At 57.3% G+C, this 115,343-nt stretch carries 105 protein-coding genes and 2 pseudogenes (2 of these 107 cut by a window edge); 42 read left to right on the top strand and 65 right to left on the bottom strand.

Features of this window, described 5'->3' with window-relative positions:
- From KOE80_RS10840 to KOE80_RS10820, 5 genes are all read right to left on the bottom strand, one after another.
- Positions 1-325, bottom strand: the beginning of a protein-coding gene (locus KOE80_RS10840) for an SfnB family sulfur acquisition oxidoreductase (RefSeq protein WP_226349115.1). 941 nt of this gene lie to the left of the window's left edge; only the first 325 of its 1,266 coding nucleotides appear in the window; it begins with the start codon at positions 323-325; the stop codon falls past the left edge of the window.
- Between the two features lie 81 nt (positions 326-406).
- The gene (locus KOE80_RS10835) at positions 407-1,069 is read right to left on the bottom strand and encodes a methionine ABC transporter permease (RefSeq protein ID WP_009461203.1); all 663 of its coding nucleotides are present in this window, start codon (positions 1,067-1,069) and stop codon (positions 407-409) included.
- Positions 1,041-2,246 carry a methionine ABC transporter ATP-binding protein gene (locus tag KOE80_RS10830; protein ID WP_226349114.1) on the bottom strand — a complete coding sequence of 402 codons (1,206 nt, stop codon included), beginning with the start codon at positions 2,244-2,246 and terminating at the stop codon, positions 1,041-1,043. Before KOE80_RS10830 ends, KOE80_RS10835 begins: the two co-directional genes overlap by 29 nt.
- 1 nt (position 2,247) lies before the next feature.
- Positions 2,248-3,090, bottom strand: coding sequence for a MetQ/NlpA family ABC transporter substrate-binding protein (locus KOE80_RS10825; protein WP_226349113.1), 843 nt, complete (start codon positions 3,088-3,090; stop codon positions 2,248-2,250).
- Positions 3,090-3,917, bottom strand: a complete 828-nt coding sequence (locus tag KOE80_RS10820; protein ID WP_083055295.1) for a MetQ/NlpA family ABC transporter substrate-binding protein — start codon at positions 3,915-3,917, stop codon at positions 3,090-3,092. The genes KOE80_RS10825 and KOE80_RS10820 overlap by 1 nt, the downstream gene beginning before the upstream one ends.
- Positions 3,918-3,925: 8 nt before the next feature.
- Between KOE80_RS10820 and KOE80_RS10815 the strand changes: the two genes are divergently transcribed.
- From KOE80_RS10815 to KOE80_RS10805, 3 genes are read left to right on the top strand one after another with little or no spacing between them, the layout of a single operon-like run.
- Positions 3,926-4,234 (top strand): hypothetical protein, encoded by a 309-nt coding sequence (locus KOE80_RS10815; RefSeq protein ID WP_226349112.1) that lies wholly within the window; start codon positions 3,926-3,928, stop codon positions 4,232-4,234.
- An 18-nt stretch (positions 4,235-4,252) separates the two neighbouring features.
- Positions 4,253-4,516 (top strand): type II toxin-antitoxin system RelE family toxin, encoded by a 264-nt coding sequence (locus KOE80_RS10810; RefSeq protein ID WP_226349111.1) that lies wholly within the window; start codon positions 4,253-4,255, stop codon positions 4,514-4,516.
- Positions 4,500-4,826 (top strand): helix-turn-helix domain-containing protein, encoded by a 327-nt coding sequence (locus tag KOE80_RS10805; RefSeq protein WP_060186590.1) that lies wholly within the window; start codon positions 4,500-4,502, stop codon positions 4,824-4,826. Before KOE80_RS10810 ends, KOE80_RS10805 begins: the two co-directional genes overlap by 17 nt.
- A gap of 116 nt (positions 4,827-4,942) precedes the next feature.
- On the opposite strand, the gene KOE80_RS10800 is transcribed toward KOE80_RS10805, so the two are convergent.
- A complete protein-coding gene (locus KOE80_RS10800; protein ID WP_035269332.1) occupies positions 4,943-6,133 on the bottom strand; it encodes an acetylornithine transaminase in 1,191 nt (396 codons plus the stop codon).
- Positions 6,134-6,406: 273 nt separating this feature from the next.
- Positions 6,407-7,576, bottom strand: a complete 1,170-nt coding sequence (gene dinB, locus KOE80_RS10795; protein WP_009461208.1) for a DNA polymerase IV — start codon at positions 7,574-7,576, stop codon at positions 6,407-6,409.
- Positions 7,577-7,789: 213 nt separating this feature from the next.
- On the opposite strand from dinB, the gene KOE80_RS10790 reads away from it, so the two are divergent.
- From KOE80_RS10790 to KOE80_RS10755, 8 genes are all read left to right on the top strand, one after another.
- Entirely contained in the window at positions 7,790-9,361 is a 1,572-nt protein-coding gene (locus KOE80_RS10790; RefSeq protein ID WP_009461209.1) for an ABC transporter substrate-binding protein, read from the top strand.
- Positions 9,362-9,516: 155 nt separating this feature from the next.
- On the top strand, positions 9,517-10,503 hold the full coding sequence (locus tag KOE80_RS10785) for an ABC transporter permease (protein WP_009461210.1): 987 nt from the start codon (positions 9,517-9,519) through the stop codon (positions 10,501-10,503).
- A gap of 1 nt (position 10,504) precedes the next feature.
- Entirely contained in the window at positions 10,505-11,419 is a 915-nt protein-coding gene (locus tag KOE80_RS10780) for an ABC transporter permease (protein WP_009461211.1), read from the top strand.
- Positions 11,420-11,422: 3 nt separating this feature from the next.
- Positions 11,423-12,397, top strand: a complete 975-nt coding sequence (locus tag KOE80_RS10775) for an ABC transporter ATP-binding protein (protein WP_083055176.1) — start codon at positions 11,423-11,425, stop codon at positions 12,395-12,397.
- Positions 12,394-13,398 carry an ABC transporter ATP-binding protein gene (locus KOE80_RS10770; protein WP_060186592.1) on the top strand — a complete coding sequence of 335 codons (1,005 nt, stop codon included), beginning with the start codon at positions 12,394-12,396 and terminating at the stop codon, positions 13,396-13,398. The genes KOE80_RS10775 and KOE80_RS10770 overlap by 4 nt, the downstream gene beginning before the upstream one ends.
- Positions 13,399-13,540: 142 nt before the next feature.
- A complete protein-coding gene (locus tag KOE80_RS10765; protein ID WP_226349110.1) occupies positions 13,541-14,101 on the top strand; it encodes a sigma-70 family RNA polymerase sigma factor in 561 nt (186 codons plus the stop codon).
- 11 nt (positions 14,102-14,112) lie between these two features.
- Positions 14,113-15,120, top strand: a complete 1,008-nt coding sequence (locus KOE80_RS10760; RefSeq protein ID WP_226349109.1) for a FecR domain-containing protein — start codon at positions 14,113-14,115, stop codon at positions 15,118-15,120.
- Between the two features lie 255 nt (positions 15,121-15,375).
- A complete protein-coding gene (locus KOE80_RS10755) occupies positions 15,376-17,913 on the top strand; it encodes a TonB-dependent siderophore receptor (RefSeq protein ID WP_226349108.1) in 2,538 nt (845 codons plus the stop codon).
- A gap of 242 nt (positions 17,914-18,155) precedes the next feature.
- Here KOE80_RS10755 and panD read toward each other — a convergent pair whose 3' ends face one another.
- Positions 18,156-18,716 carry an aspartate 1-decarboxylase gene (panD, locus tag KOE80_RS10750; protein ID WP_009461218.1) on the bottom strand — a complete coding sequence of 187 codons (561 nt, stop codon included), beginning with the start codon at positions 18,714-18,716 and terminating at the stop codon, positions 18,156-18,158.
- Positions 18,717-18,799: 83 nt separating this feature from the next.
- Positions 18,800-18,979: a hypothetical protein gene (locus KOE80_RS10745; RefSeq protein ID WP_021447139.1), complete on the bottom strand. Its 180-nt coding sequence runs from the start codon at positions 18,977-18,979 to the stop codon at positions 18,800-18,802.
- On the opposite strand from KOE80_RS10745, the gene KOE80_RS10740 reads away from it, so the two are divergent.
- Entirely contained in the window at positions 18,978-19,757 is a 780-nt protein-coding gene (locus KOE80_RS10740) for an ABC transporter ATP-binding protein (protein WP_009461219.1), read from the top strand. The two genes, KOE80_RS10745 and KOE80_RS10740, sit on opposite strands and share 2 nt — an antisense overlap.
- A gap of 332 nt (positions 19,758-20,089) precedes the next feature.
- Here KOE80_RS10740 and KOE80_RS10735 read toward each other — a convergent pair whose 3' ends face one another.
- A complete protein-coding gene (locus KOE80_RS10735; protein ID WP_035269337.1) occupies positions 20,090-20,707 on the bottom strand; it encodes a flavin reductase family protein in 618 nt (205 codons plus the stop codon).
- 161 nt (positions 20,708-20,868) lie between these two features.
- Between KOE80_RS10735 and KOE80_RS10730 the strand changes: the two genes are divergently transcribed.
- The gene (locus KOE80_RS10730; protein ID WP_115634720.1) at positions 20,869-21,846 is read left to right on the top strand and encodes an AraC family transcriptional regulator; all 978 of its coding nucleotides are present in this window, start codon (positions 20,869-20,871) and stop codon (positions 21,844-21,846) included.
- Positions 21,847-21,868: 22 nt separating this feature from the next.
- Here KOE80_RS10730 and KOE80_RS10725 read toward each other — a convergent pair whose 3' ends face one another.
- Genes KOE80_RS10725 through KOE80_RS10705 form a run of 5 tightly spaced genes read right to left on the bottom strand, consistent with a single transcriptional unit; the run spans position 21,869 to position 27,093 of the window.
- A complete protein-coding gene (locus KOE80_RS10725; RefSeq protein ID WP_060186596.1) occupies positions 21,869-23,461 on the bottom strand; it encodes a phytoene desaturase family protein in 1,593 nt (530 codons plus the stop codon).
- A 1-nt stretch (position 23,462) separates the two neighbouring features.
- Positions 23,463-24,074 carry a flavin reductase family protein gene (locus KOE80_RS10720; RefSeq protein WP_226349107.1) on the bottom strand — a complete coding sequence of 204 codons (612 nt, stop codon included), beginning with the start codon at positions 24,072-24,074 and terminating at the stop codon, positions 23,463-23,465.
- Positions 24,075-24,099: 25 nt separating this feature from the next.
- Positions 24,100-25,344, bottom strand: coding sequence for a styrene monooxygenase/indole monooxygenase family protein (locus KOE80_RS10715; RefSeq protein ID WP_226349106.1), 1,245 nt, complete (start codon positions 25,342-25,344; stop codon positions 24,100-24,102).
- 56 nt (positions 25,345-25,400) lie between these two features.
- Complete coding sequence (locus KOE80_RS10710; protein WP_226349105.1) at positions 25,401-26,183, bottom strand: SDR family oxidoreductase; 783 nt, start codon at positions 26,181-26,183, stop codon at positions 25,401-25,403.
- Positions 26,184-26,205: 22 nt separating this feature from the next.
- Positions 26,206-27,093 carry a transporter gene (locus KOE80_RS10705; protein ID WP_035269964.1) on the bottom strand — a complete coding sequence of 296 codons (888 nt, stop codon included), beginning with the start codon at positions 27,091-27,093 and terminating at the stop codon, positions 26,206-26,208.
- A gap of 330 nt (positions 27,094-27,423) precedes the next feature.
- Between KOE80_RS10705 and KOE80_RS10700 the strand changes: the two genes are divergently transcribed.
- Positions 27,424-28,812 carry a DUF6056 family protein gene (locus KOE80_RS10700; protein WP_115634716.1) on the top strand — a complete coding sequence of 463 codons (1,389 nt, stop codon included), beginning with the start codon at positions 27,424-27,426 and terminating at the stop codon, positions 28,810-28,812.
- A 416-nt stretch (positions 28,813-29,228) separates the two neighbouring features.
- Here the strand turns inward: KOE80_RS10700 and KOE80_RS10695 are convergent, their stop codons facing one another.
- The 19 genes from KOE80_RS10695 to KOE80_RS10605 form a co-directional block, all read right to left on the bottom strand.
- The gene (locus KOE80_RS10695; protein ID WP_063689941.1) at positions 29,229-30,266 is read right to left on the bottom strand and encodes a TRAP transporter substrate-binding protein; all 1,038 of its coding nucleotides are present in this window, start codon (positions 30,264-30,266) and stop codon (positions 29,229-29,231) included.
- A gap of 141 nt (positions 30,267-30,407) precedes the next feature.
- Positions 30,408-31,697: a TRAP transporter large permease gene (locus KOE80_RS10690; protein WP_021447142.1), complete on the bottom strand. Its 1,290-nt coding sequence runs from the start codon at positions 31,695-31,697 to the stop codon at positions 30,408-30,410.
- A gap of 15 nt (positions 31,698-31,712) precedes the next feature.
- A complete protein-coding gene (locus KOE80_RS10685; RefSeq protein ID WP_009464436.1) occupies positions 31,713-32,216 on the bottom strand; it encodes a TRAP transporter small permease in 504 nt (167 codons plus the stop codon).
- 771 nt (positions 32,217-32,987) lie between these two features.
- A complete protein-coding gene (locus KOE80_RS10680) occupies positions 32,988-33,719 on the bottom strand; it encodes an SDR family NAD(P)-dependent oxidoreductase (protein ID WP_226349104.1) in 732 nt (243 codons plus the stop codon).
- A 21-nt stretch (positions 33,720-33,740) separates the two neighbouring features.
- Positions 33,741-34,142 (bottom strand): Zn-ribbon domain-containing OB-fold protein, encoded by a 402-nt coding sequence (locus KOE80_RS10675; RefSeq protein WP_026483927.1) that lies wholly within the window; start codon positions 34,140-34,142, stop codon positions 33,741-33,743.
- Positions 34,142-35,323 (bottom strand): thiolase family protein, encoded by a 1,182-nt coding sequence (locus tag KOE80_RS10670; protein WP_088451597.1) that lies wholly within the window; start codon positions 35,321-35,323, stop codon positions 34,142-34,144. Before KOE80_RS10670 ends, KOE80_RS10675 begins: the two co-directional genes overlap by 1 nt.
- 4 nt (positions 35,324-35,327) lie before the next feature.
- On the bottom strand, positions 35,328-36,959 hold the full coding sequence (locus tag KOE80_RS10665) for an AMP-binding protein (RefSeq protein ID WP_226349103.1): 1,632 nt from the start codon (positions 36,957-36,959) through the stop codon (positions 35,328-35,330).
- A 19-nt stretch (positions 36,960-36,978) separates the two neighbouring features.
- The gene (locus KOE80_RS10660; protein WP_009463815.1) at positions 36,979-37,461 is read right to left on the bottom strand and encodes an aromatic-ring-hydroxylating dioxygenase subunit beta; all 483 of its coding nucleotides are present in this window, start codon (positions 37,459-37,461) and stop codon (positions 36,979-36,981) included.
- Positions 37,462-37,463: 2 nt separating this feature from the next.
- Positions 37,464-38,798 (bottom strand): aromatic ring-hydroxylating dioxygenase subunit alpha, encoded by a 1,335-nt coding sequence (locus tag KOE80_RS10655; RefSeq protein ID WP_009463816.1) that lies wholly within the window; start codon positions 38,796-38,798, stop codon positions 37,464-37,466.
- A 23-nt stretch (positions 38,799-38,821) separates the two neighbouring features.
- Positions 38,822-39,790 (bottom strand): PDR/VanB family oxidoreductase, encoded by a 969-nt coding sequence (locus KOE80_RS10650; RefSeq protein ID WP_115634869.1) that lies wholly within the window; start codon positions 39,788-39,790, stop codon positions 38,822-38,824.
- A gap of 330 nt (positions 39,791-40,120) precedes the next feature.
- Complete coding sequence (locus KOE80_RS10645) at positions 40,121-40,909, bottom strand: cyclase family protein (protein WP_009463818.1); 789 nt, start codon at positions 40,907-40,909, stop codon at positions 40,121-40,123.
- 246 nt (positions 40,910-41,155) lie between these two features.
- Positions 41,156-42,184, bottom strand: coding sequence for a carbon-nitrogen hydrolase family protein (locus KOE80_RS10640; RefSeq protein WP_009463819.1), 1,029 nt, complete (start codon positions 42,182-42,184; stop codon positions 41,156-41,158).
- A gap of 15 nt (positions 42,185-42,199) precedes the next feature.
- Positions 42,200-43,123 carry a fumarylacetoacetate hydrolase family protein gene (locus tag KOE80_RS10635; RefSeq protein ID WP_009463820.1) on the bottom strand — a complete coding sequence of 308 codons (924 nt, stop codon included), beginning with the start codon at positions 43,121-43,123 and terminating at the stop codon, positions 42,200-42,202.
- 95 nt (positions 43,124-43,218) lie between these two features.
- Positions 43,219-44,343, bottom strand: coding sequence for a cupin domain-containing protein (locus KOE80_RS10630; protein ID WP_083055160.1), 1,125 nt, complete (start codon positions 44,341-44,343; stop codon positions 43,219-43,221).
- 21 nt (positions 44,344-44,364) lie between these two features.
- Complete coding sequence (locus KOE80_RS10625) at positions 44,365-46,701, bottom strand: bifunctional salicylyl-CoA 5-hydroxylase/oxidoreductase (RefSeq protein ID WP_083055158.1); 2,337 nt, start codon at positions 46,699-46,701, stop codon at positions 44,365-44,367.
- Positions 46,702-46,831: 130 nt separating this feature from the next.
- Positions 46,832-47,275: an acyl-CoA thioesterase gene (locus KOE80_RS10620; RefSeq protein WP_035269363.1), complete on the bottom strand. Its 444-nt coding sequence runs from the start codon at positions 47,273-47,275 to the stop codon at positions 46,832-46,834.
- A 95-nt stretch (positions 47,276-47,370) separates the two neighbouring features.
- On the bottom strand, positions 47,371-47,886 hold the full coding sequence (locus tag KOE80_RS10615) for a MarR family winged helix-turn-helix transcriptional regulator (RefSeq protein ID WP_009463824.1): 516 nt from the start codon (positions 47,884-47,886) through the stop codon (positions 47,371-47,373).
- Between the two features lie 232 nt (positions 47,887-48,118).
- Entirely contained in the window at positions 48,119-49,624 is a 1,506-nt protein-coding gene (locus KOE80_RS10610; RefSeq protein ID WP_035269365.1) for an indolepyruvate oxidoreductase subunit beta family protein, read from the bottom strand.
- A gap of 23 nt (positions 49,625-49,647) precedes the next feature.
- On the bottom strand, positions 49,648-51,858 hold the full coding sequence (locus KOE80_RS10605; protein WP_137431097.1) for an indolepyruvate ferredoxin oxidoreductase subunit alpha: 2,211 nt from the start codon (positions 51,856-51,858) through the stop codon (positions 49,648-49,650).
- A 200-nt stretch (positions 51,859-52,058) separates the two neighbouring features.
- Here KOE80_RS10605 and KOE80_RS10600 point away from each other — a divergent pair, with 200 nt between their 5' ends.
- Entirely contained in the window at positions 52,059-52,517 is a 459-nt protein-coding gene (locus KOE80_RS10600) for a MarR family winged helix-turn-helix transcriptional regulator (RefSeq protein WP_226349102.1), read from the top strand.
- A gap of 227 nt (positions 52,518-52,744) precedes the next feature.
- Here the strand turns inward: KOE80_RS10600 and KOE80_RS10595 are convergent, their stop codons facing one another.
- Positions 52,745-53,728 (bottom strand): Bug family tripartite tricarboxylate transporter substrate binding protein, encoded by a 984-nt coding sequence (locus KOE80_RS10595; RefSeq protein WP_009463828.1) that lies wholly within the window; start codon positions 53,726-53,728, stop codon positions 52,745-52,747.
- 62 nt (positions 53,729-53,790) lie between these two features.
- A complete protein-coding gene (locus KOE80_RS10590; protein ID WP_226349123.1) occupies positions 53,791-55,386 on the bottom strand; it encodes a sulfatase-like hydrolase/transferase in 1,596 nt (531 codons plus the stop codon).
- A 254-nt stretch (positions 55,387-55,640) separates the two neighbouring features.
- On the opposite strand from KOE80_RS10590, the gene KOE80_RS10585 reads away from it, so the two are divergent.
- The gene (locus KOE80_RS10585; RefSeq protein ID WP_035269374.1) at positions 55,641-56,381 is read left to right on the top strand and encodes an IclR family transcriptional regulator; all 741 of its coding nucleotides are present in this window, start codon (positions 55,641-55,643) and stop codon (positions 56,379-56,381) included.
- A 35-nt stretch (positions 56,382-56,416) separates the two neighbouring features.
- Here the strand turns inward: KOE80_RS10585 and KOE80_RS10580 are convergent, their stop codons facing one another.
- Positions 56,417-57,418 (bottom strand): 5'-nucleotidase, encoded by a 1,002-nt coding sequence (locus tag KOE80_RS10580; protein WP_226349101.1) that lies wholly within the window; start codon positions 57,416-57,418, stop codon positions 56,417-56,419.
- Between the two features lie 127 nt (positions 57,419-57,545).
- On the opposite strand from KOE80_RS10580, the gene KOE80_RS10575 reads away from it, so the two are divergent.
- The 4 genes and pseudogenes from KOE80_RS10575 to KOE80_RS10565 all read left to right on the top strand — a co-directional run bounded on the left by KOE80_RS10575 (position 57,546) and on the right by KOE80_RS10565 (position 61,053).
- Complete coding sequence (locus KOE80_RS10575; RefSeq protein ID WP_035269379.1) at positions 57,546-58,247, top strand: glutathione S-transferase; 702 nt, start codon at positions 57,546-57,548, stop codon at positions 58,245-58,247.
- Positions 58,248-58,331: 84 nt separating this feature from the next.
- Positions 58,332-58,556, top strand: a pseudogene (locus KOE80_RS20545) (antibiotic biosynthesis monooxygenase); the annotation flags it as partial.
- A 132-nt stretch (positions 58,557-58,688) separates the two neighbouring features.
- A complete protein-coding gene (locus KOE80_RS10570) occupies positions 58,689-59,852 on the top strand; it encodes an MFS transporter (protein ID WP_009463833.1) in 1,164 nt (387 codons plus the stop codon).
- Between the two features lie 223 nt (positions 59,853-60,075).
- Complete coding sequence (locus KOE80_RS10565) at positions 60,076-61,053, top strand: tripartite tricarboxylate transporter substrate binding protein BugD (protein ID WP_035269381.1); 978 nt, start codon at positions 60,076-60,078, stop codon at positions 61,051-61,053.
- A gap of 214 nt (positions 61,054-61,267) precedes the next feature.
- Here KOE80_RS10565 and KOE80_RS10560 read toward each other — a convergent pair whose 3' ends face one another.
- Positions 61,268-62,485 carry a CobW family GTP-binding protein gene (locus KOE80_RS10560; RefSeq protein WP_226349099.1) on the bottom strand — a complete coding sequence of 406 codons (1,218 nt, stop codon included), beginning with the start codon at positions 62,483-62,485 and terminating at the stop codon, positions 61,268-61,270.
- A 34-nt stretch (positions 62,486-62,519) separates the two neighbouring features.
- Entirely contained in the window at positions 62,520-63,446 is a 927-nt protein-coding gene (locus tag KOE80_RS10555) for a DMT family transporter (protein WP_226349098.1), read from the bottom strand.
- A gap of 209 nt (positions 63,447-63,655) precedes the next feature.
- On the opposite strand from KOE80_RS10555, the gene KOE80_RS10550 reads away from it, so the two are divergent.
- Genes KOE80_RS10550 through KOE80_RS10540 form a run of 3 tightly spaced genes read left to right on the top strand, consistent with a single transcriptional unit; the run spans position 63,656 to position 66,173 of the window.
- Entirely contained in the window at positions 63,656-64,384 is a 729-nt protein-coding gene (locus KOE80_RS10550) for a GntR family transcriptional regulator (protein ID WP_026483950.1), read from the top strand.
- Between the two features lie 48 nt (positions 64,385-64,432).
- Positions 64,433-65,401 (top strand): Bug family tripartite tricarboxylate transporter substrate binding protein, encoded by a 969-nt coding sequence (locus KOE80_RS10545; protein ID WP_226349097.1) that lies wholly within the window; start codon positions 64,433-64,435, stop codon positions 65,399-65,401.
- A gap of 16 nt (positions 65,402-65,417) precedes the next feature.
- Complete coding sequence (locus KOE80_RS10540) at positions 65,418-66,173, top strand: arylmalonate decarboxylase (protein WP_088451621.1); 756 nt, start codon at positions 65,418-65,420, stop codon at positions 66,171-66,173.
- A 388-nt stretch (positions 66,174-66,561) separates the two neighbouring features.
- On the opposite strand, the gene KOE80_RS10535 is transcribed toward KOE80_RS10540, so the two are convergent.
- The 11 genes from KOE80_RS10535 to argE all read right to left on the bottom strand — a co-directional run bounded on the left by KOE80_RS10535 (position 66,562) and on the right by argE (position 78,250).
- Positions 66,562-67,350 carry an enoyl-CoA hydratase/isomerase family protein gene (locus KOE80_RS10535; protein WP_021447154.1) on the bottom strand — a complete coding sequence of 263 codons (789 nt, stop codon included), beginning with the start codon at positions 67,348-67,350 and terminating at the stop codon, positions 66,562-66,564.
- Positions 67,351-67,377: 27 nt separating this feature from the next.
- Positions 67,378-68,145, bottom strand: coding sequence for a GntR family transcriptional regulator (locus KOE80_RS10530; protein WP_009461466.1), 768 nt, complete (start codon positions 68,143-68,145; stop codon positions 67,378-67,380).
- 12 nt (positions 68,146-68,157) lie between these two features.
- Entirely contained in the window at positions 68,158-68,958 is an 801-nt protein-coding gene (locus KOE80_RS10525) for an alpha/beta fold hydrolase (RefSeq protein WP_226349096.1), read from the bottom strand.
- A gap of 2 nt (positions 68,959-68,960) precedes the next feature.
- Positions 68,961-69,332, bottom strand: a complete 372-nt coding sequence (locus tag KOE80_RS10520; RefSeq protein WP_021447155.1) for a hypothetical protein — start codon at positions 69,330-69,332, stop codon at positions 68,961-68,963.
- On the bottom strand, positions 69,332-70,849 hold the full coding sequence (locus KOE80_RS10515; protein ID WP_226349095.1) for a class I adenylate-forming enzyme family protein: 1,518 nt from the start codon (positions 70,847-70,849) through the stop codon (positions 69,332-69,334). Before KOE80_RS10515 ends, KOE80_RS10520 begins: the two co-directional genes overlap by 1 nt.
- Positions 70,842-72,449, bottom strand: coding sequence for an ATP-binding cassette domain-containing protein (locus KOE80_RS10510; protein ID WP_226349094.1), 1,608 nt, complete (start codon positions 72,447-72,449; stop codon positions 70,842-70,844). The genes KOE80_RS10515 and KOE80_RS10510 overlap by 8 nt, the downstream gene beginning before the upstream one ends.
- Positions 72,446-73,426, bottom strand: coding sequence for a branched-chain amino acid ABC transporter permease (locus KOE80_RS10505; protein ID WP_226349093.1), 981 nt, complete (start codon positions 73,424-73,426; stop codon positions 72,446-72,448). The genes KOE80_RS10510 and KOE80_RS10505 overlap by 4 nt, the downstream gene beginning before the upstream one ends.
- Entirely contained in the window at positions 73,423-74,268 is an 846-nt protein-coding gene (locus tag KOE80_RS10500; RefSeq protein WP_021447158.1) for a branched-chain amino acid ABC transporter permease, read from the bottom strand. The genes KOE80_RS10505 and KOE80_RS10500 overlap by 4 nt, the downstream gene beginning before the upstream one ends.
- Before the next feature lie 79 nt (positions 74,269-74,347).
- Positions 74,348-75,505, bottom strand: a complete 1,158-nt coding sequence (locus tag KOE80_RS10495; RefSeq protein WP_035269405.1) for an ABC transporter substrate-binding protein — start codon at positions 75,503-75,505, stop codon at positions 74,348-74,350.
- A gap of 323 nt (positions 75,506-75,828) precedes the next feature.
- Positions 75,829-77,022, bottom strand: a complete 1,194-nt coding sequence (locus tag KOE80_RS10490; protein WP_226349092.1) for a pyridoxal phosphate-dependent aminotransferase — start codon at positions 77,020-77,022, stop codon at positions 75,829-75,831.
- Between the two features lie 58 nt (positions 77,023-77,080).
- Positions 77,081-78,250, bottom strand: coding sequence for an acetylornithine deacetylase (gene argE / locus KOE80_RS10485; RefSeq protein WP_226349091.1), 1,170 nt, complete (start codon positions 78,248-78,250; stop codon positions 77,081-77,083).
- Between the two features lie 257 nt (positions 78,251-78,507).
- Here argE and KOE80_RS10480 point away from each other — a divergent pair, with 257 nt between their 5' ends.
- From KOE80_RS10480 to KOE80_RS10470, 3 genes are all read left to right on the top strand, one after another.
- Positions 78,508-79,866 (top strand): MFS transporter, encoded by a 1,359-nt coding sequence (locus KOE80_RS10480; RefSeq protein WP_060186773.1) that lies wholly within the window; start codon positions 78,508-78,510, stop codon positions 79,864-79,866.
- Positions 79,863-80,960, top strand: coding sequence for a porin (locus KOE80_RS10475; RefSeq protein WP_226349090.1), 1,098 nt, complete (start codon positions 79,863-79,865; stop codon positions 80,958-80,960). Before KOE80_RS10480 ends, KOE80_RS10475 begins: the two co-directional genes overlap by 4 nt.
- 68 nt (positions 80,961-81,028) lie before the next feature.
- A complete protein-coding gene (locus tag KOE80_RS10470; RefSeq protein WP_052159255.1) occupies positions 81,029-81,730 on the top strand; it encodes a GntR family transcriptional regulator in 702 nt (233 codons plus the stop codon).
- On the opposite strand, the gene KOE80_RS10465 is transcribed toward KOE80_RS10470, so the two are convergent.
- Positions 81,725-82,807 (bottom strand): TRAP transporter substrate-binding protein, encoded by a 1,083-nt coding sequence (locus KOE80_RS10465; RefSeq protein WP_035269413.1) that lies wholly within the window; start codon positions 82,805-82,807, stop codon positions 81,725-81,727. The two genes, KOE80_RS10470 and KOE80_RS10465, sit on opposite strands and share 6 nt — an antisense overlap.
- A gap of 74 nt (positions 82,808-82,881) precedes the next feature.
- Positions 82,882-83,721: a class II aldolase/adducin family protein gene (locus tag KOE80_RS10460; protein WP_226349089.1), complete on the bottom strand. Its 840-nt coding sequence runs from the start codon at positions 83,719-83,721 to the stop codon at positions 82,882-82,884.
- Positions 83,722-83,890: 169 nt separating this feature from the next.
- Between KOE80_RS10460 and KOE80_RS10455 the strand changes: the two genes are divergently transcribed.
- From KOE80_RS10455 to KOE80_RS10425, 7 genes are all read left to right on the top strand, one after another.
- Positions 83,891-84,796, top strand: coding sequence for a LysR substrate-binding domain-containing protein (locus KOE80_RS10455; protein WP_035269416.1), 906 nt, complete (start codon positions 83,891-83,893; stop codon positions 84,794-84,796).
- Between the two features lie 74 nt (positions 84,797-84,870).
- Positions 84,871-85,932 carry a ketol-acid reductoisomerase gene (gene ilvC, locus KOE80_RS10450; protein ID WP_226349122.1) on the top strand — a complete coding sequence of 354 codons (1,062 nt, stop codon included), beginning with the start codon at positions 84,871-84,873 and terminating at the stop codon, positions 85,930-85,932.
- Positions 85,933-85,966: 34 nt separating this feature from the next.
- Positions 85,967-87,472, top strand: a complete 1,506-nt coding sequence (locus tag KOE80_RS10445; RefSeq protein WP_042485031.1) for a Rieske 2Fe-2S domain-containing protein — start codon at positions 85,967-85,969, stop codon at positions 87,470-87,472.
- A gap of 51 nt (positions 87,473-87,523) precedes the next feature.
- Complete coding sequence (locus KOE80_RS10440) at positions 87,524-88,534, top strand: PDR/VanB family oxidoreductase (RefSeq protein ID WP_226349088.1); 1,011 nt, start codon at positions 87,524-87,526, stop codon at positions 88,532-88,534.
- Between the two features lie 169 nt (positions 88,535-88,703).
- The gene (locus KOE80_RS10435; RefSeq protein WP_045930479.1) at positions 88,704-89,297 is read left to right on the top strand and encodes a TRAP transporter small permease subunit; all 594 of its coding nucleotides are present in this window, start codon (positions 88,704-88,706) and stop codon (positions 89,295-89,297) included.
- Positions 89,294-91,063 carry a TRAP transporter large permease gene (locus tag KOE80_RS10430; RefSeq protein ID WP_083055139.1) on the top strand — a complete coding sequence of 590 codons (1,770 nt, stop codon included), beginning with the start codon at positions 89,294-89,296 and terminating at the stop codon, positions 91,061-91,063. Before KOE80_RS10435 ends, KOE80_RS10430 begins: the two co-directional genes overlap by 4 nt.
- Before the next feature lie 70 nt (positions 91,064-91,133).
- On the top strand, positions 91,134-91,808 hold the full coding sequence (locus KOE80_RS10425) for a GntR family transcriptional regulator (protein WP_226349087.1): 675 nt from the start codon (positions 91,134-91,136) through the stop codon (positions 91,806-91,808).
- A gap of 20 nt (positions 91,809-91,828) precedes the next feature.
- Here KOE80_RS10425 and KOE80_RS10420 read toward each other — a convergent pair whose 3' ends face one another.
- The 3 genes from KOE80_RS10420 to KOE80_RS10410 all read right to left on the bottom strand — a co-directional run bounded on the left by KOE80_RS10420 (position 91,829) and on the right by KOE80_RS10410 (position 94,489).
- Positions 91,829-92,296: a GFA family protein gene (locus KOE80_RS10420; protein WP_226349086.1), complete on the bottom strand. Its 468-nt coding sequence runs from the start codon at positions 92,294-92,296 to the stop codon at positions 91,829-91,831.
- A gap of 215 nt (positions 92,297-92,511) precedes the next feature.
- Entirely contained in the window at positions 92,512-93,423 is a 912-nt protein-coding gene (locus KOE80_RS10415) for an MBL fold metallo-hydrolase (RefSeq protein ID WP_226349085.1), read from the bottom strand.
- Positions 93,424-93,484: 61 nt separating this feature from the next.
- A complete protein-coding gene (locus KOE80_RS10410) occupies positions 93,485-94,489 on the bottom strand; it encodes a Bug family tripartite tricarboxylate transporter substrate binding protein (RefSeq protein ID WP_226349084.1) in 1,005 nt (334 codons plus the stop codon).
- Positions 94,490-95,016: 527 nt separating this feature from the next.
- On the opposite strand from KOE80_RS10410, the gene KOE80_RS10405 reads away from it, so the two are divergent.
- Genes KOE80_RS10405 through KOE80_RS10395 form a run of 3 tightly spaced genes read left to right on the top strand, consistent with a single transcriptional unit; the run spans position 95,017 to position 99,156 of the window.
- Positions 95,017-96,618, top strand: coding sequence for a GMC family oxidoreductase (locus KOE80_RS10405; RefSeq protein WP_226349083.1), 1,602 nt, complete (start codon positions 95,017-95,019; stop codon positions 96,616-96,618).
- Positions 96,619-96,644: 26 nt separating this feature from the next.
- Positions 96,645-98,102 carry an aldehyde dehydrogenase family protein gene (locus KOE80_RS10400; RefSeq protein ID WP_226349082.1) on the top strand — a complete coding sequence of 486 codons (1,458 nt, stop codon included), beginning with the start codon at positions 96,645-96,647 and terminating at the stop codon, positions 98,100-98,102.
- Positions 98,103-98,148: 46 nt separating this feature from the next.
- Complete coding sequence (locus KOE80_RS10395) at positions 98,149-99,156, top strand: Bug family tripartite tricarboxylate transporter substrate binding protein (protein ID WP_226349081.1); 1,008 nt, start codon at positions 98,149-98,151, stop codon at positions 99,154-99,156.
- 62 nt (positions 99,157-99,218) lie between these two features.
- Here the strand turns inward: KOE80_RS10395 and KOE80_RS10390 are convergent, their stop codons facing one another.
- From KOE80_RS10390 to dnaA, 6 genes and pseudogenes are all read right to left on the bottom strand, one after another.
- The gene (locus tag KOE80_RS10390) at positions 99,219-100,124 is read right to left on the bottom strand and encodes a LysR family transcriptional regulator (protein ID WP_226349080.1); all 906 of its coding nucleotides are present in this window, start codon (positions 100,122-100,124) and stop codon (positions 99,219-99,221) included.
- Between the two features lie 175 nt (positions 100,125-100,299).
- A pseudogene (locus tag KOE80_RS10385) lies at positions 100,300-100,762 on the bottom strand (transposase); the annotation flags it as partial.
- A 231-nt stretch (positions 100,763-100,993) separates the two neighbouring features.
- Positions 100,994-101,695 carry a pseudouridine synthase gene (locus KOE80_RS10380; RefSeq protein ID WP_060186789.1) on the bottom strand — a complete coding sequence of 234 codons (702 nt, stop codon included), beginning with the start codon at positions 101,693-101,695 and terminating at the stop codon, positions 100,994-100,996.
- 439 nt (positions 101,696-102,134) lie between these two features.
- On the bottom strand, positions 102,135-104,588 hold the full coding sequence (gene gyrB / locus KOE80_RS10375; protein ID WP_060186790.1) for a DNA topoisomerase (ATP-hydrolyzing) subunit B: 2,454 nt from the start codon (positions 104,586-104,588) through the stop codon (positions 102,135-102,137).
- A 76-nt stretch (positions 104,589-104,664) separates the two neighbouring features.
- Positions 104,665-105,774: a DNA polymerase III subunit beta gene (dnaN, locus tag KOE80_RS10370; protein WP_009461439.1), complete on the bottom strand. Its 1,110-nt coding sequence runs from the start codon at positions 105,772-105,774 to the stop codon at positions 104,665-104,667.
- A 2-nt stretch (positions 105,775-105,776) separates the two neighbouring features.
- Complete coding sequence (gene dnaA, locus KOE80_RS10365) at positions 105,777-107,174, bottom strand: chromosomal replication initiator protein DnaA (RefSeq protein WP_009461437.1); 1,398 nt, start codon at positions 107,172-107,174, stop codon at positions 105,777-105,779.
- Between the two features lie 224 nt (positions 107,175-107,398).
- Here dnaA and rpmH point away from each other — a divergent pair, with 224 nt between their 5' ends.
- The 6 genes from rpmH (at position 107,399) to KOE80_RS10335 (ending at position 112,269) form a co-directional block, all read left to right on the top strand.
- Positions 107,399-107,533, top strand: coding sequence for a 50S ribosomal protein L34 (gene rpmH / locus KOE80_RS10360; RefSeq protein WP_003800771.1), 135 nt, complete (start codon positions 107,399-107,401; stop codon positions 107,531-107,533).
- Positions 107,534-107,602: 69 nt separating this feature from the next.
- A complete protein-coding gene (locus tag KOE80_RS10355; protein WP_042485108.1) occupies positions 107,603-107,968 on the top strand; it encodes a ribonuclease P protein component in 366 nt (121 codons plus the stop codon).
- On the top strand, positions 107,965-108,207 hold the full coding sequence (yidD, locus tag KOE80_RS10350; RefSeq protein WP_035269485.1) for a membrane protein insertion efficiency factor YidD: 243 nt from the start codon (positions 107,965-107,967) through the stop codon (positions 108,205-108,207). The genes KOE80_RS10355 and yidD overlap by 4 nt, the downstream gene beginning before the upstream one ends.
- Positions 108,208-108,314: 107 nt before the next feature.
- The gene (gene yidC, locus KOE80_RS10345; protein WP_226349079.1) at positions 108,315-109,982 is read left to right on the top strand and encodes a membrane protein insertase YidC; all 1,668 of its coding nucleotides are present in this window, start codon (positions 108,315-108,317) and stop codon (positions 109,980-109,982) included.
- 350 nt (positions 109,983-110,332) lie between these two features.
- A complete protein-coding gene (locus KOE80_RS10340) occupies positions 110,333-111,775 on the top strand; it encodes a catalase (protein ID WP_045930459.1) in 1,443 nt (480 codons plus the stop codon).
- 104 nt (positions 111,776-111,879) lie between these two features.
- Positions 111,880-112,269 (top strand): VOC family protein, encoded by a 390-nt coding sequence (locus KOE80_RS10335; RefSeq protein WP_162091042.1) that lies wholly within the window; start codon positions 111,880-111,882, stop codon positions 112,267-112,269.
- Between the two features lie 112 nt (positions 112,270-112,381).
- Here the strand turns inward: KOE80_RS10335 and KOE80_RS10330 are convergent, their stop codons facing one another.
- From KOE80_RS10330 to KOE80_RS10315, 4 genes are all read right to left on the bottom strand, one after another.
- On the bottom strand, positions 112,382-113,089 hold the full coding sequence (locus tag KOE80_RS10330; protein ID WP_137431119.1) for a TetR/AcrR family transcriptional regulator: 708 nt from the start codon (positions 113,087-113,089) through the stop codon (positions 112,382-112,384).
- A 36-nt stretch (positions 113,090-113,125) separates the two neighbouring features.
- Positions 113,126-114,001, bottom strand: coding sequence for an oxygenase MpaB family protein (locus KOE80_RS10325; RefSeq protein WP_226349078.1), 876 nt, complete (start codon positions 113,999-114,001; stop codon positions 113,126-113,128).
- 23 nt (positions 114,002-114,024) lie between these two features.
- Positions 114,025-115,233 (bottom strand): FAD-dependent monooxygenase, encoded by a 1,209-nt coding sequence (locus KOE80_RS10320; RefSeq protein WP_226349077.1) that lies wholly within the window; start codon positions 115,231-115,233, stop codon positions 114,025-114,027.
- A 93-nt stretch (positions 115,234-115,326) separates the two neighbouring features.
- Positions 115,327-115,343, bottom strand: partial view of an isochorismatase family protein gene (locus KOE80_RS10315; protein WP_060186798.1) — the 3' portion only. It continues 601 nt past the right edge of the window; only the last 17 of its 618 coding nucleotides appear in the window; its start codon lies beyond the right edge, outside the window — the gene reads right to left on this strand; its stop codon occupies positions 115,327-115,329.

Raw genomic sequence — 115,343 nt, 5'->3', positions numbered from 1 at the left:
TCTGACCCAGAGAAGGGTCAGCCGCGCTGATGATGGCAAAAACCTGCGCCAGCGTTTCGTTGGAGGCTCCCAGGCCGCCATAGGCTTTGGGGATAGTGATGGCACCCAGGCCACTGGCGGTATAGCGCTCTATCTCGTCCCAGGGAAGCTGGCGCAGGCGATCGCGCTCGGCAGCGGTTTGAGCAAATTCAGTGGCCAATTGCCGAGCAATGGCGAGGGCTTCGGCCTCACTGCCAATCACATGAGGCTGTTGGGGGGGCAAGGGCAGACGCTGCTTTGCAGATGCTTCGGGCAAAGCTCCGCCCTGAGTAATCCGATCATTCATACGGCACTCTTTTCAATGACTAAAAACGGTAGGGATAGGCGACGCCACTACATGCAGCGCCAGCCCTTGGCTAAATTTGGATCAACGGGCACGCAGCCATTGCACGTAACGGTCGCCAGCAAACTGCACTACGGTCACTAGTGCGATCAGCACGGCAATCACAATCAGCATCACCTGCGTGTCAAAACGCTGGTAGCCATAGCGGATTGCCAAGTCACCCAGACCACCGGCACCGACCGCACCGGCCATGGCCGACGAGCTGATCAAAGCCACGATAGTGATGGTGAAACCACCCACAATGCCGGGCAGCGCCTCGGGCAAGTAGACATGGCGCACGATGTCCCACTTCTTGCAGCCCATGGCTTGAGCCGCTTCAATCAGGCCCGAGTCCACCTCGCGCAGGCTGACCTCGGCAATACGGGCAAAGAAAGGCGTGGCGCTGATTGCCAAGGGCACAATGGCCGCCCACACCCCAATCGTGGTGCCTGCCAGCAAGCGCGTGAAAGGAATCAGCGCAACCAGCAAAACAATGAAGGGCGTGGCCCGGAAACCATTGACCACGCTACCCACCGCCCGGTTGATCTTGGGCGACTCCCAAAAGCCATGGGGGGCCGTCACAATCAAGAGCACCGCCAGCGGAATACCGGCCAGAAAGGCAATGCCCCCAGACACGCCCACCATCATCAACGTGTCCAAAAAAGCCTGCCAATAACGCTCAGCGGGGATACTCAGATTCCACAACATATCCAATGTCCTCAATGTGATGCGCGATGGCCGCCGGGCCTTGCGTCAAAGATGTCAAATCGGGCAGGCTCACATGCCCCTCAATGGCGACCAGCAAACGTCCATGTGCATGGCCCTGAATGCGGTCCACGCCACCATGCACCAGCTGCGGCTGACCGGGCAGGCTGCGGGCAATGCGCAGCAAATCCGGCTCCCAGCCGCCTTCGCCGCTATAGCTCAATTGCAGAATGCGACTGTACGTGCCGGATTTAGGAGGCTGCTGCACCAGACGTGCCTGCAGATCCTCTGGCAGTGTGTGCTGCAAGGGGGCCAGCAGCGCCTTGGTGGCGTCATGCTGCGGTTTGCCAAACACACGCCAGACCTCGCCCAGCTCGGCAATGCGGCCTTTTTCCAGCACCAGCACGCGGTCGGCAATTTCACGGATCACACTCATCTCGTGCGTAATCAGCACGACGGTGATGCCCAGACGGCGGTTAATGTCCTTGAGCAGACTCAGAATGGACTGTGTGGTCTCCGGGTCCAGTGCCGAAGTGGCCTCATCGCACAGCAAAATCTCCGGGCCGGTTGCCAAGGCGCGAGCAATGCCCACACGCTGCTTTTGCCCACCCGACAAACGACTGGGATAGGTATCGGCCTTATCTTGCAAGCCGACCAGTTGCAGCAGTTCCTGAACACGCTGAGCAATGTCTTGTGCCGACACCCCGGCCACCTTCAAGGGCAAAGCCACGTTCTCGTACACCGTTTTGGCAGACAACAAATTGAAGTGCTGAAAAATCATGCCAATGCGGCGACGCAGCTGCACCAGCTCCGACTCATTCAGACGGGCAATGTCCACGCCATCTACCAATACCTGGCCGCTGCTTGGGCGCTCCAGCCGGTTGATGGTGCGCAGCAAACTGGATTTACCCGCGCCACTGCGACCAATAATGCCGAAGATGCTGCCCGGCTCTATGTCCAGATCAATGTCCTGCAAGGCAGGCACAGCGCCTGCCGAGGACTGATAAATCTTGGACAGATTACGAAAGGCCACGCTGCCTGCCTTGACGACGCTGGGTTGCTGTTCCAGTTCCGCTTTGACAGACGCACTGGCCTTGTGAACCTCGCGCTGTCCTGCGGCCTGTTCGGCGGTATCGCGCAACTCGTCCAAATTACGCCGTAGTGCTGATGTGTATGCCATATCACTTGCTCGCTGTGGTGCTGCCTTGCCAGGGCAAGGTGTACAGATGGGGATTGTGATCAAAGCGGTCTGCAATCGTGTTGCGTACCGCTTGCGACTGCTGGAACAGCTCCACGAACTGTTTCAGGGCAGGGTCGTTGACGCGATCTTTGCGCGTAACAAAACCCATTGCATAAAAGGTGTCGGCAACGCCGGAATAGACCAGGGCCCTGCCCGCATCCGCCTTGCGGCCAGCGCTGACGAAATAGCTGGGCCAGACGACAGCCAGGTCCACATCCGGCAGGGAATGGATCAGTTGCGGGCCTTCAATTTCCACAAACTTGAGCTGCTTGGGGTTGTCCACCACATCATTGACCGTGGCTCCGGTATCCAGACCATGACGCAAGGTGATCAGGCCCGCTTTTTGCAGCAGCAACAGGCCACGGCCCTGATTGACCGGATCATTCGGCAAGGACACGGTTGCGCCCTTGGGAACCTGGTCCAGAGACTGATACTTGTTCGAGTACAGGCCAATGTTTTGCAGCAAGCCCAGACCAATCAATTCCAGGTCGTAGCCACGCTCTTTGATGGCATTGTTCAAAAAGGCTTGGTGCTGGAAGAAATTCACATCAATATCGCGGTTGTTGACGGCCTCGTTGGGCAGCGTCCAATCCGTAAATTCCACCAACTGAATATCCAGACCCTGCTTTTTGCCTTCCGGGATCAGCGCTTGCACCGCATCCGAGGTTGCACCAGGAATGGAGCCCACTTTAATCACGGCGGCAGAGCTGCTGAACGGCAGGGCAGCGGCAAACAGAATGCCCAGCGCCCAACGCTGCACGCGAGAGGAGAAAATCGCCGTCATTATTTCGCCCCTCCTTGTGCATTCAACCAGGCCAGGGTGTAGAGGCGCTCGTCGTTATTGAATGCCGCACGCGACACGTCACGCACAGACTGCGAGTTTTGATAGATGGAGATGAACTTTTGAATGACAGGATCGTTAGTGCGGTCCGCTTTCACCACGAACTGAATGGCAAACTGCGCATCTTCAATACCCGAGTAGGCCAGACCACTGGAAGGATCAAAGGCTTTGGCCGCCACGATGAAATGCGGATAGCCCTGGGCAATATCCACATCACCCGTAATACGCACCAGCTGCGGGCCTTCCACTTCCACAAAGCTGAGCTTTTTGGGGTTCTCGACAATGTCATCCAGGCTGCCCAGATAACCGACCTCTGGCTTGAGCTTGATCAGCCCAACTTTTTGCAGCAAGAGCAGACCACGCCCCTGGTTCACGGGATCGTTGGCAATGCCTACCTTGCCGCCCTGAGGGACCTGATCCACCGCCTGATGCTTGAGCGAATACACACCCACATTGGCCAAAATACCCGTGCCCGCGCTGGCCAGCTTGTAGCCGTTTTTCTCGATGGCGTTCTTCAGGAAAGGCTGATGCTGGAAGTAATTGATATCAATATCGCCGTTATCCACCGCCACATTGGGCGTGGTCCAATCGGTGAACTCGATCACCTCGACATTGATGCCTTGGGCCTTGGCATCCTTGGCCGCGGCATTGATGGAATCGGCATAGGCGCCCGGCACCACGCCAATGCGTAAAGAATCGGCGGCAATGGCCGGAGAAACAGCCAGCACAAGGGCACTAGCTACGATGAGTTTGGACAGATGCTGGAGCATGGTAAACAGTGCCTCACGAGGTGGGCCTGCGCTTGCAGGCAAATCTTGGAAGCTTCTATTACATCGACTCCATTCTCCTGACACCACAACAGAACAATCATTTACTTATGCTGGCTAACTGCTGGATGAAATTACCTCAAGTTATTGATATTTATATTATTTTTGAAAATAAACTAAATACTGCCAACGATGGCATTTGTGATATTTCATGCGCGTTTCAAGTTAGTCGTGGGAGTGCAAGAACAGGGGTCACAAATGTTTTTTTGCCTGCCTCCGCGCAATTCTTCCAAACTTATATCAAGGAACTTAACTTATAATTAACTTATATTTTGTCCATGAACTCGATATTCTGGACACCCAAAGCCGCCAAACAACTGCGCAGAATCGACAGGCAACACCAGGGCGCTATCCGCGACGGTGTCGGCAACTTGGCTGACATGCCCAATTGCTCCGGATCGCAGAACATCAAAGCGCTGACGAATCACCAATATGGCTATCGCCTGCGCATCGGAAACTATCGCGTCCTGTTTGATTGGGACGTAGAGATAAGAATTATCGACATCCAGGAAGTGAGAAAGCGCGATGAACGCACGTACTAATATTCAGATCATCAATGGCCCGGACGGCAATCCCGCTTTTGTCGTGATTCCCTACGAAGACTACATCGCCAGCCAGACCCAAGACGGCGGGCTGATCCCCCACGCCGTCGTCAGCAGCACGATCGACGGTGCAACGCCGGTTCGGGCATGGCGTGAACACCTTGGGCTGACACAGGCAGAGCTGGCCACTCGTCTGGGTATCAGCCAATCTGCCTATGCACAGCAGGAAAGCAGCGAACGACTGCGAAAAAGCAGCCTGGAGCGCATTGCATCTGCGCTTGGGATTACACCTGAGCAACTCGACTTCTAAGCCAGGAACGGCAGCTTGCAGGTCCCCTCCAAGCCGCCAGACCCGCAGGGCTACAAAAATCCAAAGACCAAAAAAAATCCGCCCGAAGGCGGATTTCTTTACAGCACGCTGACCGCTTAGCCGCGAACCTTGACCAGGATTTCGTCCAGCCAAGCCAGCATCAGGTCGATTTCGTCGGCCGTGATGTTCAGGGCTGGCATGAAACGCAGCAGGTTAGGACGTGGCGAGTTCAGCAGCATGCCTTCTGGAGCGCGGTCGCGGGCAGCAGCGACGATTTCCGGGCCGTCGTCCTGATCCAGGATCAGAGCACGCAGCAGGCCTTCGCCACGCTCACCGTTCATGCCCCACTTGGCGCTGATGGCCAGCAGGCCTTCGGACAGCTGCTTGGCGCGGGCGTTGACCGAAGCCAGGAAGCCAGGAGCAGCCAGTTCGTCGAACACGGCTACGCCAGCAGCGGTCATCAGGGGGTTACCGTTGTAGGTACCGCCCTGGTCACCTGGCTGGAAGCAGGACACTTCTTCGCGGGCGCACAGTGCCGACAACGGCACGCCACCACCAATGCCTTTACCCAAGGTCATGATGTCAGGACGGATGCCCGAGTGTTCGTAGGCAAACATGGTGCCGGTACGGCCCATGCCGGTTTGCACTTCGTCCACGATCAGCAGCAATTTGTGCTCGTCAGCCAGCGCGCGCAGACCCTTCATGAATTCCACGGTCGCAGGAATAACACCGGCCTCGCCCTGTACGGGTTCGAGCATGATGCCCACGGTTTGATCGTCGATCAGCGCGCGCACGGATTCCAGATCGTTCAGCTTGGCTTTAGGAAAGCCGTCGACCTGTGGAGCAAACATGCGATCCCAGCCGGGCTTGCCGGACAGGGACATGGTGGCCAGGGTACGGCCATGGAAAGAGTGCTCAAAAGAAATGATCTTGTAAGCGTTGTTCTTGTTGATCTGACCCCATTTGCGCGCCAGCTTGATGGCGCCTTCGTTGGCTTCGCCACCACTGTTGGCAAAGAACACGCGATCAAAGCAGGAGTGTTCCACGATGCGTTTGGCCAGCTCGATAGAGGGCTCGTTGTAGAACGCAGGCGAGGGGTTGATCAATTTGGACGCTTGTTCGGTGATCGCCTTGATCACGTTGGCAGGGCTGTGGCCCAGCGCGTTCACGGCCCAGCCCTGGACGGTGTCCAGGTATCGCTTGCCGTTGTGATCTTGCAGCCAGGAACCTTCTCCTCGCACAAAGACCAACTCCGGACGCTGGGTAATTTCCATTAATGCACGTACACCGGCCCGATCGAATTCCATAACGGCAAACCTTGATGAAAATGAAAGAAGAAAAAATAAACCAGCCCGGCGGCTGGACAATTAATTCTAACGCAGCACACCCCCAGCAGGACGCTTATGCCTGGGACAATGGCCATCTGGCCGTGGATTGTCCCTTTTCTGGTACACATCCGCGCCCTGGCAGGCGCCAAAGCGTTTTAAGCCTGAAATCTTTGCACGGTATCGGGGTGGGAGTCGCCGGGACGCGTTTGTATAAAACCTGTCATCCAAGCAGCCTTCCAAAGATCTGCCTGCCTAAAACAAACCGTCCAGATCCAGTTGACGAGGCTGCTCCTGCGGCATTTCACTGATGGGCAGCAGAGCGCTGGCTTTCACACCCAGCAAGCGCAAGCGTCTGTCCAGCACGGCGCGTTTCAGATTCTGGCGGGCAGCAGCCAGAATGGCATCCGCCGCCAGCACGGGAGCGGGCAGGGACAGGTCGCGCGTCACGGTTTTGAAGTCTTCGAACTTCAGCTTGATGCCTATGGTTTGGGCGCACATGGCGGATTTGCGTAAATCCTGCTCCAGCTTTTCACACAGGGACTCCAGCACGGCAGACAGGCGGGACCGATCCATGCGCACGTGCAGATCACGCTCGAAGGTGGTTTCACGACTGATGGATTTAGGCGTGCGGTCGGTGGATAAGGGGCGCTCGTCCTGGCCTTGAGCCACGGCCATCAGCCATTGCGCGTAGCGCAGGCCAAACTGTTCCTGCAATTTTTCTGCAGGTGTGGCGGCCAGTTCCCCGATCTTCTGAATGCCCATTTCCGTCAGTTTCACGACCGACTTGGGACCAATGCCATTGATCTTGCCCACAGCCAGCGGCCAGATGCGGGTAGGCACATCGTCCATGGTCAGCACACAGGCCCCATTGGGCTTGTTCAGTTCTGAGGCAATTTTGGAGAGCAGCTTGTTGGGCGTAATGCCTACCGAACAGGTCAGGCCGGTGGCCTGGTTCACGGCTTGTCGAATCTGCTCGGCCAGTTCGTGGCTGTCTTCGGTTTTATGGCTAAGGTCTACATAGATCTCGTCGATACCCCGATCCTCGATATGGTCCGAGACCGTGGCCACGGCCTGTTTAAACAAGCGCGAATAATGGCGGTAAGCTTGAAAATCGGCAGGCAGCAAGATGGCATCAGGGGCCAGTTGGGCCGCCTTCATTAAACCCATGGCCGAGAACACACCCAGCTGACGCGCTTCATAGGTCGAAGTCGTGGCCACCCCGCGCCCAACATAATCGGCCAGACGGGCATGTTGCCAGCTGCCATCGGGCAATTGCCTGGGCGCATCAGCACTGCGCCCGCCAATCACCACGGGACTGCCGCGCAAATGCGGGTAGCGCAACAGCTCCACCGAGGCATAAAACGCATCCATATCCACATGAGCGATACGCCGCTCCAGAGGTTTTTCTTCTTGTGCCGCCACCTTGATCAGCCTGTTAACTGTATATATGTACACCATTATAGCGACAAGTCAGCGGTACACCGAGAGCCACTGAATAAGCGCCGGGATGATATAAATCACTAAACATCATTAAGCTGACAGCAGGCTGAAACTACGTATTGAATCGGCAGCAAGCGCCCGGTTACTATGCAGCCTCTCTATCAGCGACACCAAGCACCCCAACAGGAGGTTTTCATGAAAAAAACAGTATTGGCTGCTGCGCTGGCAGCTCTGGTCGCCCTGCCCTTGGTGGGCCACAGCAAAACGCTTACCTGGTCCAGCCAGGGCGACTTCATGACGCTGGACCCACACGCACAGAACGAAAACCTCACGATCACAGGCAGCATGTATGTCTATGAGGCGCTGGTGGACTACGACAAGGATTTCCAGATTGTGCCCAGCCTGGCCACGGCCTGGGAACAGCGTGAACCTACTGTCTGGCGCTTTACGCTGCGCGAAGGGGTGAAATTCCACGACGGCGCTCCCTTTACCGCCGATGACGTGGTGTTCTCCATTCAGCGCGCCATGGCCCCTACGTCCAACTTCAAGGCCTACGTGAACGGCATCGTCAAGGCTGAAAAAGTGGACGACAAGACGGTGGACATCATCACCGCCGCGCCCAACCCGGTTCTGCTGCGCCAATTGACCAGTGTGTTCATCATGAACAAGGCCTGGTCGGAAAAGAACAATGTGACCCAGCCCCAGGACTTCAACAAGAACGAAGAAACCTACTCGGCTCGCAACACCAACGGTACCGGCCCTTACAAGCTGAAGTCGCGTGAAGTGGACGTGCGCACCGTCTTTGTCGAAAACGAAGAATGGTGGAACAAGGGCAACAAGGTGGGTAACGTCACCGAAGTGATCTACGTACCTATCAAGCAGAACGCCACCCGTACCGCCGCCTTGCTGTCGGGCGAAGTGGACCTGGTTCTGGACCCGCCTGCGCAGGACTTGCAGCGTCTGCGCCAGCAAACCAAGATTGTGGAAGGCAACGAGTACCGCACCATCTACCTGGGTCTGGACCAAAAGAATCCGGAACTGAAGTACAGCAGCATCAAGGGCAAGAACCCCTTTGCTGACCAGCGTGTGCGTGAAGCCCTGTACGTGGCCATCGACATTGAAGCCATCAAGAAAGCCGTGATGCGCGGTTCTTCCGCCCCCACCGGCACCATGGTGGCCCCTCAGGTTCACGGCTACACCAAGGAACTGGCCCAGCGCCTGCCTTACAGCCAGGATCGTGCCAAGGAACTACTGAAAGAAGCCGGTTACGACAACTCCCTGACCTTCACCCTGGATTGCCCGAACGATCGCTACATCAACGATGAAGCCATCTGCCAGGCCATCGTGGGCATGTGGGCCAAGGTCGGCGTGAAAGCCAACCTGAACGCCATGCCACGCGCCACCTACTTCCCCAAGGTACAAAGCTTTGACTCCAGCGCCTACATGTTTGGCTGGGGCGTGCCGACCTTTGATGCGCTCTACACCCTGCAAAGCCTGATGCACAGCAAGGGAGAGGGCGCTGACGGCTCCTTTAACTTTGGAGGCTACGAAAACGCCGAAGTGGACGCCTTGATCGACCAGATCAAGACCGAAACCGACACCGCCAAGCGCGATGCGGCCATCCACAAGGTTCTGGAAATTCATGCCAAGGAAGTGGGCCACATTCCCCTGCATGACCAGATCATTCCTTGGGCCATGGCCAAGAAGGTCAACGTGGTACATCGTGCGGACAACCGCATGCTGGCCCAATGGACCACCATCGACTAAGTTGTTTTCATACCCCAGCCCCGCCTCCGTGCGGGGCTGGTTCCCATTACGCTGTAGTCATCCGTTTCTACACCAGCCCCCTTGCCGGGCCCTTTCTACACATTAAGGACGACACTGGTCGCGAGTGATCCTCGCGCTCTACCAGGAGACCGCCTATGCTGGTATTTATTATTCGCCGTCTGATCCAGGCTGTTCTGGTGATGCTGACGGTCAGCCTTCTGGCTTTTGTGCTGTTCCGCTACATTGGTGACCCGGTCACCATCATGCTGGGACAGGACGCCACCGAACAAGATCGCGTGGAACTGCGTGCCAGCCTGGGGCTGGACCAACCCGCTCCCGTGCAATTCGGACGCTTTGTATCCCAGGCCGTACAAGGCGAATTTGGCCTGTCCCTGCGGCAAGCCCAACCGGTTTCCACGCTACTGAAAGACCGCCTGCCTGCCACGGTAGAGCTGTCCGTGGTGGCCGCCATACTGGCCTTGCTGATAGGCCTGCCGCTAGGGGTGTACACCGCCTTGAAGCGCAATGGGTTCATGGCGCAGAGCATTCTGGCCTTTTCATTGCTGGGGATCTCTCTGCCCACCTTCCTGATCGGTATCTTGCTGATCCTGATCTTCTCCGTGCAATTGGGCTGGCTGCCCAGCTATGGCCGGGGCGAAGTCCTGAAGTTTGGCTGGTGGAGTACCGGCCTGCTTAGCTGGGACGGGATCAAGCATTTGATCCTGCCCGCCATCACGCTCTGTTTGTTCCAGCTCACGCTGATCCTGCGTCTGGTGCGCTCCGAGATGCTGGAAGTACTGCGCGCCGACTACATCAAATTTGCTCGTGCCCGTGGCCTGTCGCAACGCGCCATCCACTTTGGTCACGCCCTGAAAAACACCATGGTGCCGGTTATCACCATCACGGGGCTGCAACTGGGCGGCATCATCGCCTTTGCCATCGTGACGGAAACCGTTTTCCAATGGCCGGGCATGGGTCTGCTGTTTATCCAGGCCGTGCAATTTGCCGACATCCCCGTGATGGCGGCCTATCTCTGTCTGATTGCCCTGGTATTTGTTGTGATCAACCTGCTGGTAGACCTGCTGTACTTCCTGGTCGATCCACGTCTGCGCACCCAATTGTCGGGCGCCAAGGGGCACTAATATGTTCGCTAAATTGAAAACCGCCTGGGATAGCGATCTGGTCTGGTCCTGGCGTCATTCCCCCGTGGCCATTGCGGCCACCATCATGGCCTTGCTGCTGTTTATCGGCGCGCTGGGTGCCCGCTGGGTGGCTCCTTACGATCCCTTCGATCTGACCTCCATCGATCTGATGGATGCCTTGCTGGCCCCGGCCTGGTCGGAAAACGGTTCACCCCAATACTGGTTGGGAACAGACAGCCAGGGGCGTGACCTGTATTCGGCCCTGTTGTACGGGACGCGCACCTCCTTGCTGATCGGTCTGGCCTCGGTAGCCTTGTCCATGGTGGTCGGTATCGTGCTGGGCCTGCTGGCCGGTTACTCCGGTGGCCGTGTGGATGCCTTCATCATGCGTGTGGCCGATGTGCAGCTGTCCTTCCCGGCCATCCTGATTGCCTTGCTGATCGACGGGGTGGCCCGTGCCGTGTTCCCCTTGAACATGCACGATGTAGTCGCCTTCCCGGTGCTGATCGGGGCGATTGCGCTGGCCGGTTGGCCGCAATATGCCCGTACCGTGCGTGGCTCCACGCTGGTGGAGAAAAACCGTGAATACGTACAGGCTGCCCGCGTGATTGGCGTGTCCTCCCCGCGCATCATGTTCAGCCATGTGCTGCCCAATGTGATGGGCCCCGTGCTGGTGCTGGCCACCGTGCATCTGGCCACCGCCATCATCACCGAAGCCACGCTGTCCTTTCTGGGCGTCGGCGTTCCGGCCACCTCGCCTTCTCTGGGCACCCTGATCCGGATCGGTAACGACTTCCTGTTCTCGGGCGAATGGTGGATCACGATTTTCCCTGGCCTGATGCTGGTGCTGCTGGTGCTGTCGGTCAACCTCCTGGGCGACTGGTTGCGTGACGCCCTGAACCCCAAATTGAGCTAAGCCATGACTGCACTCTTAACTGTCCAAGACCTGTGTGTCGAATTCCCGACCCGGCGTGGTGTGCTCCAAGCCCTGGATCATGTGTCCTTTTCCATCGCCCCCGGCGAAGTGCTGGGAGTGGTGGGGGAGTCCGGTGCCGGCAAATCCCTGACGGGTTCCTCCATTATTGGCTTGCTCGATGCCCCCGGTCGCATCAGCGGCGGCCAGATTCTGCTGGAAGGCGAGCGCATCGACAATCTGAACCAGGACCAGATGCGCAAGATTCGTGGCCGCAAGATTGGCGCGATTTTCCAGGACCCGCTGACCTCGCTGAACCCGCTCTATACCGTGGGCCATCAGTTGGCCGAAACCATCGTCACGCACCTGCCTCTGTCCTGGAAACAGGCACAGGAACGCGCCATCGAATTGCTGGAAGCTACCGGCATTCCGGCAGCGCGCGAGCGTATCGACCACTATCCGCACCAGTTCTCCGGCGGCATGCGCCAACGGGTGGTGATTGCGCTGGCCCTGGCGGCCGAGCCCAAGCTGATCGTGGCGGACGAACCCACCACGGCACTGGACGTGTCCATTCAGGCGCAGATTATCGACCTGCTGAAAAAGCTCTGTCGCTCGCAAGGCACCTCGGTCATGCTGATTACCCACGATATGGGGGTGATTGCGGAAACCGCCGACCGCGTGGCCGTGATGTACGCCGGTCGCATTATCGAGATCGGCCCTGTACAGGATGTAATCCAGAAACCCAGCCACCCTTATACCCGTGGCTTGATGCGTTCCATTCCCAATCTGCACGCGGGGCTGGAGCGTCTGGAACAAATCCCCGGCAGCATGCCGCGCCTGAACGCCATCCCGCCCGGCTGCGCCTTCAATCCACGCTGTGATCGTCGCTTTGATCGCTGCCTGGTCGAACGCCCCGAGCTGTTGCCTGTTCCCCCACAAACACAGGCGGCCTGTTGGCTGCATGCACAGGAGTCCGCATGAGCGCCCCTAAACAAGCCCTGGTCCAGGTCAAGGACGCTGCCTGCTGGTTTGATGTGTCCCCGCCCTTGCTGGAGCGCCTGGTCTACCGCAAACCCAAAGTAAACCTGCGTGCGGTCGATGGCGTCAGCTTCACCTTGAACAAGGGTGAAACCCTGGCGCTGGTGGGTGAGTCCGGCTGCGGGAAATCCACCGTGGCCCGTCTGCTGACCGGCCTGTATTCGCTGACACGTGGCGAGATTCTGTTTGATGGCCAGTCCCTGCAAACCATGGACAAGGCCAGCCAGAAGGCCATGCGCAAACGCCGTCAGATGATTTTTCAGGACCCCTATGCCAGCCTGAATCCGCGCTGGCGCGTGGGCCGCATCATTGCCGAGCCACTGGTTACCCACACGGACATGAGCCGCGCCCAGCAAGACGCCAAAGTGGCCGAGCTGCTGACGCAAGTGGGCCTGAACCCCAGCGACGCCCAGCGCTACCCGCACCAGTTCTCCGGCGGCCAGCGCCAGCGTATTTCCATTGCCCGTGCTCTGGCCCTGCAACCCGAGTTCATCGTCTGTGACGAGCCCACCTCGGCGCTGGACGTGTCGGTGCAGGCCCAGGTCCTGAACCTGATGAAGGATTTGCAGCGCGAGCTGGGGCTGACCTATCTGTTCATCTCGCACAACCTGGCGGTGGTGCATCACGTGGCCGACCGGGTTGGCGTCATGTATTTGGGCCGGATTGTGGAAATTGCGCCACGCGACGATTTGTTCGCGCAGCCTCGCCACCCCTACACGCGCATGTTGCTGGGAGCCATTCCCGACATGAGCGGAGCGGGCAAAAGCCGCATCCCGGTCGCTGGTGAAGTGCCTAATCCACTGAACCCGCCATCGGGCTGTACCTTCCATCCACGCTGCCCGCTGGCCAATGATCGCTGCCGCCGCGAAGCCCCGGCTTTGCTGCAAACCGGGCAGCACGAAGTGGCTTGTCATGCTGTAGAAGAAGGGCGCGATCAGGCCTGATCGCTTGCGATGCCAACAGTAAAACCGCCCACGGCAACTTGCCGAATGGGCGGTTTTTTCTGATAATTGAGAATTATTCTCAGTTCTCATTGCCCGATTCTCTACCATTTTTCTGGTTGAGCAGGCACTACTGGAACGCATCATGCACAATGCCGCCTTCTCACCCGACACGGAATCGCTCTACCGGAATTACCACGGCTGGTTGCATAGCTGGCTACGACGCAGGCTAGGTAATTCCTTCGATGCGGCCGATCTGGCCCAAGACGTTTTTGTCCGACTGCTGCAAAAACCCCGTCAATTCGGCAGCGAACCCGAAGCACGTGTGTATTTGCGGCTCATGGCCAATGGCATGTGCGTGGACTTATGGCGACGCCGTCAGATTGAACAAGCCTGGCTGGAAGAGCTGGCCAACCGCCCGGCCGCCCTGGTTCCTTCTGCCGAACACCAGGCCCTGGTGCTGGAAGCCCTGCAAGAGATAGACAGCATGTTGCGCACCCTGCCTGCCAAAGTGGGCAATGCCTTTTTCATGGCCATGGCCGACGGCATGAGCAACCGGGAAATTGCAGAGGCGCTGGGCGTGTCCACACGCATGGTGCACCGATATCTTAGCCAGGCCATGCTGTGCTGCCTGAAACTGGAAGCCCGCCATACCGCCTCTGACATGCCCGTGCATCAGGCCTCCTGCGTGCCCGAGCCACGCTGATTACCCGCCCCATGAGCACTTCCGAACTGCATCCCGACGATACGCTGGAGCCTTCATTTGACGCGCTGGAGCAGGCCGCCGAATGGTTTGCCCTGCTGCGCTCGGACGAGGCCTCGGCCCAGGACCGACAAAGCTGGCAAGGCTGGCTGGCCGCTCAGGCCGAGCATCGCAAGGCCTGGCAGTATGTAGAGCGCATCAGTGGCCGCTTTGAACCGATACAAAGCAGCGACAGCCGCCAGGCTGCCGTCCAAAGCTATTGCCTGGCCAACCGACGAATGGGACGCCGCCGCCAATTGCTGCTGGGCCTGGGCACACTGGCAGGCAGCAGTTTGGGCAGTTGGCTGGCTTGGCAGCATACGTCCTTGCCCGGCACAGTAATGGCCTGGTCAGCCGAGCATCGTACCGCCCGTGGTGAAGTCCACCAACTGACTTTGCCCGATGGCTCTACCGTTTGGCTCAGCTCCGACACTGCAATGAACCACGACTACCGAGGCAATCAACGGCTGCTCTCCCTGGTTCAGGGTGAAATTCTGATCGATACAGCGGCCGATCCTGCACGGCCCTTTCTGGTCGAAACCCGTCAAGGCTTGCTGCATGCCTTGGGGACACGCTTTACGGTGCGACTGGACGGTCAGGAAACGTTTCTGGCGGTGTATCAAGGCGCGGTACAGGTGGACACGGCAAACAAGCGCCAGCAGCACATTATCCATGCCGGTCAGCAGACACAGCTTTCGCGTACCGCGATTGCGGCTACCACTGCTGTCCTGCCCGAGCGACAAAGCTGGACCAAAGGCATCCTCGTCACCGACAACACGCCCTTGATCGAGGTCGTGCGCGAATTGCAGCGCTATCGCGGCGGCCACCTTAGCGTTTCACCCGAGGCGGCCCAGCTGCCTGTGATTGGCAGCTATCCCTCCACCGATCCGGACCGGGCCTTGAGAATGCTGGAAGGGGTGCTGCCCATTCGCATCAAACGAACCCTGCCCTGGTGGGTCAGCATTGAACTTGCCGAGCACTGACCTTGATTCAGACACACATTCACGGGCATCAGCCGCCGTGCATGACAAGCCGGTTTACGGGCCTATTCAAGCGGCCCAATGCTTCAAACCGGCTATTTCCACTTTTCCGAGTTCCGCTTTTCCTTGGCGTGTTCGATATACCTGATGAGGGCATCGTTTTACACGTCTCCTGGCACAAAACCAGAATCTGACCAGGACACACGCAAACCGGCTCGCTCTCGCCGACTACACCGCTTCCAAGGAGCAGAATTCATCATGCCCGGCTATTCCCAGCCTGTCGCCCGAGGGGCGAACTCTTTTGGTGCCATGCACTTTTTCCGACCCGGTTTCAAACTAAGCCCCTTGGCCTGCGTGCTGCAACTTGCCCTGGCCAGCGGTGCATTGAGCCTGGCAAGCTGGCATCCTCAAGCCCACGCCCAAACCATCAATAGTGCGTCTGCCAAACAACAAAGCTACAGCATTCCAGCGGGCCCCTTGAGCACAGCGCTGGCTCGCTTTGCAAGCGCATCCGGCGTACTGGTCGCTGGAGCCGGTGAGCTGGCCAGGGACAGAAACAGCCCAGGCGTTTCCGGCACGTTTTCGCCCCAGGCCGCGCTGGATGCACTGTTGGCCGGTACTGGCCTGACTGCTGTTGCCAGCTCGGATGGCAGCTACCATCTGCGCCAAGTCCCAGAGGCACCTGCCGGTGACGTCACCCAGCTGAGCACCGTAACCGTACGGGGACGACTCGATCCCAGGACCGAAGGCACAGGCAGCTACACCAACGCATCGGCAAGCTCGGCCACGCGCATGAACCTGTCCGCACGTGAAACCCCGCAGTCGGTCAGCGTGATCACGCGCCAGCGGCTCGACGACCAGGGTCTGCTCACGCTTAACGACGCACTCAAGCAAGCTACCGGCGTGAAGGTGCAGGAAGGCGAAGTGTTGGGCACGACTTATCAGATCCGCGGCTTCTCGCTGGATACGGCACAGCTTGATGGCGTGCCTGTCTCGCTGGGCGCAGGCGGCTCGGAAGCGGCCGCCGACATGGCCATCTACGACCGTGTGGAAGTGGTACGCGGCGCGGCGGGTCTGTTGCAGGGGGCCGGCAACCCGGGCGGCACGCTCAATCTGGTGCGCAAGCAACCCACCCGTGAATTTGCCGCCAGCGGCAGCGCGATGGTGGGATCGTGGAACAGCTATCGTGTGGAAGCCGACGTCTCCAGTCCGCTCAACCACAGCGGTGATCTGCGCGGGCGGGTGGTGGCCGTGCACGACGACCGCGACTCCTTCGTGGATCACGTCAAGGAACGCAAGGAAGTGCTGTATGGCGTCTTGCAATACGACTTCACTCCCTCGATCACGGCCACCGTGGGGGTGGATCATCAGCGCACCAAGGGTACGCCCAACGGCACTGGCGTCGTCTTCTTTGACGATGGCGGCGATCTCGAACTGCCACGCAGCACTTACCTGGGTGCCGACTGGAACCACCGGGCCACCCGCAGCACCACCGTGTTCGGCGATCTGACCTGGGAGATGGACAACGGCTGGCAGACCAAGCTGTCGGCCAACCGCCAGCACTACGACGTAGACACGGTGTTTCTGTCCGCCTCGGGCGCGGGCGTGGACCGCAACACGCACCAGGGCCCACTCCTGAACTACGCACGAGCCAGCAGCCTGAACCGCACCCAGACCAGCGTGGACCTGTACGCCTCGGGCCCATTCTCCTTGCTGGGCCGCAAGCATGAGCTGGTAGTAGGTGCGAACATGCGCCGCAATCCCACCGAAACCGACCAGGTGCCGCTGCGTGAATACGCCAGCATCCGGCCCGATGTCTTTAACTGGGACCCCACCTCGCTGCCTCCGCCCAATATTGGGCCTTATGAATCGCGCACCGCCACCACCACCAAGCAGTCGGGCATCTATACTGCTGCTCGTCTAAGCCTTGCCGATCCGCTCACCTTGATCGTGGGTGGTCGTTGGAGCTGGTGGGACTACAGCAGCGACAGCACCAATCTGCTCACCGGCGCCAACACGGCCTCCTCGAGCTACAAGGTCAGTGGCGAGTTCACACCGTACGCCGGTCTGATATTCGATCTGAACGACAACTACTCGCTATACGCCAGCTATACCGACGTGTTCCGTCCGCAAAACGCCATCGATCGCAACGGCTCCTTGCTCAAGCCCATCGTGGGTGCCAACTACGAGGTGGGTATCAAGGGTGAATTCCAGGATGGCCGCGTGCAGGCTTCGCTGGCGGCCTTCCGTATCGAAGAAACCAACCGCGCCCAGACCGATCTGGACGGCCCCAAACCGTGCCCCTACACCACCAGCGACTACTGCTCGATTGCCTCAGGCAAAGTGCGCAGCGAAGGGATTGAGGCGGAGTTGACAGGTGAACTGGCCCCAGGCTGGAATCTGACGGCTGGCTATACCTACAACACCACCAAGTACGTGAAAGATGCGGCCAACCAAGGCAAGCCCTTCAACACGCGCACGCCAGAACATATGTTCAAGCTCTTTACCTCTTACCGCCTGCCAGGCTCGTTGCGCCAGTGGACAGTGGGGGGTGGCTTCACGTGGCAGACCAAGTTCCTGTACGAAAACACGGCCGGCACGATCCGTATCGAGCAAAATCCTTACGCCGTGGCTGATCTGATGGTGCGCTACGACTTCACGCCCAAGGTTTCAGCCACCCTCAACCTGAACAACGTGTTCGACAAGAAGTACTACCGTTATATTGCCCACGAACGCGCCTACAACTACTACGGCGACCCACGCAACGTGATGCTGACGCTGCGCGCCCAATATTGACGCTGAACGTGATGAACAAGGTACTCAAGCGCTCTGATCGCAGCGCTCTGGGTATCTTGTGATCTGACGATACGCTGCACTACGGCGCTGCACCAAATGCCATATTCATGGCTAGAGCGCCAGAAGTCATTGGGCCACGAACGGGCTAAAACAAAAAACGCGGTGTTTGCTGCCAGGGGCAGTGCACACCGCGTTTTTTAATAAAGCCATCAGCGGGCCTGATGCGGCCCGGTGACATTCAATCAGTTCTGGTTCGCAGGTGCGAAATCGGCCAGGTGGCAGGACAGGATATCGGCAATGGCACGATCATCCAGGCCACGAGAGCGCAGGTCTGCGGACAGGGCGTCCACGTCAACACGGGCCAGTGGGCGCTCTGCACCGCGAGGGCGGTCGTCGCGAACCACGCGGAAGTCGTAATCGCGCTGGGCGGTCTTGGCCACTTCGTAGTGCATGACTTCATCCACTTCGTTTTCCGGCGTGAAGGTCAGCACGGTAGGGCGCAGGGAATACAGGTCTTCGGAGTTCATCACGTATTCGGTTGCGCAGATGATGACGGTGTCGCCCTTTTGACAGGTACGGGCCGCCGCACCGTTCAGGACCACACAGCGCGAGCCGGGTTCACCGAAGATCACGTAGGTAGAAATACGGGCGCCACTGTCCTTATTCCAGATTTCCACAAACTCCATGGGTAAAATGCCCGCTTGTTCGCAGATTTCAGGATCCAGTGTGATCGAGCCGTGATAGTTCAAGTCGGCACCGGTCACCTTGATACCATGCAGCTTGGCACGGACCACTTTTTTCATGACAACACTCTCTAGAAACAGGTCCCCTGTAACGGACACCTAAGCTTGGCTAAAACGCGGCTTGCGCTGCGCCCTTAGCCCGATCAGGGCTGCGGGAAAGACTGCATCATAAACCCAGAAATGCGCGCAAATCCGTTTAGACCCACAGATTTGTACGGGAAAACCACAGCATCAATGATTTGCCTGACGGCCAGTCTGTGCTGTAATCCCCTCTGCCGCGTCGCGCCGGTCTTTTTTATTTTCAATACGATACCGTTTTCCATGCCCAACCTGCTCATCGAGAATATTCACAAACGCTATGGTTCCCTGGAGGTCCTCAAGGGAGTCTCTCTCAGCGCGGAGCCGGGCGATGTCATCAGCCTGATCGGGTCCAGTGGTTCGGGCAAAAGTACGTTTCTGCGTTGCATCAACTTTCTGGAAACGCCCAATTCCGGCCGTATCGTCATCAAGGGCGAGGAACTGAAAACCCGTCTGGACCCCAAAACGGACGAACTGGTTGCGGTAGATAAACAACAGCTCAAGCGCCTGCGCACCAGCCTGGCCATGGTGTTCCAGCACTTCAATCTGTGGTCCCACATGACGGTGCTGGAAAACATTACCGCCACGCCCATTCATGTACAGGGCATGGACAAGGCGCAGGCCATTGCCAAAGCGGAGCTGTATCTGGACAAGGTGGGCCTGTCGCGCGATCTGGCCAAACAATACCCGGCCTTCTTGTCGGGCGGCCAGCAGCAGCGCGTGGCAATTGCCCGGGCGCTGGCGCTGGAACCTGAAGTGATGCTGTTTGACGAGCCAACCTCGGCACTGGACCCCGAGCGTGTGGGCGAGGTTCTGCGCGTTATGCAGAATTTGGCCGAAGAAGGGCGCACGATGGTGGTGGTTACCCACGAAATGAGCTTTGCGCGCAACGTCTCCAGCAAGGTGGTGTATCTGCACGAAGGTCAAATCGAGGAAGAAGGCCCGCCAGAAGAAGTGCTGGTGTCACCACGCAGCCCTCGTTTGGCGCAATTTCTGGCGGCGGGCGGTTCGTCCAAGGGCTAAGGTGCCCGCCTACGGCGCGCAATACGGATTGACGGGTCTGTGACTGGCTATCTGCCCCTTGGGTCGATCGGATCGACCAGTCACCGAGCAATCGCGAAGCAGTAGGTTCGCCAAGCCTGCCAGGATGCGACACGACGGAAACATCGAAAAGCCGGATCGCCGGGCCGCCGGATCGCCAGACAGCCGAATGTATATCAGCAGGTAAAACAGCCCAAAGACTTCGGCCACACTCTGAGCAGACATAAAGCAAACGGCGCCTTGCGGCGCCGTTAGGCATTTGCAACCATCCTAATGAAGCCGCCAACCAGCAGCTTCTGACTACAGCCCTGCTATCAGGACTTGGGACGTGGCATATCAAACAAGGCCAAGTCCGTAATCTCAAAGTAATCGCCAGGACCACCACCACGCAGAATCGGACGTGGGATCGCGGTACGGTAAATGCCGTCCACGATGCTGTTGGGCGACACATGCACGCCGACCACTTCGCCCAGCACCATCCAGGTGTTCAGGTCCTTGCCTTCCGAGTCTTTCAACTGAAAGTGCGTCGTCACCTTGCACTCCAACGAGGCATGGCTCTCGCCCACGCGGGGGGCATCAATCAGGCGGGAATCCACAGGCGTCAGACCCGCGACTTCAAACTCGCGCACATCTTGTTCCAGGCTGGTCATGTTCATGGGTTCGGCCAGATCACGGGTAGCCAGGTTCCAGGTAAAAACGCCGGTTTCAATTGCGTTGCGCACGCTGTCTTTGTAGCCCACGCTGGAAAAAGCGATGACAGGCGGGCGGTAGTTGAACACGTTGCAGAAGCTGTATGGAGCCAGGTTCAGCACACCTTCCTTGCTTTTGGTGCCAATCCAGCCGATGACACGGGGACCCACAATAGAACTGATCGGGTCGTGGCGCAGTCCATGGCCTTGTGTGGGTTCGTAGAAGTGAAAGTCTTTCTGCACGGTTCTCTCTGTTAATAAACACAACAAACTAAACGGGACTGCGGGAAATCCCGGTGGCCCACTGATATACTTTACAACTAAAATAAAGCCGCTGCAAACCGTTGAAACTCAAGGTTTTACGTATCCTTCCTGCCTTTCAGAACCATCTAGGCACATGAAACATGGAAAATAAGCCCGATCACTGGGCACGTGTAGCTTCTGCTGACCTGGAACACGTGCGCAAATCTGTCAGCGATATGTTCAAGTCGCACCAGCTCAAGCAGCTACGTGCCGATCAGACCCTGCAAACCCGGCTGCGTCACGCCCAGTTTGGTCAGGTCGCCTTGAGCCGCCTGGGCTATGGCGCCGACGTACACATACAACCTGATCACCTGGCCGGTTTCTACCTGGTCCAGATGCCCCAATACGGCACCGCCAAAATTCGCTGCGGTGGCCAAACCGTGGACTCCAGCCCCTACGCCGCCACGATCCTGAATCCCAACGAGGACGTGGACATGATCTGGCACGCCAATAATGAGCAATTAATGCTCAAGATAGACCGCAATCTGGTGGAACAGGCTGCCCGTGGCATGGGCCTGGACGTAGGCCCGCAAGGTTTGCTGTTTCCGGTACGCCTGGAAGCGCACACCCAGCCTTCCTGGCAAATCATGCTGCGCTACGTGCTGGACTGTGCACGCAACTACGAGGACATTCGCCGCTCGCCGCTGATTATCAACCAGCTGGAGCAATTGGCGGTGACAACCTTGCTGGATCTGCACCCACCGACTCAGATTCAGGCCCTGAACCCCACTCGCATCCTGCCGCGCCATTTGAAGAAAGTAGCCAGCCATTTGCATGAGCAGGCTCATTTGCCGGTCACGGTAGACGAGCTCAGTACCATTGCGGGCGTGAGCTCCCGCACCTTGCAGCAAGCCTTCCGAGACCACTACGGCGTCAGCCCCATGCAGTACCTGCGTCAGGTTCGTCTGGACCGTCTGCGCCACGAACTGATCCATTCCAACGAACCTCACCTGACGCTGGCCGACCTGGCCATGCGCTGGGGCTTTGCACACCAGGGCCGTTTCAGCGCCGAATACCGCAGCCGCTTTGGCGAAACGCCTAGCGAGACCCTGCAACGAGTGCGCGGCGGCCAGCACTAAGCTGACCGCCTCACCCGTCCTCTTACCCCTTCAAGATACGCTGGGCTGCCAAATAGCCGGATTGACCACCCAGGCCAGGGCCTGGATGCACCGACGCACCAATTTGATGCAGATTGCGCCAGGGCGTGGTGCCACTGCGCGCGTTCTTGTGTCCTGCAAAAGGACGCATGAAAAAGAACTGATCCGGTGAGCACACCCCGCTATACGGATCGCCCCCCACCAGATTCATGTTCAAGGCTTCCAGATCCGCCGGGCTGACACTACGACGCCCGATAATCTTGGCAGCCAGGCCAGGCATGACGGTTTCCAGACGGGCCTGAACGCGATCGGCCATCGCCTCGCGCACGGCTTCGTTCCAGCGTCCATCCGCTGGCACAGGAATCTCGCCCGCTTCATCGCCTTTGATGTGACGCGGCAGCTCCTGCATTTGTACCCATAGAATCCAGTGCCCTTCCGGTGCACGAGTCACATCCACCGCCACCGGCTGGCCCACGGCCAAGGTCGGTTTGGCAGGCAGATAGCCATTGCTGGCCGTCACCACCGAAGAGCACACCTGCTCCATGCTTTCCGTCACATGCACCATAGGGACATGGCGCAGTTCCGGGTCAAGCCAGTCGGGCGGGGAATTCAAGGCAAAGTGTATCTGCATGCCGCCCCGGCCATAGTGATAATCCTGGGCGGACTTCAACAGCTCGGGTTCTACTTCCGGCAACAAGTCGCCGTACAGCTGACCGGGCGTCACATTGCAGACCACCGCACGGCGGGCCAGATAGCGCTGCGTACCCACACACACGCCGGTGGCTTTATTGCCTTCCACCAGCACGCGATCCACATGGGAATTGGTCAGTACCGCCCCACCTGCTTCTTCAATAATGCGGGTAAAGGCTTTCACAATCTGATAACTGCCACCTTTGACGACAGGCATACCGCCACTGACCACAGCACTGAACGTCAGCTTGCCGATCAGGGCCGAGCTGGCTTCATCCGGGCCCAAACCGCTATGCAGCACCCAGGGAGCAATCATGGCGCGGGCCAGGTCGCTGCGCAGTTCGCGCATGGCCCAGCGCCGAAAGCTTTCCAGCGCTTGCGAGCCAAAGGACATCAAGCCATCCAGACCCCGTTCGCGCCAGGCACCAAAGGCCAGTTTGGCCATGGGCCAACGGTAAGGCTCACCACCCAGCAAGCCAAATACCAAACCGGCATCCGGGCCAAACATGCGAGCCGCCATGGCACCCAAGGCATCGCCTTCACCCGGCATCAAGTCATTGAAGCGACGTACGGTGTCGTCCATATCCTGACGCAAGGCCAGCGACGGGCCACCAGGAATGGCCAGACCCGTGCTGTACTCGCCTTTGACAAACTCCAGACCGGCTTTGGCCAAGGGTTCAGCCAAAGTGGCATAGGATGCACCGCCCATGAACAAGGGATACCAACTGGACAGAACATCATGGGTAAAACCGGGGAACAGCTCTTGCGTACGGATGCAGCCCCCGGCCACCGCATTGCGCTCCAGCACTGTCACCGACAAGCCGCGTTGGGCCAACAAGGCGGCACAGGTCAGGGAGTTCATCCCGCTGCCGACAATGACTACATCAGCGCTGTGCGCATCACTCATTTCAACGGTCTCCGCTAGGCGTGGTCAGGTTGGCGAAACGGCCACGGTGAAACACCGCAGGCTCGTGTTCGGTCAGCGTGGTGTGGCGCACCACACGGCCAATAAACAAGGTGTGGTCACCACCTTCGTGCTGACGGTAGTTCTCGCAAACAAAGGTCGCCACACAGTCGTCCAGCAAAGGCACGCCTTCTTCACCATCCACATGCGAGACCAGGGCAAACTTGTCCTTGACCTGGGAGTTGGCAAACCCCAGAGCCACGGGCACTTGTTCCTGGCTGATCACGTTGATCGCAAAGTGGCTGCACTTCTCGAAAATTTCCAGGCTGGGCGAGTGATTCACCAGGCTCCACATCACCAGGGGCGGCTCCAGCGACAGGGACGTAAAGGAGTTGATGGTCAGACCCACCGCCCGGCCATCGGGACAACGAGTCGTGACAATGGCCACACCCGTTGGAAAATGGCCCAGTGCCTGGCGAAACGCACGGCTATCGACCACATTCAGACTGGACGGTGTGGGTTTGGCGTCAGCGGCTGCCAACGCTTGGGCAGACACGGCCTGCCGCTGGGCAGCGGTTTGGGACGAGGAGTCTTGCAGCGTTGCGGTGGGGGTCATGATACGTCTCCTTGAATACTATCTATCAGGCAGCCACAGATTGGCTGCGAGTCTTCTCGATCAATGCCTGGGCGGCATTCAGATCTTCCCAGGCCGGGAACAGAACCGGTGGGTGGTTGAAACTGTTGGCCAGGAAATGAGCCAGGGCGGGCGATTGCTGAGCCGAGGTCAACAAGGCAAAAGAGGAGTCGGTTGGTGGCTTCAACATGGAATTGGTCCAGCGCACCACCAGATTGGCGTAATCCCAGTAACGCTCGAACGTTTCCTGCATCCAGTTCCGATCAAACGCGCCTTCACCACGTTGCAAGATGCTGTCCAGATACACTTGGGCGGCTTTGGCGGCGTTGTTGGAACCTTGGCCGGTAATGGGGTCGTTCACGACCACGGCATCACCCAGACCCAGCACCATGCGGCCCGAAGGCAGCGTCAGCACAGGTTTGCGAACTGTGGGAGGGAAGGCACCGGACAGGTAACCCTGAGCGTCAGTCAGTTCCACATTACGGGCTCGGTCGCCTTCCCAAGGCAGGAATTCGCGCAGGAAAGAAACGCTTTGCTCCAAATGAGCTTCGGGCGTCTTGGCATCGCGGAAACGATCCAGTGGGCCACCGGGCACACCTTCGAACACCATGATGTCGCAGGGACCGGACAGGGTCAGCGAGGGGAACACAAAGTATTCGCCCACACCGGGGATGAAGTTAAAGGACACGCGCGAGTATTCAGGCGTAGGCTCCAGACCATGTACATAGGTCAGGGCCAGGGCGCGCTGAGGCTTGTCGTACATGGAACGCTGATCGTCACGCTCGAACAACTTGACCACTTCGCCCTTGCCGGCAGCCAGCATGGTCAGGTCGTACTCCTGGGTGATGCGCTCCAGTTCGGCCACGCCCACGTCTTCCATGATCAGCTTGCCGCCACGCTGCTCGAACAGCTCCAGCCAGTAAGGCATTTTTACGCGCTGGTCAGTTGCCTGGGCTTCACGATCCAGACGGCCGCTCCAGTCCACGGCTTTGGTGTCAGGCTGTTCAGGGTTGGGCAGAGCAAAGCCAATGCCTTGTACAGGCGGGCATTCGTCGTCCCAAAAATTCAGGCCCAGGCGGCGCTCTACGTCCAGCGCCTCGGCAAACATGCACTGGCTGGACATCACGCGGCCACCACGAACATCGTCGGGGCTGCGGTTGGTGAAAACGGCTACGTCGTAGCCCTTGGCCAAAAGACCGAATGCAACGGGCATGCCAGCCTGGCCAGCGCCCACAATAGCAACTTTACGCATGATTTTTTCCTTCTGAGGGAGCTAAGGACGCCACTGCGGCGGCGTCCTGGTTTTTCTTATTCAGCCAATTTGGGAATGGCGGGTACACCTTGCTCGGGTCCCATGGCCGAGTAGCCGCCATCCACGGAGTAATCGGCACCGGTCACGAAACTGGCGGAATCCGAGAGCAGGAAGGACACGACTTCGCCCACTTCCTGGGGATCGCCCACGCGGCCCAGCATGTGAAATGCCGAGGCCACGCGGTCGGTTTTGGCACGGTCACCGCCCGTCAGCTCGTCCATCACGCGCGACCAGATCCAGCCGGGCGAGACCGAGTTGACGCGAATGCCGTCAGGCGCAAAGTCCAGCGCCATGCTGCGTGTCAGTTGCAACAAGGCAGCCTTGGAAACCGGGTACAACCACCGCCCGGTTTGAGCAATCGAGGAGGAGATTGACGTGAAGTTGACGATGGAACCACCACGCGGCAACAAGGGACGCACCGCCTTGGCCGCCTGCACGGCGCTAACCAGGTTGATGTCCAGAGCCTTGAGCCAGTCAGCACGGCTGGACGCCATGCCTTCATCCAGATAGGAACAGGCCAGATTGACCAGACCATCCACACGGCCAAAATGCGCCTGCACCTGCTCGATGGCGGCATTCAGGCTGTCATCGCTGGTAATGTCCACTTCCCAGAATTTGGCTTTGGCGGCATCGTTGCCTACGGCTTTCTGGCCACCTGCAGCATCAATATCGAACACGGCCACACGTGCGCCGTAGCCCATCAGCACCTCGACCACACCTGCGCCTACACGCGTTGCGCCGCCGGTAACGATGACTACCTTATCCTTCAGTCCTTTCATGTCGCTCTCCTGCCGCGGGCCCTTAGAACGGAACCGCTACTTTTACAAAAAATTGTTTTCCTTCGGGACGGCCACGTACGCCCAGATCCTGCTGGTACTTGGCCGTAATCAGCAGACCCTTGTCATTGGCATAACGCAGGCTGGGACCAATGGCGAAGGCACGAGCCTTGCTGTCACCGGCCATGGGGCCACGGTCGCTTTCAATCTGTTGATAGGCGTAACCACCCACACCCAGCACCAGCCCATTGCCAAAACCCCAACCCACGGCGTAATCGGCGTGAATGGCTTTACCCGTACGCGTTTCGGTGTCGCTGTTGCGGAAGTTGAAGTCCACCATCATCTTCAAATCCAGGTTGATGCCGCTGGGCTGCATGTAGCTGAACGCAGCAGCGGGCTGAATGGCCCAGTAGTTGCGACCCAGGTTGGCGCTGTCGGTCACTTTGTAGCGGCCAGTCGGGGCAACAAAGTCCACTCCCAGGATGTAGTGCATCTTCTCGCTGGGGTGAAAGCCCAAGGCCGGACCAAACACCACGTCACCCAGACCGCTACGGCGCTGGGACTGACCGGCGGCCTGTGCCTTGACGGTCAGCAGGGGAGCCAGGGCATGAAATGCCAACTGGCCACCAAACACCTGCTGGTCCGTAACCCAGACCAGACGCGGCGCAACCATTGCGACATCGACCTTGAAGTCAGGAATAGGCAACTTGTCGCCGTTCTTGTCACGCACCGAGTCGTAACGCATGGCACCGCCGTACATCAGCAAGTGCACACCGGGTGGCGGCAGGGCACCACTCATGAAGTTTTCCAAACCATCGGGATAAATAGGCAGGCCGTTGCCCTCAATGGCACAGGCCGGGCCGGCGCCCAATACCCCTGCACCCAGAACCACTGCTGCTATTTTTTTATTGATGTCCCCCACGTCCGTTCTCCTTTTGTTTTTTAGGTATGACGATGGAGCCAATGGTAGAAGTGCTCTTTTTGTCGGTATATCCACTTTGCGCAGCGCCTAGCCAATAAGCGCAAGAAGCCGCAAAAGCAGGGAAAACCCCGATTTGGTTTAGATTTAAAGGATGACGATCAGTAAGGCCGTTAAACGCTGTGTTTCAACGGGTATATGAGATAATTCCTCGCTTCCCGCCCAGTAAATAATCAATATCACCTGGGCCTGAACACCCAGGACGGCGAGCGATGTGTAATACCGTCGTCGTGGACCTGGCCACAAACACGCCGCTTCATCTCGATGAGCCCAACTCTCTCTTTTGCTGAATCCCGATTCAGCCAGCCCCTGCTCGGCCACCGTTTTGGTGCCTGGGCCTTTATTACTTTTGCGGTGCTGGCCCTGATGGCTACGTGGGCCATTTATTGGCTCACCCCCATGATCTCGGACGACTTCAATTACGCCAACAAAGGCATTGCATGGACGTCGATCAAGCAACATTATCTGCAATGGAGCGGTCGTCTGGTCTCGGATACGCTCTCCAGCGCCATGCTCACGCTGGCTCCGGGATGGCTGAAAGCCACACTGAATACAGCGGCCCTGTTTGGCCTGGTCACGGTGCTGACAGCTCTGGGGGCCCAACTGGCCGGACGAGCCTTGCGCCCGTCTTTACTGCTGCTGGTGTTCACCTTGTATTGGCTGGTCAACCCCCATCTGGGGCAAACCACATTCTGGTTGGTAGGCGCCGCCAACTACCTGTGGCCCAATCTGTTCAACTTCGGTTTTGTGCTGGCCTTTATTTACTACTTGCAAAAGGGCAAGCCCTCTGTGATCACAGGCTTGGCGCTCTGCCTTCTGGGCCTGCTGGCCGGTTGTTCCAATGAAAACACCGGCATTATCAGCTGGTGTTTGCTGGCGTATCTGGGCCTAAGGCACTTTCAGCGCACAGGTTCGCTCGGTTCATGGCATCTGGTTTGGTTGCTCTGTATGGGGCTGGGAGTCGCCGTGCTGGTCCTGGCGCCAGGCAATCAAGTACGCGCAGAGGTCTTTGCTCATTGGTATGACCAGCCTTTGTTATGGCGCATTGGGGAGCATTTTGGTCGTCGTTTCCCGGACGCCCTATTGCGGTACTGGGGGGTGATCCTAGTGATGCTGGTTTGGCGTTTTGCCATAGGGCCTGCGTCTTCTGAATCTGTACGCCGGGCAATGTGGCTGCTCATTGGCGCATCGCTTCTGGCCAATGCCATTCTGGTTCTGGCACCTAATATCCCCAAGCGATCCTTGAATGGCGGCTTGATGTATCTGCTGGTGGCCTTGTCTATTTACGGACATGATTTATTGGCGCAAGGGCAACGCGCTATACCCATGCAGCGCAACCTGTTAGTAACCTTGGGGGCCTGCGGCACGCTATGGCTGGTGTCCAGCGGATTAATGTTGCGCAGCTATCACGGCACCTGGGAGCAGGATCAGGTACGACGCGCTATCTTGGCCGATGCCCACAAGCATCAGCGTCATCACGTAAAACTACCCAAGTATTTTTTCCTGCCCACGTTGCGTTCGCGGGATCGCTTCGATATGCACTTTGACCCCAAAGCCATGGCCCGATACTTCCGGAGCAAGGCGGTGATCAATGAATATGCCGTCAATCAGCACTATGACCTGGAGACGGGGGCACCACCGCCCACGCCTTAAAGCTTGAGGACTTGTGCATTTCCTCCGCTGCAAGCCGATTCAGGCCCTGGGGGGTCTGGCAGGGCGAGTCAGACTACTTGCCGCAGGCAAGGGAGAGCGTAGGGATGCAAGCATCCTGCTGTTTGAGCCGGACGCTTGTACTTGGTCCGGGGGACCAAGTACCCGGCGAGTTCAGGATGCGCCCGTAGCTCTCTCTTGACCAGGGCACCGGTGCGCCGCACCGGCAAGTGGTCAGCCCTGCCAGACCCCCCAGGGCCTGAAGCGGCGTTTTACAGGGAGAAGCGTCCACAATGACTACAGCAGCAACCCGGCTGCCTATCCTTTGCCCTCACAACAGCCCCTCCCAAAAACATAAAAAAACCCCGCTCTCCCAAAGGAAAGCGGGGCCAAGACTGTAGTGTGTCTCTTGCTGCGTATTACTTGGCAGCGCTCAGCTCTTTGATCTGCTCGCGGAAGTAGGCCAGAGCGGCTTTACCGTCAATGCCCTTCTTGTCAGCCGCTTTGATCCAGTCTTCTTCAACAAAGGCCAGACGCTCTTTCATCTGGTCTGCTGCTTCACCCTGGATGCGCAGTGTTTTCAGGCCAGCTGCTGTGTGCTTCTCAATGGCTTGCTGTTCGGCAGCCTGCCATTTGGAACCGAAGTCGTTGGCAATCCATTCGCCGCTGATTTTCTCGATAGCAGCACGGTCGGCTTCCGACAGACTCTTCCACTTGCGCTCGTTCATGAACATGTACTGGCTGGATTTGCCAAAACCACCTTCCACGGACACAGCAGTCTTGACCAGCTTGTCCAGTTTCCAGTTATCCAATTGGTCGTACTGGAAGTACATACCATCGATCACACCACGCGACAGCATTTCATAGCTGTCCGATGCAGGCGCGTTCACCGTCACGATGCCCAACGCTTTACCGATGGCATCAAACAAGGGGCTGGGCGAACGCAGCTTCTTGCCTTTCAGATCGTCAATGCTTTGCACATTGTCCTGACTGGTGAAGATCACGGTGGCAGGGCTGGTCCACATACCCAGCAGTTTCACGCCCCTGTGCTCGTTGGCACCCATCATGAATTTTTCGTAGGTGCGCCAGTAGGCAACCGAGTTCACGCCGCCATCATCCGTGGTGAAAGGCAGTTCAGCAAATTCGATCAGCGGGAAGCGGTTAGCCGTGTAGCTGTGTACCGACATGCCCATATCAGCAATACCGTTACGCACCAGATCCAGGTGAGCCTGAGGCTTGCCCAAGGCGTTGATGAACTCCACCTTCACGCGACCTTCCGTGGCTTTTTCCACTTCCTGGGCCCAGGGCTCGAACATATTGGTCACGATGAAGTGGCCTGGCGGCATCCACTGGGAAAAACGCAAGGTGGTAACTTCAGCCGCAACCGAAGGCATGGTCGGTGCCAGGGCTGCTGCAGCCAGGCCCAGGCTCAAGGCCAATTTTTTGAAAACACGCATCTCGACTCCTCGTAAATTATTTTGCTGCCGGGCCACTACAGCCCGGCGTCTTGGCCACTTGATGGGACGTTAAGCAGGTCCTGGACCTGCACACCCGGCGGCTTTACTGCTGCCCGGATCACAACTGCATCCGGGCCGGGTTTACATACTGTTCGGGACAACCAGAACAATCCAGGGGACAAACACCAGCAAGAGCAAACGCACGATATCCATCATTACAAAGGGAGTCACACCCCGAATAATGGTGCCCAAAGGAACATCGGGCATCACGTTCTTGATCATGAAAATGTTCAGACCCAACGGAGGGGTAATCAGGCTGATTTCAGCAGCCACCACCACGATGATGCCGAACCACACCAGATCAAAGCCCAGAGAGGCCACAATCGGGTAGAAGATAGGCACCGTCAGCATGACCATGGACATGGTTTCCAGGAAACAACCCAGAACCAGGTAAATCGCGCAGATGATCAGAATCACCACAATGGGCGAGACATCAATACCCTGGATGAAGCCCAGCAACTGATTGGGCAAACCAGCCACGGTCAGGAAGTTGGTAAAGACCAGCGCACCAATCACCAGCGCAAACATGATGGCCGTGGTTTGAGCGGCTTCAATCAGCACCGTCAGGTACATGCGAGGCTGCCAGCCACGACGCTTCAGGGTCAGCAAGAAGGTCGCTGCAGCGCCAATACCCGCCGCTTCTGTCGGGGTGAAGACACCCCCGTAAATACCGCCCATGATGACGATGAACAGCACGGTAATGGCCATCACGCCTTTGGTGGCCTCAAAGCGCTCGCGCCAGCTGGCTTTCTCGCCAGGACGGCCCAGATTCGGGTTGATCGCGGTAATGATCATCACCGTGATCAGGTACATCAGCATAGCGATCATGCCGGGCAAAAAGCCTGCCGCAAACAGCTTGCCAATGTCGGTTTCGGTCAGAATCCCGTAGACCACCATCATCACGCTGGGTGGAATCAGAATGCCCAGCGTGCCGCCTGCCGCAATACTGCCGGTAGCCAGACGGTCGTCGTAGTTGTACTTGCGCATATTGGGCATGGCTACACGACCCATGGCCGCGGTGGTGGCCATACTGGAGCCACACAGTGCACTAAAGGCACCACAGGCAACAATCGTGGCCATCGCCAGACCACCACGCAGGTGACCAATAAAGGCGTGGGCAGCTTTGTACAGGTCCTTGGACAAACCCGAGGCATTGACCAGATTACCCATCAAAATGAACAGCGGCAGCACGGTAAAGCTGTAGCTCATGGCCGTGTCGTAGCTGGTCTGCGCCGCCATGGTCAAGGCCGCTTCCATGCCGGTAAAGAAGGCAAAACCCAGCGTACCAACCAGCAACATGCCCCAGGCAATGGGCAAACCCAGAAATAAGCTACCCAGCAGGACAGCCAGTCCGATAATAGAAATCAACATGAAAAAACTCCGTCTTTATCGGCTTGGAGAGCTAAAAATCTTGAACAGGGAAGCCACAGTGGCAATGCCGGTCATGGTGGCGATGATGTAGGCAAACGGGGCAATGGGCACTTGCAAGGCGTTGCTCATATCGCCGTAGTCGGCCAGCTCGTTGGCGTGACTCCACAGGTAGACAGTCAACACGGCCAGCATGACGGTAGAGACCACATTGATCACGAATTGCTGGATACGACGCGCCACTGGGCCGAGCCAGGCGTCAATCAGACTGACGGTCAGGTGTTGCTGGTGCCAGGTGACACGCGGCAAGGCCGCAAAAATCAGCACGCCCAGCAAGAGTTCGCTGGCTTCATAAGCGCCCAGCAAAGGGGCGTGAAATACATACCGGCCTATCACGTCCACAGTAGTGATCCCTGTCATCAGGATCAAGATGACCACACAGGCAGCATCCAGAATTGTCTCTACAACTCGTACTACTCCACGTGAACGCACCAGCTCCATTCCTGGCAGATCGTCGTTCATTACAGCTCCACTCTTTTTGGCCGGCGAAGGCCCGTTTTTTGGGTCATCATGCACCTCGAAAAATCGACGCGCATTGTTATATTTCTGTTCTAAATAGTTTATAGATGAACAAATCCAGGTAAATAGAAAGAAACCCTTAATTCCATCCAAAATCATGGAATCGTGGTTTCTATCTCACATAGCAAGAAATACGGTCACAAACTGCCTCGCTTGTCCTGTGCAAGAGCTGATAAAAATTGCTGGAACAGGCGCGAGTACTGGCTTGGCGCAATGTCGAGCAGGCGAACATTGGCTTTAAGAAGGGCAATAAAAGAATCAGCCCACTAGCAATCAGGCAGCATCCGGACCGGTAGCCAAACCCTCAGGCCCAGGTGTTTCATGTGACAAAAAAAGAGTCGAAAATGAACAGGCCCCTCACGTGTTGGACATACTTCCATGCGATGCGAGCAGGTCTGAAACAGCAACTTTTGACACCAAAAACCGGGGATAAAAAGCCAAAATCGGCCTCTGCGACAAAGAAAAAAACTTAGGCAGCAAAAAATCCCGGCACCGCTGACCAGCCGCCACCAATCAAGACGGTCCCTTCAGCCGTTTGTTTAAACGACACTCGCCGCCAGACATGCTGGAACAGATAGTCCATCAAGGGGGCTGTGCCATCCAAAAGCAAAAACCCCCTTGGAAAACCAAGGGGGTTTTATATGCCGTCAAGCAAATGGACTCGCTCCTGAACGCACTCAAAGCGCGATCACGGGCAGTCCCCTTGCCCGTCGATCAGATCGTCAGCGTACCCACGCTGGCACCGCCGCAGACATACAGCGTCTGGCCGGTGATAAAGCTGTTTTCAGGATCCGAGAAGAACAGGGTGGCGCGGCTGATGTCATCCGCACGGCCCAGACGCTTCACAGGGATCGCGGCAGCCAGCTTGGCTTCGCGCTCGCTACCGGCTTCGACCACGTCGTAGAACATATTGGTAGTAATGGGGCCGGGGGCAATCACGTTGACGGTAATGCCTTGGTCCGCCAGTTCCAGCGCCCAGGTACGGGCCATGCCCAACATGCCAGCCTTGGTAGCAGCGTAGGCGGTACGGGTTTGCAGACCCAGCGCACCCCGCGAAGACATCAGCACAATGCGACCAAAGTGGCGCTCGCGCATGCCAGGAACGACCGCCTGAGTAATCTGCAAGGCTGCACCCAGGTGAATCTGGGTCAGACCCTGCAAGTCTTCCAGCTTGACCTCGTCCAGCAAGGCCGGCCAGATCACGCCTGCGTTGTGGATGAAGTGGGTCACTTCAAAGCGCTCGGCAATATCCTTGGCGGCTTTTTCGGTTGCTGCTGCATCCAGCAAATCCACCTGCACGCAGTGCAGACGCTCGTGCTTCCAGGGCAGGACATTGCGCGCCATGCTGATCACGGTGTAACCCTGATCCAGCATCTTGCGGCAAATGTCTTCACCAATACCGGTGCTGCCGCCCGTCACAATGGCGGTGTATTGAGCTTGTGTCATCTTGATTGTCTCCAGGCTAATTCAGGGCGCAGGGCGCGCCACCAGCACGGCTACGCCGCCAGCATCCAGCTCCAGACTCAGGCGCACTTTCTCGTCCGCCTGCCCGCCTTCGGGCAAGTGGGCGATGGCAAAAGGGCCGCAATCCAGGGCAACTGTGCCGATACGCCAGGGCAGTCGTGCCTGAAAGTAGGGTTCATTGCTGTGATGCAAGGTGGTCGTGGCCTGCAGAACACCCGTGTCGGCAACGGCCTGCCAGTTCAGCGTCGTGTGCAAGCAATGGCCGCACACATCGCGGGCGGGATACTGCACCGTGCCGCAGGACGGGCACACTTGCAGGGCGAATTCGCCGCGTTGGGCGGCTTCGGTCAGTCCGGCTGCCGTGGCGCTGCGTGCACCCGGTGGCAAGATTTGGGTGTCGCTCATCACTGCCCCCGTTCCAGCAAGGCCGCAGCAGTACAAATGCCGCGGTCGTAATTAATCATGCCAAAGCCGGACACCAGGCCGATGCGGGCATTGGCCACTTGCGTGTCGCCTGCGGTATCCGTCAATTGGCGCAAGGCCTGAACCAGTCCCAGGTAGCCGCCTGCTGCACCGGCCTGGCCTACCGATAGCTGTCCGCCGCTGGTATTGAAGGGAAAGCTGCCGTCCACCGTAAAAGTGTTCTTGCGGATGAACTCCGGGCCTTCGCCCTTGGCGCAGAATCCCAGGTCTTCAAACTGCAGGACGTTGATGACGGGGTAGTCATCGTAGGTTTCCATGAAATCCACGTCTGCCGGGGTGAGGCCCGCATGTTCGTAGAACGCATCCTTGTCCATGGCCCAGCCACCGCGATGCTGCACAGGGTCTTCAGGGAAAGCGTTGTGACGCTCGATGGTAGAACGGATACGCACATAAGGCAGGCCCAGTGCTTCGGCCTGTTCACGACGCATGACCAGATAGCCTTCGGCTCCAGCACACGGCATCACGCAGTCAAACAAGTGTATGGGGTCGGCAATGACGCGCGCCTCCATGTACTGTTCCAGCGTCAGCGGTTTTTTCATCAGGGCATGCGGATTGCGCAACGCATTATCGCGCTGGGCGACGCACAGCTTGCCGAAGTCTTCACGCGTGGCACCGTAGTGACGCATGTAGTAGTCCGTCAGCAGCGCAAAGCTGGCGTTGGGGCCACCAGCACCGTATGGGTAGACGGCATCCTGCGAGAAACGCGAGAAGCCCGACACCGTGTTCTTGAAGGATTCACGGTGGTTGGTATCACCCGCAATACACGCCACGATGGACGCATCGCCACACTGCACGGCACGGGCCGCACGACGCATGGCCACCACACCGCTGGCCCCACCCATGGGGATATGGTCCAGCCAGCGTGGGCTCATCTGAAAATGCTGCATCACGCCTACGGCAGTGTCCGAACCCAGCGTGAAGCTGGACACGCACACGCCGTCCACATCGACTTTTTTCAGGCCGGACTGGGCCAGCAACTGGCCCAATGCCGCACCCAGCCACCAATGCGCGGTCTGCTCGGAATGGCGCTCGTAGGGGATGGTCACCGGGGCGACCAGCACCACATCGTCATAGCCCTGGCGGGCTGCTTGCGGCAAGGCCATGGGCTTAGGCCTCCTGACGTTTTTTCAGGTGATTCGTGTTCACGCAGGCCGGGTTTTCCAGCGCAGCCAGAGCAACCGTTTTCAGTTCACCGCGCTGGATCTTGTTGGTCGAAGTCAGCGGCAGGGCATCCACAAACAGAACGTAGCCGGGCACCTTGAAGTAGGCCAGCTGGGTCAGGCCCCACTGCACCATTTCCTGGGCAGCCTGTTCGCGCTGTTCCTGGGTTTCAATTGGGTTGTGCGGCACCACCAGCGCCATCACTTCGTCGCCACGGATGGCGTCGGGCACGGCGGCCACGGCAATGGAGCGCACCAGCGGGTGCTGCTGCATGATGTTTTCCACTTCCACGGCAGCGATGTTCTCGCCACTGCGACGGATCACGTTCTTTTTGCGGTCCACAAAGTGCAGATAGCCTTGTTCGTCGCGGCAAACAATGTCGCCCGTGTGGAACCAGCCGCCTTCCCAGGCTTCGAAGGTTGCTGCCGGGTCTTTCCAGTAGCCGGAGAAAAAGCCGTAGCGTGGGTTGTCACCGGCCGAGCGCACCAGCAATTCGCCGTTTTCACCGGCTTGAGCGGGTTCGCCATCGTCCTTGCGCAACAGCACTTCCACCACGGGCATTTCCTTGCCAAAGCAGGAGGTGCCGATAAAGCGGGGCTCGTGATTGGCGATGATGCTGGCACCCGCGCCGGTTTCCGTCATGGCCCAGGCTTCCAGCAGGGGGAAACCAAAGCGTTCTTCAAAGATAGGATGCAGACCACGGTCCACGCCGGCGCCAAAACCAAAGCGCACGCTGTGTTGACGGTCTTTTTCGCTGGCCTCGGCCTTCATCAGGATGGCAGGCATCACACCCAGGTAATGCACCACGGTTGCGCCGGACTCGCGCACCGAATCCCACCAGCTACGTGGGTGGAAACGGTCCAGGGAGATCAGGCAGCCGCCGGTCTTGATCATGGCCATGGTCGAGCAGGCCATCGCATTCATGTGGAACAGGGGCAGCGGAGTCAGCATGCGCTCTTTGCCATGCTCCAGCGAAGCCAGACCACCAATGTCGCGGTACCACTCGCCAGCATAATGGAAGTACTGGTTAGCCAGCATGCAGCCCTTGGGGCGGCCTGTGGTACCGGAGGTGTACAGCAAGGCACATTCGCTGTTTTCATCAGGAATGTCACAGGAACGGGAGGCGGCGCGCTCCACCATAGGAGGCACATCGCCATCGGCCATGATGGCAAAAGGCTGACCAGCACGCTGAGCCGCTTCCACCAGATCCTGGTGACGGCTGGGCAGGGCGATGGCCATGATCATTTCCGAATGGCCGATCAGGTATTCCAGCTCGGCAGCGCGCAAATCAGGATTGATTGGCACAATCGACACGCCCAGGCTGTTCAGTGCGAACCAGTGCAGGAAGAACACGGGGCGGTTCTCCAGCAGGATGCCGACGCGGTGGCCGTGGCCGTAGCCAGCAGCGGCGTAGCCGGCGCGCAAGGCGTCGATACGCTCCAGAGCCTGACCGTAAGTCAGCTCGCCCGCTTCAATACCGTAGATCTCGGCGGTCTCAGGCAGGGTACATACAAAGGGCTTGTCGCCCCATTTCTGGGCGGTGTCTCGAAAAGCCTGGTAGACCGTGGTGTTGGCCATCAAAAATTCTCCTGTCCTATCACATAAACAACTGGATATTGCCGAAAGGCGCGTCGCAATTGAGCAGATCCACCCGTTTCAGACGGATCTTCAAGGCGTCGTCCTGGCGCACCAGGGTGTAGGTATTCCAACCCACATAGATATCTTGGTTGTCGCCACGCGTTTCCGTGTAATGGAAGGCGCAACGCACGGTGTATTCGCCTTTTTCCTCGTCCATGCTTTCCACAGTGGGTTGCTGGAGCAGGTGATGGCTGCGGCTCTTGGGCTGCTGGGAAAAGGTACGGCGGCCTGCCAGACGTTCCACACGGATACGCAGCAAGAGCTTGTCCTCGTGCATCAGGGACGCGTGTAAACGGGCGTCCTGCTGATCGTGCACCAGCGGCATCCAGTAGTAGCCATCCTCGGTGAACAGGTCGAGCCATTGCTCGTAGCGCTGTTCATCCAGCAGGCGGGCTTCCGCATACACAAAATCGATAAGGGCCTGACGGCTGATTTCGCTCATGGTTATTCCTCTTCTTTCTTGGCCTGCTGCTCGGGCAGCATGAACTTCAACCAGGCGCGGAACTGGGCGCGCATCTGCATTTCGCTGGTGCCGTTGATCACCACGTTCTTTTGCTGGTCTTCGTCTTTTTCCACCAGACGGGCCAGGTTCATCCAGTCGCGACCACGCGACTGCAAACCGTGCTGGGCACGCTCGTACATTTCCAGGTCATCGTGACCGACCATGGAGGTCGGTGCGTTGATCAGGCGGTTGTACATCAGGGTGCGTTCCAGGAAGGTGTCAGGTGCACCCACCAGGCGGAAGGTCCAGGATTCCACCAGGGTTTTGTCAGCGGCCAGCGGCTTGAACAAACGCAAGGTCTGGATCGGGCCCTTGACCATGATGTTGGGGAAGTAGCAAGTGTTGTGACGCGTATCGCCCAAAATGGCTTTGGCGCGCTCCTCACCGTAGGCTTCGACCATCTGGTCCCAGTAACCCGGAATTTCGGAGTAATCAGCGTGAATGGAATTGCTCACGCCGGTATGGCCGTGACCGTTTTCCCACACGCGAATGCCCATGCCTTCGTAGAACTCGTAAGGCGACATGAAGGGGGCAAACAATTCAACAGCCATGGGCTTGGGCGTACCCGGAGGGGCCGCTTCCCAGGCTTTCACAGCAGTACCCGCCGAGGACTCGTGCGCCACCATGGGGTGACAGGTATCGGTCTGGTTATCGACCAGCATTTTCCAGTTGCACTGGTGCATGTAGCGCATCACGCCGCCGGCCACTTCCAGACGGCCTTCGGGGGAGCGATCCACCATATTGTCGATGGTGCTCAGAGACTCGCCAAAGAATTCCTCAAAGCCAATGCCTTCATCGGCCAGACGACAGAACACGAAATCGCGGTACACCTTGACGTTCTGTACTGCGGCCATGCCCTTGCTGCCTTCGGTGCATTCAAAGCCGGTGTTCTCGTAGCCTTTCTTCAAAGGGATGGACAGCAGGGAGCCGTCCGTCTTGAACGTCCAGGCGTGGTAGGGGCAACGGAAGAATTTGCCCGTGTTGCCACAGGTCTCGCCCGCCACTTGCACACCTTTGTGCGGGCAGCGGTTGTAGAGCACGCGGATGCTGTCATCGGTATGGCGCACCATGATGACCGATTCAGTACCGACCGTCGTGGTGTAGAAGTCGCCTTTATTGGGCACCTGGCTGGCATGGCCAACGTAGACCCAGGTATTGACGAACAACTGCTCCATCTCCAGTTCAAACAGCTCCTGGTTGATGTACAAATCCTTGTGGACCTCGGCCTCGCGTACCAATTCGCGGATGGCCTGGGGATTATCACGATACTTTTCCATCATGTTCTCCGTCGCCCTTGGGCTTATAGATCCAGCACCAGACGCGGGGTCTTGGCGCGGGAAATACAGATCTGGATGACCTTGTTGCTGGCTTTTTCCGAGTCGCTCAGGAAGTAGTCGCGGTGGTCAACCTCGCCTTCGATCACATCACAGGTACAGACGCCGCACTCGCCGCGCTTGCAGTCGATCATGGGGTCCAGGCCCTGCTCTTCCATCACGTCCACAATGGTCTTGTCCGCGGGAATTTGCAGGGTCACGCCGCTTTGGCGCAGTTCCACTTCAAACGGCTGGTCGCCTTCCTGGGGAGCAGCCGTCACAAACAGCTCGAAGTGCACATGGTCAGTAGGCCAGCCACGTTGCTTGCAGGCTTCGATCACGGCATCAATCATGCCTTTGGGGCCACAGACGTAAATGTGCTGGTCTTTGGACAGACCGTCGAGCAGGGTATTCAGGCAGAAACGGCCTTCGCTGTCGTCCGCGTAGTGACGCAGGGCCGGGCCGGACAGGGCGCTCAGCTCATCCAGAAAGGCCAACTGTTCCACACTGCGACCAGCATAGTGCAGCTGATAAGGGCGGCCCTGGTGATGCAAGGCAGCGGCCATGCTGGCAATGGGGGTGATACCGATACCACCGGCAATCAGCACGGTTTCGGTTTCACCTTCAGCGGCAGCATGCAAGGGGAAATCATTCTTGGGACCAGCCACGCGCAGCGTATCGCCTACTTTCAGGCTGTGCATGAAGCGCGAACCACCCGAGCTGTTGTCTTCCAGGCGCACGCCCAGACGGTAACAGGTCGGGCCCTGTGCCGTGTCGGCGTCCAGCGAAATCAGGGAATAGCAGCGGTGATCGTTCAGATCAGGAATCTGTACCTGCAGGTGCGAACCCGGCGCAAACGCGGGCAGGGAACCGGCCTGGGCAGGCTCTAGCGTAAAACTGCGAATCAGCGGGGATGCGTTCTGGATGTCCCGGATAACGAGTTCAAAAGTATCCATCATGTGCCTACCATTGAGCATGACTACATCAATTACCCAGCCAAAAAGGCCAAGCCGTGGCATGATGTAGCGCCGCAGGGGGCAATGGGACGGTATCGCGTAACCTGAAAAAGGCTGCGTAAGGCTCGTCTACTGTCTCCGCTAAAACCGGCTGCCTGACACCAAGACTGGCTGTATGGCTGGATCTCTATTCATTCTTTTGTGAATTTATTTTATTGATGAATAGTTTACGGATAAATATATACTGCCGAATATAATGGAAAACCACTAGGTGAGAAAACAGCAGAACCGCATGGTACACAGTTCTGCCACTTCCCCACCGTTTTCTACTTACTGAGCAACCAGTGCGACCACGCGCAATGGGCTGCCGGAACCGCCTTCAATCTTCAGAGGGGCCGACATGATCAGTGCACCCTGAGGGGGCAGCTGATCCAGGTTGCACAAGCACTGCAGACCGTAGCGGTTGGCACCGTGCATCAGGGTGTGGCAAGGGTAGCCAATAGGCCAGGAGTAGGATTGGCCAGCATCGGTGTTGATGGTTTCAACGCCAAAACCGTGAACCTTGCGCTCGTGAATCATCCACTCTACCGCTTCCTGAGCTGGGCCAGGCGTGTGAGCACCGTCTTCACGCATGTTCAGGAAGGCTTCGGCGTCGTTCACGCGTTTGGACCAGTCGGTGCGAAACAGCACCCAGGCGCCTTCAGGGATACGGCCATGCTTGGCTTCCCAGTTCAACAGGAACTCGGAGGTCAAAATGAAGTCTTCGTTCTGGGCCACTTCAGCAGAAGCATCAACCACCACGGCAGGGCGCAGGAAGTTGTCGACTGGAATAGTGTCGACCGTGTTGTCTGGATGGTCCTTGCCGGAAATCCAGTGCGCAGGAGCGTCAAAGTGGGTACCAGTGTGTTCGCCACAGGTGAAGTTGTTCCAGTACCAGCCTGGGCCGTTTTCGTCGTATTGGCTGATGCGCTCAATCGAGAAACCGGCAGTCTGGCCAAATTGGGGGGGCAGTTGCAAGGCGGGGAAGCTGGGAGACAGAGTCTGGGTCAGATCCACAAAACGGACCTGCTTGCTGTCGATCGCCTGGATAAAGGCTGCCAATGGGTTCTTGTCGCTCATTTCATCTCCTACTTGGGTCTTATGTCGTCGTTATCGTTGCCTGCCCTGCATGGCGCAGGATAGGGACCAGCCGTTAAAACAGCCCGCTCCTTCAGGCCCGGCACCGCCTTCCTTACAAAGGCAGCTTGCATCTTGGACCGCTGCGGCAAAGCCACGGCGGTTTTTTTTGAGCAGGTCGCTTGAGCAAAGAGACCTGTCAAAAAACGGTCCCGATCCACACAGGGAAAGGGACCGTCTTGAACCTTCTTACGCTTCCTTGTCGTCCAGAACGGAGAACTCGGCAGGATTCAGGTCTGGCTGGGACGCTGCGTCGCCTTCGTAAAAGCGGGCAGGCGTCAAAGCCTTGCGGTTCACACGCAGGTCAAACACGTCAAAACGGTTGTAGTGACCAGTGATGTCGTGCATTTGACGCGGCTGGATGCAGCGCGACAGATCGATGTCGGCGTAGGCAATGCCTTCCTTGTCGATCAGTGCTTCGCCCTGAACGCGGCCATCGGGGCCAATAATGCCCGAGAACGCGCTGTTGGGACGAGCCAGCAGATCACGTGCTTCAGGATGGCTGGCCGACATGGCTTCGATGATTTCCTCGGAAACCGTCGAGCAAGCCACAACCGTAAACACCTTGCCTTCAAAGCAGTGAGCAGCAGCACGCAAGCGAATCGCTTCAGCCATGTCGTAGTCTTTCGGTGCCACAGGCAAGGCGATGTAGCTGGCAACGTGTACCAGTTCACCTTGCGACAACAGGCTGAAACGAGCCAGCGTGTTGGTATTTTCACCGCAAGCCAAGGCACCCAGAGGGCCAATAGTAGTGTCATGCACGCGCATCGAGGACGCATCGCCGTTGGCCCAGGTCAGCTTTTCAGCCCAGGTGGGAACCAGTTTGCGGTGACGGCCCAGAATGCGACCGTCAGCGCCGATGGTGACCAGCGTGTTGTAAATGGTGCCGATGCCAACGGGACTGCGCTCGTTCACACCCAACACCACGTTGACCTTGCGCTGGCGACAAACCTGCGCAACCTTCTGGATCTCGGGACCGGGCACTTCGATGGCCGATTTGCACAGGCGCTCGAACCACGGGCTACCGTCGATCGGGTTCATCACCCAGCTCCAGTAGGGGTAACCGGAGACGAACACCTCGGGAAAGGCGATCAGCTCGGCACCGTTATCGGCCGCTTCGTTGATCAGGCGACATACTTTTTCAATAGTCGCATTCGTATCCAGGAACACGGGCGCTGCCTGAACGGCGGCGGCCTTGAACTGACGCAATTCCAGCATCATGCTCTCCTTTACTTAGTTTTGGGGGGTGACGTCCACGATGGGGTGGCGCAGTTCGCCAATGCCTTCAACCACAGCGTGCACTACGTCACCAGGCCACATCCACTCTTGAGGATCACGGCCAGCGCCCACGCCTTCTGGGGTACCGGTAGCGATGATGTCACCGGGTTCCAGCGTGATACCGGCACTGATGTCAGCGATCAGGTCGTTCACGTTGAACAGCATGTGCTTGGTGTTGGAGCTTTGCTTGGTCACACCGTTCAGAGTCAGGCTCAGGTTCAGGTTGTGCGGGTCGGTCAGCTCGTCAGCGGTCACGATCACGGGGCCGAAAGGAGCGTAGGTGTCCTGGCCTTTGGAGTAGATCCACTGACCGGCACGACGGCAGTCGCGGGCGCTCACGTCGATCATGACGGAGTAACCGAACACGTACTTCAGGGCGTCTTCTTTGGCCACGCGCTGAGCACGGGTGCCCATGATCACGGCCAGTTCCACTTCCCAGTCCATTTGCTGAGTGATGTTCTTGTTGTGCTCGATGGCATCGCCAGGGCCAACCACAGTGGTTGGTGGCTTGGAGAAAATCACGGGCTGCTTGGGCAGCTCTTTGGAGGTGTCCAGAGTACGGCTGGATTCGGCCACGTGTTCCACGTAGTTCAGGCCGATACCAAAGATGTTCTTGCGTGGGCGTGGGATAGGAGCCAACAGCTTGACGTTGGCCAGGGGCAGCGCCACACCGAAAGGCATATCGTCGGCGTAGGTTTCCAGCAAGCGAGCCGTGGAGGTCACAGCGGCTGGGCCCAGGTCGATGAAATCGAGCATATTGTCAGGCAGCATGTGGCCTGTGGCGTCGCCCAGGTAACCCAGGTCAACCACCAAATCACCCACAATGGCACCCAAGCGGCCAGCGGCAGCAACTTCACTACGGTACGTTACAAGACGCATTTCTATCTCCAGATTGGGCCATCTTGTGCAGATGGCTTGAATAAATCGGGTCGGCCCGCCTTGGCAGGCCGTCCAAATAAGTTAAACAAGTAGTCTTACAGCAGGACCTGATGGCCGCCGTTCTCTGCCAGCGCTTCTTCGCGGTACAGATTCAGGGCGCGCATCACGGGCAGGTCATGGAACGAGAACAGGCAAGCGTCCTCGGACGAAGAACCGTTCACGTGCTCGTGGAACATCCAGGATGGTACGCAGAAAATGTCGCGTTCGCGCCAGTCAAAGCGTTTGCCATTGATGATGGAATAGCCTTCACCCTTGGCGCATTGGTAAATGATGCTGCCGGTGTGACGGTGGGCCTTGGTGTGCTCGCCAGGGCGCAGCATTTGCATGCTGGCACCAATGGTGGCCATGACAGGGCCGCCGGTCAGCGGGTTGATGTAGTCCATGATGACGCCATCAAAGGGGCTGCCGTCCGTAACCTTGGCGTAGGCCGACAAGGCTTCGTAGGTGGGCTCCCACTCGTACTTGAGCAGGGGCGAGTACGGTTTTTGCCAGTCGTGCAAGGTGGGCTTCAGACCACGACCACCCCAGATACCCACCGCGTCGTTGACGGGGTGCGTAATGGCCTGGGTCAGATCCGGGTGCACCGCGTAGAAACCGGCTTCCAGGGCGTTGACCAGCGGAATGTCCAGACCGTCTTGCCAGATGCAAGGCAGGCCGTCAGCTTCCACACCGTGCTCGTGCCAGCAACCGTTAGGCGTCAGCACGAAGTCGTTGGCGCCCAAGGTCATCTTGTGGCCGTCCACGATGGTGTAGGCACCACGACCTTCCATGATGAAACGCAGGGCCGAGGAGGAGTGCGCATGTGCGGAAGCCGCTTCACCCGGTTTCATGACCTGCAAACCGGAGTACAGCCAGCCCACCGCCGCCGAAACTTCCTGGCGACCGGGGTTGTTCAGGTAAATCACACGACGACCGGCCTTTTCAGGGCTGACCAGATCCACCGAACGCAACACGTAATCGCGCAGGTCGCGGTAGCGCCAGACCACAGGCACGGATTCGGACTTGGGCTCCCAGGGCTCGATCTTGTTGGCCACGGTCCACAGAGCACCGGCCTCAAACTGAGTCAAATCCTGGTAGTACTTCACCAATTCGGGCGTGTCCTCAACATCTGCACGACCGAGCACGCTTTCGCGGTGGGTGTCAAAACGTTCTTCCGACATGATGCTGTCTCCTTTCGTGTTTTATGACTTGGCAGGGCCGTCCTGGGCCACTGGCGCACGTTTGATTTGGCGCTGCAACCAGTCCTTGCCCCATTCGTACTGAACGGGCCAGGCCAGGTCGGTGTAACCCAGCTCCGCAGCCTGACGTTGTGGCCAGTTCGCGTCGGCCAGAAAGCCTCGCGACAGGGCGCACAGGTCAGCACGGCCTGCAGCAATAATGCTGTTGGCGTGATCCGCTTCCATGATCGAACCCACCGCCATGGTGGCGATACCGGCTTCGTTACGGATACGGTCGGAGAATGGCGTCTGGTACATGCGGCCGTAAATTGGCTGCTGCTCCAGCACCACTTCACCCGAGGACACGTCGATCAGATCGGCACCGGCTTGCTTGAACAGGCGGGCGATTTCCACACCGTCGTCCGCCGTGTTGCCACCTTCGGCCCAGTCTGTTGCCGAGATACGCACCATGATGGGCTTGTTCTCTGGCCAGACGGCACGGATAGCGGCAAACACTTCCAGCGGGTAAGCCATGCGATTTTCCAGACTACCACCAAATTCATCACTACGCTGATTAGTCAGCGGCGAGATGAAGCTGGACAAGAGGTAACCGTGGGCGGCTTGCAATTCGATGCAGTCAAAACCGGCCTGGTCAGCGCGCTTGGCAGCGGCCACAAAGGCGTCACGGATCTCGTCCATCTGGGCACGAGTGATCTCGGCTGGCACGGCGGTCACACCAGCCTGGTAAGGCAGGGCGGAAGCCGACACCAAAGGCCAGTTGCCTTCAGCCAGCGGCTGATTGGCTTTTTCCCAACCCAGCTGCGTCGAACCGCGACGGCCAGCGTGGCCCAGCTGCACACCAATCTTGGCACCCTGTTCGTGGGCGAAAGCCACCACAGGTTTCCAGGCATTGGCCTGCTCGTCGTTCCACAGACCGGTACAACCGGGGGTGACACGACCTTCAGGCGTCACGGCCGTCATTTCAGCCATGATCAGGCCAGCGCCACCCATGGCGCGGCTGCCGTAATGCACCTGGTGCGTCGCACCGGGCATGCCGTCCTTGGCGCTGTACATCAGCGTGGGCGAGAGCACGACACGGTTCTTCAACTGCATATCGCGCAGCTTGAAGGGCGTGAACATGGGCGAGGGAGCCTTTTCACCGTCGGCCAGCTTCATGCCAGCTTCGGTCGCCATCCAGCGCTCGTATTTTTCCAGCCAGGCCGCGTCACGCATACGCATGTTCTCGTGCGAGATGCGCTGCGAACGGGTCAGCATGGAGTAGGTGAACTGCTCGGGCTTCATATTGGCGTAACGGGCCACGTTCTCGAACCATTCGGTCGAGTTGCGGGCGGCGTTCTGAATGCGCAATACGTCCACGCTACGAGCGGCTTCGTAATCTTTCAGGGCCTCTTCCATGGACTCGTGGTCCATGTGCTGGGCCAGCGTAATGGCATCTTCCAGAGCCAGCTTGGTGCCAGAACCGATGGAGAAGTGAGCGGTGTGAGCGGCATCGCCCATCAGCACCACAGGAACCTTCTTGCCGGTGCCGTAATCTTGCCAGTGCACCCACTTGTTGCAGATAACGCGTGGGAAGCGGATCCAGATGGCCGAACCGCGCAGGTGAGTCGCGTTACTGATCAGCTTGTTGCCATCCAGGTGGTCGGCAAACAGCTTCTCGCAGTAGGCAATGGCCTCTTCCTGCGACATTTCGCCAATACCGGCTTTCTGCCAGGTCTCTTCAGGCGTTTCCACGATGAACGTGGACAGGCCATCCTGGAAGCGGTAGGCGTGAGCCTGGAACCAGCCGTGCTCGGTTTCAACAAAAATGAAGTTGAAGGCGTCGAACACTTTTTCCGTACCCAGCCACACAAAGCGGCAGTTACGGGTGTCGATATCGGGCTGGAACACGTCTTCGTAGCGGGTACGAATGGCGCTGTTGATGCCGTCAGAAGCAATCAGGATATCGGCGTTGTACTTGCGGGCCAGTTCAGCTTCGTCCGTGACCACGGTCTCAAACACCAGCTTGACGCCCACTTCTTCACAGCGAGCCTGCAGGATGTTCAGCAATTTCTTGCGACCAATCCCGATAAAGCCATGACCGCTGGAGCGCACGGCGCTACCTTTGAAATGGCACTCAATGTCGTCCCAGTGGTTGAACGCGTCACCGATGGTCTGCGCGGACACAGGGTCAGCTTCACGCAGGTTTTCCATGGTCGCGTCCGAGAACACCACACCCCAGCCAAAGGTGTCGTACGGTCGGTTGCGCTCGATGACAAAAACCTCGTTCTGAGGGTTTTGCAACTTCATCAGCAAACCGAAATACAAGCCGGCTGGGCCTCCGCCAATACATACGATATTCATGATATGTCCGTATGGTCTGAATACATGCTTCTGAGCATAGTATATTTATTAATAAATATTATACAAGTCAACTATTTAAATCAAAAAAAATACCTGACCTGCACACTGCCTGCTACTACTTCAAACTAGATCAAGCCTTGCTGCTTTCTGGCTGGGCAATCACATACTCTTGCATGGGGTTGCGCAGGAAATCAGGGATAGGAATACCCAGGTGCGTCTCCAGCGAGGTGGTCACCACGGTCTGGCGCACTTGCATACGCAACACACCGTCTTTACCGATGCAGCGCAACAGCAGCTTCAAGGAGCTATTGCCAATGCGTTCCACACCCAGGCTCATCACCACATCATCACCCATACGGCTGATGGACTTGAACTCGGCTTCGATATGCACCGAGGGCATGCCTACCCGTTTGCTGGCGATCATGTTGTGAAAACCCTCGGGGGTCATGGAGTCGATCCATGCTTCCATCAGGTCGTTAAACATCACAAAGTACTGCGGATAAAAAACGATACCCGCTGGATCGCATTCCGAAAAACGGATGCGATGTTCTTGTTCGTACAGCTTGGAAACCATGTTGTAGACACCTTTTTAGCAAGTGTTTTGTGCGCCTGTTCGTGACGCTATCCGCATCCTGCCTGGTTTACAGGCCTGGCAGGATGCACCTTATGCTAGCCAGCAGCGCTTTGCAGATGGACCCGCAACAGGCCCAGATGCTGATGGATGTGCACGACCTCTTCCGTGCCCAGACCTTCAAACATTTCCGCAATCCAGTCGCTGTGGGCCTGGGCCATCGCCTCGAAACTGCTCTTGCCCTTGGGGGTGAGACGCAACACCCAAGCACGTCGGTCGGTGGGGCTGCTCTGGCGAGACACCATGCCCTCGCGGGCCAGCTCGTCAGTCAGTCCGGTAATATTGCCGCCGGTTACCATCAGATAACGCGACAATTCGCCCATCTTCAGGCCCTGCGGGTAACGATACAGCTGGGCCATATAGTCGAAACGGGCCAGCGAAATATCAAAATTCTGGCGCAAGCGGCGACGGATTTCGTCTTCGATCTGCTTGGTGCAGGTCAGCATGCGCAACCACAATTTCAGGCTGGCGGGGTCCTTGGGACCGACGCGGCCTTCAAAGCCGGCATCGGCCGGTTCTACCAAAAATTCGAGTGCTGCTTCGCTTTGATTCATATTGTTTTTCCCCCAAGCTTTGGCTAATTCAGTTTGACCAACAGGCGGGATATTCTTGCTTGAACAAGTGGCCAAGTAGACACGGGATGTCTGGCTTTCAGGGCCTTGGTCGCAGTGCCAATCCGAATTTATATTCTACTATGAATATTTTAGAAATAAAGTATTTGGCGGGATAAAAACGCTTCCTCAAGGGTTTTCACCAAGGCCGCCCGAAAGCGGCCCGGTGTTGCCCTTACACCAGTGCGTACTGGCGCAGTGCAGCCTCCAGCTTCACGCCGTGCTCGTCAGCCAAAGCCGCATCGCGCAGGGCGCCCAAAATAGCAGGCGACAAGGTGCTGGGGTTGCGTTCCAGAGCCGACATCACGGTCTGGTAGTTACGCAAGCCACGGGCATGGGTATCGCCATACCCTTTGACCAGACGCTGGCACTGGGCAATTTCCAGAGCCAGGGCCGGATGGGCATCGGCAGCCTGCTCGATCTGCTTCAACCAGCCTTCAATGCGCTGCTGCTCAGCCTGGTAGCGCAACGTACGACGACGCCAGCGCTTGAAGCCCGAGAGCAGGTACAAGGGAATGAAGCCGCGCACCGAGCTGGTTTGAATCACACGACCGGATTTGGTCTGGGATTTCACCAGCTTGTTGCCCCAGGTAGGACGCATCAACCAACGGCCTACGCTGGCAAACGGCAGGATTTCGCTGATTTCTTCCACACGGGGGTGCATGTATTCATTGATTGCCACGATCTGGCCGTCGGCAGCGCGCACTTCTTTATGCACACGGTCAAAACGGCTGGAGCGGGTTTTCAGTTCAGCCACGCGAATGGCGTCCTCGTAAGACATCCACAGCGCCAGGTAGCGGCCGGTTTCGCGGATCAGGGCCACATCGTCAGGGCGGGCAAACTGGCTGATCTTTTTCAGGCGGTCCAGGTACAGATTGGCGTAGGCCACGTCCTGGAAGTCCAGAACACGACGCACACCTTCCACCACGATAGGCTGGGCCTGCGCGGGTACTTCGGCACGGACGCGGTCAATCAGCTTGGCCACCGCAGGGTCGCGGGGGGCCAGCGTCGCCATATCAACCGGCTTGTTTTCCGAATCGGCTTTACCTGCATCACCTTCCGCAACACGGGCGTAAGCGGCACCAAAAGCCTTCAAGCTGGGTTTGACGCCCACACCACCACGCTCGATGGTCTGTTCAAACTGCGAACGGCTAAAGGGCAGCACGCCGGTGCTGGCCAATGCGCCAAACAGCACGGCGGAAATCACGCTGCCCGAATCCTCGGCCGCTTTTTCCATATTGAAGTACACAAAGCGCTTGGCAGCCTGGGTTGCGTGCGCAATCAGGGCGTTGTCGTCCACACGGCCATCGCCCATGGCCGATTTTTCGGCAATGGAATAGACACGGTGGGTGGAAGCGATCAGCGTGGTGCGGTCCTCTGTCACCAGGCCACGTTGTACGGCGCGACCGGCTTCCATGAGTTCGGAAGCCAGCACCACGTCCACGTCACCGGGCATGGGCATCAGAGCCAGCACAGGCTTTTTGCCATCCACGGCGGCCGAGTGCGGGAACAGTTCCACGTAGTAAATCGTGGCGCCGGTACGCTGGGCCACGCCCGGCACCGAGGTGGTCTGTGCAAAGTAGCCGTTTTGTTCGCCCAGGTTGACGATCCAGTCGGCCAACACGCCGCCGCCTTCGCCACCCATGGCCAAAATAGCAATCTTGATTGGTTTGATCTGCATGATAAAAATCTCTACGGGTGTGCTTAGAAGGCCAGACGTTCACGACGGGCAGCGTCACGACGCTGCAACCAGCCGATAAAGCCACGGCGGGTTTTTTCGCGGAACTTGTCCCAGCCAGTCGGGTTGCTGACTACTTGTGCACGGTAGAAAGACGGGCACAGAATCGCCGCGTGGGAAACCTCACCACACAGACCGCAACCCACACAACTGTTCATCACATTCGCTACGGGGTCCTGACGCAGAGCGTCCGGATTGGGGCGAATCGACAGCGAAGGGCAACCGGACAAGCGGATGCAGGAGTGATCGCCGGTACACGTATCCGGGTCCACACCAAAGCGCTCGCGCACTACGCGTTCGCCTGCCGCCACGGCTTTACGCACCTGGCCTTTCTCGCGGCGCTGACGGTTCAACATACATTCGCTTTGCGCCACCAGCACCTTGGGACCTTTTTCCTTGGTCGTCAGGGCTTCACGCAGGGTTGCCGTCATGGTCTTCAAGTCGTAGGTGCGACGAATCATGCGCAGCCATTCCACACCGACGCCACGCGCGGCTTTCTCGATCAGGTGACCGGTACTGCGCGTTTCGTTCTTGGCCTTGGAGGACAGAATGTCCTGACCACCGGTAGCCGCGGTGTAGCTGTTGTCGATCACAATGGTCAGGTTGTCGCTGCGGTTGAACACGGCGTTGGCAATACCACTGGTCAAACCGTTGTGCCAGAAACCACCGTCACCCATGACCGAGATCGCACGCTTGTCCGAATCCACGTTCAAGGCAGCCGAGCCGGCGCCACCCAGGCCGTAACCCATGGTGGTGTTACCCAGGTTGAAGGGCGGCAAAATGGAGAACAGGTGACAGCCAATGTCGGCCGACACGTGGTGCTCGCCCAGCTCGCGCTCCACCAGCTTCAAAGCGGTAAAGATAGGACGCTCTGGACAACCGGTACAAAACCCTGGCGGACGGGCGTGAACGTTCTCGTCCAGGCTGCCCAAGGGTTTGACTTCAGCCGCTTCCACTTCCACCAAGCTGGCTTGTTCAGCTTTGGGACGCTCCACGGTCTCGACCTTCATCGGGATCACGCGTGGTTTGCGGGCTGGCAGGGGCTCGATGCGCTCGTATTTTTCCATGAAGGCACGCAGGCCTTTCAACATGGTGGCGGTGTTGTACTCACCGGCCAGAGGCAACAGATCCTTGCCATGCAAGGTCACGTCCACATTGTGACGACGCACGATGTCGGAGATGTTCTGTTCCACAAAGTTGGGCTGACCTTCTTCCAGCACCAACACCGCACGCTTGCCTTCACAGAAGCGGACGATTTCAGATTCGATCAGCGGGTAAGCCACGTTCATCACGTACATCGGCACTTTGGATTCGCCGAACACGTCGGCCATATCCAGGTGTTCCAGAGCACGGATCACGGTGTTGTAGCCACCGCCCTGAACGATCAGACCGACGTCATCGGTGCCATCAGCAAAGAATTCATTCAACTGACGCTCTTCGATGAACTTGACGGCGTTGGGCCAGCGCTGTTCGATCTTTTCTTTTTCATGCAGGAAGCTGGCAGGCGGCAACACAATGCGATTGATGTCGCGTGTAGGCTGCTCCATGGCTTCTTTGATGGTGAATTTGGCGCGGCGGTTGTCCGAGGCCACAAACTGACCATGCACGTGACAGGCGCGAATACGCAGCTGCAGCATCACGGGGGTGTTGGACGCTTCGGACAGATCAAAGCCGTCTTTTACCGCCTGCACGATACAGGGCAGGTTGGGACGGGGGTCCAGCATCCACATTTGCGATTTCATGGCAAAAGCGTGGCTGCGCTCCTGCATGATGGACGAGCCTTCGCCGTAGTCTTCGCCCACAATGATCAGCGCACCGCCCTTGACCCCGCCGGAGGCCAGGTTGGCCAGCGCGTCCGAGGCCACGTTGGTACCCACGGTTGCTTTAAAAGTGATGGCGCCACGCAGCGGGTAGTTAACCGACGCAGCCAGCGTTGCCGCCGCCGTTGCCTCGCTGGCACTGTTTTCAAAACGGATTCCGTTCTCTTGCAGGATGTCCTGGGCATCTGCCAGCACGTCCATCAAGTGCGAGATAGGCGCACCCTGGTAACCGGCCACGTAGGACACGCCCGATTCCAGCAGGGCCTTGGTCACCGCCAGGATGCCTTCGCCACTGAATACGTCTCCATCACCCAGGCGCAGCTTTTTGACTTCTTCGACAAACGATCGCTCAGCCATTTTTCTTTCCTTACTTACCGCTCATTGTGAACATGGTATTTATTTTCATCGGAATATGTTTATATCTCAACATATCCATTCTCATGGTTTTCCCTAGTAAAGTAGCTAAATTATTTGCGACACGCGAGCGGACAGCTTGGTTATAGTGAGCCCTGTTGCTGCCTTGCGGCACCCATTAGCCTGTAATGACAATAAGCACCATGAGCCCCACCGAACACGACACCGTCTTTGTCGAAAACTACCTGCCCGCCTTGTTGGCCCAGGCAAGCCAGCTGATCTCTGCCGAATTCCATGAAGTGGTGCTAAGCAACGGTTTGTCCATTTCCGAATGGCGTGTGCTGTCCACCCTGTCCGGCGCGGGCGAAGTGAGCATCGGCCATCTGGCTCGTATTGCCACTACCAAGCAACCCACCGTCACACGCTTGCTCGATCGCCTGGAAAAGCAAGGTTTGCTGCGCCGCGTGGCCCACGATGTGGACCGTCGCATCACCTTGGTACGCATCACCGAGGAAGGCCAGACGCTGATCTCCGGCCTGATTGCCAAGGCCCGCCTGCACGAGCAGGAAGTGGTGCAGCGCCTGCAACCGCTGGATGTCGGCGCCCTCAAAACCACCTTGCGGCGTCTGATCTCCGAGCAACACGACTACAACGAGCAGTAAAACGCAGCCCGCCCGGCCACACTATCGGTTCTAACCCTGCATAGCGCGGGCTTGGCGTTCTGAACCTGGTCTGTAGCTACTTCCAGATTCCAGAAACACCACACCGGTCCCACCTGAACGGAGCGTGTGTAGTGTTTTTTTATCCTTTCCAACCTTGAGGCTTAACAGAGCCATAACCGTCAGCAGCCAGGCTACTGATCAGATGTATGGCTCTGCCAGATAGCCCATTACTCAGGCTGAATGCCCAGGGTAGGGATCAGCTCGGAATAGACCTTGGAGTCGTTCTGCACGCGCTCCAGCGTCTGGGCCGGGGTGGTGAAGAACTGGGCCAGACCACGGCTCTTGAAGGCAGCCTGCATTTCGGGGGTCTTCAGGGCAGCATCCACCTTTTCCTGAATTTCTTTCACGGTGTCATCCGGCGTGGTGCCGGGGGCAAACAGCGCAAAAGTCGTCGTCGGAATGCTGTTGGCATGGCCACCTGCTTCCTGCACCGTCGGCACATTTGGCAGCAGTTCAGTACGCTTGTCAGCGCCTACCGCCAAGACTCGCACCTTGCCGCCATCTACGTGCTGGGATGCCAGAATGCCACCGACCAGCATGGCATCTGTCTCACCGCCCAGAATGGCGTTTGTCGCCGGGGCCATGCCCTTGTAAGGGATGTAGGTGAAGTTCACCCCTTCTTCACGGGCCAGCAAGCCCATGCCCAGGTGCGTGACGTGTCCACGGCCACCAGTGCCCACATTGGTATCACCATTGGCTTTCTTGGCCTGGGCGATAAATTCCTTGTAGTCCTTGGCCGGGAAATCATTACGCACCAGCAGATACAGGTTCACGCCAGCGACTGTGGTGACCGGCTTCAGGTCCTTTTCCCATTTGTAGGGCAGGTTGCTGTAAAGCAGCGGGTTGGTCGATACCGCCAGGCTATCGACCATCAGCAGGGCCGAGCCGTCCCCCTTGGCTTTGGCGATATTGTCAGTACCGATAATGGCGTTGGCGCCCGGACGGTTTTCAATCACAAAGACCTTGCCGGTGGCCTTGTTCAGATGCACACCCAGATCGCGGGCCAGAATGTCAGGCTCGGTGCCGGGTGGGTAGGGGACCACGATACGCACCTGGTCCGTAGTCGGCCAGGCGGCTTGAGCCATCATCGGGGCCAAAGCACCCACACCTGCCAACAACAGGGCCAGCGTCGTATTTTTAAGCTGCTTCATTGTCCACTCCTTATCGTTATTGATTGCGGCCCGCCACCGACTGGTAGCCCCCCGCAGCGCATTTACCATCGTCCAATCAAGATATTCATCATGCGCTCATGCGCATTGGTACGATCCTCTACCGCAGCCCAGCTCTCGCTGGCACGCCCTTTCAGGGTGTCATGCCAGTCCAGCAGGCCTTCTTTCATACGCCGACAAACCGCTGCATACGCCGGGTCTGCGCCCAGGTCGTGCAGCTCGTCAGGGTCTTGCTTTAAGTCGAATAATTGTGGCCGATAGCCTTGCCAATGTATGTATTTATAGTCGCTATCGCGCAGCATCAGGCCACGACATTCATCCACGCCACGGCCCAGAATCTGGCGGGCTTCCCGATAGGCGTAATCCAGGCTGGCCACGGTGTACTCACGTGCCCAGTCGGACTGGCCGTGCAACAAGGGAATCAGCGAACGGCCTTCCACCCGGTGCTCCTGGGCGGGCAGGTGCAAGGCATCCAGAATCGTAGGGGTGACATCCACGCACTCGACAAAAGCATCACTGCTTTGACCACGTGTGACATTCGCTGAAGTCCGTGGATCAACCACGATCAGCGGAACGCGTATGGCGTTTTCAAAGAAATACTCTTTCTCGCCCAGCCAGTGGTCGCCCAGCAAATCGCCGTGATCAGAACTGAAAATAATCAGGGTGTCTTTCAGGCGGTCTTGCTGTTCCAGCATGTCCAGCAAACGGCCGACTTCATCATCGATCTGTTGAACCAGGCCCATATAGACAGGCTTGATCGTGCGCCAGACCTCGTCCTGGGCAAAGGACAGGGACTCTTCATGCTGCTGATAGGCCGCATGCACGGGGTGTGCATTCTGGCGCTCGTGCTCTGCACGCAAGGGCGTACAGGCGTCTTCCGCGCCAAAGCGGTCGTGGTAAGGCGCTGGCGCTTTATAAGGCCAGTGCGGTTTGATGAAAGACAGATGCAAGGCCCAGGGCTCTTCGCCTTTGGCCGTGATGAAATCCATGGCCCGCTGGGTGAAGTAGGCGGTTTCAGAGTCCTGCGCCTGTACCCGTGCTGGCAGGCTGGCATTACGCATGTACCAACCGGAGGCAAACTGACCCTGGGCATCCTGGCTGCCAATCACATAGTCTTCCCAGGGACGCTCGCTGTCGTAACCCTGAGCCTGCAAATACTGGCGGTATTCACTATCCGAGCCCATTTCAAAGTGACCGTCATAGCGTTCAATCGCCGTAAAGCCGCCTTGCCAGAAGCGCTCGGCCGCCTCGGGCTGAACCTGGAAGCGTCGGGCATTGGCCCCGGCCGGGTCCGGCACGTGATGGGTCTTGCCCAGCAGATGGCACTCTCGCCCGGACTGGGCCAGATAATCGCCCAGATACAGCTCGTCGATGGGGTGGGGAACGCGATTCCAGGTGACCCGGTGCGACAAGGGATAGCGGCCGGTGTAATACGAGGCCCGCGACGGGCCACAGACGGCAGAGTTCACATAGGCACGATCAAAGCGTACACCCATGGCGGCCAGACGATCCAGATTGGGGGTCTTTAATGCGCCCCCAGGGGCATAACAGGACAGGTGGTCTGCACGTAACTGGTCACACATGATGAACAGCACATTCTTGATCTCTAAAGACACCTGACTGGGCTGAGCCTGATCCATGTCCGCCTCAAAAAAAACCGGGTCCGGGCCCGCGTAGAACCCGACGCCACAAAAGGAGTAGGCCATGTGTAAGCAAATGCATAACAGACCCGCTTATGCCTCAGATTATTACCGCAGTCTGAGAATAATTTTTGAATAATCTGATGGTTTAGGTATAAACCAGTAGACTCGGCCAATGCCCGATGTTGCGCTCCACTGACACGCCGCAGCATGGTTAGAATAAAGAACCAACAACTCCGCTTCTACGAGGGCACATGAATAGTCTAAGACGCATGCTGCAAATTCTGGACTTGTACGGTGCAGACACTCCGGTTCTGGATGTGGAAACCATCTGCGCTCGCTTGAATTACCCTCCCGCGACAACCTATCGCTACCTGAAAGAGTTATGCACTAGCGGCCTGCTGATACGCAGTCCCGAAGGTTACGCGCCGGGGCCCCGGTTTATAGAAATGGATCTGCTGATCCGCGAATTTGATCCGCTGGTCAGCCGTTGCCGCCCCTTGCTGCGTTCGCTGGTCGAGCAGACCGGACTGGACGTCCTGATCGGCCAGCAATATGGCGAACGCATATTGACCACCCATCAGGAAACCGGGCCGGAGCGTTTCGAGCTGCTGTTTGGCCGGGGCCGCACCATGGATATGTTCCGCAGCTCCACAGCCCGTATCGTCACGGCTTATCTGCCCACCCGCCATCTGCGCCGCTTGTACGAGAAAAATCAGGAGATTGATTATGTACAGCGCCTGGGCAAGGAATGGCCGGTGTTTTCCGCCCATATGCAGGAACTGCGCCGTGCGGGCTATTGCATCACCAAAGAGCAGATCAATCCGGGCATAGGCGGTATTTCCGCGCCTATTTTTGATGATGCCAAACGTATCTTCGGCAGCCTGACCTTGTTGGGTACGCTGGAACGCTTTGAGGCGATCAGCCCCGAAGCGCTAGCCAGCCTGATCCAGCCCGCTGCACGCGCCGTTAGCCGCGCCCTGGCCCAAGTCTGAGGACTGGGTGCCCCCAGGAACCAAGCCGCGCCTGATCAAGCATCAGTTCGCGGCTTTGTCTTGGCCTGTTTCCGCCCTTTCTTTTTCTCCGGCACCACCACTTTTGCTGGCGGATGGTTCACCACCCCAAACGGAATATGCACGGACGGCAAGGTCTGCGCGGTGGGAATCAGGTGGGTGGTCTGGTCATCAAAGAAAATATGGGGCTGCAAAACCTCCAGCACCCGACGTTTTTCAATGCCACCCAGAAAGAAGGCCTCGTTCACCTCGATACCCCAACTGCGGATGGTATTGATGACACGCTCGTGAGCCGGCGCATTGCGTGCCGTCACAATCGCAATCCGCAGACGCGGCACATAGCTGGCATCCTGCTCCTGACGCAATTGCTCCACTTCCTGTATATGCGCCAACTTCAGCAAAAACGTCTGTAACAGGCCGGGATTATGCGGTTTTTGCACCAAACGCACTTCATGCTCGAAAAAGGCCGGCAAACCACCTTCCTGCTGATACACGCGCTCGGACTCGTCGTCCGCGATCACCCCGTCAAAGTCGAAAGCTACGCGAATGGGCTGGTCGTCATAAGCATCCTCGTAAGAGGAATTCAGAACCTGACCTGCGGGATAGCCTTGCTGCACCGCCCGATGCACGTCTTCCTGATTGGCCGACAGGAACAGGCTGATGGACAGCGGCTGGATGTAAGGGCTGGGGTCGCCCCCTTGCAGAAACACCGCCCGCGTAATGTCCAGATCATGATGGCGAATGGAATTCATCACCCGCAAACCTGTATTGGGATCATTACGGGAGAGCAGCACGACCTCGACCAAGGGATCGTCGGGCGATAGATCATTCAGGGCCAGCAAGCGCCGAATGAAGGAAAAAGCCACGCCCGGCTTCAGGGGCTCATGCTCGCGCGCCAGCTGGTAATCACGATACGCTGCCTCACCTTGCTCCAGAAAGACCTGATGGGACTGGCTCAGATCAAACAAAGCGCTGGAAGCCAGCCCAATCACCAGCCGCTTCTCCAGGTCATACGCCATGCACACCGCTCCCCAAATCCGCAAAAAAAACCAGCATACCAAAACGCTAAGCCGGCACTGGTACTACCCAAGCAGAACAAAGCCTACTAAAGTGCAAACACCATCACCTTCGTGAAAGCTTGCCGCCATGCAACCCTCAAAAAGCTATACCCTTGTTCTGGGCAATCCCCATTATTCGTCCTGGTCCTTGCGCCCCTGGTTATTAATGAGCCACTTGGGCATAGACTTTGACGCACGCTGGTTCAATTTTGGCCCCTCCTTCAGCACCCTGGCTTTCCATGAAATGGCACCGGCGGGCCAAGTACCTGTGCTACACACCAATGGGCAAATCATTTGGGACAGTCTGGCTATTGCCGAATACCTGGCCGAACAGCATCCCGGCGTCTGGCCCATAGACCCTATTGCCCGCGCCTGGGCGCGCAGCGCCAGTGCAGAAATGCACGCCAACTTTTCCTCACTACGGAATCTCTGCCCCTTTGCCGTCGCCCTGCGCGCCCACCACCATCAGCAGGACATGCGTCTGCAAGGCGAGCTGGAACGCCTGCAAACCATCTGGCAAGAAGGCTTGAGCCGTTTTGGCGGCCCTTTCCTGGCCGGAGAGCGCTTTAGTGCCGTCGATGCCTTTTACGCTCCCGTGGTATTTCGCCTGCAAACCTATGGTCTGAAACTGGACGAAGCCTGTCAGGACTACATGAATCGCATACTGGAATTGCCTGCCATGCAGCGCTGGCACCAGATGGCCTGTCAGGACACCTGGCGCGACCCGGACCACGAAGCCGAAATTGTGCGTGTGGCTGATATACATCTGGATTTACGCCAGCCAGCCTAGTGTCAGCGAATTGCCATGTCAGTGCAGACACGAAAGAGTATCCTTGATGGTCCCGAATGATTTCGCTGTCAAGGATTGCGCCGTATGGGCGATACGTACTTTCGCACTACAAACTACCATTTCACCGATCTGGACCCTCAGGCACAGGCCGCTTATGTAGACTCGCTGGCTGAACAAGCCCGGGCCAACAGCGCCTGTTTACGCTTCGATGTATTGCGCAAAGACCAGCCCCCAGGACAATGGGTGCTGCATGAAAGCTGGCGAGACTCCCAAAGCTGCAAGGACTTTCACGCCAGCGCCCCCGCTCGGACCCTGCAAAAAGCACGGGTCGAACAGAACCTGAACCATCCAGCCCAGCAAAAGGCTGCTGACAAGCCTGCGGCTGCGCGCCCGGCGTGCAAGAAGAGCAAGTGGGACCCCTACGTGTGGATCAGTATCGCCATGTGTATCGGGGTGATGGGCACGGCCCTGGCCAGCCCGCTATACCCGCTGTATCAGGACCGCTGGGACCTGAACGCCAGTCACATTACCCAACTGTACGTGGCCTATATGGCCGCTGGTTTGACGGGCCTGCTGTTTCTGGGCCGCTTGAGCGACATGAAAGGCTTTATGCCCGTGCTGCGTACCGGCCTGATTCTGGTGACCAGCGGCGTAACCCTGTCCGCCTTTGCCTGGGATGTAGGCAGCTTTGTGTTCAGCCGCATCATGATCGGGATGGCCTCCAGCATGATTGTGACTTCAGCCTCCATCGGTCTGGGGCAATTTAACCGGGGCGGAGACGTGCAACGCGCTGCCGCTACCACCTCACTGATGCTGGCCTTTGGTTTTGGCCTGGGCCCGGTCGTAGGCGGCCTGATTGCACAGTGGGTGCCAAATCCGCTGTTCTCCAGCTATATCCCCTCCATGGCCCTGGGTGTGCTGGCCATCTATGCCCTGTTTCAGATCAAGCCCATTGCCAGCAAACAGCCGGTACCGCAAAAGACCAACTGGCGCACCTGGATGCCGCGCCTGACACTGCCCGCCACCCATCTGCGCCGCCCCTATCTGATTGGCTGCTTGTCCGCCTGTTGCGCCTTTGCCATGTTCAGCCTGTTCGCCTCTCTGGCGCCCAGCTTCATGGCGCAAATGGTGCCTTGGCACGGCCCGGCCACCAGCGGCTTTTCCATCGGGATTATTCTGTTCCTGTCCTCGGGCTTTCAGCTGCTGATCCGCCGCTGGCCCGCCAAGCGCAGCGTCATCGTGGGCCTGCTGTCCTTTACCCTGGCCTGTATCGCCTTGCTGATCAATCTGTGGGCCAGTTCCTCGTTGTTATTCATCCTGTGCGTGCTGCTGACCGCCTTTGGCCACGGCCTGTGCATGTACGGCGGCATGTCTATCGTGCAGCGTGTCTCGCCCCCGCATCAGCGTGCCGGTCTGACGTCTACCTACCTGATCACCGGCTATCTGGGTGCCATCCTGCCTATTTTGGGTCTGGGCTGGCTGGCCGACCATTTGGGTCTGGACCAGGGCCTGATGATCTTCTGCAGTCTGATCGCCACCGCCGCACTGACTGTTTCCATCATCGCCTATCTGACGCCGGTACTGCATAAACCGGCCTCTGCCTGAGCAGGCACCTTGGCAAGCCACAAGCTCTGGCTGTGGCTTGCTCGCCATGCGAGCCCCCCGTATATTCCCCTAGTCCATTCAGGCCCCTTACTAGGGTTAGACCTGAAAAAGAAACACGTCCACCCTCAGTAGAATAAAGCCACTCCTGCAACGCTTCGCAGCACAGAGCGACCGGACCCAAGTATCTCCCAAAAGAATAAGTAATCCTTATCAAGGAGGCATTATGGCTGTTGCATTAAACAAGCTGTTTGTCAGTCTGGGCGCGGCCTTGGCCTGCTCGGTTACCGCACAGGCAGCCGGTTATCCGGACCACCCCATCAATATGGTGGTACCTTTTGCGGCGGGCGGTCCCACGGACAACGTGGCACGCGCTCTGGCCGAAGCCATGCGCCCAGTTCTGGGTGAAACCATTGTGGTGGAAAACAAAGGCGGGGCAGGTGGCTCCATTGGCACTTCCCAGGTCGCCCGCGCCAAGCCGGATGGCTACAACATACTGCTGATGCACATCGGCTTTTCCACCGCCCCTTCGCTATACAAAAAGCCCGGCTATGACGCCATCAACGGCATGTCTCCCATCGGCCTGGTCGTTGACGTTCCCATGACCATCATTGCCCGTGAGGACTTCCCACCCAACAACATTCAGGAGCTGGTGCAGTACCTGAAGGACAACCAGGACAAGGTTTCCCTGGCCAACGCCGGGATTGGCGCGGCCAGCCACCTGTGCGGCACCATGTTCACCGAGGCACTGGGTATTGAACTGCTGACCGTGCCCTACAAAGGCACCGCCCCGGCCATCGCGGATTTGATGGGCAAGCAGGTGGACATCATGTGTGACCAAACCACCAACACCACCCAGCAAATCAAATCCGGCAAGGTGAAGGTCTATGCTGTCACCAGCCGCGAGCGCGTCCCGACCTTCCCGGACGTCCCCACCATGGAGGAATCCGGCTTCAAGGACTTTGAAGTAGGCATCTGGCACGGCATGTGGGCACCGAAAGATACACCCCAGCCTGTCGTGGATACCCTGGTAAAAGCGCTTCAAGCTGGCATGGCTGACAAGGACTTCCAAAGCCGCATGGCCACTCTGGGAGCCACGGTCATGGACAAGGAAGCCAACCCGGCCGCCTTGCAGGCCAAGGTGGAGCAACAAGTGCCCCAGTGGGCCGCCCTGTTCAAGAAAGTGGGCGTAGAGCCCCAATAAAATCTGTTAGCCCAAAGGCTTTTGAAAAGGACGCTTAGGCGTCCTTTTTCTCGGCTTTGGCGTGCTGTCTGCCGCAGCGGTGGATAGCCTGTTCGGATGACCAAGAGACAACGCTCCATCAAGCTCCCGGCGACTCAAGAAAATCCGATCAAGAAAGGCTCGAAGTCAACGACTAGAGAAAATCCGGCCAAGAGAGGCTCGGACTCTGCGAGTATCAATCCGTCTTTCGAACCGCCGTATCCAAAGCCTGCAACCGCGCCCAAAGCTCCTGGAAATCCAGATCCTGTGTGATCACTACCATGCGCCCTTGTTGATCCGGCCAGGGCCACTGCGGCACGGCCTGCCAAGGATAGGACTGATGTTGCACGGCATGAATCACCTGCGGCTGGTCCATGCCCTGGACGGGCAGAACAGCTTTAAGGCGCAATAGGCGAGGGCCTGCCCACTGGCACAGATCCGACAACCAGGATTGCAGTTTGTCGGCGGGCAGAGCTTGGGGGAACAAGGCGCTTAACGAGTAGATGGAATCTCCATGGCGGGAAACATCAGGCAAGCCGACCGCGGACTCGTTGGAGCTTGCTCCATGCAGGTGAGCAGACTCAAGACTGCTGGGCTGACTGTTGCCGTTGCCGTTGCCAGCCATGGTGCCCGTGCCTTGGCTATGGCTATGGCTATGGCTATGGCTATGCACATGATCGTGATCGTGATCGTGATCGTGATCGTGATCGTGATCGTGATCGCCAGTATCTTGCCCCAATGCCTCGAACGCTTCCAAGCTCCAGGCCCGACCTTGTCCGGCTTGCTCGCCCAAGCCCAACAAACTGGGCGCAACGGGCTGCGCGGCCGACAAAATCTGCTGCTGCGCCAAAGGATTCAAACCGCGCACATATTCACGCAGCGCCGTTTCCGCCCCTGCATCCACCCGGTCGCGCTTGCTGAACAGCAGCAGGTCTGCCACGGCCACCTGCCGTCGCGCTTCGGCATGGCGCGCCAGCGTTTCCAGCCCATGCTCCAGATCCACCACCGTCACCACTCCCGCCAGGCTGTACTTCCCAGCCAGTTGCGGATCGCTTAGCAAGGTATGCAAGATAGGGGCAGGATTGGCCAGCCCCGTCGTCTCAATCAGCACTCGTCGAAACTGCCGCTGGCCTGCGCGCGCGAAGCGCCAGGTAATGTCGCGCAAGGTCTGTACCAGATCGCGCCGTATGGTGCAGCACAAGCAACCACTGCCCATGGCCTCGATTACATTTTCCTGGCTATGCGCCACCAAATGATGGTCCAGCGCCGTCTGCCCAAACTCATTGATGATGACCAGGGTGTCGGCCATCTGCGCTTCTTGCAAAGCGCGGTTCAGCAAGGTGGTCTTGCCACTGCCTAAGAACCCAGTCAGCAAGGTGACCGGAATAGGCGCAGATTTGGCACCCGTTTTCATATTCCTGCTGCCTGTAAAAAGAGAGCACTCATGCTCAACGGACGCGTTTACGCAATTGATTGAGCCAGCTATAAGCACTGACCAGCGTAATACCCATCAGCACCAGCAAGGCTCCGGTGACAAAGCGCGGCTCGATCGTTTCACCCAGCAAAAACGCCCCGAACAGAACCCCAAACAAGGGAGTGGCAAAGGAGAACACCCCCAGCCGCGACGCCTGATACTGACGCAGCAACCAGAACCAGACCAGAAAGCTCAGGAACGCCACCACCACAGACTGGAACACCAGGCTGGCGCCCAACAAGCCTGACCAATGAATATCGGTTTGCCCGGTCACGACCGCGGCCACCATCAAAATCACAAAAGCGCTGAACAGCTGATACAGCAAAGCTTCCGAGGGCGGGACGGCAGACAGGCGCGTGCTACGAATCAGCACGGTGGTAAAGCCCCACAAGGCTCCGGCGGCCAAGGCCATCAAATCCCCGATCAACATGCGGCCCAGATTGGCCCCGTCCATACTGGCCGGCCCCAGAAAGGTTATGGCAATGCCCGCCACCGCCAGCCCGATCCCTACCCATTGCAAGCGGACCAGACGCTCGGACGGCAAGAGAATATGCAGGCCCAAAGCCGCAAAAACAGGAGCGGTATATAAAAACACCACCACGTGCGCTGCCGAGGTAAAGCGCAGGCTCTCACCCAGCAGCAAATACTCCAGCGCAAACAGCAAGCCGGCCATCAGCCCCGGCTTCCAGGCCCCTTCTGTAAAGGCCAGCTTGTGCGTGCGCACCAGAACCAGCAAAGCCACCAACACACAAGCCACACCCGAGCGCAAACCGATCTGAAAAATAGGCGCCATGTCATTGGCCGTGGCCTTGAGCAAAATCTGCTGAAAGCTCCAGATCAGGCACAGGACCAGCATGGCGCCGCTGGCCAATGCATCCAGCGGTTTACGTTCTTCGCTCATGGTTTTTTTATCCGAAAAATAGCGTGCTTTTCCCTATGACCGAACAGGGGCAGAGGGGGGGGTGCAAAAAATGATTATCCGTGAAATTTCCCCGAATCAAAACGGGGCAAAACTTTCTTTACCCTCGGATAAGCCTTAATTGATATATCAAAAACCCCTCCCTAGAATCATTTAAGCCTAAAAAACAGGAAAAGGCTTGGGAGACAGACATGACGCTTAGCAATACCGACCGGGTACGAATCGAACTGGAGCACCGCATTGCCAGCGGTGATCTGCCGCCGGGCAGCGCCATTGATGAATCCTTGCTGTGCACTTTTTTCCGGGTATCACGCACGCCGGTACGCGAAGCCTTGTTGCAGTTGGCAGCCACCGGACAAGTGCGCATTGCCCCCCGAGCCGGTATTTTTGTCACCCAGCACACGATTGAAGAGCTGGAAGAAATGCTGGAAACCCTGGCCCTGCTGGAAGGCGCCTGTACCCAGCTGGCGGCCTACCGCATCAGCAATGCCCAGATTCGCGAACTGGAGCGTTTGCAAAAGCGCGGTGCCAAGGCCCTGCAAGAAAAAAGCCTGGCTGATTACGCCACGTACAACGCCGAATTGCACGCCCTGATTCACAGCATTGCCGGCAATACCTTCATGGTGCAGCAAATTGAACATCTGCGCCGTCTGACCAACCCTTACCGCCACCGCCATCTGGATCAGGAAAACCGCATGGAGCAGTCCTGGCATGAACATCAGGCACTGACCCAGGCCCTGGCCCAACGCGACGGCCCCAGCGCCATGCAAGCCGCGGCCAGCCATGTGCTGTCCGGAGCCGAATCCCTGCGCCGTGTCGCCCAAGCCCATCCCGAGAAATGGGAGTTCGACAAGCGCGAGCGCTATAGCTGGCTAAACGCCCAGCTCAACCCTTTAGCCGGGTTTTATATGCGGCACTGAATTAATAATTAGCTAAAAAACTACCACTCATACCGAGGAGACTTTCTCATGTTTGCAAGCCGTTTCACACGGCGTGCGCTGGCTGCGCTCGCCCTGACATTAAGCCCTGTGGCCGCTTTACACGCTGCCGAACCCATTCGCCTTGTCGTGGGTTTTGCCCCTGGCGGCGGGGTCGACACCCTGGCCCGCGTCACCGCTCAGGCGCTAAGCAAGGAGCTAGACCGCACCGTAATTGTGGAAAACAAATCCGGCGCAGGCGGCACCATTTCTGCCGACTACGTATCCAAATCCCAGGCCGATGGCAACACGCTGCTGTTTGCCGATACCTCCTTGCTGGTCGCCCCCTATATTTACCCGGCTCTGCGCTACGACTTGCAGCGTGACTTTGCCCCTATCGGCATGGTGGGCCAGTCTGATCTGGCGTTGGCCGTTCCGGGTGACAGCCCTGTCAAAACCGTGGCCGAGTTGATCGAAGCTATTCGCAAGGCACCTCCTCAAACAGAAACCTTCGCCTCGGTGGGCGTAGGCTCGGTGCACCATCTGGGTGGTGAACTGTTCGCCTTGCAGACCAAAACCGAACTGGTGCACGTTCCTTACCGCGGTGGCGCTCCCGCCAGTCAGGCTCTGGCCTCCGGTGAAGTGTCCATGTCCTTTGCCAGCCTGGCCTCCTCGATTGGCCTGGCCAACTCCGGCCGCATTCGTCTGCTGGCCACCTTGTCCGAGCGCCGCTTCCCCGGCATGCCCGATCTGCCCAGCGTCTCGGAAACCATTCCTGGCTATAGCGTGACACCGTCGCTGTTCATGCTGGCCCCACAAAGCGTGGACCCGGCCTTGATCGCCACCGTCAGCAAGGCCTTGGAAAACAGCATGCAGCAAAAGCAAGTACAGGATGCCTTCCTGGCCCAAGGCTCGGTAGCCGGTTATCAAGATGCCCAGGCCACCGAAAAATGGCTGGGTGAAGAAACAGAACGCTGGGCCAATGTCATCAAGACCGCCCAACTCGACTTTAAACAATGAAATAAGCAGCTAAGTTATGACGACTGACAACTCTGACACCAAGCGCCCCGTACTGGGCCTGATCGTGCCACCGGCCGCCGGTCTGGTGCCTCCGGAAGGTCCGGAAATGTACCCGGAAATCGATTTCATCGCCCAAGGTCTGGCGCTCAGTTCGGTGGACAAGGAAGGCTATGACCAGGTTATCGACCAAGTGGTGGAAGCAGCCCAGAAACTGGCTGCCCGTGGCGCCCAGGCCGTGTCCCTGATGGGAACATCGCTGAGCTTTTACCGCGGCTCGGACTTTAACGAAGAGCTGGTGGCACGTCTGCGCGAATCCACCGGCTTGCCATGCTCCACCATGAGCCATGCCATCTTGCGCGGTCTGCGTGTCAGCAGCATCGAACGGGTAGCGGTGGCCTCGTCCTATATTGATGACGTAAACCAGCGCCTGGTCCGATTTCTGGACCAGAACCAGATCCAGGCCGTCTGCGCTTATGGACTAGGCGTTAATGACGTCACGGCCATGTCGAAAATCAGCACGCAGGAGCTGGTAGACCTGTGTCTGAAGACGTGGGACATCGCCCAAGAGCAGGCCCCCGGTCAGGCACAAGGTTTGCTGCTGTCTTGCGGCGGCCTGGTGTCGCTGGAAGCCGTGCGTCAGGTCGAGGACAAGCTGGGCGTCACTGTTGTGTCCAGCTCGCCTGCTGGCTTCTGGGATCTGGTGGCGACGGCTGGGCTGGATTTATTTCCGCAGGGGATGGGACGACTGGCACAAGAGCGTCAAACCGCCTGATCCCTTGATGTAGAAGCCCCTTGTCCGCAAACGCGGATAGGGGCACGTAACACACTATTTGCGCACACTAACGCCACGCAGATTGTGCCGCCCCACAGGCCGACGTGACCTGTTTGGCATCAAAACAAGGCAAAGGGCTGTCTCACCAAGGCTCGGGCTGGGCCACGTCCAGCTTATGTTGCTCATCGTACGTAGTCATGCCCCCCCAAAGGTTGGAGCAGTCTCCAACTTCTGGGGGGCAAGCCAAGCTGGGTGTGGGACTTATTGTTCAGACCTCTGCAACATCAAAAGCGATGCGCCCGCAGCGCACTCAAGCGCGGCACGACGAAATACCTTCTCCCGTCCTGGTCGCCGGTCCGCTGACCGCCCCCAAGCAGAGCCGTTTTATCTAGGCTCGACCAGCGGACAAAAACCCCGCACGCGCCTGGGCTCCCTCTACGCTGTCGCGACACACCAGCGCCTGATCAGCATCCATATAAATACCCAATCGGTTCATGGCATTGGCGACCTGATTCACCGACTCCTTGGTCATGCGGATAATCGCCGCAGGCGACTCCGAAGCCCGCTTGGCCAAAGACTGCGCCACCGCCACGGCCTGACCGGGTTCGCAGACCTCATCCAGCAGACCCCAGTCCAGCGCCTGTTCAGCACCGAAGCGTTCGGCCAGCAAGATGGCGCGTTTAGTGCGAGCGGCACCCAGCATGTTCACCATGCGTGGAATGGCCCCCCAGCCCATGTTCAGGCCCACCTTGGCTTCAGGTAAATACAAAAAGGATGACTGCGATGCCACACGCCAATCACACGCCAGCGCCAGAGCAACCGAACCACCCACGGCGGCGCCTTCAATGGCGGCAATGGTCAGCTGTGGCAGTTCTTCCCACAAACGGCACAAACGCGCACCACGCTGGGCCACATCCCGACGCTCCAGCAAACCAGCCTGTTCATCGTTCCACTTTTGCGGGTCTTTCAGATCAATCCCGGCCGAGAAAATATCCTTGGCCCCGGTCAGTACCACAGTGTGAATCTCCAGCGACAAGGCCAGATCCTGCGCCACCTGCGTCAGGGCCAGCAAGGTGTCCTGATCAATAGCATTGCGGTTCACGCCGCGATCAAAGCGCACCAGCGCATGGTCGCCCGTCACCTTGACCGTCACACTGCGGCCATATTTGCGTTTCATGAATGTCTCCCCAAAGGTTCGGAAAAATCAGCTCTGCGAGCGATGGCTCCCATCACTGCGCGACAGGCGCGTGACGTAGCGGAATTCATAAGGTGGGTAAAAGCTGACCGCCACTTCCATGACCTTGCCCGCCAGATTGCGGAAGGTACGGATAATCAGCAGCGCCGGGTCGGAGTCCTCGTAGCCCAGAAAGCGGGCAACATGCGGGGGAAAGCGCGAGGCGGAGATTTCCATCTCGATCGTTTCCACCACTTCGCCACAGTGCTCCTCCAACAGCGGGTACACACCGCCAGGCTGGGTCGAAATCAGGTCAGCCACCGCCTGGTATTCCTTGCGCAGATAAATATCTGTCCAGGAAATGCCGCGCTTGCTGCCCGGCACACTGCGGTAGGTTTCCACCTTCACCCAATCTGCCGGCTCACCGTCCAGCGCGGTTTCAGGTGGCTGCTTATCCACACAAACCGCCTTTTTATGCACGTGCAAATCGGTAAATTCCAGATAGCGCTGCAACTGGTCCGTGGTATCCAGCGCCAGACCAAACTGCGGCTTGGGATGCTGACGTATCACGGTGGTACCGGCACGGCGACGCCGCTCGATCAAACCCAGATCAGTCAGCTTGCGTATGGCTTCACGCGCCGTGTGCCGACCGACCCCGTACATCTCGCACAGCTCCATCTCGGTGGGCAGCTTGGAACCGACGGGGTAATGGCCCGAACGGATCAGCTCCAACAAGCGATCGCTCATGTTCTGATACAGGGTTGGCTTGGCGCTGGACTGGGATTCGGTGTTTGCCATACGGTTTTCAGCTTAAAGAGACAGGCGGCGCATCGCAGCCAGGGTGTCGCGGGTGAACTGCTCAGGACATTCACTTTGGGGAAAATGCCCGATGCCCGGCCATTCTATATATTCCACCAGAACTTTGCCTTCTCGCAGCAAGCGTTCGACCTCTCTGGCGGACTCTGGCGGCACGGACCAGTCCTCGCTGCCTTCTACGATCACCACCGGGCAGCGAATATCGTCCAGAATCTGCTCCATGCGAAAACCACCAAAAGCGCAGATATCCGCAAAGGCCACTGCCGGAATGCAACGACGGGCATCCGTCACCACTTCCAGCGCACGGGCCGGGTCGGACAAGGTGCCCATCAAGGTGCGAAAGGTCACTTCAAACCAGTCTCCCGGATTAATACGCGCCATCTCCAGAATGCGCGGGTTATAGCCGGAGGATTTCACTACGTTCACCGAAGCGCCATCGACCAGCACCAGGCCACGAATACGCTCGGGCGCCATGGCAGCGGCCTGGGCAACAACGCCCCCGCCCATGGAGTGCCCCATCAGGACCGGATTCTGAATACCCGCCGCATCCAGAAATTGCAGCAGATACTGAGCGTTTTGCGGGGTGGCGGTATGAGGTCCACCCAATGGCATGCCGCTCTTGCCGTGACCGGGCAAATCCAGCGCATACACCGTATAAAAGGGCGCAAAGTGGTCCAGCACATATTGCCAGGACAAGCTGTCCTGACTGGCGCCGTGCACCATCACCAAGGCCGGACCGGAACCGGCCAGATCGTAATAGGCGCGGATACCATCCGCGGTTGTCACATAAGGCATGCTCAGACCTCCAGCTCGCCCGTCAGACGGGTCAGGGCGTACAACAACATCCAGTTCTGCACGCAGGCGCGCAAATCGCCTCCCACAACCAGACGGTGCTGGCGCACCAAGCGGTTAAATGGAAAGCCCTGGGCCAGATCCGCAAAAGCAGCACTATCGCCTTCCAGCCAGAACGGCACCTCGCGCGGGCCGGTGCCCGCCTGCACATCCTGTTCTGACACGGCCAGCCAACTATGCTCGCCGGTGTCGGTATTGCGCAGCGCCACGCAAACATCGGCCAGGACACTATGCTGCCGTACAAAATCATCGGCGCGGGCGCGCTTGGCCCAGGCAGCCAGCACGGCAGGGTCAAACAGAGATAAAGACGTCAGCATCAGACATACCTTTGTCGAAGAAGGAACTTCTGCACTTTGCCCGAAGAGGACTGGGGCAGGGAATCCACAATAAAGATGCGTTTGGGTACTTTAAAGCCGGACAGTTTTTCCCGACAAAACTCGCGCAGCACTTCCACATCCGGCTCACGGCCATTGGCAGGCACAATCGCGGCAACCAGCTCTTCGCCCCAATACTCGTGGGGCAGGCCAAAGGCGGCGGCCTCGCGCACATCGGTGTGGCTGGCCAGACAGTTTTCCACTTCCAGCGCGGCCACGTTTTCGCCGCCCGTCTTGATCATATCTTTGCTGCGGCCCATGAAATAGGCAAAGCCTTCATCGTCCACCCGAATCAAATCGCCCGTGTGCAGCCAGCCATCGGCATCCAGCACCTGGGCAGTCAGCTCGGGCTGTCGCCAATAGCCTTTGAACACGGTCGGGCCACGCACCTGCATTTCGCCCGGCCCGCGCTGATCGGGCAGCACCTTCCCGTCGGCATCAACCAGTCGATACTGCACATGCCGCCACAGGTAACCGATGGAACCGGGATGCTCCAGAATCTCCTGCGTGTAGCGATTCTTGATGGTGGTGACACAGCTTTCCGTCATGCCAAAGCCCCAGCTGAATTCAGCATTGGGAAACACGGTGCGGATCAAATCCTGACGCCACTGGCCCAAAGGCGCAGCCGCAGTTTGCACAAACTGGGCACCGGGCAGGGATAGCTCTTTAAATTCAGGATGATCGGTCAAGCCCACCCACATGGCCGACAACAAAAACACATGCGTAGGCTGGTACAGACGCAGCGCGTCCATGACGGCATCGGCCTCAAAGCGTGGCACCACGTGCAAGCTACCACCGGCATACAGAATGGGGCCATTCACCACCCCGAAGCCGCCAATGTGAAACAAGGGTGTCGCCAGCAAGGAGCGGCTGTTGGCATCAATGCCCAGCTCCATGATGTAGTTCACCGCATTGGCCGACAAATTGCCGTGTGTCAGCATGGCTCCCTTGGGGGCCGAGGTCGTACCCGAGGTGTACATGATGATGGCTACATCTTCATCCCCCACACGGCCAAAGCGGTGCTGCACCGGATCATCCGCACGGTGATCGGGCAAGGACTCAGGCAAATGCTCCAGCCACTGCACAGCACTGTTCAAACCACCTTCGGACTCGATCTGCTCGCGCAAAGGACGGTAGGCCGGGTCCACAATACACACGGTAGGCTGGGCATCGTCCAGCAAGTAGCGCAATTCAGCAGCACCGTAACGGGTGTTCACTGGCACCAAAGCAAAACCGCCTACGGCTGTGGCATGCAGCAAGGCCAGATAGTCGATGGAATTGGGCGTCATGATGGCCACCCGATCCCCCGGCTGTACGCCCAAACCTTTCAAATAAGCCGACAAGGCGCGCGCACGGGCGCAGAACTGAGCAAAGGACAAGGCCTGGCGCTCGTCCGAGACAGCTACCTTGTCGGGGTAGCGTTCGGCATTAAACATGGCGACCTGGTAAATATTAGGCATGATGCGAAGCCTCTGCGGCGTGGCCCAGATAGGCTGCTGCAATTTGTGGGTTATTCATGATGTCTTTGCTGTCGCCCGCCAGACTCAAGCGCCCGGTTTCCAGCACAACGGCGTGATTCGACAACTTCAGCGCCAGGCGAGCGTTCTGCTCCACCAGCACAATCGTGGTGCCGTCCTGGCTGATCTGACGAATCGCACGGGCCACTTCCAAGGTGACCGCCGGGGCCAGACCCAGGGAGGGTTCATCCAGCAAGAGCAGACGAGGCCGGGACATCAGGGCACGGCCAATCGCGCACATTTGCTGCTCGCCGCCCGAGAGATGACGCCCCTGGCTTTGCTCGCGCTCCAACAGGCGCGGAAAGTAGCCATAAATACGCTCCAGATCCACCGTAATGTCGACCTGATCGCGACGCAGATAGGCCCCCATCAAGAGGTTCTCGCGTACCGTCAGTTCCGGGAACAGGCGACGGCCCTCAGGAGACAGGGCAATACCCAGATTCACACGGCGTTCTGCACTCAAGTTCTGGATAGGCTGGCCTTCCAGCAGGATTTCTCCCCCAACAACCGGCACCAGACCGCTAATGGCTTTCATCAGGGTCGATTTACCCGCGCCATTGGCTCCGATCACGGCGCACACACTGGCTTCTTCCACCGCAAAACTGACCTTGTCCAAGGCCCGTACTGCGCCATAGGACACGCTCAAGTCCTTGATTTCCAGCATGGGCGCAGGCTTGCTGACCTTGGCAGCTCCCTGACCAGCTGTAGAGACCGAAGCCGAGTGTCCCGTCCCGTTTTGCGCTGCGCGGGCTTCCACTGCTGGCTCCAGCCCAGGCTCCTTGTCCAGATCCGCACCCAGATAGGCTTCAATCACCCGCGGGTCCTGACGCACTTGCGCGGTCGGGCCTTCGGCCAGCAAACGACCATTAACCAGCACCACCAGTTTTTGGCACAGGCGCATCACCAGGCCCATATCGTGCTCGACCACCACCACATCAATGCCACTGGCGTGGATGCGTTCAATCAGGTCGGCCATAGCCACGGTTTCCACCGGGTTCAGGCCAGCAGCGGGCTCATCCATTAAAAGAAGGCGGGGCATGGCTGTCAGGGCCATACCCACACCCAAAATCTTCTGTAAGCCATAGGCCAGCGAATCGGCCTGCTCATCGGCTACAGACTCCAGGCCAATCAAGGCCAAGGCTTGTTCTGCCTGTCGCGCGGCCTCTTCGCGGCCACGACGCACACCCCAAGGGTTGAACAACGACCAGGGCGAAGGAAACTGACGGAACAGAGCCGCGCGATACAGGTTTTCAAATACCGTGTGGCCTGCAAATACATGCGTCATCTGGAAGGTACGCACCAGACCCTGGCGCGCCAAGGACGCGGCCGGGCGACCCGTAATCGCGGCACCATCCATGGTGACAGCACCCGCGCTGGGCTTGGTCGTACCGGCAATCAGATTGAACAGCGTGGTTTTACCGGCGCCGTTGGGGCCGATCACGCCGGTAATCTGACCGGGAGCCGTGCTGAAGGACACCTCGTCCACCGCGCGGATCCCACCAAAATGTCGGCTAAGACCCTGAACATTCAATTGCACGCTCATGCTGCCTCCTTGCGCGCGCCGCGCCACTTACGCCACAGACCCGCCAAACCTTGCGGCATGAACAAGAGCAGCAAAATCAAAGTCAGGCCATAGATCAGGCGCTGATACTGCTGCAAGTCGCGCAGCAACTCGGGCAGGGGGATCAGGATTGCGGCCCCCACCACGGCACCAGCCAGGGCACCCACACCACCCAGCACATTCATGATGACGGCATTCACCGCTGTCCAGAAACCGAAGGAATCAGGCGAGATATAGCCTTGGTAGTGGGCATACAAGCTGCCTGTCCAGCCGGCAATCAGGGCGCTAAGGACAAACACACTGACCCGAAAGCGCAGCACATTCAAACCACCGGAACGCACCAATTGCTCGTTCTGATGCAGGGAGTCCGCCACCATGCCCCATTCGCGGCGGTACAGGGCCCGCAGCACGAAATACACCACCAAGGCAAAGCTGACCGTCACCAGATAAACGCCGTAACGCCCTTCAGGAATCGGCAAGCTGGCTTGCAGGGCCGGAATCTGGCCAAAGCCGTTATTGCCGCCAAACAGTTCGTGGAACTCGATAAAGCACAGCACCACGGCTTCGCCCAGGGCGAAGGTCAAGAGGGCGAAATGCACACCCTTGATACGCATAAAAATAGGGCCGGTGATCACAGCTAATGCTGCCGTCAGCACTCCGGCGCCCAAAAACGCGGCTGGAAAGGACCAGCCATAATCTCGACTCAAAATGGCCGAGGCATACGCCCCCAGCCCGAACAAGGCACCATGCGCCAGCGAAAGCTGGCCGATGCGCAAAACCAGATTCATGCTCATGGCCAGGCAGGCGTACAGCGACACCATGATGGCCAGATGCAGGGCAAAGCGAGGCTGTCCGGCCCACATGGGCCAGCCCAGCAGCACCGCAACCACGACGGCATGCCAGACCCATTGCAGGGCGCCATCGCGCGGATAGAACGAAGCAGTTTTGATCGCGCTCATGACGATTTCCCCATCAAACCGCTGGGTTTGACCAGCAACACGGCCATCACGATCAGGAAGGACAACATGGTGGCCACGGTCGCGTTATAGAAGGTGGACGCCACGGCCTCGGTAACACTCAGAATCAGGGCGGCAACCACCGCACCGGGCAAGCTGCCCAGACCACCCAGAACCACAATAATGAAGGCTTTCACCACCACGGCTTCGCCCATATAAGGGTGCACGGTGTAGACCGGCGCCATCAGGGCGCCCGACAAACCGGCCAGGCCGCAGCTCAAGGCAAAGGTGAAGGCCATGATCTTCCAGGAACTGACGCCTTGCAGACGTGCCACTTCCCGATCCTGCGCCACCGCACGTATCGTCATGCCGATACGGGTGCGCTCGATCAGAAAATAGAAGGCGGCCAGCGCCAGCACACTCATGCCTACGATCAGCAATTGATCCTTGGCGAAAAAGGCTTGGCCAATTTGCCATGCACCTTCCACCGGACGGCGTACCGATTGCTCGTCCACCGAGAACAGCAGCGAGATCCCGGCCTGCAAGGTAATCGCCAAAGCCAGGGACATGATCATGCCGCCCATCTCGTCGCCCACAAAGCGACGGAACAGGCCGCGTTCAGCCAGTAAGCCCAGAAATCCCACCAGCACGGCAGCGGCCGCGATAGAGGGCAGGTAGGGCCAGCCAAACTGACCATAAAACACATACATGGCGTAAGCGCCCAGCATGTAGAACTCGCCGTGAGCGAAGTTCACCACCCGCAAGATGCCAAACACCAGCGTGAAACCCAGGGCAACCAGGGCGTACACGAACGTGGACATCAGGGCGATGATGGCGATTTGCATTGCGATCTGCATAATTGCTAACCGTATCAAGGTGCACTCCACCGCCGTGGCGGAGTGCGTACTGAAACAAAACCGGTAATTAGCGGGCGTCGAACTTGTTGATGACCTTGGCCTTGCCGCCCTCGATCACACCCAGGTAGGCCGGGGTGGCGATCTGGTGGTTCACGCCATAGACATCCTTGCCGCCCCAGACAATCGCGCCTTGAATACCATCAAAGCTGCTATTGGCTTCAATGCGGGCACGCACGGCATCGGTATCGTCCACGGTGCCAGCTTCGTTAATGGCCTTGAACAGCAGGCGGGTGGCATCGTAGAAGTAGAAAACGAAGTCATCCATGCTGTTGCTGTGGACCTTGGCGTAAGCCTGGCTCAGCTTCTGGTACGGTTCGCTGGACGGATCGGCAGACAAATACACCAAGGTCCCTTCCGCATTGTCCGCACCGGCAGACTTCACGGTTTCAGCCACGTTATTGCCACCAAACTTGGTGAACTGGCCTTTGAAGCCCATTTCACGTGCCTGACGTATCACGATCCCGGCCGGGCCAGGTGGCACGGTGTCCAGCTCGATGAAGTCCACGTTCTTGGCCAGAATGCTGGTCAGCAAGGTGCGGAAATCGTTTTGCGAGCGCTCGAAGAACTTGGTTTCAGCCACGTCGTAACCGGCGTCCTTATAGGCAGCGGTCTGGATCTTTTGCGTACTCCAGCCGGTTGCATCGTTAGGCGACAGGATCGCCAGACGCTTCAGCTCGGGGCGTTCCTGCTTCAACCAGCCGATCAGCTGACGGTTGTATTCGTACTGCGTAGGCAGCACGCGGAACATGTATTGCGTATTCGCATCCAGCACTTCGGTCGAGTAGCTGTTGGACAGCATGATGACCTTGTTGCGCTCGGTAATCGGCTTCATGGCCATGACCGAAGCCGAGCCAATCGGGCCAATGATGTATTTCACTTCATCCTGATCGATCAGACGGTTGGTGGCGGTTACTGCATCCGCTGCCTTGTAGTGGTCGTCGTAGGTCAGCACTTCAACCTTGTACTTCTTGTCGCCCACTTCCAGGCCGCCGGCCTGATTGATTTCATCCACGGCGATTTTCACGCCACCATCAATAGCCAGACCCCAGGGCGCGCCTGGACCTGTCATGCCTCCTACCACACCCAGCTTGAGCGTTTGAGCCTGCGCGCCCAGCGCGGCCACCATCCCTGCTGCTGCCAGTACACCCCGTATCCCGTATTTCATGGACCTGCTCCTATTAATTGACCGGACATAATTGTTGTTTGATACGAACAATATAATAAGGAGCCGATACTTGTCTATGGAAATATGGATTGATAATGACCTTATAACCAGCTCCTACAGGGGGATACGCACCAATTTAAGGGAAAACACCGACATGGGTTGTCGGTTTATTTGTACGGACTTTAGTCTATATATTTATATGAAAAAGTCATGGTCTGGGCATGTATTTCGCTAGATCGTCAGGGCAAAACACCCGCTGGTAGACACAAAAAGGCCGCTTTCCATGACAGAAAGCGGCCTTGAAATCTTGTCGGCTCACGCTATCAGGCGGCGGTTTGGCTGGTCTGAGCCTCCAATTGCGCAAAGAACAGTTGCAAACGATCCATGGCCTGCTCGATCTGCTCATACGAGGCAGAACCAAAACACAGGCGCAAGAAACCTTCACCTTGCGGACCGTAGAAGCTGCCTGCTTCAACCACCACGCGGGCTTCCTTTAACAAGCGCTCGGCCAGTTCCTGCGAAGGCACTCCCGTGGCGCGCACATCGGCAAAGGCATAAATCGTGCCTTCCACCTGGGCGCAACTGACATTCGCCATGGCATTCAGACGTTGCAGCATCAGGCGGCGCTTGGCGTCGTCGTCCGCAATCATCCCGCGCAAGGCTTCTTGCTGCCCAACCACCGCTTCCAGCGCGCCCGCCTGAATAAAGGTATTCACATGGGTGACATCGTTAGCGGTGATCTTCAACAAGCCGGGCATCAACCAGGCAGGCGCGGCCAGATACCCAATGCGCCAGCCATCCATGGCGTAGGACTTGGTGAAGGCAAACATGGACACGGTGCGCTCCTGCATGCCGGGCAGGGAGGCAATGCTGATGTGCTCGGCATCGTCGTAGGTAATGTCCTCGTAGACTTCATCAGAGACCACGATCAGATCGTGCTTGATAGCCAATTGCGCCAGAGCTTCCAGCTCGCTGCGGCGATACACACGACCCGTGGGGTTGGCCGGATTCACCAGCACCACCATGCGGGTACGGGGCGTAATCGCCGCTTCGATGGCGTGCGCATCAATGGCAAAACCCTGTTCCTTATTCAGCGGCACCAGCACCGGATGCGCCCCGGCCAACTCGATTTTGCCTATGTGCTGCGGGTAGTGTGGCGAGAGCAAAATCACCTCATCGCCCTCGTCCAGAATGGCGAAGAAAGCGGCAAAGGAGGCGTGCGTCAGCCCATTGGTAACCAGCACATCATCCGGCCCGACATCCAGCTTGTTTTGCTTGCGCAGCTTGGCGGCCAAGGCTTCACGCAAGGCGGGCACCCCACGCAGATCGCTGTAATGCACCTCGCCGCGCATCAAGGCATCGGCTGCCGCCTGCTTGATCGCCGTCGGCGTATCCGCGTCCGGGCGGCCAACTTCCAGATGAATCAGGTCCGAGGTATCGCCTTGCAGACGAGCCGCCTGCTCGTACATGCCAAAGGATTTTTGAGAGGTGCCGGTAATGCGTTTTGCTAGCTTCATGAAAAATTGTTCCTTCAGAATAAGACAGGCCCCAAGACCTGTCGGAAACCATCCCGCCCTAAGCAGCCAAGGACTGGATCACTTTGCCCAGAAAGGACTCGCAGGCGGCCAACTGCTCCAGGCTGACGTATTCATCAGCCTTGTGCGCCACGGTGATGGAGCCAGGCCCGCAGACAATGCTGGGCACGCCCGCTTCCTGGAAAAACGAGGCTTCGGTGCCATAGGCCACACGTTGTGCGGCGGACTCACCCAGCAAGGCCAACGCCATTTTTTTCAGCTCCTGGCTGTCTTCGTCATCCAGGGCAGGAATGCTGCCCAGACACTCGAACTCGATCGCCGCATCACCATGGCGTGCCTGCATGCGCGGCAAGACCTGCTCATAGGCAAAGCGGCGCAAATTGCCGATGAAGCCATCCGGGTCCACGCCAGGCAGATAGCGGTATTCAAAGGAAAATTCGCAATGGGCCGGGATAATATTCATGCCATTGCCACCGGAAATCGTGTTGGTGGAAATAGTGGAGAAAGGCACATCAAAGCCTTCAATGCGCTTGCCGACCTGGGCCTCTTCATCCGCCAGACGCTGAATGTGCGAGACCAGATTGGCGGCGTACTCAATGGCGTTCAGCCCATGTGGCGTCAAAGAAGAATGAGCGGCGCAGCCTTTGACGCGGCAGCGATAAATGCGGCCGCCTTTATGGGCCGCTACAACGCGCATGCTGGTGGGTTCGCCCACAATGCAGCCGCTGGGCTGGATGCCGGCTTTACGCATTTCCTCGATCAGGCCAGGAATGCCCAGACAGCCCACTTCTTCGTCGTAGCTCAAGGCCAGATGCACGGGCTCACGCAGTGTCATGGAACCCAGGCGTTGCGCCTGTGCCATGGCCACGCCGATAAAGCCTTTCATGTCGCAAGCGCCACGACCAAACAAGCGGCCATCACGAATCTGGGCTTGAAAAGGATCGCTGGACCATACCTGCCCGTCGACCGGCACCACGTCTGTATGGCCAGACAAGACCACGCCCCCCGGCCCCCGGCCGAAGGTCGCCAGCAGATTGGCTTTGGAGCGCGATTCGTTGTAATCAAAACGCACTTGTGCGCCCGCCGATTCGAGCCGGTTGGCGGCCCATTCAATCAATGCCAGATTGGAGTTTCTGCTTACCGTATCAAAGCCAATCAGGGACGAAACATGCTCGATCACCTGGGCCGAAGGGGCCTCCTGCCTGCTCATATGCCAACTCCTTATTGCTATTATTCAAAACTGAATTCAGTTTATAGAGCGGGTATATCGCTGTCAACGAGTCTAGGTGTTTGTACTAGAAATTGGCTTTTTAATTTTTATAAATTCTTTTAATTTCAATCAATTAAGTAATTTCTAACTTGTTTTATACCTATAGCACTTATTGACCATCAAGTATGAAAATGAATATATTCACAAAAAATGAGTTCAACTGAATTCACTTACTGCGATTACCAATAAGGACTATCATGAGACAACAATCGCGCCCCGCGGACCCGGCTCCCTCCAAGGCCGAGGATCTGCTTTTCGGCAAAATCCTCTGGCGGCTGATGCCCATCTTGTTCATCAGCTACATCGTTGCCTACATCGACCGCGTCAACGTGGGCTTTGCCAAGCTGCAAATGCTGCAAGACCTGAATTTTTCAGCCGAGGTCTATGGCCTGGGTTCGGGCATCTTCTTTGTGGGTTTTTTGTTGTTCGAGATCCCCAGCAACCTCTTGCTGTACCGCTTTGGTGCCCGCGCCTGGCTGACACGCATCATGGTCACCTGGGGCATCCTGTCCGTGCTGACCATGTTCGTCACCACCCCCACACAGTTCTATATCGTCCGCTTCCTGCTGGGCGTGGCGGAAGCCGGTTTTCTGCCTGGCGTGGTGTATTACCTGGCGCAATGGTTCCCTCCACAACGCCAAGGCCGCGTCATGGCGACCTTGGTCACCGCCGCTGCGGCAGGCGGCATGATCGTAGGCCCGCTATCAGGCTGGATCATGGATGTGTTTTCCGAGTCCCAGCACCTGCATAACTGGCAATGGCTGTTCCTCTTGCAGGGGCTGCCCGCTGTCTTTGTAGCAGCCTTGCTGTGGGCGACCTTGCCCAACCGTCCTGAAGACGCCAAATGGCTGAGTCAGGAAGAAAAAACCCTGCTGCACACCCTGAACCAGGACGCGCAACGCGAGCTGCCGCGCAAGGACAAGATTGCTGAAGTGCTGGGCAAACCCAATGTGTGGTGGCTGGCCTGCGTGCTGCTGTCCCTGAACCTGGGCATTTATGCGGTGATCTTCTGGACGCCCACCATCATTCAGGAAGCCGGTATCAAGAACCTGACCCACATTGGCTATATTGCCGCCTTGCCCTATGCCGCCTCGGCTCTGGCCATGCTGATTCTGGGCCGCTCTTCCGACTACTTTGGGGAACGTCGCTGGCACTTGGCCATTGCCTGCGCAGGCGGTGCTATCGGCCTGCTGATGACAGCCCTGGCACCAGACCCGACCGTGCGTATTATTGGCGTCATCATCGCCACGGCCATGTTCATTGGCGGCACACCCCTGGTCTGGGCCTTGGGCGGTAATTTCATGAGTGGCCGCGCCGCTGCAACCGGCTATGCCCTGATCAATGCAGTAGCAGCCTTGGGCGGTTTATTTGGCCCCTACGCCATGGGTCTGGCACAAGAAATGAGCGGCAGCACCAGCACCGCTGTATTGACCATTGCCGGTCTGGCCGTGCTGGGTGGCTTGTGCGTCTTTGCCCTGCCATCTGCCCGCCAGCAAAACGCCCTGGATCAGGCCGCTAAATTACACGCTGTCCCCAGCAAAGGCGGTGCCCAATGATGCGCCGTCACGTCAAAACCGCTATGGCTGGCTGTGTCGGACTGGCCACGCTGATCGCCAGCTCCAGCGCCACGGCGCAAACCGGCGACAACGTCACCTTGTACGGCATTCTGGATGCGGGCCTGACCTGGATCAGCAATGCCAACGGCCCCTCCAAAACCACGCTGGATACCGGCGTCATGCAAGGCAACCGATTGGGTCTGCGTGGCTCCGAGTCGATGGGCAATGGTTTGACCGCCATCTTTCAACTGGAAAACGGCTTTTCCGTGGCGACTGGGGAAGCAGGGCAAGGCGGCGCCCTGTGGGGCCGACAAGCCTGGGTGGGCCTGAAATCCGATTATCTGGGCAGCATCAAGCTGGGCAGACAATACGATTTCTTCACCGATACCTTGCAGGCGTTCTACACCCCCACCTGGTCGGCAGGCGGCTATTCCAACAGCCCTTTGGATAACGACCGCATGAGCGGCCAGCGGGTCAATCAGTCGGTGAAATACGTGACGCCTTCCTTTGCCGGTATTGAGCTGGGTGCCATGTACGGCTTCCCGGAACGGCGCGAAGGGCAGGCCCAAACCGGGCGCACCATCAGCTTTACGGCCAACTATAAAAACGGCAATTTTGCGACGGGTGCCGCTTATACCGAGGTGCAGGAAGCCAGCCTGGACATCAGCCCGCTGACCGGCGGCGGCGCGCCCAATCGAGTTGGTGGCCGTTACCTGCGCGACTGGGGCATAGGAGCGAACTACGCCTTCGACAAAGTGACTATCTACGGTGTGTTTTCACAAGCCCTGTACGTGGCTCCCGATGGCCAGCAAAAGAACCATACCTTCCGCAACTATCAGCTGGGTTTTGCCTGGCGCGCCGCACCCAATCTGGTACTGGGACCGGGCTATGGGCTGACCACCCTGGGATCGAACAAATACCACCAACTAAACCTGACGGCCGACTACTTCCTGTCCAAGCGCACGGATATTTATACCCAGGCCATCATCCAGCACGCGCAAGGCGGGGGCGCAACGGCCAACGTAATCAGCATGCCCAGCTCCACGGGGCGTAACCAGACCTTGTTAAGGGTGGGGATACGAACCAAGTTCTAGGCACAAACCCGATCAGCGCAGCAGGGTCTGTACGATACAATCATCCATTCTTTTCTGATCGGTTTCGTATGGCGACTTCGACTGGTAAATCCACACAGGCAAGCAAGGCGGAAACGCTGGTAGACACCATTTACCGGGACACCCGCAAGCGTTTGAATGCAGGCGACTGGCACCCCGGCGACCGCCTGCTGGATTACGAGCTGGCCGAGCGCTTTGGCTGCACCCGCATGCCCGTGCGCCAGGCCCTGCTGCGACTGGTCAACGAAGGTTTATTGAACAGCACCACACGGGGATTTCAGGTCCCCGTGCTGACCGACGCCATGGTGCGCGACATCTTTGAGTTACGCCGCATTCTGGAGCCGGCTGCTGCCGCGCTGGCCGTCAACATCGCCGACCGCGATCAGCTCCATGCCGGTCTTAGCAAAGCCATTGATCTGGCCAAAGTGGCCATGGTGCACAAAGACGCCGCCCTGATGTTCAGCGCCAACGCCAGCTTTCGCCAAGCCTGGCTGCAATGCGTACACAACGAGCGCCTGCTGGACGCCATCGCCATGTCCGCCGACCACGCCAACCAGGTGCGCTTTGCCAATACCAGCGATACCGATAACTATCAGGCCACGGTAGAGGCGCTGGAAAAGCTGGGCAAGGCCCTGACCAGCGGGGATCCGGAGTATGCGCGTACCGAGATGGTGGGATTCTTGAAGCTGGCGGAGGCTTCGTATTTCTTGCGTAGGCAGCAAATCGATTCAGCCCCCGCCTTCGGATCATAAAGACACGGACTGCATGTACTGATCAAAGCGCGCTTCCGCGAAGCGGAACCACAGCAGCTCATCCTTTTGGAACGCACGGTAATCCGCATAAATCGTTCGCCATTGCGGATTGCTTGCATTCAGTTCGGCATACAGTTCCTCACTCGCCTTGAATGAGGCATCCAACACTTCCTTGGAGAAAGGCAGGACCTTGGCTCCCTGACCGACCAGTTCTTTCAAAGCACCTGGGTTACGGGCATCGTATTTGGCCTGCATATCCAGATGCGCATACGTGCTGGCTGCCGCGACAATATCTTTGTAGTGCTGCGACAAACCGTCATACGCTTTCTTGTTGACCAGCAGATCCAGCCCTACTGAACCTTCCCACCAGCCTGGGTAATAGTAATAGGGCGCGACCTTGTGAAAGCCCAGTCGTAAATCGTCATACGGCCCCACCCACTCGGCGGCATCAATAACGCCTTTTTCCAGTGCCTGGTACACCTCGCCACCGGCGATGTTTTGCGGAATGCCACCCAGCTTCTCGATGACTTTACCGGGCAATCCACCAATCCGAATCTTCAGGCCCCGTATGTCCTCCGGGGTATTGATCTGCTTGCGAAACCAGCCGCCCATCTGCACACCGCTGTTGCCACAGGGGAAGTTGACGATGTTGTAGTTGGCATAAAAATCACGTGTCAGCTTCAAGCCATTGCCGTGATACATCCAGGCCGTCAGCTGGCGAGAGTTCATGCCAAACGGAATGGCACAGCTCAAGGCAAACGCTTCATTCTTGCCAAAGAAATAGTAGGGCGCCGTGTGAGCCGCTTCCACCGAGTTCTGTTCCAGCGCATCGACCACACCCATGGCCGGCATCAGTTCCCCGCCCGCATGAACGGAGATATTGAACTTGCCATCGCTTAGCTCACGCACTTTCTGCGCAAAGACTTCCCCACCGCCATAAATCGTATCCAGGTGCTTGGGAAAGCTCGATGCCAGTCGCCAGCGCAAATTCTCTTGCGCCTTGACGACCGCAGGGGCCATGCCACTGGCCACAATGCCGGCCAGGCCGGTCAGTTTTAGCATTGCTCGTCGTTCCACGCTTGTGTCTCCTCGTTTTATTTATGCAAAGTCAGCAGCTTGCCCCCAACGGATCAAGCTGCTTGCGGGACGGATCAATCAAACATATCGGGCTGGGTGCGCAACAGGTTTTCCCAGATCGGCTGAAAGTGCAGCCAGCCAATGTATTCGCTCCCTACGTGCTCACGGCTGTAACGGGCACGTTCGGGGGTCACCAATGTGGGCGTCATGCCGGTTGCAGCAATCATCAACTGCTGTTGGCAGCAGCGTTCCAGCGCAATGAACCAGAAGGCGGCGGCTTCAATGCTGTGACGGCTGGCCGTCAGCAAGCCATGGTTCTGGTGGATGGCCGCCTTGACGCCAGCAAAGGCATTAGCCACTTTGTGACCAGCCTTGGTTTCCACGGCAACCTGACCCGCTTCTTCGCGAATGACAACATGGTCTTCAAAAAAGGCGGCGGCATCCTGCGTAATAGGCAGGATTTCCTGGCCCAGTGAGGCAAACGCAGTGCCATAAACCGTATGGGCATGGCACATGGCAACGATGTCGGGATGTGCTTCGTGAACCGCAGCATGCAGGACAAAGCCGGCACGGTTCACCGCGTAATCGCCTTCCACCACTTTGCCTTCGTGGTCCGCCAGAATCAGGTTCGAGACCTTCACATCGGCAAAGTGCACGGCCATGGGATTGGTCCAGTACAGGCTCGGATGCTCGGGATCACGGATGGTCAGGTGACCAGCAAAGCCATAATCCAGACCGTGCAGGGCAAAAGCGCGGCAAGCGGCCACCAGGCGCTGCTTCAAATGCGTGCGCGCTTCTTCAAAAGAATCAAACTGGGGCTCTTCCGGGTAGATCAGGCCTTGCTGTTCGGGCTGATAAATCGACTTCCGGCCCGTCATGGCCAAAATTTCTTTGATATCGGGTTTAGCGTTCATGGGAAGGTCTCCTTCGGGTTCGGCAAGATGTTGCGTTGCCCGCACGCCAGCCCATCCAGCGCAGCGTACGGGTGAAACGTAAAACCATGGTAGAGGTCGAAAACCATGAATGACAAACGAAGCTTTTTCAGCTATTGATTAAAAATATTCACCTGTTTAAGGCACCCTCATGCGAGCCATCCCTAATTTCGCCTGGCTACGAGCCTTTGAATCGGCCGCCCGGCTGGAGAGTTTCAGCCTGGCGGCCGATGAGCTGCACCTGACTCCTTCCGCGATCAGCCATCAGGTCAAAAGCCTGGAGACTCATCTGGGACGCAGCCTGTTCGTCCGTCACAACCGGCGTGTCAGCTTGAACAGCCAAGGCCAGGAGTTCTATCGGGAACTGACTCCCTTGCTGGACAAGCTGGCCCGGCTTTGCGAGGACACACAGGGCGAGAGCGGGGGTACGCACGCCTTGACCGTGCATTGCGCTCCCAGCCTGGCGGTGAAATGGCTGGGGCCCCGTCTGCATGCTTTCATGCGAGATCACCCCGGCTTGGCCATCCATTTGCGCACGGATGCCACGCCGCCCGATCTGCACCAGTCCACCGACATTGACTGCGTGATCAGCTACGGACATGCCCCCAGCCACGACCCTAGGCTGGTGGTGGAGTCGCTGCACCCTGAACCGCTATTACCCTTATGCTCGCCCAAGCTCTATGCCAGTCTGGCTCTGCATCAGCCCTGGTACCTGCATTTGCCCTTGATCGATTCCACCATCAGTCCGGTCAGCTGGGCTGACTGGTTTGGCAGCAATGGCATGGCCGCCTCCCCCGGTCCACGTCTGTCCTTTGACCGCGGTGCCATGGCAGTTGCAGCAGCGGTGGATCAGTTGGGTGTCTGCCTGGAAACACAGCGCTTTGCCGAACGCGAACTGGACAATCGAGAACTAATCGTCTTGCCCGCGCCCAATGGTCGCAGCCTGCAACGCGAGATGCATTTTCTCTACTACCGCAATCACCGCGACACGCTCAAACGCGTGGAACACCTGCGTGAATGGCTGCTGCGCGAGGCCAGCCTGACCCCGATGCGCTAAGCAAAATTTCCGTCCTAGGGATTTCCCCCGACCTGCCAATTTTTCCTTGACACCTCGAATATCGCCCCACAATACTGAACTCTGTATACAGAACACAGAACTCACAAAAAGGAGGCAGTATGAAGGTGTTTTATGACAAGGACGGCGATCTGGCCCTGGTGCAGCAACGCCGGGTTGCCATCATCGGCTACGGCTCTCAAGGCCATGCTCACGCATTGAATCTGCGTGATTCTGGCGTGGAAGTGGTCGTGGGTTTGCGCCCCAACAGTGCCTCGCGTCAAAAGGCCGCCATTGCCCGTCTGGCTGTGGCCGACATCGCGTCTGCCGTTCAGCAAGCCGACATCGTGATGATGCTGCTGCCTGACGAGGACATTGCCCGCGTCTACGAGCAGGAAGTCGCCCCCCATATCCGCCCCGGCGCCACGTTGGGCTTTGCCCACGGTTTCAACATCCATTACGGCCAGATCCAGCCTCGCGACGATCTGGACATCATCATGGTCGCCCCCAAGGCACCCGGCCACACGGTGCGCTCGACCTATGTAGAAGGCGGTGGGGTTCCCCACCTGATTGCCATTCATGCCGACCGTTCCGGTCAGGCTCGTGACTTGGCCTTGTCCTACGCCATCGCCAATGGCGGCGGACGCTCCGGCGTTATCGAAACCGATTTTCGTGAAGAAACCGAAACGGATTTGTTTGGCGAACAGGCGGTGCTCTGTGGCGGCATGGTGGATCTGGTCAAGTGCGGCTTCGAAACCTTGGTCGAGGCGGGCTATGCCGAAGAAATGGCCTATTTCGAATGCCTGCATGAACTGAAGCTGATTGTGGATCTGCTGTACGAGGGTGGCATCGCCAACCTGAACTACAGCATCTCCAACAATGCCGAGTTTGGCGAATACCAGGCCGGTCCACGCATCGTGACCGAAGACACACGCCAGGCCATGAAAGCCTTGCTGCGCGACATCCAGGACGGCACCTATGCCAAGAATTTCATCCTGGAAAGCCGTGCCGGCCAACCTTCCTTGAATGCCCATCGACGCCTGAACCAGCGCCACCGCCTTGAAATCGTCGGCGAGCAGCTGCGCGCCATGATGCCCTGGATCAGCGCCCAGGCGCTGGTCGACCGAAAAGTAGCCTGACCCTTTCCACCATTGATCTGTACACGAGGACGACATGACCGAAAAGAAACTGATTCCCTACGGCGGCTATTACACCAACCGCATTCCTGATCACGACCCCGAGTTGACCGAAGTCGGCCCAGGCACGCCCATGGGCGAGTACATGCGCCGCTTCTGGCATCCCGTCTGCATGGCCGCGGAACTGACTGATACCCCGCGTTTTCTGAAAATCATGGGGGAAGAGCTGGTCGCCTTTCGCGACAAAAGCGGCCAGATCGGGCTGCTGCACGCCCACTGCGCCCACCGTGGCGCCTCCCTGGAATACGGTGCCATCCAGGAAAAGGGCATTATGTGCTGCTATCACGGCATGGTGTTCGACGTAGACGGAACCTGTCTGCATGTCCCTTACCCCAAAGGCGAAGAGGCCGAGGGCGAAAAATACGCCTGCTCCATCCGTCAGGGTGCTTACAAGGCTTTCGAGCGCCATGGCCTGATTTTTGCCTATATGGGCCCGCCCGATGCCGAACCCCCTTTCCCCGAATGGGAGGAAAACTTCACCGTCATGCCCGGTGATGAACTAGTGGCTTTCAGCAACTTCCAGCACTGCAACTGGCTGCAAGTACAGGACAACGCCGCTGACAACTTCCACCCCACCGCACTGCACGCTGCCAAGAACGTGGTAGGCGGCAACTACCAGGGCACCACGTTTGATGAGGTGGGCGCGGCCTCCATGGAAGTAGCCCCCGACATGCAGTTCATCCCGGTACACAATGGCCGCAGCCTGGCCTGCGCGGGTGCCCGTCGTGCCAGCAAGGACAATCTATTTATCCGTGTTCAGCACCAGGTCCTGCCCAATCTGAGCCTGCATGCCTACACGTCCGAAGACGGTGCCCAGCAAAAGTTTTTCAGCCGCTTTCACATCGTGCGCTGGACCGTTCCCGTGGACGACCAGAACAGCAAGATGATTGGCTGGCGCGTCATGGGCCCTGGCATTGATACACGCGGAGTGGGTAACAAGGAGATGGTGGGCTACGAGACCATCGACTTTCTGGAAGGGCAGGTTGCGATGCGCCGTCCCGAGCGCTTTGGACAGTACAAGCTGGAAGACCTGCCGCCCATCCCGTCCGACCATCGTGCCCGTCACAACTACAAGGAATGCCAGCAGGCACCGGGCGATTACGAAGCCATCATCAGCCAGCGCCCGATTGCGGTCCATGCGCTGGAGAACCCAACCAAGTTCGACGCCGGGCTGTACATGTTCCGCAAGATGTTGCGCGATGCCTTGCGTGGCTCCAACCCTGCCGCGACCCCCGAAGGCTTTGCACAATGGCTGAAAGATTGTGGTGGCGCCCCCAACAGCTATTGCTCGGGCAATGTCCTGGCGATTCCCGAGTCCGAGGATTTGGCCCAGGAAGTCGCACGCCGCCGACATGCCACGCGCGAAATCGTGCGCATCCTGACCTCGGCCGACAATCTGAAAGGCTCGGAACGCGAGGCTTTCGTCAAACAAAGCATGCAAGAACTTCAACAATCGCTCAGCGCTGTCGCTGCTGAATCCTGATCGCCTGCCGCACCCGCTCCAAAGGGGCGGGTGCCCCATACGGAGAGCGCCATGAACGCCATTGCAGAACCCGCCACTCCCGTCCAGGCGGCTACCAACCCGGACGGGCTACTGTCGCTGCGGATCCGGCAAATCCGCTACGAAGCGCAAGGCATCAATTCTTATGAACTCAGCTGTCCTCAGGGTGGCGAATTGCCTGCCTTTGAGGCCGGTGCCCATATAGATGTACATATTCAACCTGGTCTGATCCGCCAATACTCGCTGTGCAACCCTCCTCATGAGCGCCATCGTTACGTCATTGCTGTCCTGCGCGATGCCAATGGACGAGGCGGTTCACGCACCTTGCACGACGTCTTGCAAGTCCAGCAGCAAGTAACTGTCAGCACACCCCGAAATCATTTTCGACTGGACCCGAACGCACGCCGTTCCATTCTGTTAGCCGGGGGTATAGGTATCACGCCCATCAAGGCGATGGCCCACTTTCTGGAATCGCAGGGCCAGCCCTTTGAATTGCACTACTGCACTCGCAGCCACGACACGGCCGCCTTTGGCTCCGAACTGCTCACATGGCAAGAGCAAGGCCGCCTGCATCTGCATCTGGACAACGGCAATCCCGCACAAGGTCTGAACCTGCAGGACTTGCTTGCCAATGCAGCTGAAGGCACCCACGTGTATTACTGCGGCCCAGCCGGTTTCATGCAAGCCTGTGCGCAGGCCAGCTCGCACTGGCCTGCCGGTTCCGTGCATTGCGAACACTTCAAGGCGCCTGAACCCGCCCCCAGTGCCAATACCCTGCCTCCCGGTGCCTTCGTGGCGCAGATTGCCAGTACCGGCCAGTGCATTGAAGTTGCACCCGATCAATCCCTGAGTGATGCCTTGACGCAAGCCGGTGTGCCGATTGCCACCTCCTGCGTATCGGGCCTGTGCGGCACATGCCGCATCAACTATCTGCAAGGCGATGTGGATCACCAGGACTACATCCTCAGTCCCGACGAGCAAAGCCATTGCCTGACCGCCTGCGTGTCACGCGCACGTTCGGGCGTACTGGTTCTGGACCTGTAAGGCCATCTCCTGGTCCTGGCTCCCGCCAGGGCACACCCCATTTACTTCGGGCACGCTCGTAGCCCAAGGAGTCAACACAGCACCTGCTACAGAGCGGCTTGCACACGGCCGCCATCAAACACTCCCCGGCAGCACAACGACGAACACAACAATATTCGCGGAGACAAAAATGACTGCATTGAAAACCATGGTGGGGGGAATAGACCACCTGAACCGCTGTATCGGATTCATCATCAAATGGCTATTGCTGGCCACCACCATTCTGAGCGCCAGCAACGCCATCACTCGCAAGGCCTTTGACCTGAGCTCCAACGGCATGCTGGAAGCTCAGTGGTACCTGTATGCGGCTGTCTTTCTCTTGGGAGGAGGTTACGCATTTCTGCATAACAGCCATGTTCGTATCGACTTTGTTTCCACCCGCCTGGGGGCGCGGGGACGCAACCTGGTCGACATCGCCGGGATTGTTGTCGTCCTGATCCCGTTCTGTATTTTTGTCATCAACCTGAGCTGGGGATTCTTCACCGCCGCCTGGCATTCGGGTGAAATGTCCGGCAATGCCGGCGGGCTGGTGCGCTGGCCCGCCTACCTGCTGATTCCTGCCGGCTTTAGCCTGCTGTTGCTTCAGGGCTTGGCCGAGCTGGTCAAACGTATCCTGTTCCTGACAGGCAAAGGGCCGGACTGCATTGCTGAAGATAATGCCCAGGACACGCCTATTCAGGTGCCCGCCCAAGCGCTATCGACCGCACAGGAGGGCGCACGATGATTGCCACCTTTATCACGGACTACTTCGTCCCCATCATGTTCCTGAGCCTGATTGTGCTCTTGCTGACCGGCTTTCCTGTGGCCTTCGGACTGGCCGCCACCGGCCTGGTATTTGGCGTACTAGGCATTGCACTGGACCTGTTTCCGACCAATCTGTTCCAGGTTTTGCCGCTACGCATCTTTGGCATCATGCAAAACGAAACCATGCTGGCCATCCCCTTTTTCACCTTGATGGGCATCATTCTGGAACGCTCGGGCATGGCCGAAGACCTGCTTGAAACCATGGGCCAGCTCTTTGGTGCTGTCCGCGGTGGCCTGGCCGTTTCGGTTGTCCTGGTAGGGGCCCTTCTGGCCGCCTCCACCGGCGTCACATCGGCGGTGGTGATCTCCATGGGCCTGATCTCCTTGCCCGTCATGCTGCGCTACGGCTACAAACCGGAAATTGCTACGGGCGTCATCACCGCCTCAGGAGCACTGGTACAGGCATTGCCGCCGTCTCTGGTCCTGATTGTGATGGCCGATCAATTGGGCCGCTCAGTCGGAGACATGTACGCAGCGGCACTGGGCCCTGGTCTCCTGCTGTTGGTGATCTACATTACATTCGTCATTGTTCTGGCCTTGATCCGTCCTTCCTGGATGCCAGCACTGCCAGAACAGGCCAGAAGTCAGGTGACAGCCACTGGTGCAAGCGGACGACGGTCGCTGGGCATGTTGGTCCTGCTGTGCGCCTTCATCGGATTCACCTGGGCAGGCCTGCACAACGAAGTCATGGCCCAGGTCTTTTCCCAGCCGGCTCAGGCCCCCACGGATCAAGTGGCCATCACCGCCCTGGTTGTCGCCTCCCTGAGTGCGCTGCTGTTTGCGACGGTAAATCGCGTGACAGGCTGGGGACTGCTCTCGCAACTGGCCGAACGCTTTGTCTTCGCCCTGATCCCGCCAGTCATCCTGATCTTTCTGGTCCTTGGCACCATCTTCCTGGGAATTGCTACACCAACAGAAGGCGGGGCCATGGGTGCAATTGGCGCGCTGATACTGGCCTTGATACGCAAACGCCTGAACTGGTCCTTGCTCAATCAAGCTCTGGAAAATACCGCCAAGCTGGCTATTTTCGTGATGTTCATCCTGATCGGCTCCACCGTCTTCAGCTTCACATTCAGTGCCGCAGACGGCCACCTGTGGGTAGAGCACCTGTTTGATGCCATTCCCGGCGGCGAACTGGGTTTTGTCATTGCCGTCAGCGCCATCATCTTTGTGCTGGGCATGTTCCTGGACTTTTTTGAAATTGCATTCATTGTGGTGCCCTTACTGGCACCCGTCGCCAACAGCCTGGGCATTGATCTGATCTGGTTCGGTATCGTGATTGCTCTGGTCCTGCAAACCTCCTTTCTGACACCCCCGTTCGGTTTTGCCTTGTTGTATTTGCGCAGCGTGGCACCCCGATCCGACTATGTGGATTCCGTTAGCCAGCAAACTATTCCAAGGGTTCGTACCCAGCAGATCTGGAAGGGCTCAGCCTACTTCGTCGTACTACAATTGCTGGTGGTGGGTATTGTGATTGCCTATCCGCAACTGGTAACGGGAGGCTTGCATAAAACAGTCAGCCTGAGCGATGAAGAAATCCTGCTCCAGCTGAACCGTCCCGCCCCCATGCTCAGCCCAGGAGCAATACAGGCAGACGACCCGCTAAGCAACCCGTTCGAGGTACAAGCGACGTCAGACCAGGACCCCATGGCGGCGCTCTTGCAATCCATGCGGACCACGCCCTGATGTAAACCCAGGGCCGCAGTCAGGCTGCGGCCTTAACTTGTTTTTTGTTTGTAGCGGAGTTCCAGACCTCATGCATGCCAAGCTTTCCGGTAAGTTGCAGGCCCGTCCACACTATGTAGACGAGGTCTACCGCATCCTGCTCGATGCCATCAGCGACGGCTCCCTGGCCCCCGGCTCGCGCATCACTCAGGAAGACATTGCCGAGCAGCTCAACGTGTCCCGCTCGCCCGTGCTGCAAGCCATCCAGCTCCTGAAGAAAGATGGATTGCTGCAAGACGCCGAAGGGCGGGGCGTCATGGTGGCCCCGCTGGATCTGGAACATATCGGGCATCTGTACCAGGTGCGGGGGGCCTTGGAAGCGTTGGCAACCAAGCTGGCGGCACGTCAAAGTGCCGTACTGGACCCGGATCTGATCCGTCTGGGCCGCAAGGTTGCTCGTGGTCATGACGTACGCGCCATGATCGAAGCCGACGAGGCCTTTCACAAAGCAATTTACGAAGCGTCGGGCAACCCCATGATCGCCGAGAGCGCACAGGTTCATTGGGTACACTTGCGGCGTGTCATGGGGGCGGTACTGCAATCAGCAGAACAGCGTCTGTCCATCTGGGACGAGCATGAGGAACTGGCAACAGCCATTGCCTCTGGCGACGAAGCTGGGGCACTCGCCATCTGCGAACGGCATATGCACAATGCCAGTGAAAAATTGCTAAGCCGCTTGCAAGAAATCCTGGAGCAGCCCGCCTGAAACCAACACCCCCCCTTTTCTTACAAGGGGGGTGTTGGTTTACGGTTCTCGGAGTTAACCTCATAACGCAACCAGCCCGCAATCACAGAAGCACCATCTGCTCTATCCTTGGGATGAGCGCGACCTTCGTAAACAGGTATCTCCTGAAAGTCGAAGGGGCTCATTGCCTCGATGCAGGCCACATTGACACCATATTGTTCGGGATTGGAGCGGCGTTGATGGAAGGTATAGACTCCGCAGTGCGAACAGAAGTAATGCCTGGCCTGGCCTTCGTTGAATTGATAAAGCGTCAGCGCATCCTGACCTTGCTCGACCTGAATATCAGCCAGATTCGCCGATACAGCTACCGCCCCACGCATACAACAATAAGAACAATTGCAGCGACGTGCGGATCTCAAGCCGTCACAAAGTCGTACGTTAAAACGGACCGTGCCACAGTGACAGGCAGCTTTGTAAATGAAACAGGCATCGGGATGGGTTTCAATCATAGAAAGGCCTCTCTAAATAGAAGGAGTCTGTAGTTAGCTACTCTATGCCAAATCGCGCTGATTCCAATGACGATAAGCGCTTTGTGTGGCCCGTAATGCGCTTTTTTATCGTCCCTTTACTGAGCAGCTAGTAGCATCTCCGTTGGTCATTCCTACAAGCCAGATGAGCCGACTACGCGCAGAGCTGAATAAAAGTCACACCCTTCTACCGATGGCTAGGCAACCGAAGAGTCTGCAGTGAGAAACTTGAACTGGAATACAGACCCATGTGAGACGACGTGACCCGCTGTTGGGCCTGCAAAGTGGCCGGTCAACAATATCTTCGAGTTATCGGCACAACTCTCAAGCAGATTCAGTCGGGAACGCAGTGCGGCTGCTTCATTAAAATCAGCGGCATTAGACAGATGAGGGCGTGCGCATTGGATCGGATGATGGATGACATCTCCCGACATAATGGCGTGCTGATGGCCGTGGCAGATATGTACAAGCAAGTTTCCAGGAGTATGGCCAGGCGCACTTTCTACATACACATCGGTACCTAACTCGGTCATGACCTGATCACCAGCATCCACGAAAATAGCCCGGCCTGCCTCAACTATCGGTAACACACTATCGACAAAGGAGCCACGATTGATCGGCGCGGTCGGATTATCAAGATTGAGGCGGTGGTAATGATCGAACTCCTGCCGACCCATCAGATAACGAGCACGCGGGAACGTCGGTACCCAACGACCATTGTCAAGCCTGGTATTCCAACCGACGTGGTCTGCATGCAAATGTGTACACAAAACCAAGTCTATATCTTCAGGCCGCAGACCTAAGCGTCCAAGATTCTCCAGATAGCGTGTGTTCAAACGATGCCATGCAGGCATTGAAGGGCGTTCTTTATGGTTACCGTTGCATGTGTCGATCAGAATATTGCGGCTTGGCGTACGAATCAGGAAAGAATGAAAACTCAGCTTGAACTTTCGGCTGATCTTGTCTATGCAGCTAGGATCCAGCCAGTCAATTTCAGCGTCAATATCCTCAGCTTGAATATTGGAAAAGAGCCAGTCCCCCGCCAGATCCATACTAGCGATCTCAATGACCTTTTCAATACGGGCCTTTCCTATGTCGATCGGTATCATAGAAAATAACTCTCTGTCTTGATTGTGGGTAACGAACGACTATCCGTAAAGGCATGAGCCGCTACTCAAGCTTGAGCTTTGCGTTAGCGATGACCTGCCCCCAACGGGTTTTCTCATCTGCAATGAAGCGGGCCAATTGGGTATTGTCGGCCAAAAACGGCACCATTGATTGGGCCTTTAACGAGTCGAGCATCGCCGGATCCGCCAACGCGGTTTGGATGAAATCACTCACCGCTTCGATCGCGGCCGGTGATGTCTCTGGAGGGGCGGATACGGCGAACCAATTGCCAAGATCAACAGAAGGCCCACCTTGCTCTTGAAGGGTAGGCAATTCAGGCCACAATTGGCTACGCTGCTCGGCGGCATAACCCAGCGCCGTGACCGATCCCAAGCGGTGAGCCATAGCCAGTGGCATGGGAGCCAAGAATAGATCCACTTCGCCTTTTAGTAGGGCTTGCATGGCATTGGCGCCTCCTTGATAGGGAACATGCACCATTTCAGGGATCTTCATCTCCTGCTCCAAAAGCAGTACGCCCAGGTGAGCGCTACAACCCATACCCCATGAGGAATAGGTGAGATTCTGGGTTTTGGCCAGTGCCGCCAATTGGGTCAGATCACGAACGGGGAGACCCTCGCGAACCATGAGTACCGTACCAATACGGGCGATGGAGGCCACCGGAATAGCGGCTTCAATCTTTTGCTGACGACTTGGATACAGAAAGGTGTTGAGCACACTCGTATCAAGATTGGTAATTTGATACGTCAACCCATCGGGTTTCGAGGCATAGATGAGATCGGCCGTGATATTACCTGCAGCGCCAGGACGGTTCTCAACCACCCAGGGTTGGCCGGAGATCCCTTGCAAGGCCTTCGCAAGAATACGTCCCACAATGTCCGCACCACCGCCAGGCGTGTAAGGAACCACCAATCTGACTGGCCTTTGAGGGGTCCAGGCAGATTTCGCAAAGGAAGCAGGTAAGTGTGCAATCAGAGGGATTGTCCCAAGCAGTCCGAGCAGTTGGCGGCGCGAGGAGGAATAGTGGTTCAACTTAGAGTGATGACGCATTGTTGTCTCCATATATGGATTGATGCGGTCGTGGTTCGACCGTCAATGTCTGCTTATCGTTGCCAGACGTATTGCAAGCCAGATCTCGCCTGCATGGCTACCGTGAAAATTCGCACGGCAAACACAAGCTCAACAGGACGGAAACTTGCATTTTGCGAAGATTAAGTCGCCCAATTCATTTAAACAATCAATATTTTTATATTTTTATATATTTATTTTTTTAATGTATTTGAGCTCAGTAAGTGTAATGTGCTGTGCCAATCAGATGACCTAGAGATCCGTTCCTATCCATACAGCGAGACCGTCGAAATTGAGTCGCAAATAGTGGCGTACACATCCATGCGATCCCTGCTTATTGGGACGCAGGCCCAGATAGCCTCATTGAAGTTTGATTCATGGAGAACGTTTCAACTCTCAAAACATTAATTTTATTGATGATAAACAATTAAAAAATGTCGATTGTTTTTATATATCTACGGACTTAACCTACTGGCAATAAGCAAGAACAGAGGCATCGCGTAGGCAAAATGAATGAATACGTAGACTACATAATTGTCGGCTCGGGGCCGGCTGGATCTGTTATCGCCAGGCGGCTAAGCGAACAGACCTCTAACAGCATTTGCGTGTTGGAAGCCGGCCAAAACGACAACAATTTTTTCATCCGCGTCCCGGTCGGTTTCGTCAAAACGCTATACAGCGGCAAGTTCACCTGGAACTACCAAACGGAGCCTGCACAGGCAACAAACAATCGCATCATTGCGATGCCGCAAGGACGAGTCGTGGGTGGGTCAAGCTCCGTTAACGGACTGGTGTACTCACGTGGCCAACGCGAAGACTTCGATGACTGGGAAAAACTGGGAAACGCTGGCTGGGGATACGCCGATGTTCTCTCTTATTTCAAACGCTCGGAGCGTCGGGTGGGAGAATGTGACCCTGATTTTCGTGGCTTGACGGGCGAGCTTCCTATTACTAATCCAGATTGGAACTCACCATTGTGTGAGGCCTTTATTCGAGGTTGTGAAGAGTTCGGGATCCCGCGCAATGCCGATTACAACGGCGCGGAGCAGCTCGGCACAGGGTACTTCCAACGCTATATTTACCAGAATAAACGTGTCAATTGTTCGGATGCTTTTTTACGTCCAGCACTTAAAAGTGGGCGGGTGCAGCTTAAAACGAATGCCACTGTATCGGAAGTCTTATTTGAAGGTCGACGCGCCATTGGCGTCAAGTATCTGCGCAATGGCCAAACGCATACGCTCTATGCCAACCGTGAAGTCATCCTCAGCGCAGGAGCGGTAAATTCGCCAAAAATCTTACAACTGTCGGGGGTCGGACCTCACGAACTATTGGCAGGGCATGGTATCGAGGTCAAACATGCCTTAGCCGGCGTGGGCGCCAATTTTCGTGATCACTATACCGTTCGCAGTATCTCGCGAGCGAAGGCAGCATTAACGCTCAACGAACTGTCCAAGGGGTGGCGATTAGGTAGAGAGATCGTCAGATGGTTTGCAGGCAAGCCCAGCATCTTGGGATTGAGCCCCTCCATGGTGCATGTGTTCTGGAAAACACGTTTCAGCCCTCAGCGGGGCGATGTTCAGATCTTGTTTACCCCAGCAAGCTACAAGCCCGGCAGCAACTATGTATTGGACGATATGCCCGGCATGAGTACCGGGGCGCGTCAACAACGGCCAGAAAGCAGCGGCTATGTACACATTCAGTCTAAAGACCCACTGCAGGCACCGTTGATCCAACCCAATTTCCTCGAACATGAATTGGATCAGCGAACCCTTGTCGAAGCGCTCAAGATTGCACGACAGTTGATGACGACAACGGCGATGGCCCCCTATTTGGTCAGCGAATTGCAGCCGGGGAAAGACGTGCATCGAGATGACGAATGGCTCGACTACGCACGTCAAAAAGGCACGACCGGCTATCACATGGTAGGCACATGCAAAATGGGACGCCAGGACGATCCCATGGCTGTTGTGGATGCCCAATTACGCGTCCATGGTATGGAAAATCTGCGCATTGCGGATGCGTCGATCATGCCGCAAGTCCCTTCTGCTAACACCTTGGCGGCCAGTTTGATGGTAGGCGAAAAAGCCGCTGACATGATTTTAGCGAAGTAAAGCACACTATTCTTGGAGGTACCACGATGTCCACAGATTTTCCCGAAGCACTTGTTAACGTTTCTTCATTGAGTTTAATCGCCGGTGTCCGTGTGAACAGCGGCGCGAGTTTTACGGTCTACAACCGCTATACCGGTGAAGCCATCGCGCAGATCGATCAAACCTCGCAAGAGCATATCCGGCAAGCCGTGATCGCAGCACGGCTTAACTTAAAGAAAGTACCTGATGGCTATGAGCGTTCGCGCATTTTGCGTAAAGCGTTAGAGCTGATCACGGCGAGAAAGCAGCAATTTATCGACGTGATGACCCTGGAGGCCGGCTTCACAGTGGGTGAAGCATCCAATGAGATCGCTCGTGGATTGGATACGCTGGAAATCTCGGCGGAAGAGGCCAAGCGGATTTGCGGTGAAATGATCCCTATGGATAGCAATCCAGGGCAAAAGGACCGTCTCGCCTTTACGCTGCGTACCCCTGTCGGAATCGTGTGTGCCATTACGCCATTTAACGCGCCTTTCAACGCGTTGTTGCATAAAGTCGCACCCGCGATCGCTGCTGGCAACGCTGTCATTATCAAGCCGTCAGGGTACACCCCATTGACGGCAAGCCTAATTTGCGACGTCTTGCTGGAAGCCGGTTGGCCTGCGGAGTTGTTATCGCTGGTACACGGAGAAGGCGCACAGGCTGGTGAGTGGCTATTAGACGAGCAAGATATCAACTTCTATACCTTTACGGGCAGCACACGTGTGGGCCGCCTCATCCAACAAAAGGCAGGCCGACGCCGTACGCAGTTAGAGTTGGGAAGTATTGCTTGCACAGTCATCTGCGAGGATGCGGATCTCGAGTTTGCATTGCCCCGCATTCTGCGTGCAACGTTCCGAAAGGCGGGCCAAGTATGCACATCCATTCAGCGCCTATACGTGGCGCAATCACGTGTCGCTGAGGTAACGGCACGTTTAGAGAACGCGGTTCGTGCTCTCAAAAGTGGGGATCCACGATTGGGCGACACCGATGTCGGCCCGATGATCACCGAAAAAGAAGCGATACGCGCTGAATCGTGGATCAAGGAGGCAGTCAGTATGGGAGCGCAGCTCGTTGCAGGTGGGCAGCGCGACAAGTCTGTGTTGGCACCTACGATTCTGTCTAACGTGCATTCAGGCATGAGCGTGTTTGACCAGGAAATTTTTGCGCCAGTCGTCACACTCTTGCCTTTTGAGACAGTCGAAGAAGTAATCGAGGGAATCAATTCCACCCCTTATGGCCTTGCGGCAGGCGTGTTTACGAACGATGTCAATACGGCCTTTTATCTGGCGCGTCATTTGCAAGTGGGCGGTCTGCACATTAATGAAACGTCCAGCTCTCGTAACGATGGTATGCCCTATGGCGGTGTCAAGGATAGTGGCTACGGTTTCGAGGGGCCGAAGTATGCCGTGCGAGACATGACTGACGAGAAAGTAGTGACATTCTCGCTGCGCCATCCTAAGTAACTCGTTGGCGTTGAGAAAAAATTTCTAACAAAGAGGAGATAAAACCATGCAACCAAAACCTATTATCAAACGACGTTGCAAGCTGACCAGCCGTGTGTGTACGGCCATATTCGGCATAATCTTAGGAGGCAGCGTACAAGCGGGTACCTATCCAGAGCGACCGATCAGTTTGATCGTTCCGTATACCGCAGGCGGGCCGACCGATGTGTTGGCGCGTGCGATCGGCGAAGGCTTGGCTAAGGAGCTCAAACAAGCAGTGGTGGTGGAAAACGCTCCCGGCGCAGGTGGCATTATTGGCCAGTCTAAACTCGTCAGAGCCGCACCCGATGGTTATACATTATTGTTGGGTAACGTTGGCACCTTGGCGGCAAATGCATCCGTGCACAAGGATTTGCCATACAACAACCTAGAGGATTTCACTCCGATTGCTTCGGTTGGTGATGCCCCACAGATTTTGTCGGCACGTATTGATTTCCCTGCCCAGGATTTGGATAGCTTTGCAGCCTACGCGAAAGCCAATGCCGCATCCATGAATTTCGGGGATGCCGGCGTCGGGTCGGGAGCCTTTTTAGGGGCAGTCTTACTGAACGCAACATTGGGTATTAATGTGGGGGCTGTCCATTATCGCGGTGCAGCGCAAGCGACGGCAGATGTGATGGCCGGCCACATTGACTACACGGTGGAAAGCAGCAGTACTGCAGTGTCGTCGATTGCCTCTGGCAAGATAAAAGGGCTGGCCGTGCTCAGTCCAGAGCGGGTGTCGGTTTTGCCTGACGTGCCTTCGGCTGGCGAGTCTAGCTATAAGAATCTGAACTACACCATCTGGAATATGGTGGTGGTCAAAAAAGGCGTACCAGAAGAGATCACCCAAAAACTGAACGTCGCTCTTAACAAGGTACTGGCTCAACCCGACTTGATGGCAAGATATCAAAAAATGGGATTGGCCGTGCCCAGCGAAAGTCATCGCTCCCTGGCGGGCTCACGTAAACTACTGACCGATGACATCGCTCGCTGGCGTCAATTGTTAAGCGACGCAGGTATCAAGCCAGAATAAACAATGGTCGGTCTTGATATCCGATGCACACGCCTATGGGCAGGGTGGCCGTCAAGACCGACTTAACGAAAAGTGGAAACTGCCTTGGCAATATCCACCAATTTGCGAATAACCGTCTGGCTTTGATCCATGCCCCAAGCCGCATTAAACGGAATAGGCGCAAAAGCGGGGGCCTCTTTTAGTACTACTAATTCGCCGCGCTCCAGCTCAGACTCAATAAGAGGGGCAGTCATCAGACCGACGCCCGTCCCTCTACAGATCAATTCCTTCAAGGTCAGTATGTTGCTGCAAATATCGACCTTCACTTTCAAATTATAGTCTTTGATGAGCTTCATCAAGATCGGATGCAATGGCGACTCTTTTGAAAGCGACCATACAGGCTGACTTTGTAGAATCTGCAACCAATTTTTGTCGGACTGTTTACCATTTCGCCCCACAAGTTCAGGAGCCCCTACCAGCAGCACATCAGCAACACCAATCGGCTCGACATGAAACCGATGATCCATGTGTAGGGAATGAGTAGCCAGAAAGACCAGATCCAACTGCCCGTTCTCTAGTTTGCTGACGCTCAAAGAGGTCTGTCCGACCTCTACTTCAAAGCTAAGCTGTGGCATCGTGGCTCTGGCCGTCTTAATGAACGTTGAAAACCACGTTTGCCCTATCAAGCCGGCAATACCCACACAGATCAATCCGGATGCATGCGATGCATCATCCAGCGAATAAATCACGTCATCAATGGCAGCCAACAAGGGTTTAATCTGCTGAACAAGCTCACGCCCTTGTGTTGTGAGATCCATCCTACGTCCGCGCTTATGAAACACAGGAAAACCGATGCGGTCTTCAAACTCGCGCATACGCGCCGAGACCGTAGGTTGAGTGGTGTGCATATAATCGGCTGCCGCCTGAAAACTGCCCTGCTGGGCAATACGGCACAACGTCTGAAGATGCAAGATAGTGATCTTAGTCATCAATTTCTTATGAAAATTAGCTTGTCAAAAGCTAGAGCAATGGCCCGTGACGCCTCAAACCCATAGTCTACCAGGGTGAATAGCTCCAAGCTTTGAGAGAATGGAGCCGCTATGGGCAAACAAGGCGAGGCGTTATGGGAGTGTCATTAATTTCATGTTCAAGGCGGGTTGAACATCAAGCAGAAGGCCGGACGAATCGTTCTTCATAAAGGATAGCGAATTGGCTCATGGCTGTCTTCCAATCATGGCCGGAGCAGCTCCATTTTGCAGTGATGTGGCGTAACGCCAGACCGAAACGCAGTCATGCGGTCCCAGGCGTGACGCCGGGCAGCGGCCACTGTGGGGAATTTCTGTCCCCAAGGGCTTTCTTGGGCAAACGCTTCCAGTTCGACCCAGGCCGCCTCTGCACTGGGCGCTGTGTAGATCGGGCGGATGGCAACGGCCAGAGGCTTGCGATCCTTCCAACCAGCGTAATCCAAGCTGTTGCGGATCGACGATGCAGGTTTATAGCGTCGTGGCCGGGAAGACCGCTGCCAACGCCTCGGGCCTGCCCTTGAGGCCATCAGTGACGGCGATCAGGATATCGCGAGTTCCGTCGGGCATGACACCCAGACCAAGTAGACCGCCTTGTTGTAAACGCGGTATGAGCAACTAGGCTATGAACACAACACCAGCATCATGCGCAAGGCGCTTAAATAAGGCGGGACACCGCGCCACCAGACCCTTTGATGATTGATGCAGGTACAAAAAAGCGCTCAAACACATTCTGTTTGAGCGCTTTTTTTGACTGGTTTTCCAACATCAGGACATCAAAGCCTTGGCCTTGATACACCTTTGACTTATCAAAGCCAGAACCAAGGGCCAGGAGCTTAGCCCTCTTCTACAAACTGCTGCACCTCGGCCGGCGTTAAGTAGCGCGACTCGCCTGGCTCCAGGCTGTCGTCCAGGGACAGGGAGCCTATACGCTCGCGATGCAAGGTCTGAACCAGATTCCCCAGGGAAGCAAACATACGCTTCACCTGATGGTATTTCCCTTCCTGGATGGTTAGCCTTGCGGTACGTTCATCAATGCGTTCCAGCACGGCTGGCAGCGTTGGCTTGTCCTCGCCATTCAACAAGATACCGGCCTTGAACAATTCTTCTGCATTATCAGGCAAAGGCTCTGCCAAGGTCGCCACGTAGACCTTATCGCATTGATGGCGGGGCGAAATAATACGATGCGTCCACTGGCCATCATCCGTAATCAAAATCAGCCCGGTGGTATCCACATCCAATCGACCAACGGTGTGCAAGCGCTCACGCTTATCCACATCGATCAGCATCATCACGGACGGGTAGGCGCTATTTTTAAGGCTGCACTCATAACCAGCGGGCTTATTGAGCATGATGTAACGCAGGCCAATCAGGGCAAGCGGTTCATCATCCCAGCACACTACATCACCCTCTTGTACAACGTGAGTGCCTTTGGTCACTACCTCGCCATTGACGGTGATTTCTCCGCTTTTAAGCACTTTACGCGCGTCTGAGCGACTCAGATCCGTGCTCTCACCAAGAAACTTGTCCAGTCGCATTCCATTTCCAAACAAAGAATTATTGAATAATTTACAGCGTCTTTACGATCGATCAAGAGGCCTTGCAAGGCCGACGCCAGGTACCACCATCAGATCCCACGACCCTTCTTTTAGTTCGTTCTGAAGCAGGGTGTATCACTGCAAGTAGACCACATCAGCTTGATTCCGCACCTTTCCATTCCTGGCGCGTGACGCCATTGCCACCAACCCACCAGGCAATTGATCAGTCCGTGTCTACTGACAAAAATTAATTGAGCCTGCCCAAAGACGCTGAATCTTCAAGACTCAGAGCTCATCAGTCATCACCAAAAAAATGAGCCCCAGCAAGAACGCCGGAGCCCATTTTTCTTATCCGCATCACTGCGAGGTTTTTCACAAATTTCTGAGATCGGTTTTCATCAAACCGAACAGCTTTCAGAAACTGTGAACACCGACAGCCTTAAATATCCAGGTTCCCCGCCTGCAAGGCATGGGACTCGATAAAGGCACGACGTGGCTCAACGTGATCACCCATCAGCGTGGTGAAGATCTGATCCGCATCGATAGCATCAGCAATCTGCACACGCAGCAAACGACGTACAGTGGGGTCCATGGTGGTTTCCCACAGCTGGCTGGGGTTCATCTCACCCAGACCTTTGTAGCGCTGCTTGCTAAGCCCGCGTTCGGCTTCGGTCAACAGCCATTGCATGACTTCACGGAAGTCATCCACGGCGGTTTCACGACGCTTCTCGCCTTCACCACGAGCCACCATGGCGCCATCACCGATCAGACCGGCAAAGGTCTCGCCAGCGCGGGCCAGAGTTTGGTGATCGCCACCACGCACGAAGTTGCGGTCAAACACCGTGACACGGATGTTGCCATGGTGCAGACGCTGCACCACCACACGCCAGGATTCGCTCCCTTCATCAAAGGCGGCAAAGACTTTGACGACGGTGGGGGCAGCTTCGTCGAACAGGGCCTTCTCCAAATCCTGAGCAGTTTGTTCGGCAGCTTCCTGCGAGTCCAAGTTCAACTTCACGCCTTCAGCCAATGCTGACAGGGCATCACCGTCCATATGACGTGACAGGCGCTCAATCACGGCCTTGGCCTTCACGTAGCGATGAGCATAGTCGGACAAGGCTTCGCCTGTGATGGGAGCTGCACCTTCAGCTGGCGTCAGCACTGCATCGCGCAGGGCCAGCTTCAACATGAATTCCGCTTCCTCGGCCTCGTCCTTCAGGTACATCTCTTCACGCCCAACCTTAACCTTGAACAAGGGCGGCTGCGCGATGTACACATAGCCACGCTCGATCAGCTCGGGCATCTGACGATACAGCAGTGTCAGCAGCAGGGTACGAATGTGAGCACCGTCCACGTCCGCGTCAGTCATGATGATGATGCGGTGGTAACGCAGCTTGTCGATGTCAAAGTCCGGGCCAATGCTGGTACCCAGGGCGGTGATCAGGGTAGTGATCTGCTCGCTGGAAATAAGACGATCGAAACGGGCTTTTTCTACGTTCAGCACCTTGCCGCGCAACGGCAGAATGGCCTGGAATTTACGGTCCCGGCCTTGCTTGGCCGAGCCGCCTGCGGAGTCACCCTCCACAATGTACAGTTCGCACAGAGCTGGGTCTTTTTCCTGGCAGTCGGCCAGCTTGCCGGGCAGGCCAGCGCCTTCCAGCACGCTCTTGCGACGGGTCATTTCGCGGGCTTTACGGGCCGCTTCACGGGCACGGGCTGCTTCCACGATCTTGCCGCACAAGGCCTTGGCGTCGTTCGGATTTTCCAACAGCCAAGTTTCCAGGGTGCGGGCCACGGCTTCTTCCACGGCGGGACGCACTTCGCTGGACACCAGCTTGTCTTTGGTCTGGCTGCTGAACTTGGGCTCGGGCACCTTCACCGACAGCACGCAGACCAGGCCTTCGCGCATGTCGTCACCGGAGGTGTCGACCTTGGCTTTCTTGGCCAGTTCGTTGTCGGCAATGTACTTGTTCAGCACGCGGGTCATGGCCGCACGCAGACCGGTCAGGTGGGAACCACCGTCGCGCTGGGGAATATTGTTAGTGAAACACAGCACGGTTTCGGCGTAGCTGTCGTTCCACTGCATGGCCACTTCAACCGATACTGGCGTACCGCCGGCATTGGACTCGGTTGCCACGCTGAACACGTTAGGGTGCAGCGGGGTCTTGTTGCGGTTGATGAAATCCACAAAGCCTTTGACACCGCCCAGGAAGGCAAAGTCTTCTTCCTTGCCCTGAATCTCGTCAACCAGGCGAATCTTCACGCCATTGTTCAGGAAGGACAGCTCGCGCAGGCGCTTGGCCAGGATCTCGTGGTGGTATTCGATATTGCTGAAAATTTCCACGTCGGCCAGGTAACGCACGCAGGTACCCGTGCGGCCTTCTGCAGGACCGGTCACCGCCAGGGGCGCAGTGCGCTCGCCACGGCGGAACTCGACCTGGTGTTCGTTGCCATTGCGCCAGATGGTCAGCAACAGCCATTCGGACAGGGCGTTCACACAAGACACACCCACACCGTGCAAACCGCCAGATACCTTGTAGGAGTTCTGGTCGAATTTACCGCCGGCGTGCAGTTCGGTCATGACGATTTCAGCGGCGCTACGCTGGTGTTCGTCGTCCTTGTGGATATCGGTTGGAATACCGCGGCCGTTATCGCACACCGAAATGCTGTTGTCGGAGTGGATGGTGACGACGATATCGTCGCAATGACCGGCCAAGGCCTCATCAATCGCGTTATCCACCACCTCGAAAACCATGTGGTGCAGGCCGGTGCCATCGGAGGTGTCCCCGATGTACATGCCTGGACGCTTGCGCACGGCCTCCAGGCCTTTGAGCATTTTGATGGAATCAGCGCCGTAATCGGCTGGCTGGGTGGTCGTGGTTTGATCGGTCATAGCATAAAACCTTGTAATAGCCTGTCTGCTTCAAGCGGGTATGGCCCGGCGGGCCATACCGGTCAAACATGCTGCATTAAATGCGCATCGGCATGACCACGTACTTGAAGTCTTCTTGCTCGGGCAGCGTCATCAACACGGAGGCGTTGGCATCGGGCTGCACAGACCAGCGGACGGTTTCGTCCTTGATGCTGGCCAACACATCGAGCAGGTAGCTGACGTTAAAGCCAACGTCCAGACTTTCGTGTTCATAATCAATATCCAGCTCTTCGACGGCTTCTTCCTGTTCAGCGTTGGAAGCAGAAATCTTCAGCTGGTTTTGCGACAGTTGCAGTCGCACGCCACGCAGTTTGTCGGTGGTCAGAATGGCAGCACGTTGCAAACTGCCTTGCAGCACTTCACGGCTGACATCGAAGTGGCGGGTGTAGTTGGAAGGAATCACACGAGCAAAGTCGGGGAATTTGCCTTCAACCAGTTTGGAGACCAGCTCCACATCGCCAAAGCGGAAACGAATCTGACGGCTGGACACATCAATGTTGACCAGATCGTCGGTATCGCCCAGCAAACGCTGCATTTCCAGCACCGTCTTGCGCGGCACGATGATGTCGTGACGTTCCTGCACGCCGTCAATTGCGGTGGCATTATGAGCCAGACGGTGACCGTCCGTGGTAACCGTACGTACCAGGCCGGGTTCAAACACCAGCAACATACCGTTCAGGTAGTAGCGAATGTCTTGCTGCGCCATGGCAAAGTGCACCGTATTGAACAGGTGCTTCAAAGTGCGCTGGGGCATGCTCAAGGACACGTCCCACTGCTCTGGCAGGTTCAGCACTGGAAAATCAGCGGCTTCCAGAGTCTGCAACTGAAAGCGGCTCTTGCCGGACTGGATGGTCAGCTTGCCGCTGTCCAGGCCCAGGCGCACATCGCCAAAGTCGGGCAGGGCTTTCAGAATGTCCAGCAGCTTGCGGGCCGCCACCGTGGTGGCTGCATTGTCCTCACCCACGCCAAAGTCGGCATTGGTGGTGATCTGCACTTCCAGGTCGGTTGCCAGGAAAGAGACATCAGAGCCGTTTTTACGCAGCAGGATGTTGGCCAGAATCGGCAAAGTATGGCGGCGCTCCACAATGCCAACTACTGTGGATAAGGGCTTTAGCAATGCGTCGCGGGTAGCTTGAACGAGTTGCATGGTCATCCTTTGAGAGTTTGTTCCAGTACGTGTAATGCGTGATTCAGTTCGGCTTGCTTGGTGCGTGCATCCGAGATTTTGCGCACCGCGTGCAGCACCGTAGTGTGGTCCCTACCACCGAAAAGATCGCCAATTTCCGGCAAACTCTTTTGGGTCAGTTCCTTGGCCAGATACATGGCCACCTGGCGCGGCATGGCGATATTGGCGGGGCGGCGCTTGGAGTACATATCCGCGACCTTGATTTTATAAAAATCGGCCACGGTTTTCTGAATATTTTCCACTGTGATCTGCCCATTGGAGACCGACAGCAAATCCTTCAGTGCATCCTTGCACACTTCCACCGTCAAGACATCGCGGCCATGGAAACGCGCGTAGGCCGAAACCTTGCGCAACGCCCCTTCCAGCTCGCGCACGTTGCTGCGCAGATGCTTGGCAATGAAGAAGGCCACTTCTTCGGGCATGGCAATGCCTTCGGCCTGAGCCTTGCGCAACAAGATCGCCACGCGCATTTCGAGCTCGGGCGGCTCGATGGCCACGGTCAGGCCGGAGTCAAAGCGCGAGATCAGGCGGCTATCAATATTGGCCAGCTCTTTGGGATAGGTATCCGAGGTGATGATGATCTGCTTGCGCTGAGCCACCATCGCTTCAAAGGCGTAGAAAAACTCTTCCTGCGTACGGTTCTTGCCGGCGAAAAACTGAATATCGTCAATCAGCAGCAAGTCCAGCGAATGGTAGTAGCGCTTGAACTCGTCAAACGCCTTGCGCTGATACGCCTTGACCACGTCCGACACGTATTGGTCGGCATGGACGTAACGTACCCGCACACCATTGCCATTGGCGACCAGCGCATTGCCGATCGCGTGAATCAGGTGGGTCTTGCCCAAACCCACACCGCCATACAGAAAGAGTGGGTTATAGGAGACACCGGGGTTCTCGGCCACCTGCAAGGCCGCTGCGCGTGCCAGCTGGTTGGCTTTACCCGTCACGAAGTTGTCGAAAGTCAGTTCGGCGTTCAGGCGCGAACGATCCTGTACCGCATCCACCACCGCCGTCATGGCCGGGTTGGCAACAGGAGGGGCCAGGTTTTCACCGGCGGGGCTGCCTGCAGGCGCAGGAGCGGCACGATCGGCCAGGGCGCGACGAGGCGCCGCGCTGGCCGAAGGCAGCTCGAACTGAACCGTCACGGGACATTCGTAGAAATCCGAAGCCAGTTCCTCGATACGAGTGGCGAAATTCTTGCGGACCCAATCCAGTTTGAAACGATTAGGAGCAGAAACGCGCAACACCCCGGCTTCGCTATCGAAGTCCAGGGGAACCAGTGGACGTATCCACGCACTTATTTGTTGGGGGGGAAGCTCCTGCTCCAATTTCTGAACGCAGGACTGCCAGAATTCATTCATCGGTCATCACTTCTGTAAACCTCGATTCTACCCTGAGCTGTGCCAAGTTATCCACAGGCTAACAAATTTAGTTGCGCAATATCGGGCTAAATAATTGACACAACAGAAAGAATTTGCTGAAATGACGGGCTTAACACGATTTTCTGTTGCCAGATCCCAAGCCTTTGTGCTGTCGGGGTGGAGCTTTTCTGCGATTTCTGGCGGCTCATTTTTTTGGATACACCATGAAACGCACCTACCAACCCTCCGTTACCCGTCGCAAGCGCACCCACGGTTTTCGCGTTCGCATGAAAACTCGCGGTGGCCGCGCTGTTTTGAACGCACGTCGCGCCAAAGGTCGCAAACGTCTGGCTGTATAAGCCATGTCGGGATGCGGGGCCCAGGGTGATGGATCTATTATCTAAAGCCCGACTCCCACGATACGCATCATGCGTGCCTCCTTTCCAGCTACGGCTCGCTTACATAGCCCCACCGAATACGCGCAGTCATTAAAAGGACAGCGTGTAGGTCGCGGGGCTTTGTTCGTGGTCACTCGCTCTCGTGGCGAGGACCCACACCAGACCGAAGGCGCCCGTTTGGGACTGATCGTCCCCAAGCGCTTTGCCAACCGCGCCGTCACCCGCAACACCATCAAACGTATCTTGCGTGAAACCTTCCGCCACAAACGCGAAGGCTTGCCCAATGCCGCCTATGTCTTTAGGCTGCACAGCAAGGTGCCCCTGGTGTCGCTGACTGTCTTGAAGCAACTGGTTCGCGATGAAGCCACCACCTTGTTGTCCAGGGTACGGCCATGATGCGCAAACTGGCTTCGGCGCCGATCCGCTTTTACCAGTTTTTTCTGAGTCCCTGGATCGGCAGAAACTGCCGCTTTACCCCTAGCTGCTCCAACTATGCCTTGCAGGCCATTGACATTCATGGCCCGCTCAAAGGCTTATGGCTAGGGGGTGTACGCATCTGCCGCTGCAATCCCTGGTGCAAGGGAGGGCATGATCCTGTGCCCGCTCGCACGCCCGAAGACCGCAACACTTTCTAAAACCGTCCTGGTCTGCGCCTTGTTTTTCAAGGCAACCCCCTGTTTGCCGACCAGCTACGTTAAACTGCTAAGCTTTTGCTCAGCTTTATAAATGTGATACAGGCGCTATGGATATCCGACGCACCATCCTATGGATGATCTTCTCCTTTGCACTGCTGCTGCTGTGGAACAACTGGCAGGAATATAACGGCAAGCCATCGCTGTTCGCTTCCACCCCAGCCACCACACAAGCGCCAGCAGCCTCCGACGAACCTGCCGCAAATGGTGGTGTTCCCGCTGCTCAAGAGCCGACTGCGTCTGCTGCCTTGCCCTCGAGCAACAGCGCGGTGTCCGCCACAGCGCAAACCATCGACATCACGACAGACGTCTACAAGCTGGGCTTTAGCACCGAAGGTGCCCAGCTGATCAAGGCCGAGCTGTTGAAGTACGGTTCGCCCGAGAACCCCGAGCAGCCCATGGTGCTGCTGGATAACTCGCCTGCCTCCACCTACCTGGCCCAGTCCGGTATTGTGGGTGCCTCTGGCCAGAACCTGCCCAACCACCTGACCCCGTTCACCCTGGTCTCCAGCCAGCGCAGCATGACGGGCGATACGCTTGACGTCGTGTTTGAAGCTACTGCGGACGACGTGAAGGTCACCAAGACCTACACGCTGCACAAGGGCCGCTACGACATCCAGGTTCGTCACGACATCCAGAACAATACCGGCTCGGCCATTGACCCGCGCCTGTACCTGCAACTGACTCGCGACGGCAACAACCCACCCGACTCTTCCCGCCTGTACAGCACCTTTACCGGTCCTGTGGTCTATTCCAGCGGCGACAAGTTCCAGAAGATCACCTTCTCGGACATCGACAAGAACAAGGCCGCCTACGCTCGCAGCGTGGATAACGGCTGGATCGGCATGGTGCAGCATTACTTTGCAACCGCCTGGGTTCCTGCCCAGGACCTGCAACGCACCAATGAGATCCTGAAGCTGGGCAACAATCTGTACGCCGTACGCACGCTGGAATCGGTCGGTTCGATCGCCGCTGGCCAGAGCAAGGCTGTGGACGCTGCCCTGTGGGTAGGCCCGCAAGACCAGAAAGCCATGTCGCAACTGGCTACCGGTCTGGACCTGGTGGTGGACTACGGCTGGCTGACCATCATCTCCAAGCCTTTGTTCAAGCTGCTGACCTGGCTGCATTCCCTGCTGGGTAACTGGGGCTGGGCCATTGTGGCGCTGACCGTGCTGATCAAGCTGGTGTTTTTCCCGCTGTCGGCTGCCAGCTACCGCTCCATGGCCAAGATGAAGCAATTTGCTCCACGCATGCAAGCCCTGCGCGAGAAGTTCGGCGACGACAAGGCCAAGCTGAACGCCGCCATGATGGAGATGTACCGCACCGAGAAGATCAACCCGCTGGGTGGTTGTTTGCCCATGCTGGTTCAGATCCCCGTGTTCATTGCGCTGTACTGGGTGCTGCTGGGCAGCGTCGAGATGCGCGGTGCACCCTGGATTCTGTGGATTCACGACTTGGCCGCACGCGACCCATGGATGATTCTGCCCGCCATCATGATGGGTACCATGTTCCTGCAGATCAAGCTGAACCCAACGCCACCTGATCCAATGCAAGCCAAAGTCATGATGCTGATGCCTCTGGTCTTTGGTGGCATGATGTTCTTCTTCCCCGCCGGTCTGGTTCTGTACTGGTGCGTGAACAACATCCTGTCCATTGCCCAGCAGCGCTACATCATGGTGCAGATCGAAAAGAACAGCGCGAAAGCAGCCAACAGCTAATTCGCTCTGACACAAAAAACCCCGCTACGTTTAGCGGGGTTTTTTTATGCCTGTTATCTACCCGATTGCACTAAACGCTACTGCCCGCCAATAATGCCTTGTCCCCCAGCGCTTAAAGACTGTGTGCACACATTTATTAGCTTTTCCTCTCTGCCCCGATCGTAGAAATTTCATTTTCTGTGTTTCTACTTACCGCTATGATCGGGATGAAAACCCCTTTCAATAGCAAAAAGCTATTCGTTCGCTAAAATCATTTGATTTAACTATTTCGACCAAGGCAAGTAGACTGATCTCAACTTCTTAAAACGACCCGCACCCTCGGTTCGGGTCAGCTTCAACGGAGAATCACAATGAGCAACAAAACCCTGACGACCGCCGCTGGCCGCCCAGTTGAGGAGAACCAGAACTCCATGACGGCAGGCCCTCGTGGTCCCGTCCTGATGCAGGATTATTGGCTGCTGGAGAAGCTGGCTCACTTTGACCGTGAACGCATCCCCGAGCGCGTGGTGCACGCCAAGGGTTCGGGCGCTTTCGGTACCTTTACCGTCACGCACGACATCACGCAGTACAGCATGGCCAAGGTCTTCAAGCCAGGCAGCCAAACCCCCGTTTTCTTACGTTTTTCCACCGTAGCTGGTGAAGCAGGAGCCGCCGATGCAGAACGCGACGTTCGAGGATTTGCCCTCAAATTCTATACAGAAGACGGAAACTGGGACCTCGTGGGCAATAACACTCCTGTCTTCTTTATACGGGATCCACTGAAGTTCCCCGACTTCATCCACACACAGAAACGCGACCCGCGCAGCCACCTGCGCAACATGAGCGCTGCCTGGGATTTCTGGTCCCTGTCGCCCGAATCCCTGCACCAGGTCACCATCCTGATGAGCGACCGCGGCTTGCCCTGTAACCTGCGCCAGCAGCACGGCTTTGGTTCGCACACCTATAGCCTGATCAACGACAAGGGCCAGCGCCACTGGGTGAAGTTCCACTTCAAATCCCAGCAAGGCATTGCCAACTACACCAACGAAGAAGCCGCCAAAGTCGTAGGCCAGGACCGCGAGAGCTCGCAGCGCGATCTGTACGAAAACATTGAAAAGGGCAACTTCCCACGCTGGGCGCTGCGCATTCAGATCATGACCGAAGAGCAGGCCCGCACCTACCACATCAACCCCTTTGACGTGACCAAGGTCTGGCCACATGGCGACTTCCCGCTGATCGATGTGGGCATGCTGGAACTGAACGAGAACCCCACCAACTACTTCGCCCAAGTGGAGCAAGCCGCCTTTACGCCTGCCAACCTGGTGCCTGGTATTGGCCACTCGCCCGACCGCATGCTGCAAGGCCGTATCTTTTCCTACGGCGACACCCAGCGCTACCGTCTGGGCGTGAACCACGGCCTGCTGCCGGTGAACGCACCCCGTTGCCCGTTCCACAGCTACCACCGCGATGGCGCCATGCGTACTGGCGACAATAACGGCGGCACGATCAACTACGAGCCCAACAGCCAGGGTGAATGGCAACAGGCTCCCCGCAGCGAACCACCTCTGGCGCTGGACGGCCAGCCGGCAGATCACTGGGATCACCGCGTAGACGATGATTACTACTCGCAGCCCGGCAATCTGTTCCGCCTGTTCAACGACGAGGAAAAGCAGCGTCTGTTCAGCAATATTGCCGACGCCATGGCGGGTGTTCCCAAGGAAATCATCGAACGTCAGCTGGGCCACTTCACCAAGGCAGACCCTGCCTACGGTGCAGGTGTCAAAGCAGAACTGACAAAACGCGGTCAGCTTTAAACCCTGACCGGGCTGTTTAAGCCATCAAAGAATCGGCTCCCCATCTACAATCGGGGAGCCGATTTTTTTTGCACTGGCCCTGCGTTTTCCTATCGAGCCCCACCATGAAATTTGGCTACACCATCATCTACGTTCCCGACGTCGGCCAGGCACTGGATTACTTCAACCGCGCGTTTGGCCTGACCACCAAAATGCTGCATGAAACCGGCTTGTACGGTGAGCTGGAAACCGGCCAAACCACCTTGGCCTTTGCAGCGGAAATGCTGGCCTATATGAATTACCCCAAAGGGCATTTGTCGGCTCACGCCTCAGACGTGCCCCTGGCCATTGAAATCGCCCTGGTCTGCGACGATGTGCCCGCAGCTCATGCCAAGGCACTGGCGGAAGGCGGCACAGAACTGGCACCACCACAGAACAAGCCATGGGGACAGATGGTGTCTTATGTGCAGACGCCAGAGCGTGTTGTGGTGGAGTTGTGTACGCCGGTTAAATAAACGAAAACGCCAGCAAAATTTGCTGGCGTCGGCCCTGATGGCGAGACAGGAAAAGTGTCATTTCAAAGCAGGGGGTTCGACAGGATCCCTGGTCGGCATGCAGGCGCCGGGTTCAAGCCTTGCCAGGCAAAACAACGGGTGCAGCCAGCAAACCAGCGGAGACAAAGGCAATGATCTGCTCAAGAATCTCGTCGGTATTGTTGGGGTCACAGATACCTGGCGCCAGCTCTTCCAGCCGGTGGGTATCGGAGAAGGCATACATATAGGCCCCAATCATCAGGACCACACGCCAGTACACGTCCTTGGCCTGCAGCTCGGGCAGTATTTCTTCCAGAATCTGCACATACGCACGCGTTGAGCCGTCGTAGGCTTCATTACGCAGTTTGTAGGAAATCTCGGCTGGCTCGGTGTGCAAACGTGCTTGCAGCCGCAAGAAGCGGCGGCCTCCGGGTGTCTCGCGCAAGGCTATCGTGGGTGCCAAAAACGCGCGCACCACATCATCGACCAGGACCTTGCCATCTTGATCGCGCAGAGCATGCAAGCGCCGTAAACGCTCATCGGAAATGGTTTTGCCTCGGCGGATGAACACGGCCTCAAACAGGCCGTATTTGGAACCAAAGTAGTAGTTGATCAAGGCTTGGGTCACAGCCGCTTTTTGAGCAATAACACGCAATGTGGTCCCGGCATAGCCAGTCTCGGAAAACTCTTCCTCGGCGGCGTCTAGAATCCGCTCTGACGTGTTGTCACCTACCCCTTCCGGGCGTCCAGGCTTATCCCGTTTGACCCAAGAGCTATCCGACGACAAAGTTACACGGCCCATATTTGCCTCAAAATTTGATTCATTCTTATCTACCAGCTAAGCCAGATTGGCGACGCGGCGCCGTGCCCGATGCACAGAACCATTACGTGTGGCCCAACGCAAGACGAAAGCAACGCTGTTCACCACTTTGCGACGCCACCACATAGATATAGCGCTGGGGCGATGCTCAAAACAGCGTTGAGCCCACTCTGGCAGCATATCCAGCGCCGCTAACAGGAACACCCTGGCAACCCAAGCCTTGGGTCCCTTAAACAGGGTATGTGAAGACATCAAAATTGTAGCTACTTCCCGGGTTCGCGCATCAACCCGTAACTGCGGGCCGGCTTGTGCAAACAACTCCCTCAAGATTGCCGCATCCATGACCAGGCCATCCGCACCCAGCAACACGGCAACTTTCGAGTATTGCGCAGCATAGCGATCCTGCTGCTCCGGCGCCAATTTGGCATTACGCCAGCGCATATGAGATTGCAGAAAACAATACGCCTGCGTGTGATGCACCCAACGCAGCAACTCCGGGTCATTGGCATCGTAAGGCGTGCCATCCGGCAAATACCCGTGTATGTGCTCATGCACCCGCCGTACCTGATCAATGCAACGCTCAGCCTGCTCCGTACCGGCATAACTGACTGCCGAGATGAACTGCGCCGTTCGACTCAAGCGCCCCTGCATATCCTGGCGAAAACGGGAGTGATCCCAGACCCCAGCCAATACCCTCGGGTCCAGCATCTGCAAACACAATGCAGAAATCCCCCCGAGCATCATGGAGGTGAAATCTGCATGCACTTCCCACACAGCCGACTGTGGGCCAAACAAGCCGGGGTCGCCCGCAGGCGTCGTAAAGTCTACCGGGCTGCCTTGCAGACCGGTAATAATGTGAATCTGGTTCTCAACATACTGACGTATCGACAACAAGACGCTCCCTCCGGCCCCACCTGTTAAACCTGTAATGCTTTCGGCTGAAAGTCAGTAGCATTATATGAATAAACCCAGTCCGTCTTGATGCCGCCCGCGTGCGGGTTTTTCTTCTGCTGCTCACGGTATTCGGCATCACGCTTGGCCTTGGCTTGGCTATCGGACAGGTGATAGGTGCGGCCGCGCTCACGTGCTTCCAGTTGCACCCGGCTGGTACGTGGCAAGCGTTCTGCTTCATAAAGCGACAAGGCCGTATCCAGATCATCGGGCAAGGCAGCCAAGGCAACAGCCAACACATAAGCGTCCTCGATAGCCATTGCCGCGCCCTGAGACAGGAAGGGCAGCATCGGATGCGCCGCATCACCCAGCAAAGTCACACGGCCTGCCGACCATTTGGTCATAGGGTCACGATCAAACAATCCCCAGCGATAGACATCCGTCACACGCTCGAACAGCTTGACGATATTGGGGTGCCAATCCTTGAAGTCCTGCAGCATTTCCTGCTGGGTGCTGCGCGCATTCCAGGACTCCTCCACCCAGCTGGCTGTTTCATTCACCGCCACAATATTGACGGCCTTGCCGCCGTTCACGTAATAGGTCACCACGTGGCTTTTAGGACCCAGCCAGAAGGAGGATTCGGGTGCGACAAAATCAGGCATCTCATCAAAGGGCACAACGGCCCGGTAGCACATATTGCCGGTGAACTTGGGTTCTTCCTCCCCAAAGATGGAACGACGTACTTCCGAACGTACTCCATCGGCCCCCACAATCAGATCAGCCTCAAAACTAGAGCCGTCAGCAAAATGTGCCACCGCCTTGCCATCTTGCTGCGACACACCGGTGCACTGCGTGTTGAAGGTGACCGTTGTTGTATCCAGAAGCTCGGTCAGCAAATGATGCAGGTCCGCGCGATGCACGTGAAAGAACTCCGCCCCATACAGCTTCGGGCAGTCGCTCTTTAAAGGGATACGGAAGCTTTCCTCTCCACTGGACCAATCACGCCCCACCAAAGCCTCGGGCAAGAAACCAACCTTGGCCAGCGCATCGTGGGCACCTAAAGCATTGAGCACCTTGACGGCATTCGGAGTCATTTGAATCCCGGCACCGACCTCTCCAAAGGCGGCTGCACGCTCAAACAAATGTACTTCGATGCCGCGTTGCTCCAGGGCTGCTGCCAAAGTCACGCCACCAATACCACCGCCTATCACACCTACTTTCAACGTTTTTTTCATGCTGTACATCCTCGGTGTTTGGGCCTTGAGCAGCCCAAACCTCCCCAATTAATTAAACAAATAAATAATAAATACGCAAAAAAACTGATAAGCCTAGATCACCAGCAAAG

Origin of the sequence: Alcaligenes sp. 13f (genome assembly GCF_020496585.1) — a bacterium.
Taxonomy (GTDB): domain Bacteria; phylum Pseudomonadota; class Gammaproteobacteria; order Burkholderiales; family Burkholderiaceae_B; genus Alcaligenes; species Alcaligenes phenolicus.
This window is presented reverse-complemented; position numbering and strand designations above follow the sequence as displayed.

Bases quoted from the DNA above. Each gene is read 5' to 3' on its own strand.
- KOE80_RS10755 (WP_226349108.1), top strand. From the start codon at position 15,376: ATGCCCGGCTATTCCCAGCCTGTCGCCCGAGGGGCGAACTCTTTTGGT.
- KOE80_RS10560 (WP_226349099.1), bottom strand. From the start codon at position 62,485: ATGAAAACGGGTGCCAAATCTGCGCCTATTCCGGTCACCTTGCTGACT.
- KOE80_RS10535 (WP_021447154.1), bottom strand. From the start codon at position 67,350: ATGAAACGCAAATATGGCCGCAGTGTGACGGTCAAGGTGACGGGCGAC.
- KOE80_RS10610 (WP_035269365.1), bottom strand. From the start codon at position 49,624: ATGCAGATCAAACCAATCAAGATTGCTATTTTGGCCATGGGTGGCGAA.
- KOE80_RS10730 (WP_115634720.1), top strand. From the start codon at position 20,869: ATGGAAAATAAGCCCGATCACTGGGCACGTGTAGCTTCTGCTGACCTG.
- KOE80_RS10645 (WP_009463818.1), bottom strand. From the start codon at position 40,909: ATGAGCGACAAGAACCCATTGGCAGCCTTTATCCAGGCGATCGACAGC.
- KOE80_RS10400 (WP_226349082.1), top strand. From the start codon at position 96,645: ATGTCCACAGATTTTCCCGAAGCACTTGTTAACGTTTCTTCATTGAGT.
- KOE80_RS10835 (WP_009461203.1), bottom strand. From the start codon at position 1,069: ATGTTGTGGAATCTGAGTATCCCCGCTGAGCGTTATTGGCAGGCTTTT.
- KOE80_RS10435 (WP_045930479.1), top strand. From the start codon at position 88,704: ATGACTGCATTGAAAACCATGGTGGGGGGAATAGACCACCTGAACCGC.
- KOE80_RS10330 (WP_137431119.1), bottom strand. From the start codon at position 113,089: ATGGGCCGTGTAACTTTGTCGTCGGATAGCTCTTGGGTCAAACGGGAT.
- KOE80_RS10720 (WP_226349107.1), bottom strand. From the start codon at position 24,074: ATGACCCCCACCGCAACGCTGCAAGACTCCTCGTCCCAAACCGCTGCC.
- KOE80_RS10605 (WP_137431097.1), bottom strand. From the start codon at position 51,858: ATGGCTGAGCGATCGTTTGTCGAAGAAGTCAAAAAGCTGCGCCTGGGT.
- KOE80_RS10505 (WP_226349093.1), bottom strand. From the start codon at position 73,426: ATGAGCGCGATCAAAACTGCTTCGTTCTATCCGCGCGATGGCGCCCTG.
- KOE80_RS10510 (WP_226349094.1), bottom strand. From the start codon at position 72,449: ATGAGCGTGCAATTGAATGTTCAGGGTCTTAGCCGACATTTTGGTGGG.
- KOE80_RS10765 (WP_226349110.1), top strand. From the start codon at position 13,541: ATGCACAATGCCGCCTTCTCACCCGACACGGAATCGCTCTACCGGAAT.
- KOE80_RS10420 (WP_226349086.1), bottom strand. From the start codon at position 92,296: ATGATTGAAACCCATCCCGATGCCTGTTTCATTTACAAAGCTGCCTGT.
- KOE80_RS10800 (WP_035269332.1), bottom strand. From the start codon at position 6,133: ATGGAATTCGATCGGGCCGGTGTACGTGCATTAATGGAAATTACCCAG.
- KOE80_RS10825 (WP_226349113.1), bottom strand. From the start codon at position 3,090: ATGACGGCGATTTTCTCCTCTCGCGTGCAGCGTTGGGCGCTGGGCATT.
- KOE80_RS10495 (WP_035269405.1), bottom strand. From the start codon at position 75,505: ATGAAATACGGGATACGGGGTGTACTGGCAGCAGCAGGGATGGTGGCC.
- KOE80_RS10615 (WP_009463824.1), bottom strand. From the start codon at position 47,886: ATGAATCAAAGCGAAGCAGCACTCGAATTTTTGGTAGAACCGGCCGAT.
- KOE80_RS10780 (WP_009461211.1), top strand. From the start codon at position 10,505: ATGTTCGCTAAATTGAAAACCGCCTGGGATAGCGATCTGGTCTGGTCC.
- KOE80_RS10760 (WP_226349109.1), top strand. From the start codon at position 14,113: ATGAGCACTTCCGAACTGCATCCCGACGATACGCTGGAGCCTTCATTT.
- KOE80_RS10515 (WP_226349095.1), bottom strand. From the start codon at position 70,849: ATGCCTAATATTTACCAGGTCGCCATGTTTAATGCCGAACGCTACCCC.
- KOE80_RS10480 (WP_060186773.1), top strand. From the start codon at position 78,508: ATGAGACAACAATCGCGCCCCGCGGACCCGGCTCCCTCCAAGGCCGAG.
- KOE80_RS10680 (WP_226349104.1), bottom strand. From the start codon at position 33,719: ATGACACAAGCTCAATACACCGCCATTGTGACGGGCGGCAGCACCGGT.
- KOE80_RS10600 (WP_226349102.1), top strand. From the start codon at position 52,059: ATGAGCCCCACCGAACACGACACCGTCTTTGTCGAAAACTACCTGCCC.
- KOE80_RS10670 (WP_088451597.1), bottom strand. From the start codon at position 35,323: ATGGCCTTGCCGCAAGCAGCCCGCCAGGGCTATGACGATGTGGTGCTG.
- KOE80_RS10785 (WP_009461210.1), top strand. From the start codon at position 9,517: ATGCTGGTATTTATTATTCGCCGTCTGATCCAGGCTGTTCTGGTGATG.
- KOE80_RS10740 (WP_009461219.1), top strand. From the start codon at position 18,978: ATGCCCAACCTGCTCATCGAGAATATTCACAAACGCTATGGTTCCCTG.
- KOE80_RS10660 (WP_009463815.1), bottom strand. From the start codon at position 37,461: ATGAGCGAAATCAGCCGTCAGGCCCTTATCGATTTTGTGTATGCGGAA.
- KOE80_RS10700 (WP_115634716.1), top strand. From the start codon at position 27,424: ATGAGCCCAACTCTCTCTTTTGCTGAATCCCGATTCAGCCAGCCCCTG.
- KOE80_RS10665 (WP_226349103.1), bottom strand. From the start codon at position 36,959: ATGGCCAACACCACGGTCTACCAGGCTTTTCGAGACACCGCCCAGAAA.
- KOE80_RS10540 (WP_088451621.1), top strand. From the start codon at position 65,418: ATGACGACTGACAACTCTGACACCAAGCGCCCCGTACTGGGCCTGATC.
- KOE80_RS10550 (WP_026483950.1), top strand. From the start codon at position 63,656: ATGACGCTTAGCAATACCGACCGGGTACGAATCGAACTGGAGCACCGC.
- KOE80_RS10460 (WP_226349089.1), bottom strand. From the start codon at position 83,721: ATGAACGCTAAACCCGATATCAAAGAAATTTTGGCCATGACGGGCCGG.
- KOE80_RS10830 (WP_226349114.1), bottom strand. From the start codon at position 2,246: ATGGCATACACATCAGCACTACGGCGTAATTTGGACGAGTTGCGCGAT.
- panD (WP_009461218.1), bottom strand. From the start codon at position 18,716: ATGAAAAAAGTGGTCCGTGCCAAGCTGCATGGTATCAAGGTGACCGGT.
- KOE80_RS10555 (WP_226349098.1), bottom strand. From the start codon at position 63,446: ATGAGCGAAGAACGTAAACCGCTGGATGCATTGGCCAGCGGCGCCATG.
- KOE80_RS10575 (WP_035269379.1), top strand. From the start codon at position 57,546: ATGCAACCCTCAAAAAGCTATACCCTTGTTCTGGGCAATCCCCATTAT.
- KOE80_RS10630 (WP_083055160.1), bottom strand. From the start codon at position 44,343: ATGTCGGAAGAACGTTTTGACACCCACCGCGAAAGCGTGCTCGGTCGT.
- KOE80_RS10525 (WP_226349096.1), bottom strand. From the start codon at position 68,958: ATGCCTTATGTGACAACCGCGGATGGTATCCGCGCCTATTACGATCTG.
- KOE80_RS10390 (WP_226349080.1), bottom strand. From the start codon at position 100,124: ATGACTAAGATCACTATCTTGCATCTTCAGACGTTGTGCCGTATTGCC.
- KOE80_RS10710 (WP_226349105.1), bottom strand. From the start codon at position 26,183: ATGAAAGGACTGAAGGATAAGGTAGTCATCGTTACCGGCGGCGCAACG.
- KOE80_RS10565 (WP_035269381.1), top strand. From the start codon at position 60,076: ATGGCTGTTGCATTAAACAAGCTGTTTGTCAGTCTGGGCGCGGCCTTG.
- KOE80_RS10475 (WP_226349090.1), top strand. From the start codon at position 79,863: ATGATGCGCCGTCACGTCAAAACCGCTATGGCTGGCTGTGTCGGACTG.
- KOE80_RS10395 (WP_226349081.1), top strand. From the start codon at position 98,149: ATGCAACCAAAACCTATTATCAAACGACGTTGCAAGCTGACCAGCCGT.
- KOE80_RS10490 (WP_226349092.1), bottom strand. From the start codon at position 77,022: ATGAAGCTAGCAAAACGCATTACCGGCACCTCTCAAAAATCCTTTGGC.
- dnaA (WP_009461437.1), bottom strand. From the start codon at position 107,174: ATGAATGAATTCTGGCAGTCCTGCGTTCAGAAATTGGAGCAGGAGCTT.
- KOE80_RS10675 (WP_026483927.1), bottom strand. From the start codon at position 34,142: ATGAGCGACACCCAAATCTTGCCACCGGGTGCACGCAGCGCCACGGCA.
- KOE80_RS10650 (WP_115634869.1), bottom strand. From the start codon at position 39,790: ATGGATACTTTTGAACTCGTTATCCGGGACATCCAGAACGCATCCCCG.
- KOE80_RS10770 (WP_060186592.1), top strand. From the start codon at position 12,394: ATGAGCGCCCCTAAACAAGCCCTGGTCCAGGTCAAGGACGCTGCCTGC.
- KOE80_RS10695 (WP_063689941.1), bottom strand. From the start codon at position 30,266: ATGCGTGTTTTCAAAAAATTGGCCTTGAGCCTGGGCCTGGCTGCAGCA.
- KOE80_RS10640 (WP_009463819.1), bottom strand. From the start codon at position 42,184: ATGCTGGAATTGCGTCAGTTCAAGGCCGCCGCCGTTCAGGCAGCGCCC.
- yidD (WP_035269485.1), top strand. From the start codon at position 107,965: ATGATGCGCAAACTGGCTTCGGCGCCGATCCGCTTTTACCAGTTTTTT.
- KOE80_RS10570 (WP_009463833.1), top strand. From the start codon at position 58,689: ATGTGTATCGGGGTGATGGGCACGGCCCTGGCCAGCCCGCTATACCCG.
- KOE80_RS10445 (WP_042485031.1), top strand. From the start codon at position 85,967: ATGACCGAAAAGAAACTGATTCCCTACGGCGGCTATTACACCAACCGC.
- KOE80_RS10585 (WP_035269374.1), top strand. From the start codon at position 55,641: ATGAATAGTCTAAGACGCATGCTGCAAATTCTGGACTTGTACGGTGCA.
- KOE80_RS10320 (WP_226349077.1), bottom strand. From the start codon at position 115,233: ATGAAAAAAACGTTGAAAGTAGGTGTGATAGGCGGTGGTATTGGTGGC.
- gyrB (WP_060186790.1), bottom strand. From the start codon at position 104,588: ATGACCGATCAAACCACGACCACCCAGCCAGCCGATTACGGCGCTGAT.
- KOE80_RS10380 (WP_060186789.1), bottom strand. From the start codon at position 101,695: ATGCGACTGGACAAGTTTCTTGGTGAGAGCACGGATCTGAGTCGCTCA.
- KOE80_RS10500 (WP_021447158.1), bottom strand. From the start codon at position 74,268: ATGCAAATCGCCATCATCGCCCTGATGTCCACGTTCGTGTACGCCCTG.
- KOE80_RS10715 (WP_226349106.1), bottom strand. From the start codon at position 25,344: ATGCGTAAAGTTGCTATTGTGGGCGCTGGCCAGGCTGGCATGCCCGTT.
- KOE80_RS10470 (WP_052159255.1), top strand. From the start codon at position 81,029: ATGGCGACTTCGACTGGTAAATCCACACAGGCAAGCAAGGCGGAAACG.
- KOE80_RS10530 (WP_009461466.1), bottom strand. From the start codon at position 68,145: ATGGCAAACACCGAATCCCAGTCCAGCGCCAAGCCAACCCTGTATCAG.
- KOE80_RS10745 (WP_021447139.1), bottom strand. From the start codon at position 18,979: ATGGAAAACGGTATCGTATTGAAAATAAAAAAGACCGGCGCGACGCGG.
- KOE80_RS10685 (WP_009464436.1), bottom strand. From the start codon at position 32,216: ATGAACGACGATCTGCCAGGAATGGAGCTGGTGCGTTCACGTGGAGTA.
- argE (WP_226349091.1), bottom strand. From the start codon at position 78,250: ATGAGCAGGCAGGAGGCCCCTTCGGCCCAGGTGATCGAGCATGTTTCG.
- KOE80_RS10595 (WP_009463828.1), bottom strand. From the start codon at position 53,728: ATGAAGCAGCTTAAAAATACGACGCTGGCCCTGTTGTTGGCAGGTGTG.
- KOE80_RS10805 (WP_060186590.1), top strand. From the start codon at position 4,500: ATGAACGCACGTACTAATATTCAGATCATCAATGGCCCGGACGGCAAT.
- KOE80_RS10405 (WP_226349083.1), top strand. From the start codon at position 95,017: ATGAATGAATACGTAGACTACATAATTGTCGGCTCGGGGCCGGCTGGA.
- KOE80_RS10335 (WP_162091042.1), top strand. From the start codon at position 111,880: ATGAAATTTGGCTACACCATCATCTACGTTCCCGACGTCGGCCAGGCA.
- KOE80_RS10440 (WP_226349088.1), top strand. From the start codon at position 87,524: ATGAACGCCATTGCAGAACCCGCCACTCCCGTCCAGGCGGCTACCAAC.
- KOE80_RS10520 (WP_021447155.1), bottom strand. From the start codon at position 69,332: ATGCTGACGTCTTTATCTCTGTTTGACCCTGCCGTGCTGGCTGCCTGG.
- KOE80_RS10820 (WP_083055295.1), bottom strand. From the start codon at position 3,917: ATGCTCCAGCATCTGTCCAAACTCATCGTAGCTAGTGCCCTTGTGCTG.
- KOE80_RS10355 (WP_042485108.1), top strand. From the start codon at position 107,603: ATGCGTGCCTCCTTTCCAGCTACGGCTCGCTTACATAGCCCCACCGAA.
- KOE80_RS10545 (WP_226349097.1), top strand. From the start codon at position 64,433: ATGTTTGCAAGCCGTTTCACACGGCGTGCGCTGGCTGCGCTCGCCCTG.
- KOE80_RS10690 (WP_021447142.1), bottom strand. From the start codon at position 31,697: ATGTTGATTTCTATTATCGGACTGGCTGTCCTGCTGGGTAGCTTATTT.
- KOE80_RS10810 (WP_226349111.1), top strand. From the start codon at position 4,253: ATGAACTCGATATTCTGGACACCCAAAGCCGCCAAACAACTGCGCAGA.
- KOE80_RS10415 (WP_226349085.1), bottom strand. From the start codon at position 93,423: ATGATACCGATCGACATAGGAAAGGCCCGTATTGAAAAGGTCATTGAG.
- KOE80_RS10655 (WP_009463816.1), bottom strand. From the start codon at position 38,798: ATGGAAAAGTATCGTGATAATCCCCAGGCCATCCGCGAATTGGTACGC.
- KOE80_RS10620 (WP_035269363.1), bottom strand. From the start codon at position 47,275: ATGGTTTCCAAGCTGTACGAACAAGAACATCGCATCCGTTTTTCGGAA.
- KOE80_RS10340 (WP_045930459.1), top strand. From the start codon at position 110,333: ATGAGCAACAAAACCCTGACGACCGCCGCTGGCCGCCCAGTTGAGGAG.
- KOE80_RS10625 (WP_083055158.1), bottom strand. From the start codon at position 46,701: ATGAATATCGTATGTATTGGCGGAGGCCCAGCCGGCTTGTATTTCGGT.
- KOE80_RS10790 (WP_009461209.1), top strand. From the start codon at position 7,790: ATGAAAAAAACAGTATTGGCTGCTGCGCTGGCAGCTCTGGTCGCCCTG.
- KOE80_RS10425 (WP_226349087.1), top strand. From the start codon at position 91,134: ATGCATGCCAAGCTTTCCGGTAAGTTGCAGGCCCGTCCACACTATGTA.
- KOE80_RS10775 (WP_083055176.1), top strand. From the start codon at position 11,423: ATGACTGCACTCTTAACTGTCCAAGACCTGTGTGTCGAATTCCCGACC.
- KOE80_RS10455 (WP_035269416.1), top strand. From the start codon at position 83,891: ATGCGAGCCATCCCTAATTTCGCCTGGCTACGAGCCTTTGAATCGGCC.
- KOE80_RS10410 (WP_226349084.1), bottom strand. From the start codon at position 94,489: ATGCGTCATCACTCTAAGTTGAACCACTATTCCTCCTCGCGCCGCCAA.
- KOE80_RS10635 (WP_009463820.1), bottom strand. From the start codon at position 43,123: ATGCGTCTTGTAACGTACCGTAGTGAAGTTGCTGCCGCTGGCCGCTTG.
- rpmH (WP_003800771.1), top strand. From the start codon at position 107,399: ATGAAACGCACCTACCAACCCTCCGTTACCCGTCGCAAGCGCACCCAC.
- dnaN (WP_009461439.1), bottom strand. From the start codon at position 105,774: ATGCAACTCGTTCAAGCTACCCGCGACGCATTGCTAAAGCCCTTATCC.
- yidC (WP_226349079.1), top strand. From the start codon at position 108,315: ATGGATATCCGACGCACCATCCTATGGATGATCTTCTCCTTTGCACTG.
- KOE80_RS10580 (WP_226349101.1), bottom strand. From the start codon at position 57,418: ATGGCGTATGACCTGGAGAAGCGGCTGGTGATTGGGCTGGCTTCCAGC.
- KOE80_RS10725 (WP_060186596.1), bottom strand. From the start codon at position 23,461: ATGAGTGATGCGCACAGCGCTGATGTAGTCATTGTCGGCAGCGGGATG.
- KOE80_RS10590 (WP_226349123.1), bottom strand. From the start codon at position 55,386: ATGGATCAGGCTCAGCCCAGTCAGGTGTCTTTAGAGATCAAGAATGTG.
- KOE80_RS10430 (WP_083055139.1), top strand. From the start codon at position 89,294: ATGATTGCCACCTTTATCACGGACTACTTCGTCCCCATCATGTTCCTG.